The sequence below is a fragment of the Pantoea sp. E2023-21 genome (assembly GCF_051302795.1).
Classification (GTDB): Bacteria; Pseudomonadota; Gammaproteobacteria; order Enterobacterales; family Enterobacteriaceae; genus Pantoea; species Pantoea ludwigii_A.
Window position 1 is genome coordinate 55,995 of record NZ_CP195346.1, and the last position, 90,896, is coordinate 146,890.

General features: G+C 49.6%; 92 protein-coding genes and 3 pseudogenes (1 of these 95 only partly in view). 46 read left to right on the plus strand and 49 right to left on the minus strand.

The window, feature by feature from the left end:
* From ACRQ84_RS23015 to mobA, 5 genes are all read right to left on the minus strand, one after another.
* A protein-coding gene (locus ACRQ84_RS23015) for an HNH endonuclease (RefSeq protein WP_483818642.1) crosses the window boundary here: on the minus strand, positions 1 to 196 show its 5' portion. 188 nt of this gene lie to the left of the window's left edge; 196 of the gene's 384 nt are visible here — the first part of the coding sequence; it begins with the start codon at positions 194 to 196; its stop codon lies off the left edge, out of view.
* 743 nt (positions 197 to 939) lie between these two features.
* A complete protein-coding gene (locus tag ACRQ84_RS23020) occupies positions 940 to 1,146 on the minus strand; it encodes a TraY domain-containing protein (protein ID WP_483818643.1) in 207 nt (68 codons plus the stop codon).
* 227 nt (positions 1,147 to 1,373) lie between these two features.
* Entirely contained in the window at positions 1,374 to 1,886 is a 513-nt protein-coding gene (locus tag ACRQ84_RS23025; protein WP_483818644.1) for a hypothetical protein, read from the minus strand.
* A gap of 110 nt (positions 1,887 to 1,996) precedes the next feature.
* The gene (gene traI, locus ACRQ84_RS23030) at positions 1,997 to 3,961 is read right to left on the minus strand and encodes a TraI/MobA(P) family conjugative relaxase (protein WP_483818645.1); all 1,965 of its coding nucleotides are present in this window, start codon (positions 3,959 to 3,961) and stop codon (positions 1,997 to 1,999) included.
* Positions 3,961 to 4,302 (minus strand): plasmid mobilization protein MobA, encoded by a 342-nt coding sequence (gene mobA / locus ACRQ84_RS23035; protein WP_483818646.1) that lies wholly within the window; start codon positions 4,300 to 4,302, stop codon positions 3,961 to 3,963. The genes traI and mobA overlap by 1 nt, the downstream gene beginning before the upstream one ends.
* 243 nt (positions 4,303 to 4,545) lie before the next feature.
* On the opposite strand from mobA, the gene ACRQ84_RS23040 reads away from it, so the two are divergent.
* Positions 4,546 to 4,869, plus strand: a complete 324-nt coding sequence (locus ACRQ84_RS23040; RefSeq protein ID WP_483818647.1) for a hypothetical protein — start codon at positions 4,546 to 4,548, stop codon at positions 4,867 to 4,869.
* A gap of 41 nt (positions 4,870 to 4,910) precedes the next feature.
* Here the strand turns inward: ACRQ84_RS23040 and ACRQ84_RS23045 are convergent, their stop codons facing one another.
* From ACRQ84_RS23045 to ACRQ84_RS23070, 6 genes and pseudogenes are all read right to left on the minus strand, one after another.
* Positions 4,911 to 5,258 (minus strand): DUF5983 family protein, encoded by a 348-nt coding sequence (locus ACRQ84_RS23045; protein WP_483818648.1) that lies wholly within the window; start codon positions 5,256 to 5,258, stop codon positions 4,911 to 4,913.
* A 109-nt stretch (positions 5,259 to 5,367) separates the two neighbouring features.
* The gene (locus ACRQ84_RS23050) at positions 5,368 to 5,778 is read right to left on the minus strand and encodes a hypothetical protein (protein WP_483818649.1); all 411 of its coding nucleotides are present in this window, start codon (positions 5,776 to 5,778) and stop codon (positions 5,368 to 5,370) included.
* Positions 5,779 to 5,789: 11 nt separating this feature from the next.
* Entirely contained in the window at positions 5,790 to 6,137 is a 348-nt protein-coding gene (locus ACRQ84_RS23055; RefSeq protein WP_483818650.1) for a hypothetical protein, read from the minus strand.
* A gap of 87 nt (positions 6,138 to 6,224) precedes the next feature.
* Positions 6,225 to 6,797 (minus strand): hypothetical protein, encoded by a 573-nt coding sequence (locus ACRQ84_RS23060; protein WP_483818651.1) that lies wholly within the window; start codon positions 6,795 to 6,797, stop codon positions 6,225 to 6,227.
* Positions 6,794 to 6,943 (minus strand): hypothetical protein, encoded by a 150-nt coding sequence (locus ACRQ84_RS23065; protein ID WP_045834345.1) that lies wholly within the window; start codon positions 6,941 to 6,943, stop codon positions 6,794 to 6,796. Before ACRQ84_RS23065 ends, ACRQ84_RS23060 begins: the two co-directional genes overlap by 4 nt.
* 248 nt (positions 6,944 to 7,191) lie before the next feature.
* A pseudogene (locus ACRQ84_RS23070) lies at positions 7,192 to 7,443 on the minus strand (DUF905 family protein); the annotation flags it as partial.
* A 558-nt stretch (positions 7,444 to 8,001) separates the two neighbouring features.
* Between ACRQ84_RS23070 and ACRQ84_RS23075 the strand changes: the two are divergent.
* Positions 8,002 to 8,127, plus strand: a complete 126-nt coding sequence (locus tag ACRQ84_RS23075) for a hypothetical protein (protein WP_483818652.1) — start codon at positions 8,002 to 8,004, stop codon at positions 8,125 to 8,127.
* 151 nt (positions 8,128 to 8,278) lie between these two features.
* Here ACRQ84_RS23075 and ACRQ84_RS23080 read toward each other — a convergent pair whose 3' ends face one another.
* The 6 genes from ACRQ84_RS23080 to ACRQ84_RS23105 form a co-directional block, all read right to left on the minus strand.
* Positions 8,279 to 8,596 carry a HigA family addiction module antitoxin gene (locus ACRQ84_RS23080; RefSeq protein ID WP_483818653.1) on the minus strand — a complete coding sequence of 106 codons (318 nt, stop codon included), beginning with the start codon at positions 8,594 to 8,596 and terminating at the stop codon, positions 8,279 to 8,281.
* Positions 8,597 to 8,635: 39 nt separating this feature from the next.
* Positions 8,636 to 8,950 (minus strand): helix-turn-helix domain-containing protein, encoded by a 315-nt coding sequence (locus ACRQ84_RS23085; RefSeq protein WP_483818654.1) that lies wholly within the window; start codon positions 8,948 to 8,950, stop codon positions 8,636 to 8,638.
* Positions 8,943 to 9,287: a toxin gene (locus ACRQ84_RS23090; protein ID WP_483818655.1), complete on the minus strand. Its 345-nt coding sequence runs from the start codon at positions 9,285 to 9,287 to the stop codon at positions 8,943 to 8,945. The genes ACRQ84_RS23085 and ACRQ84_RS23090 overlap by 8 nt, the downstream gene beginning before the upstream one ends.
* 53 nt (positions 9,288 to 9,340) lie before the next feature.
* On the minus strand, positions 9,341 to 10,093 hold the full coding sequence (locus ACRQ84_RS23095) for a plasmid SOS inhibition protein A (protein ID WP_483818656.1): 753 nt from the start codon (positions 10,091 to 10,093) through the stop codon (positions 9,341 to 9,343).
* The gene (locus tag ACRQ84_RS23100; protein WP_483818657.1) at positions 10,090 to 10,536 is read right to left on the minus strand and encodes a conjugation system SOS inhibitor PsiB family protein; all 447 of its coding nucleotides are present in this window, start codon (positions 10,534 to 10,536) and stop codon (positions 10,090 to 10,092) included. The genes ACRQ84_RS23095 and ACRQ84_RS23100 overlap by 4 nt, the downstream gene beginning before the upstream one ends.
* Before the next feature lie 100 nt (positions 10,537 to 10,636).
* Complete coding sequence (locus tag ACRQ84_RS23105) at positions 10,637 to 11,278, minus strand: JAB domain-containing protein (protein WP_483818658.1); 642 nt, start codon at positions 11,276 to 11,278, stop codon at positions 10,637 to 10,639.
* A gap of 1,595 nt (positions 11,279 to 12,873) precedes the next feature.
* Between ACRQ84_RS23105 and ACRQ84_RS23110 the strand changes: the two genes are divergently transcribed.
* A complete protein-coding gene (locus tag ACRQ84_RS23110) occupies positions 12,874 to 12,996 on the plus strand; it encodes a hypothetical protein (RefSeq protein WP_483818659.1) in 123 nt (40 codons plus the stop codon).
* 26 nt (positions 12,997 to 13,022) lie between these two features.
* On the opposite strand, the gene ACRQ84_RS23115 is transcribed toward ACRQ84_RS23110, so the two are convergent.
* Positions 13,023 to 13,757, minus strand: a complete 735-nt coding sequence (locus tag ACRQ84_RS23115) for a hypothetical protein (RefSeq protein WP_483818660.1) — start codon at positions 13,755 to 13,757, stop codon at positions 13,023 to 13,025.
* A 234-nt stretch (positions 13,758 to 13,991) separates the two neighbouring features.
* Between ACRQ84_RS23115 and ACRQ84_RS23120 the strand changes: the two genes are divergently transcribed.
* A complete protein-coding gene (locus ACRQ84_RS23120; protein ID WP_483818661.1) occupies positions 13,992 to 14,498 on the plus strand; it encodes a hypothetical protein in 507 nt (168 codons plus the stop codon).
* Between the two features lie 298 nt (positions 14,499 to 14,796).
* Here ACRQ84_RS23120 and ACRQ84_RS23125 read toward each other — a convergent pair whose 3' ends face one another.
* The 3 genes from ACRQ84_RS23125 to ACRQ84_RS23135 form a co-directional block, all read right to left on the minus strand.
* On the minus strand, positions 14,797 to 15,567 hold the full coding sequence (locus ACRQ84_RS23125; protein ID WP_483818662.1) for a DUF3800 domain-containing protein: 771 nt from the start codon (positions 15,565 to 15,567) through the stop codon (positions 14,797 to 14,799).
* A gap of 309 nt (positions 15,568 to 15,876) precedes the next feature.
* Positions 15,877 to 16,758, minus strand: a complete 882-nt coding sequence (locus ACRQ84_RS23130) for a dihydrodipicolinate synthase family protein (protein WP_483818663.1) — start codon at positions 16,756 to 16,758, stop codon at positions 15,877 to 15,879.
* Positions 16,759 to 16,786: 28 nt separating this feature from the next.
* Complete coding sequence (locus ACRQ84_RS23135; RefSeq protein ID WP_483818664.1) at positions 16,787 to 17,473, minus strand: B3/B4 domain-containing protein; 687 nt, start codon at positions 17,471 to 17,473, stop codon at positions 16,787 to 16,789.
* Between the two features lie 43 nt (positions 17,474 to 17,516).
* Here ACRQ84_RS23135 and ACRQ84_RS23140 point away from each other — a divergent pair, with 43 nt between their 5' ends.
* The 3 genes and pseudogenes from ACRQ84_RS23140 (at position 17,517) to umuC (ending at position 20,264) form a co-directional block, all read left to right on the plus strand.
* Positions 17,517 to 18,119, plus strand: coding sequence for a helix-turn-helix domain-containing protein (locus tag ACRQ84_RS23140; protein ID WP_483818533.1), 603 nt, complete (start codon positions 17,517 to 17,519; stop codon positions 18,117 to 18,119).
* Positions 18,120 to 18,531: 412 nt separating this feature from the next.
* Positions 18,532 to 18,982: pseudogene (gene umuD / locus ACRQ84_RS23145) on the plus strand (translesion error-prone DNA polymerase V autoproteolytic subunit).
* Between the two features lie 8 nt (positions 18,983 to 18,990).
* Positions 18,991 to 20,264, plus strand: a pseudogene (umuC, locus tag ACRQ84_RS23150) (translesion error-prone DNA polymerase V subunit UmuC).
* A 647-nt stretch (positions 20,265 to 20,911) separates the two neighbouring features.
* Here the strand turns inward: umuC and ACRQ84_RS23155 are convergent.
* Positions 20,912 to 21,148, minus strand: a complete 237-nt coding sequence (locus ACRQ84_RS23155; RefSeq protein ID WP_436333357.1) for a plasmid partition protein ParG — start codon at positions 21,146 to 21,148, stop codon at positions 20,912 to 20,914.
* A 32-nt stretch (positions 21,149 to 21,180) separates the two neighbouring features.
* Positions 21,181 to 21,801: an AAA family ATPase gene (locus ACRQ84_RS23160; RefSeq protein ID WP_436333356.1), complete on the minus strand. Its 621-nt coding sequence runs from the start codon at positions 21,799 to 21,801 to the stop codon at positions 21,181 to 21,183.
* Between the two features lie 844 nt (positions 21,802 to 22,645).
* On the opposite strand from ACRQ84_RS23160, the gene gapS1 reads away from it, so the two are divergent.
* Together gapS1 and ACRQ84_RS23170 are read left to right on the plus strand one after the other, a co-directional pair.
* The gene (gapS1, locus tag ACRQ84_RS23165) at positions 22,646 to 24,238 is read left to right on the plus strand and encodes a GapS1 family protein (protein WP_483818534.1); all 1,593 of its coding nucleotides are present in this window, start codon (positions 22,646 to 22,648) and stop codon (positions 24,236 to 24,238) included.
* A 563-nt stretch (positions 24,239 to 24,801) separates the two neighbouring features.
* The gene (locus ACRQ84_RS23170) at positions 24,802 to 25,524 is read left to right on the plus strand and encodes a replication initiation protein (protein ID WP_285088965.1); all 723 of its coding nucleotides are present in this window, start codon (positions 24,802 to 24,804) and stop codon (positions 25,522 to 25,524) included.
* Between the two features lie 1,014 nt (positions 25,525 to 26,538).
* Here the strand turns inward: ACRQ84_RS23170 and ACRQ84_RS23175 are convergent.
* Positions 26,539 to 27,408 carry a tyrosine-type recombinase/integrase gene (locus ACRQ84_RS23175; RefSeq protein WP_483818535.1) on the minus strand — a complete coding sequence of 290 codons (870 nt, stop codon included), beginning with the start codon at positions 27,406 to 27,408 and terminating at the stop codon, positions 26,539 to 26,541.
* A gap of 442 nt (positions 27,409 to 27,850) precedes the next feature.
* Between ACRQ84_RS23175 and ACRQ84_RS23180 the strand changes: the two genes are divergently transcribed.
* Positions 27,851 to 28,045, plus strand: a complete 195-nt coding sequence (locus tag ACRQ84_RS23180) for a hypothetical protein (RefSeq protein WP_483818536.1) — start codon at positions 27,851 to 27,853, stop codon at positions 28,043 to 28,045.
* A gap of 445 nt (positions 28,046 to 28,490) precedes the next feature.
* On the opposite strand, the gene ACRQ84_RS23185 is transcribed toward ACRQ84_RS23180, so the two are convergent.
* The 4 genes from ACRQ84_RS23185 to ACRQ84_RS23200 form a co-directional block, all read right to left on the minus strand.
* The gene (locus tag ACRQ84_RS23185) at positions 28,491 to 28,673 is read right to left on the minus strand and encodes a con-10 family general stress protein (RefSeq protein WP_483818537.1); all 183 of its coding nucleotides are present in this window, start codon (positions 28,671 to 28,673) and stop codon (positions 28,491 to 28,493) included.
* Positions 28,674 to 29,135: 462 nt separating this feature from the next.
* Positions 29,136 to 29,354 (minus strand): hypothetical protein, encoded by a 219-nt coding sequence (locus ACRQ84_RS23190; protein ID WP_483818538.1) that lies wholly within the window; start codon positions 29,352 to 29,354, stop codon positions 29,136 to 29,138.
* Positions 29,355 to 29,497: 143 nt separating this feature from the next.
* On the minus strand, positions 29,498 to 29,947 hold the full coding sequence (locus tag ACRQ84_RS23195) for a DUF421 domain-containing protein (protein WP_483818539.1): 450 nt from the start codon (positions 29,945 to 29,947) through the stop codon (positions 29,498 to 29,500).
* Between the two features lie 12 nt (positions 29,948 to 29,959).
* A complete protein-coding gene (locus tag ACRQ84_RS23200) occupies positions 29,960 to 30,463 on the minus strand; it encodes a hypothetical protein (RefSeq protein ID WP_483818540.1) in 504 nt (167 codons plus the stop codon).
* A gap of 767 nt (positions 30,464 to 31,230) precedes the next feature.
* On the opposite strand from ACRQ84_RS23200, the gene ACRQ84_RS23205 reads away from it, so the two are divergent.
* The 7 genes from ACRQ84_RS23205 (at position 31,231) to ACRQ84_RS23235 (ending at position 36,665) form a co-directional block, all read left to right on the plus strand.
* On the plus strand, positions 31,231 to 32,139 hold the full coding sequence (locus ACRQ84_RS23205; protein ID WP_483818541.1) for an SDR family oxidoreductase: 909 nt from the start codon (positions 31,231 to 31,233) through the stop codon (positions 32,137 to 32,139).
* A 165-nt stretch (positions 32,140 to 32,304) separates the two neighbouring features.
* Positions 32,305 to 33,498: a zinc-dependent alcohol dehydrogenase gene (locus ACRQ84_RS23210; RefSeq protein ID WP_483818542.1), complete on the plus strand. Its 1,194-nt coding sequence runs from the start codon at positions 32,305 to 32,307 to the stop codon at positions 33,496 to 33,498.
* A gap of 343 nt (positions 33,499 to 33,841) precedes the next feature.
* A complete protein-coding gene (locus tag ACRQ84_RS23215) occupies positions 33,842 to 34,006 on the plus strand; it encodes a con-10 family general stress protein (protein ID WP_323275964.1) in 165 nt (54 codons plus the stop codon).
* 269 nt (positions 34,007 to 34,275) lie between these two features.
* The gene (locus ACRQ84_RS23220; RefSeq protein ID WP_483818543.1) at positions 34,276 to 34,749 is read left to right on the plus strand and encodes a YciE/YciF ferroxidase family protein; all 474 of its coding nucleotides are present in this window, start codon (positions 34,276 to 34,278) and stop codon (positions 34,747 to 34,749) included.
* A 164-nt stretch (positions 34,750 to 34,913) separates the two neighbouring features.
* Positions 34,914 to 35,420, plus strand: coding sequence for a ferritin-like domain-containing protein (locus tag ACRQ84_RS23225; protein ID WP_400459584.1), 507 nt, complete (start codon positions 34,914 to 34,916; stop codon positions 35,418 to 35,420).
* Between the two features lie 71 nt (positions 35,421 to 35,491).
* Positions 35,492 to 36,409 carry a manganese catalase family protein gene (locus tag ACRQ84_RS23230; protein ID WP_483818544.1) on the plus strand — a complete coding sequence of 306 codons (918 nt, stop codon included), beginning with the start codon at positions 35,492 to 35,494 and terminating at the stop codon, positions 36,407 to 36,409.
* A 37-nt stretch (positions 36,410 to 36,446) separates the two neighbouring features.
* A complete protein-coding gene (locus tag ACRQ84_RS23235; protein WP_483818545.1) occupies positions 36,447 to 36,665 on the plus strand; it encodes a hypothetical protein in 219 nt (72 codons plus the stop codon).
* A 486-nt stretch (positions 36,666 to 37,151) separates the two neighbouring features.
* Here the strand turns inward: ACRQ84_RS23235 and ACRQ84_RS23240 are convergent, their stop codons facing one another.
* From ACRQ84_RS23240 to ACRQ84_RS23250, 3 genes are all read right to left on the minus strand, one after another.
* A complete protein-coding gene (locus ACRQ84_RS23240) occupies positions 37,152 to 37,418 on the minus strand; it encodes a hypothetical protein (RefSeq protein WP_483818546.1) in 267 nt (88 codons plus the stop codon).
* A gap of 911 nt (positions 37,419 to 38,329) precedes the next feature.
* Positions 38,330 to 38,545, minus strand: coding sequence for a hypothetical protein (locus ACRQ84_RS23245; RefSeq protein WP_483818547.1), 216 nt, complete (start codon positions 38,543 to 38,545; stop codon positions 38,330 to 38,332).
* A gap of 839 nt (positions 38,546 to 39,384) precedes the next feature.
* Positions 39,385 to 39,873: a CinA family protein gene (locus ACRQ84_RS23250; protein ID WP_483818548.1), complete on the minus strand. Its 489-nt coding sequence runs from the start codon at positions 39,871 to 39,873 to the stop codon at positions 39,385 to 39,387.
* Positions 39,874 to 40,445: 572 nt separating this feature from the next.
* Between ACRQ84_RS23250 and ACRQ84_RS23255 the strand changes: the two genes are divergently transcribed.
* The 3 genes from ACRQ84_RS23255 to ACRQ84_RS23265 all read left to right on the plus strand — a co-directional run bounded on the left by ACRQ84_RS23255 (position 40,446) and on the right by ACRQ84_RS23265 (position 46,978).
* Positions 40,446 to 42,230, plus strand: coding sequence for a thiamine pyrophosphate-requiring protein (locus ACRQ84_RS23255; protein ID WP_483818549.1), 1,785 nt, complete (start codon positions 40,446 to 40,448; stop codon positions 42,228 to 42,230).
* 197 nt (positions 42,231 to 42,427) lie between these two features.
* Positions 42,428 to 44,785, plus strand: coding sequence for a phosphoketolase family protein (locus ACRQ84_RS23260; protein WP_483818550.1), 2,358 nt, complete (start codon positions 42,428 to 42,430; stop codon positions 44,783 to 44,785).
* A gap of 750 nt (positions 44,786 to 45,535) precedes the next feature.
* Positions 45,536 to 46,978, plus strand: a complete 1,443-nt coding sequence (locus tag ACRQ84_RS23265; protein WP_483818551.1) for an amidase family protein — start codon at positions 45,536 to 45,538, stop codon at positions 46,976 to 46,978.
* Positions 46,979 to 47,109: 131 nt separating this feature from the next.
* Here the strand turns inward: ACRQ84_RS23265 and ACRQ84_RS23270 are convergent, their stop codons facing one another.
* Positions 47,110 to 47,319, minus strand: coding sequence for a YdgH/BhsA/McbA-like domain containing protein (locus ACRQ84_RS23270; RefSeq protein ID WP_483818552.1), 210 nt, complete (start codon positions 47,317 to 47,319; stop codon positions 47,110 to 47,112).
* A 299-nt stretch (positions 47,320 to 47,618) separates the two neighbouring features.
* Between ACRQ84_RS23270 and ACRQ84_RS23275 the strand changes: the two genes are divergently transcribed.
* Positions 47,619 to 48,344, plus strand: coding sequence for a pirin family protein (locus tag ACRQ84_RS23275; protein ID WP_483818553.1), 726 nt, complete (start codon positions 47,619 to 47,621; stop codon positions 48,342 to 48,344).
* A gap of 154 nt (positions 48,345 to 48,498) precedes the next feature.
* Here the strand turns inward: ACRQ84_RS23275 and ACRQ84_RS23280 are convergent, their stop codons facing one another.
* From ACRQ84_RS23280 to ACRQ84_RS23290, 3 genes are read right to left on the minus strand one after another with little or no spacing between them, the layout of a single operon-like run.
* Complete coding sequence (locus ACRQ84_RS23280; RefSeq protein ID WP_483818554.1) at positions 48,499 to 50,130, minus strand: MFS transporter; 1,632 nt, start codon at positions 50,128 to 50,130, stop codon at positions 48,499 to 48,501.
* Positions 50,117 to 50,539, minus strand: coding sequence for a DoxX family protein (locus ACRQ84_RS23285; protein WP_483818555.1), 423 nt, complete (start codon positions 50,537 to 50,539; stop codon positions 50,117 to 50,119). Before ACRQ84_RS23285 ends, ACRQ84_RS23280 begins: the two co-directional genes overlap by 14 nt.
* Before the next feature lie 5 nt (positions 50,540 to 50,544).
* A complete protein-coding gene (locus ACRQ84_RS23290; protein ID WP_483818556.1) occupies positions 50,545 to 52,422 on the minus strand; it encodes an amidohydrolase in 1,878 nt (625 codons plus the stop codon).
* 342 nt (positions 52,423 to 52,764) lie between these two features.
* Between ACRQ84_RS23290 and ACRQ84_RS23295 the strand changes: the two genes are divergently transcribed.
* Genes ACRQ84_RS23295 through ACRQ84_RS23315 form a run of 5 tightly spaced genes read left to right on the plus strand, consistent with a single transcriptional unit; the run spans position 52,765 to position 60,008 of the window.
* Positions 52,765 to 53,457, plus strand: coding sequence for a hydrolase (locus ACRQ84_RS23295; protein WP_483818557.1), 693 nt, complete (start codon positions 52,765 to 52,767; stop codon positions 53,455 to 53,457).
* 58 nt (positions 53,458 to 53,515) lie between these two features.
* The gene (locus ACRQ84_RS23300; protein ID WP_483818558.1) at positions 53,516 to 53,767 is read left to right on the plus strand and encodes a DUF1427 family protein; all 252 of its coding nucleotides are present in this window, start codon (positions 53,516 to 53,518) and stop codon (positions 53,765 to 53,767) included.
* Between the two features lie 2 nt (positions 53,768 to 53,769).
* Positions 53,770 to 54,024 (plus strand): DUF1427 family protein, encoded by a 255-nt coding sequence (locus ACRQ84_RS23305; protein WP_483818559.1) that lies wholly within the window; start codon positions 53,770 to 53,772, stop codon positions 54,022 to 54,024.
* Positions 54,025 to 54,069: 45 nt separating this feature from the next.
* Positions 54,070 to 54,456, plus strand: coding sequence for a response regulator transcription factor (locus ACRQ84_RS23310; protein ID WP_483818560.1), 387 nt, complete (start codon positions 54,070 to 54,072; stop codon positions 54,454 to 54,456).
* Positions 54,453 to 60,008: an ATP-binding protein gene (locus ACRQ84_RS23315; protein WP_483818561.1), complete on the plus strand. Its 5,556-nt coding sequence runs from the start codon at positions 54,453 to 54,455 to the stop codon at positions 60,006 to 60,008. Before ACRQ84_RS23310 ends, ACRQ84_RS23315 begins: the two co-directional genes overlap by 4 nt.
* Positions 60,009 to 60,088: 80 nt before the next feature.
* Here ACRQ84_RS23315 and ACRQ84_RS23320 read toward each other — a convergent pair whose 3' ends face one another.
* A complete protein-coding gene (locus ACRQ84_RS23320) occupies positions 60,089 to 60,703 on the minus strand; it encodes a response regulator transcription factor (protein ID WP_483818562.1) in 615 nt (204 codons plus the stop codon).
* Positions 60,704 to 61,665: 962 nt separating this feature from the next.
* On the opposite strand from ACRQ84_RS23320, the gene ACRQ84_RS23325 reads away from it, so the two are divergent.
* Entirely contained in the window at positions 61,666 to 61,800 is a 135-nt protein-coding gene (locus ACRQ84_RS23325; RefSeq protein WP_483818563.1) for an ion channel, read from the plus strand.
* 293 nt (positions 61,801 to 62,093) lie between these two features.
* Here ACRQ84_RS23325 and ACRQ84_RS23330 read toward each other — a convergent pair whose 3' ends face one another.
* Positions 62,094 to 62,303, minus strand: coding sequence for a YdgH/BhsA/McbA family protein (locus ACRQ84_RS23330; RefSeq protein WP_483818564.1), 210 nt, complete (start codon positions 62,301 to 62,303; stop codon positions 62,094 to 62,096).
* Positions 62,304 to 62,792: 489 nt separating this feature from the next.
* Between ACRQ84_RS23330 and ACRQ84_RS23335 the strand changes: the two genes are divergently transcribed.
* From ACRQ84_RS23335 to ACRQ84_RS23355, 5 genes are all read left to right on the plus strand, one after another.
* Positions 62,793 to 63,254: a helix-turn-helix domain-containing protein gene (locus ACRQ84_RS23335; RefSeq protein ID WP_483818565.1), complete on the plus strand. Its 462-nt coding sequence runs from the start codon at positions 62,793 to 62,795 to the stop codon at positions 63,252 to 63,254.
* A 253-nt stretch (positions 63,255 to 63,507) separates the two neighbouring features.
* Positions 63,508 to 64,629, plus strand: coding sequence for a porin OmpC (gene ompC, locus ACRQ84_RS23340; RefSeq protein WP_483818566.1), 1,122 nt, complete (start codon positions 63,508 to 63,510; stop codon positions 64,627 to 64,629).
* 37 nt (positions 64,630 to 64,666) lie between these two features.
* Complete coding sequence (locus ACRQ84_RS23345) at positions 64,667 to 65,215, plus strand: NADPH-dependent FMN reductase (RefSeq protein ID WP_483818567.1); 549 nt, start codon at positions 64,667 to 64,669, stop codon at positions 65,213 to 65,215.
* A 125-nt stretch (positions 65,216 to 65,340) separates the two neighbouring features.
* The gene (locus tag ACRQ84_RS23350; protein WP_483818568.1) at positions 65,341 to 65,925 is read left to right on the plus strand and encodes a helix-turn-helix domain-containing protein; all 585 of its coding nucleotides are present in this window, start codon (positions 65,341 to 65,343) and stop codon (positions 65,923 to 65,925) included.
* A gap of 151 nt (positions 65,926 to 66,076) precedes the next feature.
* Complete coding sequence (locus ACRQ84_RS23355) at positions 66,077 to 67,084, plus strand: alpha/beta hydrolase (protein WP_483818665.1); 1,008 nt, start codon at positions 66,077 to 66,079, stop codon at positions 67,082 to 67,084.
* A gap of 162 nt (positions 67,085 to 67,246) precedes the next feature.
* Here the strand turns inward: ACRQ84_RS23355 and ACRQ84_RS23360 are convergent, their stop codons facing one another.
* On the minus strand, positions 67,247 to 67,456 hold the full coding sequence (locus ACRQ84_RS23360; RefSeq protein ID WP_483818569.1) for a YdgH/BhsA/McbA family protein: 210 nt from the start codon (positions 67,454 to 67,456) through the stop codon (positions 67,247 to 67,249).
* Positions 67,457 to 67,904: 448 nt separating this feature from the next.
* A complete protein-coding gene (locus tag ACRQ84_RS23365) occupies positions 67,905 to 69,425 on the minus strand; it encodes a recombinase family protein (protein ID WP_483818570.1) in 1,521 nt (506 codons plus the stop codon).
* A gap of 749 nt (positions 69,426 to 70,174) precedes the next feature.
* Here ACRQ84_RS23365 and ACRQ84_RS23370 point away from each other — a divergent pair.
* Complete coding sequence (locus tag ACRQ84_RS23370; protein WP_483818571.1) at positions 70,175 to 70,546, plus strand: helix-turn-helix domain-containing protein; 372 nt, start codon at positions 70,175 to 70,177, stop codon at positions 70,544 to 70,546.
* Between the two features lie 757 nt (positions 70,547 to 71,303).
* On the opposite strand, the gene ACRQ84_RS23375 is transcribed toward ACRQ84_RS23370, so the two are convergent.
* The gene (locus tag ACRQ84_RS23375) at positions 71,304 to 73,601 is read right to left on the minus strand and encodes a diguanylate cyclase (RefSeq protein WP_483818572.1); all 2,298 of its coding nucleotides are present in this window, start codon (positions 73,599 to 73,601) and stop codon (positions 71,304 to 71,306) included.
* A gap of 601 nt (positions 73,602 to 74,202) precedes the next feature.
* On the opposite strand from ACRQ84_RS23375, the gene ACRQ84_RS23380 reads away from it, so the two are divergent.
* Both ACRQ84_RS23380 and ACRQ84_RS23385 read left to right on the plus strand, forming a co-directional pair.
* Entirely contained in the window at positions 74,203 to 75,231 is a 1,029-nt protein-coding gene (locus ACRQ84_RS23380) for a tyrosine-type recombinase/integrase (RefSeq protein WP_483818573.1), read from the plus strand.
* A gap of 466 nt (positions 75,232 to 75,697) precedes the next feature.
* Positions 75,698 to 76,471, plus strand: a complete 774-nt coding sequence (locus ACRQ84_RS23385) for a nucleotidyltransferase domain-containing protein (RefSeq protein WP_483818574.1) — start codon at positions 75,698 to 75,700, stop codon at positions 76,469 to 76,471.
* A 430-nt stretch (positions 76,472 to 76,901) separates the two neighbouring features.
* Here ACRQ84_RS23385 and ACRQ84_RS23390 read toward each other — a convergent pair whose 3' ends face one another.
* Complete coding sequence (locus tag ACRQ84_RS23390; RefSeq protein ID WP_483818575.1) at positions 76,902 to 77,177, minus strand: Txe/YoeB family addiction module toxin; 276 nt, start codon at positions 77,175 to 77,177, stop codon at positions 76,902 to 76,904.
* Complete coding sequence (locus ACRQ84_RS23395) at positions 77,158 to 77,403, minus strand: type II toxin-antitoxin system Phd/YefM family antitoxin (protein ID WP_309836976.1); 246 nt, start codon at positions 77,401 to 77,403, stop codon at positions 77,158 to 77,160. Before ACRQ84_RS23395 ends, ACRQ84_RS23390 begins: the two co-directional genes overlap by 20 nt.
* 189 nt (positions 77,404 to 77,592) lie before the next feature.
* Here ACRQ84_RS23395 and ACRQ84_RS23400 point away from each other — a divergent pair, with 189 nt between their 5' ends.
* The gene (locus ACRQ84_RS23400) at positions 77,593 to 78,273 is read left to right on the plus strand and encodes an SOS response-associated peptidase family protein (protein ID WP_483818576.1); all 681 of its coding nucleotides are present in this window, start codon (positions 77,593 to 77,595) and stop codon (positions 78,271 to 78,273) included.
* A gap of 217 nt (positions 78,274 to 78,490) precedes the next feature.
* On the opposite strand, the gene ACRQ84_RS23405 is transcribed toward ACRQ84_RS23400, so the two are convergent.
* Complete coding sequence (locus tag ACRQ84_RS23405; protein WP_483818577.1) at positions 78,491 to 78,697, minus strand: hypothetical protein; 207 nt, start codon at positions 78,695 to 78,697, stop codon at positions 78,491 to 78,493.
* Positions 78,698 to 79,130: 433 nt separating this feature from the next.
* Here ACRQ84_RS23405 and ACRQ84_RS23410 point away from each other — a divergent pair, with 433 nt between their 5' ends.
* Positions 79,131 to 80,111, plus strand: a complete 981-nt coding sequence (locus ACRQ84_RS23410; protein WP_483818578.1) for an IS110 family RNA-guided transposase — start codon at positions 79,131 to 79,133, stop codon at positions 80,109 to 80,111.
* 401 nt (positions 80,112 to 80,512) lie between these two features.
* Positions 80,513 to 80,728 carry a YdgH/BhsA/McbA-like domain containing protein gene (locus ACRQ84_RS23415; protein ID WP_483818579.1) on the plus strand — a complete coding sequence of 72 codons (216 nt, stop codon included), beginning with the start codon at positions 80,513 to 80,515 and terminating at the stop codon, positions 80,726 to 80,728.
* A gap of 133 nt (positions 80,729 to 80,861) precedes the next feature.
* Here the strand turns inward: ACRQ84_RS23415 and ACRQ84_RS23420 are convergent, their stop codons facing one another.
* Positions 80,862 to 81,044: a con-10 family general stress protein gene (locus ACRQ84_RS23420; RefSeq protein WP_483818580.1), complete on the minus strand. Its 183-nt coding sequence runs from the start codon at positions 81,042 to 81,044 to the stop codon at positions 80,862 to 80,864.
* A 598-nt stretch (positions 81,045 to 81,642) separates the two neighbouring features.
* Here ACRQ84_RS23420 and ACRQ84_RS23425 point away from each other — a divergent pair.
* A complete protein-coding gene (locus tag ACRQ84_RS23425; protein ID WP_483818581.1) occupies positions 81,643 to 82,071 on the plus strand; it encodes an ASCH domain-containing protein in 429 nt (142 codons plus the stop codon).
* 60 nt (positions 82,072 to 82,131) lie between these two features.
* On the opposite strand, the gene ACRQ84_RS23430 is transcribed toward ACRQ84_RS23425, so the two are convergent.
* From ACRQ84_RS23430 to ACRQ84_RS23450, 5 genes are all read right to left on the minus strand, one after another.
* Complete coding sequence (locus ACRQ84_RS23430; RefSeq protein ID WP_483818582.1) at positions 82,132 to 82,590, minus strand: GNAT family N-acetyltransferase; 459 nt, start codon at positions 82,588 to 82,590, stop codon at positions 82,132 to 82,134.
* A gap of 63 nt (positions 82,591 to 82,653) precedes the next feature.
* Positions 82,654 to 82,986 carry a hypothetical protein gene (locus tag ACRQ84_RS23435; protein WP_483818583.1) on the minus strand — a complete coding sequence of 111 codons (333 nt, stop codon included), beginning with the start codon at positions 82,984 to 82,986 and terminating at the stop codon, positions 82,654 to 82,656.
* A gap of 198 nt (positions 82,987 to 83,184) precedes the next feature.
* Positions 83,185 to 83,598: a GFA family protein gene (locus ACRQ84_RS23440; protein WP_483818584.1), complete on the minus strand. Its 414-nt coding sequence runs from the start codon at positions 83,596 to 83,598 to the stop codon at positions 83,185 to 83,187.
* 229 nt (positions 83,599 to 83,827) lie between these two features.
* A complete protein-coding gene (locus tag ACRQ84_RS23445) occupies positions 83,828 to 85,033 on the minus strand; it encodes an MFS transporter (protein WP_483818585.1) in 1,206 nt (401 codons plus the stop codon).
* Positions 85,030 to 85,557, minus strand: coding sequence for a GNAT family N-acetyltransferase (locus tag ACRQ84_RS23450; protein ID WP_483818586.1), 528 nt, complete (start codon positions 85,555 to 85,557; stop codon positions 85,030 to 85,032). The genes ACRQ84_RS23445 and ACRQ84_RS23450 overlap by 4 nt, the downstream gene beginning before the upstream one ends.
* A gap of 98 nt (positions 85,558 to 85,655) precedes the next feature.
* On the opposite strand from ACRQ84_RS23450, the gene ACRQ84_RS23455 reads away from it, so the two are divergent.
* The 7 genes from ACRQ84_RS23455 (at position 85,656) to ACRQ84_RS23485 (ending at position 90,789) form a co-directional block, all read left to right on the plus strand.
* Complete coding sequence (locus ACRQ84_RS23455) at positions 85,656 to 86,561, plus strand: LysR family transcriptional regulator (protein WP_483818587.1); 906 nt, start codon at positions 85,656 to 85,658, stop codon at positions 86,559 to 86,561.
* A 197-nt stretch (positions 86,562 to 86,758) separates the two neighbouring features.
* Complete coding sequence (locus tag ACRQ84_RS23460) at positions 86,759 to 87,211, plus strand: GNAT family N-acetyltransferase (protein WP_483818588.1); 453 nt, start codon at positions 86,759 to 86,761, stop codon at positions 87,209 to 87,211.
* A 462-nt stretch (positions 87,212 to 87,673) separates the two neighbouring features.
* Positions 87,674 to 88,816, plus strand: a complete 1,143-nt coding sequence (locus tag ACRQ84_RS23465; RefSeq protein WP_483818589.1) for a hypothetical protein — start codon at positions 87,674 to 87,676, stop codon at positions 88,814 to 88,816.
* On the plus strand, positions 88,807 to 89,148 hold the full coding sequence (locus ACRQ84_RS23470; RefSeq protein ID WP_483818590.1) for a hypothetical protein: 342 nt from the start codon (positions 88,807 to 88,809) through the stop codon (positions 89,146 to 89,148). The genes ACRQ84_RS23465 and ACRQ84_RS23470 overlap by 10 nt, the downstream gene beginning before the upstream one ends.
* Positions 89,138 to 89,314 carry a hypothetical protein gene (locus tag ACRQ84_RS23475; protein ID WP_483818591.1) on the plus strand — a complete coding sequence of 59 codons (177 nt, stop codon included), beginning with the start codon at positions 89,138 to 89,140 and terminating at the stop codon, positions 89,312 to 89,314. Before ACRQ84_RS23470 ends, ACRQ84_RS23475 begins: the two co-directional genes overlap by 11 nt.
* A gap of 347 nt (positions 89,315 to 89,661) precedes the next feature.
* Positions 89,662 to 90,129: a hypothetical protein gene (locus ACRQ84_RS23480; RefSeq protein ID WP_483818592.1), complete on the plus strand. Its 468-nt coding sequence runs from the start codon at positions 89,662 to 89,664 to the stop codon at positions 90,127 to 90,129.
* A 312-nt stretch (positions 90,130 to 90,441) separates the two neighbouring features.
* Positions 90,442 to 90,789, plus strand: a complete 348-nt coding sequence (locus ACRQ84_RS23485) for a cupin domain-containing protein (RefSeq protein ID WP_483818666.1) — start codon at positions 90,442 to 90,444, stop codon at positions 90,787 to 90,789.
* Positions 90,790 to 90,896 lie beyond the last annotated feature (107 nt).

Here is a 90,896-nt window from a genome sequence, read left to right on the forward strand (position 1 = left end):
CGCGAAAAGCTTCCGGAGAGGCATTGCCCTTAGCAGAGCGGCATTCCGTGCACACTGCCGCAATGCCACCCTGGACATATTCCTCGCCAATAAATTCTGCATGCCATTCGCGGGCAGGCAGCTTACTGCCGCAGAAGGCGCAGCAGCCGTTAAACTGCCGCCGCAGCGCTTCGCGTTTTGATTTTGAAAGATGCATGATTTCACCCCATGAAATACGCCCGCGTCCCCGGGCATCCATTTAAATAAAACGATTAAAAGACTTTCCGGGCTGACCCACTCAGCGTGAGTGGGTCAGCACAGACTGCTCTGCGTCATCTTTGCGTTATGTGGTGTATTACGGCAGGGAAACCCGTTCGCGACTGCGTGGATACGCTAGACTAATCATCACCAGATACAGGTTGTGCCCGGTGGAACGCACCGGGGCCTGATGTCTTATAGACATCGGTCGAACTGGTTACATCGAACTGATTCGCAGGGATAAACACAGGAAACTGGTAAACAACCCGTTCGCAGCTGCGCGCATGCGCAGCGCTAATACAATCCGGAGAATTAATTTCCTTAAACCGGCACCGCGAATCCCGCAGGCGACAGTAAAGATGTATCGAACTGATCCGCAGGGATATAAACGTCCTACCCACAATTCCGACTTTGAGTTGTGCCCGTCAGCGAAATAAGCGACCTGAAATGCCTGCCTCAGTCGTTTATAACCTGCCCCGTATAGCTGTGGGTTCCCCTGATGTGATTCTGGCCATGACATAGCCTCCGGACGTCTTCCGCGCACCATCACAGCATGCCGGCAAGAGAGGACCTTGAGATCAGGGTTTCGGGCACATTGTTAAAGAGCGGAGGCGGTTTTCGGGCAAAAAGAAGCCCTGCGCGGATGCGCATAATTCATCAGAAATGAGTGCCAGCAATTAATGTGCTGGCTCAGATAATCTTTTAGTCTTTGCTGCCGGTTCCGGCAGGAAAGCGTTGCCCTGGTGTGGCAATCGACTCGAATAAATTAAGGTGATCTTCTAAACGGAACAGCGCTTCTGTGACTTTCGAGCGACCGGAATTCTTGGCCGAAGCGGAAAGCTTTTCGTTCAACTCCGTAGACATGTACAGCATGATTGCGATGCCTTTGTGGTTTTTGGGGGCTGCCATGTCAACTCCGTGTATGCGTTCTGTAAGCATTAAGTAAGTGGTCGCCATTAAATAGGATTGGTCCTAATTTTGAAAGGGGCCTCAAATCCACTGTATAAAGAACCAGTGGATTGAGAGCCATAAAATTGATTTTTTTCCTTTTAAAATCAGCAATGTAATATCGAAGGAGATCTTAAGATTTTTTTCTGCACACCTTAAATTTTTAAACCTCTCGCTTCATCGGAAAATTAACTCAAATCTATAACTAAGTAACTAGTAACAAGGACCTTTAATAAAAACTCGCTACCCGCTTCAAGCCTGGCTATGGCATTAGCAATTAAGTTATTAATTGAGTCGAGAGGTCTTTTTAAGATATTCATTAGATGTTCTCGCGAATGTCCTCCTGATAACAGAACGCAGCAAACAATCTCATCACTTGATAACTTCGGAAAAAGGTGCGAAAGGCACATAAACGCACATGGTTCGCCGACATCGGATAAGTGATACTTGAGCACAACTTGACGCAAAACGAATTGAGACCAAAAAACATTCTTTACGAGAGGCAAAGTCGGTGTTTTAAGGTTTTTTTGTGTTAGTTCTAGTGACCTTCTAACTGCAGTTGGACTCAGTTCTTGCAAAAACGCAGTTTCTGAATAGTTAGCTCCTAGGGAATAGAAGCAGGAATTTGTAACTTGCTTAACAGTTAAAGCGGGAAAAAGCTTGCGTACAGGATTAAATACAATAGGATCCACGGCAGCCATGGCAGCCTCCAAGACAGGTTGTTATGGTTAGCTGGTTGTACAGGCCTCTAACCCTGTGCAATCAGCGACTAAGTAATTCCGTTTGGCTTATGTCTCTTCTGTTAATCTCCTCATGGTCGTGGTAAATCTTTGATAACACGAGCAGGAACGCTCTCCGGCTCATTTGTATCGTAACGAGGCACTGACTCCATCTCCGCAGCATGGTTGCGGTACTTCTCACGGAACCACGCCTCGGTAACGTCAATTCGATCCTGCTGGGCTTTATTGCCCACGCTGAACCGGTGGACTGCATTATTAGCATTCAGTACCGCGCCGCTGTCCAGCAGGCGGGTCACCGATGTTTGCTCACCATTGATCACTGCATTATCGCCTGAACGACGTGCGGTGACTGCAGCGGCAAGCCACCAGGTTTCCTGATCGGCATCATTTCGTGGATACACTTCTACCCTGTCACCATAATCAGCAACCTCGATAATTCCGTTGCGTTTGTATTCCACACATCCGTCTTTGCTGAGACTGACATCATGTGTCGGGTTACGAAGAAGCGGAGCATCATCACCCGGGCCAAAATAAACCACAGCATCAGGAGAATGATTTTGAGCACCGCGCTGTTTCGCATTGCGTTTTTCTCGGTAAGCCCAGCCACGCATCTGACTGAGTGCAGCAACGTCACCTTTCACCGCTTCACGTTCAACCCATGACTTCCAGCTCAGCGGACGGCTTTCTCCGGTCACTTTGAGAGTCTGACGTTCCTCACGCAGTTGCAGGCGCAGTTCGGCCATCGCCTTCATTTTTTCAAACTCAGCAACGCGGTACATCAGTTTACGCATCAGTGGATCCCTGACAGTATCGCGAACGCGTGCTTTAGCGACCACACAGTGTGACGCAATCTGGCGGAACCGCTCACCCGCACGCAGGTCAGGTTTCTCCCAGCCGCTGCGGTAGGCATCATAGCGGGCACGAAGAATGTCGCGCGCAATGGCGCGGGCTTCACGACGCTCGCGGCGTGCTTCCTGATCGCGCACGTGCAGTTGCGGCATGTAACAGTTCTGCATGTCCAGCATGCCGTCTTCAGGACGGTCAGGATTATAAACGGGAGGGGCTGGATGATATTTTCCGTGCTGACTGACCATTGAGGTCAGGCTGATGTCCGGATGAACATCTGAGGCTTTAACACTGGCGCCTTCCGGATTCATCAAATCGTAAACGGCAAGGCCTCCGTTCTGCTCGCGCAGTCCCAGCCCGCGGGTATAGAGAATATTATACAGGCGATCCCAGCTCATATTGTCCTGAGCAATCACGTCAGAAAGAGTCTGACGGATTTCACGGACGGCATAGCCGTGAAGGCTTTCTTTATCGGAAAAGATTTCGCGCTTAGCTGCACCGCGCGGAGCTGAGGGCATGTCGCGACGGGTACGGTGAAGATCACCATACGCATCCATATGCCAGCTGCCGTTATCAACTTTAAAACCGAATTCGCGCTCCAGTACGCGGCAGCATTTCTGCAGCTCGTCGGCGTCGTTCCACATGTTCTGCGCACGAAACGTCGACGGATGAACACGGTTAGCCGACACGTGACAGTGGATATTATCCGTGTCGCGATGGATGGCGGCCACGTACTGATGTTCTTCCATGCCCAGCTGTTTGAGGCTGTACCGCACGGAACGGAATACTGCATCGGGTGACGGCTCTTCTTCGCCCTGCCAGGACAGAATAAAGTGATAAACCGCATCTTTGCAGTGGCGGTTTTGTGAGGCCGTCAGGTTCATTTCTGACGCGGCGGTATCCAGTGAAAAGCAGTTGGTTTCACACAGCACTTCACCGGAGAGCACGCGCTGAATGCCCTCCGGTGAAATGCTGACGATCTCGGTAACAGGTGTTGTGCGCTTACGGCCGACGTAATCAACGAGCTGACTAAATCCCGGCGTAGCGACGTATTCAGTACCGGTGGTATGTCCCGCTTCGTGCGTGACGACTTCACCCGGTTTCTTTTCCTCGCGCGTGCTCACGTAGTTGACCAGCTTTTTGAAGCTGGTCTTCCTGTCGCGACGCTTTGGCGGGATGATCACGTTCATCAGTCTTTCATTTCCTCGACTGGCACTGGAGTTATGTCCAGCGCGTTAATGGCGTGTTTGATGCTGGTCAGTACCTCGGAAAACTGGTGGCTCAGCTCGGTGGTCATATTCGCCTGCATCTGGGTGTACAGGTGTTTCTGCAGGCCGCCCAGACGCAGCAGCTCGTTCATCATGCGAATGTCGGTTCGCACGGTAATACGGCGATTAAGTGCCGTACGGCGCAGGTACTCAGAAGTCGTCAGCCCGGCGGCGACGGCTTTTTTGTTGATGGCCTCGTACTCCACCTCTGTGCAGCGGCACTTGACCAGTTTTTCCCTCTGACGCTTTTCGCTTTTCGACATAACTCAACCTTGGCACATTACCCGGGTCTCGGGGCGGAGCCCTGAGCAGGTCGTTTTGGGAATCACTGCCAGCGTGCTGGCGGTGGTCACAAAACATTTCCTGTCCCAGTTTTTAATTGACTGTTAGTATTTTGCCACTTAGCTGCTCAGAAGTAAACCAGCGTCATGTGAGGTGATGGGGGTGGAAATAGTGGAAGAAATCCAGCAAAATCTTGTATTTACCATTGTGAAGGAATAAATGAGATGGCGGTACGTAATGTTTTCACTCAGGAGCAGCTGAATGAGGCTCGCAGGAAACTGGAAAATCTCCCGGATTTGACGCCGCAGCGCATCACCAGAGAGGCTGCGCTGGAAAATCTTAAGGACACCATTCTGGTGCTGGCGAAAGAGAAGGGTTACACGGTTTCGGATATCAAGTCGGCGCTGGATGCCATGGAATTCCGTTTCAGTGAGAAGGCGATTTCTGCGGTGGTGAACGAGGGAAGTGGAAAGAAAAAGCGCTCTCCTCGTAAGGTTGAGGCAGTGCAGCAGAAAGCCACGCCGCAGGATACCCAGCCTGCATCATGAAAATGTCCGGCAGGTTTAATGCGTGCCTGCCGAAATTATTTTTACCAGTTGTGGACGCTGAATCCTTCAAGAAGTTTAGCATCAGCGTCGAAGTGAATCATCGAAGCCTGGCACTTTTCAGACAGAAAGGTGACAACGTGACAGAAGTCATCAGACAGCCCTGCCCTTCTGAGTTCCTCAATCGCGCCCGAACTTGCTGACAGGCGGATCAGAAATCCGTATCGCGTTGGATGTATCCAGTGACAGGCACCCTCTTCACCGCTCAGCCTGGGCGACAGTGAATCCAGAATCTCAGAATCACCCTGCGTCATGTGAGCATTACTGATAACCGCGCAGCGACAGATTTCCAGTTCATTTGGCTGGCTTTTAATATCATTTAATGAAGTCATTTGTGCATACCGTCTAAATGACGGCTCCCGATATTGTGTAATTTTAATTTCGCTTTGTTCCGTGAGCAGGCTCGTTTTTCACCCACTCACGGCAATGCTGTTTTTCTTTTCATGAGCGCAGGATCGTGAAGCCGATGTCGAAATCACAGACCGCGTACGGATAGCGATCACGCAGGTAAATTTTACGCCCTTCCGGTTCATCGATGGGCTCATCAATGACGGTAAGTGTCTCAAAATCATTCCCCTGAATACCGCCCGGACCGGTGAACTCTCCGCAGCGGTAGAGGTAGTCGGCAAGGTCGCTGAACTGTTCCTGCGTGAGCGGTTTATCATCCTCAGTTTCGCTGTTTTCGAGCAGCTGAACCGCATCTGAAATGGCGCGTTCAGTGATGCTATAGATTTGCGTGTATTCCTCATTCGTGAGCGGGCGGCCGAGGCTGAAGGAAACAGAATCAGCAACCAGGTCGGCATAGCCTTCGTGCGAACTGTTCATGCCTTCCGTAATATCAGTAATGGTCATTTTCATTTCATTCAGTCCCACTGTGCATGTTCATCGGATTCCGCATCGAAGTGCATCCGGGCGGTGTTGAGCACGCTCATAAATGTGATGGCACCATCAACCGGCCAGCAGTGCGCGCACAGGTGCATAATGTCTGTCAGAAGATCGGTGACGGCGGTTTCTGCGGGTTCGGTACTGTTGCCGATTCCCGTCTGCTCCGCGAAACCCAATAGTGCGGATGCAGCCAAGCTGATGCGGCGGGCGTTATCGTTCACCTCTTCAGAAGCTTCCGCACGCTGTGACAGCGCCTGTAAATCAAGGATGGTGAATGTCTCTTCAGAAGGTGAAGCGGTAAGTGAGTTGATAGATACGGATTTCATTGTGAAGACCTCTGTAATGCTGTGACGCTCAGAACGGGACGGAAAAACAACGTCATGAGGCCGGTTTTTCTCCGGCCCCTCTGCGCATCAGGCGCAGACTTTCCGGTTATAAGTCACCTTAAAATCGGTGTATTCGGGACCGTCACGCAGTGACTCCAGCCGCACAACGTTCTCCGCTACGCCGTTCATGGTCAGCACACGCTCAATGCCTGCGTGCCAGTCTTCTGCCGCGTTCAGCGGAAACCAGAGGTTATTGTCCATTCCGCTCAGCAGCGGATCGGAGCAGACGTGCACGCCGCGACCATATCGGGTATTTTCGCTTACCGTTACGGTCAGCTCGCCGCGCACCTGACGCGTAAATGACGCGCGTAGCAGCTGCGTCACCACGTCGTCCCAGCTCCACTCCTTATCATCCGGGACAGGCAGCTCGACGCAGCGCAGGGACTTACACCCCGCGCGCGCCATGCTCTGCGCCAGCCCTAATACGGAAGGCTCACCGCAGCTCGCGTCTGCGCCGGTGATCCAGAAGCCGTGGTGATAAAACGCTTCGTCGCCGTTATCGAGGCGGATAAAGGTATATTCGCCCAGCACGCGGATGATGTCGTTCTGCGTCACGGGTGTCAGCGCGAAAGGTAAAATCAGGGGCGTTGCGATGCTCATGCCTGCACCTCCAGCTGCTGACGTACGGCGCGCATGAAGTGCGGCCACTGGTTAAAGGTCATTTTCGGTACGCGCACGCCACGTCCGCTATTGAACGCTTTTACAAATGCCGTTGCCTGTGCGAGGATTTGAGGGTCAAAAATCATATTGCTCTCCTGAGAGTCTGGTCTTTGATAGGGCAGCCAGGTGGGACTGGCCGCCGTGAATTAAGCAGGGGCTACCCTGCTTTTTTTACGCCTGTGCGTTACTGCCCTGCTCCAGCTCTGCGGTCAGCCAATGGCTCGCCTTCAGGAATGCTTTTTCCCCCTGAAGTCCGAAGTGCGCCAGCGCGAGTGAGCGTCATCGGGACGTCATTCAGGTCGGTCAGCGCCGTCAGCTGTTCCTTAAGGGAATGACGCACGCCCCGGCTGTTGATGTACCTGCGCAGCCAGTAGCCCGCATCATGTTCAAAACCAAACGAGCGCCATATAAGCGCGCCTGACGGCTCACGCACGACCAGGCGAAAGTGGCTGCCCTGATCGTCTTCAATGAAAACGTTGCTGAAAGCGGCCGTGACGTGAGTGGCTTGCTCGCGCGAAAATGCGCCGTCGCCCAGCGCTGCTACGCAGCGCATTTCGGTGGTGGTGCCCGTCTGGGTTGAAGTCATGATGTGCTCCTGTCTGAATTTAATGATCCGGCTGACCGCCGCTCGGTGCCCGAAAAGCCCTTCTCTGACGCGGGTTTCTTCTTTCCGGTCTGGCCTTTCGCGGCAAAGGGCAAAGGAGCAACGACGAAGAGAGGGCATAAAGGGGCGGAGGAAAAAAGTTTTTGTAGCCCTTCCGCAAAAAGTTTTTGCCGGAGTGCATTTAACCCCTTTCTGCCTGAACCGGCGGTGCTACGACCAGCCCTCCGCGCAAGGGCTGGCCGGAACGCAGGGAAGCGTCAGAAGGGATCTTTCAGCCTGCCCCGCGGGCTGGCCGGAACGCAGGGAAGCGTCAGAAGGGATCTTTCAGCCTGCCCCGCGGGCTGGCCTTAAAGTTCCGGCGGGGGTTTGCCGGGACGGTGAAAGCGACGGCGAAGCCGGCAGCAGCCGTTGACCTCAGCCATCAGACCCTAGCCGCCAGGCACGGAGCGCGGCCCTTCGCGTTCCGGCGGAGCTTTCCGGCTTTGCCGGTTAGCGCAGTAGGGCTCGACGACCCGGCTTGCCGGGGAGCCGAAGGGGGCCATGTTGTTGCTGTTGCTGTTGCTGTTGCTGTTGCTGTTGCTGTTGCTGTTGCTGTTTAAGCATATTTTTATGCGGCGGGAAGTCAGAACTGACTGGAGAAAAACAGAAGCTGAACCGGGTCAGTAGATTATGGCCATACGCATCCGGGCGGAGAGGACCGGTGCGCCAGCACCGGTTTTCCCGGCCCGCAGGGCGGCGGTGTTGCCATTCCGGGCTGGCAAAAAGCACAAAACAAAACCGCGCCAGGCGGCGCGGTGTAAGATTATCTTTCGCAGGGTTACTTGCCGGGCCGATCCTGTGCGGAAGCAGCCAGCACGCCCGGGTGCAGGTGCACGCCGGAAACGTCTGTGGTGGCACGCGCTTTGTGCAGGTCGCAGGCGGCCTGCATGGATAACCAGAGGCGCGCCGCAATACCCAGCCCCGCCTCAAGTCGCACCGCCATTTCCGGGCTGACCGACGCCTTACCGCTGGCAACCTTACTCAGCGCAGCGGCGGAGACGCCCAGCGCCTTCGCCAACGCGCGCAGCCCTATGTGATTATCTTCGATGTATTCGGTGATCAGGCCGCCCGGATGCGGGGGAGTGAACATCGTCATCAGGCATCTCCTCGCGGTAAAAGTGCAGCGGTATGCTCCTTAAAGCTGCGCCAGCGTTTGCAGGGTTTCGGGGTTCTGCTGCACCATGCGGATCAGCAGTACGGCCTGAGCGTTAGGCTTAGCCCTGCCCTGTTCCCAGTTCTGATAGGTGGACTCGCCCGTGTGCAGATAATGTGCGAAAACCGCCTGTGACAGGTTAAGTTTTTCGCGCACGTTGCGCAGCTCCTGCGGCGCGATGGTGACGGGCGCGCGCTTGCTGACCTTGTAAGTCTTGAGCGTGATTTTTCCATCCTGGTGATCTTTCAGCTCCTGCATACCCGTCATCAGCTCACTGAAAATGTCGCGTTCAATCATGTCTCAGCCCCTTTTTAATTACGTTCAGCGCCTCCGCCAGGGCGTCGCGCTGCTGTTTAGTCAGATCGTCACGCTGATCTTTGTCGTAGATGGTGAACAGGATGAACTGGCCTTTTTCATTGGTCCAGTAATAGATAACCCTGATCCCGCCCCGGCTGCCTTTGTTTCGTCGCTCATCCCGGAAACGGACCTTTCGCAGGCCGCCAGTATCCGGAATCACATCACCTTTTTCCGGGTCGGACAGCAGCATGTTCTGAAACAGCCTGAACTGATCATCGTTCAGGTAGTCAGCCCTGTATTTCTGGAAAGTGGAAAGCTCAATAAATAGCGCGTGCATGGTTAGTTCCTATCCCCAACTTAAGGATAGTTTATCCTCAAGTTGGGGATAGTTCAATCCTTATCATCTAAGAGTAAAGTCTCAGCATGGGCCGTCAGCTTGTTTGGTACCAGCCAGCGGTTCATATCCTTCTGTTCGCTGTCCATGTGCAACGATCGCAGGTGAATTTCTCCTGCCACTTCACAGGCAACATCTCCGGCATATGGTTGCAGGATCTCCAGACCATTCAGTGACGGAAAGCGCCGCGCCCACGCGGCGATCATGTTCTTTAGGTCGTTATCCGGCACGCTGTCACACCAGGCAGCGAACCAGACGCGTAGCGTCTCCGGCGTGCAAAATGCCAGCTCGGTTTCAGCCTGCCGGATGCGGTTCTCCAGCTGGCGCTCCCGGTAGTCCGCTGCCTGCAGGTCACGCCGTGCGGCTTGGTTAACGGTCTTTTCAACGGCGTGTTTTGCGCGCTCGGCCCGGCGGAAAACGGCCTCCGGAAACAGTGTAGTGCCCAACTCGCCCGGCAGCGGCAGCGGGCACACCTCGCCCGCCGTGCTGAGGAAAATATCCAGTGCGCCTTCCCACTCCGGCAGCGGCGCACGTTTTTCGCGCGGGCGCAGGTAAATACCCCTTATACGGTTCAGTGCCTGAATGCTGACGCGGCTCCTGCCGCTCAGCTGCTTCATAAACGCGGCGGCATAAGGATGGCGGGCCAGCCTCGTCCCCCGCTGCTGCGCGTGCTCAACTACCGCGATGGCCTGCAGCGCGGCCTGACGTTCCGGCAAGAGAGTGACCAGTGAATGTGATTTAGGGATCATGCGGCGTGCCCTCCCAGACGAAGCGCGGCGACCAGCTCACCGGCGCCGGTGAAGCCCGCCCGCGTGTACTCTGCGATTTTTTCAAGCCGGGTGCGAAGCGTTGCAGCTTCAAAGCGATAGCTGACGCTCAGCGGGACGCGCGACCTTGTGCGCGCATCCGTCAGCACCGCGCACCACTGCGGCGAATCGGCCGACGGGCTGACCAGCTCGACGGCAAGCCCGGCGGCATCGGCGCGGGTCAGACGCAGGTGTACGGGATAGGCTCCGCCCCACTCGCCGCGCATCTCGCAGTCTGTGCGCCAGCTGTCCGGCAGCTGCAGCGCGTTCAGCACGGCACCGCTCAGGCGCTGGCGAAACGCTTCGCCCCGGTTGCGGTAGGCTTCAAAATCGCAGCCGGTGAAGGCCTGCAGGGTGTTAAGCGTGAATTTTTCTTCCTGGGTCATGATGTTCTGCTCTGTCTCGGGGTTCAGTTTCCCGGCCCGTTTATCGGGCCGGCGCGGTATCTGGCAGGTTCATCCCTGCCAGTCAGGTTGTCGCATCCCTCTACCCGTTGAGGTGTCCCAGTCCTGCCAGTGAAACTGTCTCGTTCCCTGCAACGACGATATGGTCAATAATCCGCACAGCGACCAGCTCAAGTGCCTTTTTCAAACGTCCGGTTATCGCAATGTCAGCCCGGGAAGGCTCTTTAGCAAAAGAAGGGTGATTGTGACTCACGACAACCGCAGCCGCGTTAAGCTGCAGCGCCCTGTACACGACCTCCCGTGGGTGAATCTCGACGCTTGAAACAGACCCCTGAAACATCTCTTCATATGCAAGCAGCTGATGCTGGTTATTCAGAAAAGCGACAGCAAAAATTTCCCGCTCGCGGCCGGCAAGTTTTGCTCTGAAAAACGCCTCAGAGACCTCTGCTGATGCAAAAAAGGTTCCGGTAGGGTAGCGATGGTCGATGGCGCGCATGGCTTCTTCAAGGATCTGAGTCTCCGTAGCCATCACGTAATTTCCCTGCGCATCACGAATCTGAAGTCGTGAGAAAAAACGAACGTTATCACTGATGTTTTCCACTCGGGGCCCGACAGATTCGGATGCAATGTCGTTAATTTTTTGATCGTTATGGCTGGTCATCAGTTCAACCTGTTCGCGGCTGGGAACCGCATCAGAGGTGACGTTTACGAGTGTGTTTTGCATGGCATGGCTCCTTAAATCCGGCTGAGTAAGTGCAGCTCTCGCTGCGAACCCGAAAAAGACCTTCTCTGACGCGGGTTTTATCTTTCCGGTCTGGCCTTTCGCGGCGAAGGGCCAAGTAGCACCGGCAGGCACCCGGAGCGTGGGCGTCCCGGAGGCCGCAGCGCAAGCGAGCCAGCTTTTCCGGCGAGTGCGAACGGGCGAGGAACGGCGTCAGCGCACCTACGCGGGAGGGGGAATGACTGTGCTACGACAAGCCCTCCGCGAAAGACCAGGCCGGAATGCCGTAAAAGCCGTCAGGGACCGCCCCGGCGGTCTGCCCTGAAGCCCCGAGACTTTCCCGGGGCGGTTAACGCACCGGCACAAGCCGGTTGCAGCCGTTGACCTTCGCCATCAGACCGAAACCGCCTGCGGACGAAACCCGCAGGGGTTCGGTGGCGCTTAGCGGCTTGCCGCTTAGCGACATAGGGCTCGACGACCCGGCTTGCCGGGGAGCCGAAGGGGGGGCCATGTACTTTGAAGGGAATCTTTCTTTTTAAAGCCGTTCGCGATCGCTCTCCGGCTGAGGCTGCCGGCACCCGATTCTGTGAAGTTTCTGAGCCTGCCCGTGATGAAATTATGTCGATTTAGAGCAATATCCTTTGCTATCCGGCACCCTGTAAGCTCGTCATTAAAACTCTTTAATTTCAGATGCTTTATGTAGCTGCACTCCCGATTTCATACGGCTCGTATACCTTTACCGTCACGCTTTATTTATGTTTTCAGCAGCATGTGAAGCGGCGCCCGGATGTGGCGCAGGGCTTCCCTGCCCTGCCGGAGCTAGCCGCGCATCGCCTCCTGTGCCTGATGGATAACCATGAATTTCATTTCTTCCATATACCCCCTCCAATCGAAAGATATTATTCAGCCCGCTTTGAACCTTCAAATAGAACAATATTTAAGCATTAATTTCGTGAGGCCTTATAAATCACTCAAGTTAGTAATCATCATAATATAATGATTAATTTGCATTTCTTCCGAAATTGAGGCATGCATGGCTTTAATGCGAGCGAATAACACTCGGCAGTGATGAAAAGGGCAAGATGTTACATTTTTTTTATGGCATGCTTATTTGATCAAAAGCGAAGTGGGTGAGACAGACACAAAAAAACCGCCCGGAGGCGGTTTGATTGAATCCAGAGAAACGTTATCAGGCATTTCTCTAGAAAGGCAAAAATTGTTATCAGGCAATTTTTGCCGCTGCTGATTTGCACTAGCAAACACAAGCAGAAGCTTTCGAATCCAGTATCACGTTTTGGCGTATGGTTTGCAACTTGCGCAAGTGAGTAAATTTTACTCAGCCGGTTTAAGCAAGGGAGCAAATGTTAACATTTTGGATCGAAACACTGTTTTTTTCCGCACAACTTAGTAGCAATCGGGAAAGGCAATGAAAGTTAGAGCGATGTTATGGCATGCTCTCTCGTGTTGCTAAGAGCAAGGTGGATTATCAGCCATTTCGGTACCTTGCTAGTCCTATCAACCGACCAAGCACAAGCAGAAGCTTTCATTCTCTTGCGCGGCGCGCCGAACGCCACTGGTCAAACCGTAAGGCTCCACGCATGAGACACAACGCACTTGTTGTATCACTGCTGATGGCATTACTTAACGCCTATAGCGGTGGTGAGGGTATTAATATCAATACCACCATTAACGCTCCGGTGAACGTGATCCACAGTAAGTGACAGTAAGCCGCCCTTGGGCGGCTTTTTTATTTTCCAAGTGTCTGTTTGCGGAATTCAGTAAATGCGTCAGGTGTTTTATGTGCCGTCAAAGCTTCCTGAACGTCGTTGAAGTATTTTTTTAAAATATCTGTCATCGCCTGGAGAGAGCCAGCTTTAAAGTTGACCTGCTCACCATCTTGAACCAATTCATTTGAAAAAGTGCCCATCAACTCAAATATCTCAGGGATACGCCTATTGTCATTCGAGATGAAACGCGCATCGTTGTGTGCACAAGCGTTACGCAACTTAGTTACTTTCTTAACAGAACTGTAATGATTTGAAGTTTTCATGCCTATTATCTTTCTGGCATATAAATCACAACGCTCAAAACCACTACCTTTGAGATCAGACAACTTGACGGGAGCGTTGTGAATTCTTGCAAAGCCATTGCATAGCTTCTCGAAATCGTGCTCAAGCATGCCATATAACGTCAAGAAGACAGAGCGACGTGTAACGCTGGGATAGTACGATGTGAACATATCATCTAAATCAACAGAGCCGCTATCAAGTCCCATATAATACTCAACTATGTGATAAGCATTATCTTCAGCTGAAATTTCATGCTCTTCAACTTCAGGCCCTTCAGTATGATACTGACTTATATTTGCTTCGATAGAGGCATCAGTTTGCGCATTTAGAGAGGCAATAATTTCAAAGGTCAGGCTTACATCATAGTGTGAAAATTGCATTGGAAGGTTCAATAACGCCTTAAATTTGAACATTTAATATTTCCTATATACGTTGTTTTATCATGGACACTGGATGGTATGTCCTAACAGCGTTGCTGTAATCCAGGCGAACCATATGCATTGATCTGCGCCCTATTCATTATTAAAACGTAATGTTAGCAATGTCCGCTTTTGGCACAAAGCGGACTGACGTAAGATTTATGCTCGCTAAGAGCGAGGAGCGGACTGTTTAGTCGATAAATCAAATCAGATAAAGGAATGCATAATATGACTGAGGAATTTTCGAAGAAAAAGCTTCTTCAGGGAGTAATATTTACCTTATTGATAACCATAGCTACTGGGTTAGGTAACGTTTTGTCTGCATTCTTCATGCTTGACGTAAAGAAGCAGGAAACCGAGGATAATCGGCTTGCAGATGCCAGACGGCGTGCGACTGAGCTGCATTGTACGAAGCTTGAGGAAAGCGCTTCTCTGGCAGCTGAGATTGTTTTCCGTGCTGACAGGGGGTACCCCAACACAGTGACTCTATCTGATATGATGTATGGTGGGAAAACGCCTGCAAAGCGGGTTTCTGATGAAAAAATAAAAGAAGAACAGAAAGATCTGGAACATAAAGTGTTTGGTTTGCTCCCATATCTTCTGCCAGATGAAGCACAGGTAATGGAAAAAGTAACTCTGCAGCATATTGTGGTTACGGGGATACGTACCAGTAAGGTTCCTGCCGAGCGCAGGGCCCCCCGTCGGAAGGCGGCTTCAATTTCAATAATGAAATGAACGAACTCCGGAGTGCCGGGTCGCTGATGGGCCAAATGTTCAGGGAAAAATGCATGAGTATGAGGTAATTCTGAATAGCAATGGCTTCGGTAAACATATTTGTTGTACTTTGGTGTGCTCCATCAACGTTCGCTACTGACACGAAGCGGACGAAGAAGTAAGGTCCACTATGAGCGAAAAGCGGATATTCACATATTAGTTCCGGTGGCCAAATTTAGTGCGCCACTACAGAGTCGATTGACACCTATCCTTTAAATCTGGCCGGCCTATGCATAACAATCTGTTTTTGAAGTCAAGGTTAGGACAGCTCTTCCCGCTTAACTAATGGAACGCTGTAATCAGGTCGAATACTCTTTGAACCCGGCATAGCTCGCATCTCTTGTGGAAAATGCCAGATATTAAAATCCTTATTCGGGAATGTATCGTAATGGAATGAATCCCACCCAAGCAGAGCAGCCATACGTTCAAAGGCAAGCTCCTTAGCCACTGATAGTTCCAGCCGAGGATTAAGATACTTCAAGTACCCAGAGTTTACAGCTCCGGTCAGAATGTCGACAACCTGCAATCCAAGATGATGCTTAGAGTCGTGCATCGTGACAGACTTAACCAGCTTCTTCATCCCTGCCCTCGCCAGCATATTGTTAGCAACAATACCTGTCACTTCATCATTCTTTTTGTACTTATCGATCTTCTGGTCGATGATGACCTCAACGTCACTCCTGATGTGTTTAGCAACGTTCTTAACGAGCATTGTGTACGTCTGGTAAAAAGCCAGCTCCCTGTCCGTCTGCCAGTTGTTGTAGATGTTCTTAACTACAACAATCGAGTGGAAGCAGCACGAGTTCTTAAGCACTATCGCAAGCAGCTCAATGCAGATGTTTGCCTGCCCTGCACTATTCTTAATCTTGGACCACTTCAACTCACCAACAATCCCGTACTTATCTTTTAACTTCTGGACGCGCTCATTGAAGATGTGCAACGTATCTTTACGCACACATAGCAAACCAATGCCATAACAGCGGTCACTTCCTGTCGTACCACTCTCATCGCCAAAAGCCACGTATTCCATACAAATACCCACTCAAAATTTAATGGGTATTTTATGCTCAACCCAAGCGACAGACAATGTTTGTAGGTCTACTCAGGATCATTCAGGTATTTAATGTATCAATACGTTCGCATAATTTACTCATGGTACTTGACGAGCAGGACGAAGGTCTTCTATGAGCGAGCAGCGGACATTGCTAACTGCATTTTGTGTTAATCAACGGGGGAGCACAGGTTTATAACCAGTCCTCGCTTTTGATGCTGACACATACTTGCCTCTGGGGAGGCGAATAAATATCGGAGGTCGGCAGATTGCCGACCCTGCGGTGCGTTATTTAAGATCTAGCTCAGCAATCACCCGTGCAACATCTGCAATATCGCCTGCCGATAGTGGCAACAGAGGACGAGGCAGGCAGTCCGCATCGGTGAGTCCAAGTACGCCTGCAGCAGCTGCAATAACGCGGATACTTCCACCATGTTGACGGAACAACGCCCATAAAGGATTGAGCTTAGTCGTTAAGGCAGTAACACGTTCATTATCGTTAGCTGCTGCAGCCTGGGTAATGCGTTTCGCTGTTTCCGGGAACAAGCCACCGCAAACGGAATACCAAACTTCGCAGCCAGCGTTTAAGCCCAGCCCGGCACAAGCGTCACCGCTAATGCCAATAGTTACGCCTGGACGAAGATGTTGCCGTAGTGCATTAACTCGTTCAGCAGCAGCAATACGGGTATCAGGTACTCCCGGAATTTTAACATTCAGTGACGACAATTGCCCGTGCAATTCATCTGTAAAGGTGAAATGCGTAGTGCCTGGGTTGTCATAAACACAAACCGGTACTGAAACATGTTTGGTAACCGTTTCAAAAAGCGCATAAACCTCTTCATCTCGCAGCGACTGATAACTCACCGCCGGAAGCAGCAGCGCCTCAGCGCCTGCACACTGTGCATCTTCAGCAAGCTGCAAAACGGCATCGGTGCTGAATGCTCCCACGCAAACCATCACCGGAATATCTCCGGCAAGCTCTACTGCCAGCGTTGCGATACGTTTACGCTGTTCCCGGCTCAGATAGGCATAGCTGCCGGTTGACCCCAGAACACCTAATGAATCGACACGGGCTGCCGTTAAACGAGCCAGAATCTTGCTGAACCCGTGTTCATCAATACCGCTGGCAGTGACAGGCGTTAAAGGAAAAGCAGACAAACCGGTGAACATGCAGGTTCTCCAGAATAAAATTAAAGGGTTATTCGCCGATGAGGGTTGTTTTAAACTGCATGCCGGGCATCATTTGTTCAAGGCCATCGGTCAACATTTTGCCAGCTTCATGCAGCTGCTCCAGTGGCATTTGAGGCAGACTTTCAAGAATAAACCACATGTGTTCAGCTTCGACGCTTAAGCGAGTTCTGATCCCCTGCCGCCAGTTCCAGCGGCGACAGGTGACACCGACATCATCACACCAAACGACTTCGCCGGATGAAGGATATTCCACCGCTTGGTCCCCTTCTTTTACCGTGTCGAAAGGTTCAGTGCCTTTAGCCACAATCAGGCGAGGTGTACCCTTATAGGCAGCGATATTTTCTCCACCCACTGGCACGGCATACCGCAGGCTGACGGCGTTATACAGATCAACTATGGGATCAAGTGCTGGCATGGCACCATCGCGCAGTACGCGCTTACGCAGCGCATCAGCAGAACAGGGAGTACGTTTTGGTTTGGCCCCAAATTTCTGAAATACATCGGCCCATGCGGCCAGATGCGACTCGGCCCAATCGGGATCACCTGACAGTACCGTTTCACAGGCGGTTTTCAATGCCGTTTCGGCAACGTGAGGGTTCACCACTGGCGCTGCCTGTACAGAGATACTGAGTGCCCTAAAGTCGGGACATATTTCATATATTTCAGGAGAAATTGACGGAGAGACTATTAACACGGGATAATCCTGTAATGACCATTTTATTGCATAATATCGACCAATGACTAAAAAAGTCAATTTAGTGACCTTCTCCAGTGCAGATGTCAATACAGTTAATGAAGCTGTTGCCCTGCGGATTAAGCAGTTCCGTAAAAATAGGAACATGTCTCTCGATGCGTTATCCCAACGCGCAAACGTCAGTAAGGGCATGTTGGTCGAGATCGAAGGGTGTAAGGCTAATCCCAGCATTGCATTGTTATGCAAGCTTGCGACAACCATGGGTGTGTCAGTAGCTGATTTTGTTGATGTGAGCACCAAACCTGATGTGCATATCATTGCTGATACAGATATTCCTGAACTCTGGAAAGGTGAAAAAGGTGGGAGCGCCAGGCTTCTTGCTGGCTCAGGAGGGCCTGATATGATTGAGCTTTGGCTATGGGAAATGCTTCCGGGTGAGAAGTATGAATCAGCGGGGCATTCATCAGGCACGCTGGAGCTGTTGCATATACAGTCAGGAACACTGACTTTGGGCGTGAAAGAGAGCGTATTTCAGGTAAATGCAGGGTTCTCCGTTACAGCTAAAACTGATGTTCCGCATTTCTACGAAAACCAGGGTAAACACACTTTGAACTTTATTATGACGGTTAATGAAAAAGCTTCATAAGGGTCTTTAGTTTTGCGCCCGGAAACATCCTGATAAGCAAGTCAATGTGCTCATACCGCGCATTTGCAATGTCCGCTTCTGGCACTTAGCGGACGTTGGGTGCCTGGAGGTGTTCTACTTCCAAAATTGCTGTGTTGGCTAGCACTTTGAAATGTCGTAATAAGGCATTCAGCAAAGAGCTCCTGCTGCAGATGCTTCAGGAAATCACAGCCGACGTCTCAGGAAAATAAAACTGGTCGCCTTTCAGGCAGATGAGCGCCTGTACGATAGAGTTTCATCTAAGGGGACTTGCCAGAAAAATCCGCCTCAATAATACTGTATATAAAAACAGTATCAGTTTAAGGAGGATTTTTATGCGTAACGTACAGACGGCACCCGAATTATGGCCAGAGTATCTGCAGGGAGCTGCAAAATGAAACCGGCTACCTGCTCTCGGGACCTGACTCTACTCTGGCCACCTATTTTCGCACCTCGCGTTCGCGTACCGCTCTATGCTGAGCCCTGCGCGGCAGGCTTCCCCCTCCCCCGCGCAGGATTATGTCGAAAAAGAGCTCGATCTCAACGAGCTTTGCATCCGCCGGCGCGCATCGACGTTCTTCGTACGCGCCAGCGGCAATAGTATGCAGGATCTCGGCCTGTTTGATGGCGACGTCATGGTGGTAGACCGTGCAGAAGAGGCCGCGCACCACGACATCGTCATTGCTGAAGTAGACGGCGAGTTCACGGTCAAGCGCCTGCAGCTGCAGCCGTGCCTTGCGCTACTACCTATGAATCCTGCTTACCCCGTCATTTATCCGGAAGAGCTCCAGCTGCTTGGCGTAGTCACCTGGTTTTTCAACAGCACGCGTGCGCGCCGGAGGTAGCTATGCCTATGTTCGGTCTGGCCGATGTGAACTCGTTTTATGCGAGCTGTGAGGCACTCTTCCGCCCAGATCTTCGCGGAAAACCGGTAGTCGTGCTCAGCAACAACGATGGTTGCGTCATCGCACGCAGTGCCGGCGCCAAAATGCTCGGCATCAAAATGGGCGCGCCGTGGTTCCAGATAAAAACCCAGGACTATCCAGAACGCGTACATGTTTTCAGTTCGAATTACGCGCTGTACCACAGTATGTCGCAGCGCGTGATGACAGCACTTGAGGAGATGACACCTAAAGTTGAGCAGTACTCAATTGATGAAATGTTCCTCGATTTAACCGGCATCGATGGCTGCGAAAACTTTGAGCACTTTGGCCGGCGTCTGCGAGCGCACGTACTAGCCACAACGGGCCTGACCGTGGGCGTTGGCATGGGGCCGACGAAAACGCTGGCGAAAAGTGCCCAGTGGGCCAGCAAGGAATGGAAGCAGTTCCGCGGCGTGCTGGCGCTGACGCCCGGCAATCCTGAACGAACCGAAACCCTTCTCCTGAATCAGCCCGTCGAGGAAATCTGGGGCGTGGGACGTCGCATCGGCAAGCGCCTGAACCTGATGGGTATCGAAAACGCTCTGCAGCTGGCGCGAGCGCACCCTGCCATGATCCGCAAAAATTTCGGCGTTGTGCTTGAGCGAACCGTACGCGAGCTCAACGGCGAATCATGCATTCCGCTTGAGGAGCTGCCGCCGGCGAAACAGCAGATTGTCTCCAGTCGCTCTTTTGGCGAACGCATCACCACAAAAGTGGCCATGCAGGAAGCACTCTGCCAGTACGCCACGCGCGCAGCGGAGAAACTCAGAAAAGAGCGCCAGTTCTGCCGGCACGTTGGCGTCTTTATCCGCACTTCACCGCACGCTAAGGATGAGGTGTTCTACGGCAACAGCGCCGGCGAGAAGCTCTCCCGTCCGACGCAGGATACGCGTGACGTCATTGAGGTGGCCATGCGATCGCTGGACCTCATCTGGCTGGAAGGTCGACGTTATATGACGGCAGGCATTATGCTTGATGACTTCACGCCGCATGGCGTCAGTCAGCTGAATCTGTTCGACGAGGATCAGCCAAAAAAAACAGTGCGCAGCTGATGAAGGTGCTGGACGGTATTAACCAGTCCGGGCTGGGGAATCTGTGGTTTGCGCGTCAGGGTGTGAATAATGAATGGAACATGAAACGAGAGCTGCTTTCTCCTGCCTGGACTACAAACTGGAAAGATATCCCTGTAGCGAAGGTTTACTGACTTGTGAAGAAACACTCAGTTGGATTCCCCTCCCCCGCTATTAATCGGTAACTTAAGAAAAACTCATTTGAGCGCATGAGTAAAAGCTCAAATGAGTAAGTATTCAGATGTTTAAATGCATAGTTAAAAGTAACCTGCACCGTAAACCTCAATCACTCAATCACTCAATCACTCAAATGTGTATTTACTCATCTGCAATCATTTATGTACTAGAATTTCATAGGTAGGTTGAATTGCTTTCATCCTCATACACGATACTTGTGCTACTCGAGTCGTCGATTCACCCAGAAGCTGTGAAGTCGAGTGAGGACCACTCGAATCACTTAAATGAGTAATTACTAATTACTGTTTCTAAACGCATAGAGCTTGTGGGCGATACACAAATTTGCAGTTGAACTTAAATACACTTTTCCGTATTTGAGTATTTGAGTATCCTTCCCGAATTCTAATGTTGAGTGCGCAGGATAGAAGTTTCCTAGGTCAGCAGGGCTATTGAAAATTTGAATAAAAGCAAAACACTCAAGTACTCATTTGAGTATTTACAATTAACCTCAAATGAGTACTTGAACAAGTGCTTAATACCGTCGCATGTTTAGCCGAAAAGCACATCTAAAGAGAGACCGGATTAAAGATACTAAAATGAGTATTTACTCATTATCTTTCAACCAGTCGTCAACAAGACTGCTGAGAACATCTGTAATACTAGTGCCTCTCTTGGCGCAGGCTGCCTTAAAACGTGCGTGTTTATCTTCATCGAAATTCACGTTCACACGCTTTTGTTTACCCGAAGCGGGAGGGGCGGCTTGGGACTGAACAATTTTACCGATATCTCTGTGCGTACCAAATGTCATCGTTGGTGACGAGTGCTTTTTCTCAAGTGCCATATTAGTCTCCTTTTATTTGAGTATATGAGTAATTACTCAAATAGGGATATAATTTCTTTTGTAAGGATCTGAATTTCCCCCTGAGCGGCTTTATCCGAGGTATCAAATACGCTTCCGCCTTCAAGGACGGACCTGACGTAACTCTGGCGCTGAGTAATCGCGGTTTTAAGAGATTTAATTCCTGTCTGGCTAATACTCTCTTTAAGAACGCCTAACATGGTTGCCTGTTCAATTTTGCGGGTGATCAAGAATCGCGCCTCAACAGGGCGATTGTACGCCTGAGCTTCAAGAACGGTGACCACAGAACCAGCCGCAGAAAAATCGAGCGGGCTCGGCGTGACAGGAATTATAATCAAATCGCTGACCATGACCGCTGCTGAAGTGATCACAGAAAGCGACCCTGCTCCGTCGATAATTACATAATCGTATTCAGCGAGTTCCTTGCGAACCTGATAGACATCCTTCTCTGATGACGCAGTAAAAACATCAAAGGCGGCTTTTCCAGCGCTGTTCCAGTTAGTCAGACTCATTTGCGGATCGGTATCAACTACTGCAACTTTTTTGCCGCCGTTGGCCAAACAGGAGCTGACATTAATGGTCGCAGTGGTTTTACCAGAGCCGCCTTTAGGATTCAAAAACGAGACGATCTTCATACTCAAAACCTCATTTACTCATATGAGTGAAAGTGTATGTGAGTACACCATAAGTGGATAAAAGTGTAAAGCATCAAATACTCATTTAAGCATTTACTCATTTGAGTATACACACATTACATAACTTACGGTTTTACCTAATTTGAGATAAATGAGGGCACAAATCAGAAAAATTTGAAGGAATGAGGGGCGAAGTAGAGGATTAATTTGAATTAATGCAGCTTCGCTTCTGTGCGTTTGAATCTGCAGGGGTGCTAATTTCAAGAGTTAGACATGATGAGTTTAGATGTATAAATTTTGTTTGTTTAAGTCTTAGTAGTGTTGGTAAACATACTGAATGAAAAACAAGATCAGCACTGTTGTAACAGAGGGTGGGGGGGGGAAAGTCAGGTTCAGCTGAAGAAAAAAATCGAATTCTGTTATTCCTGCAACATAGTCGAGACTGCTTGAACTGGCATTAGGCAATTAACTGAACCTTGCCTCTTACGACACCTCTTTAATCCAAGAATTGGAGAACTGTTCGACAATTTCGCGAGCACAACTGAACTGCAGGCGACATTTGTCGCTTCTAAAGCTTTTCACCTAGTTCTGTTCTGTTTTAGGGATGAGGCGAAGTCCCGCGCCAACGTAGACGCCTTTCGTGAAGCCCGTCGATTGCCAACGATAACATGGCCGGAGTTAAGAAGGGGCGGCATCTGCAATATTACTTCAGTGAAGTTGGACGAGATATTACCTCATTGGTACTAAGTCGTAACAGGCAGAATGGATTGAGACTTTAGGGCTTGCTTATAACTAAATTACGGATGAGGTCCCGCAGGGCCAGTTTATTAAACAAGGAGAATATGTGCTTCCTCTAATCAAAACGCGTAACCGCTACCCTGAGCGAGCAGACGCCATCATAAAGAAGATGCGATCTTACACGAATAGCTCGTTTATGAATTGCCTTTACGCCCACTTTCAGCAGTACAGGAAGTCAGATAAAAGGCTCGTGATGAATTTTCCTTGGTGCTGCTTTCTGGCGCTGAAGTGGAAGTTCAGCGCCGTTCCAAAGGAAGCGGCAGCCGAAATGAGCAGAACAGATTTTGATGCAATTATTAGCCGAATCTACCAACTGCAGGATGAAGCGGCCGATCTCGAAAGAAAAGATGGAATTCTCCTTGAAATGCGACGTATGGTCATCAGCCAGACATTTTACCAAACTGACGTGCGTCTATTCATAATGTCGCTTTCCCGCCAACACGGCTGGTTCTGCGGCAGCGATACGCCCTATTTTAGAGAAAACTTTCGCCGTCTTACTGGATTCAACCTTGACAGCTACTACCGAATGGCGTTTTTCCTGACGCTTTATGTCCACCTCAATGAGCAACAGGAGTCCGGGACCATTTCGGTTGACCGACTTATTGTGTGGATGGTTCCGCTCTTCGGAGTGCAAGAATTGAAAGCATTTCTCCAGCTCGTTTCGCTGCGTCCGGATGAGGTAGGAGAATTTTGCCTGCAGCACCGCCGGGACACACGGACAGCAGAGGAATACTATGAACGAACTCCATTCATACGCAAACCCCTGTACCTGTCAGGCGACACCCTCATTATGTTTTCTAAGCACTTGCTCGCCGCCGGGCTCAGTACCTTGGTTCCTGACCTCCTATGCGAACAACTGCCAGATACTTACGGTCAGAAATTCGGAAAAGTGGTTGAACGTTACCTCGAGGATCATCTGCGCAAAAATTACAGTAACCTGATCAATGAGAAAGAACTTCTGGGTCTGTACAAACGTTTCGGCATGACCGGGAAGGTGGTGGATTATCTCATTAAGGAAGGTGATGCCTATGTTTACATTGACTCAAAGGCGGTCAGCCCGCACCGGCATCTAAGGGAATCGGCCAGCGTTCTTCCGCTACAGAACAAAATCAAAAGTAATCTTGTTGAGGGACTGCAGAAGGCAGAGAAATGTGCAGCCATTATCAACGGAATTGAAGGTCGACCCGCAAGTATTAAGGACTCCGCTATCATAGTGGTACATCAGGATCACTTTATTTCCACCGGCAGATTTATCGCGGCGAATATTCAGCCTGACGTTTTTGATAATCTACGGAGTGATATCGGGTACCTTCCGGTGCCTGAGGAGCGTATTTATTATCTTACGGTAGACGAGTTTGAAACATTGACTGATGTATGCCGCATCCACAACCTGACCCTTACTGAGATCATTGACCGCTGCGCCGAGGCAGACAGCGTCCCCCTGACGCAAAAAATGAATTTTTATATGCACCTCACAGGTATGCTCCCGCATGATTATGCCCGACGGGGTGAGGAGGAGAGCGCACATAGTACGCTGCTTTCCGGCTTTGCTGACTGCATGCGACAGTCAGCAGCGATCTGGGACGGAAAAGTTGAAACGTTTATGCAGATCAAACAGGAGCTTCTCCGAAAGGACTGACTTATGAGTCAATGAAAGTTTGGCTCTGCTTCTGCCGAAACCGGTGTAATCACGGTAAGACAGATAGATGACTGTCCAAACTGGTACATAATAAAGTACTGCTATTTGGGGATTTACTGCATATCTCTCAACGCTCGCCGCAGGTCATGACCGAGCCCGCTCGCGAATGACCGAGGAAGCGTAACGTCACCCGCATCTGCATTTTCTGCTTACGCCCGGTGCTTACCCCAGGAAGGGGTTATGCACACTGTCCACAGGGCTAAATTTTAAATGACTTTTCAGTATTTTAGGCTTTTTAGGCTTTTTAGCGCGCGGCCAGCCCTTGGTGTGCGCGGCCTGAACCGGATCCTTAATGGGATCCTGCACAACTCCGAATGGGGGGCGCCGCAACTTAACGTGGGATCGGAGGCATCTTCAGATGGGAAATGCATCAACACGCTGTGGGAAAGACATCAAGTTTCAAATCTGTTTATGCACATGTTGATAAGTGCGGGATCAGGTGTTGCAATTTTCTCTCCTGATGCGAATATGGGTAATTATTTTTTTACCCACAAAGGCTTTGGATGAGCACTATCTCGCTGAAAAGTTTTAAAAAAAAGGTAAGCATCAAGCAATCCAATGAGCTTACGGAAGCAGCCTATTACCTTCCTCTTCAGGCAAAGCGCGTACTGTGGCTGTGCCTGATGCAGGCCTATTTCAGCGAGGCTTCCGAAGATCTTGAGTCTGATGTATTGCCCCTCTTCAGCGTAAGCGTCTCCGACTACGTAAAGTATTTTAACGTGGCTACCGCGGTGGCCAGCCGGGATGTAAAGGCCGGCGTGAAGGCGCTGGGTGAGTCCACCGTGACGTTTTATCCAAGGGACGGAGAGTTTGAGCAGGTTACGCGTCCGTGGCTTTCTGAGGCGGGCATGAAGCGTGGCAGGGGCTCATGGCAGATCGAGTTTAACTACAAGGTGATGCCTTTCCTGGTGGGCCTGTCCTCTCAGTTCACCACGTATTCCCTCTATGACTGTGGCCAGCTTAACAGCGTGAAGGTCATCCGCCTTTATGAGAGCCTGTGCCAGTTCCGCAGCACCGGCACGTGGGTAACGGATCATGAGTGGCTCTGTGAGCGGTTTATGCTCCCGGACTCGCAGCGGTCGAATAAAGCGGAGATGAAGCGAACCTTCCTTGAGCCGGCTATCAAAAAAATCAACGAGAAGACGCCGTTACGGGTCAGCTACCGCACCCAGGACGACGGCCGGCTGCTGTTCAGCGTGATGGATAAGCCGCTGGCCATCAGCTGACGGGCTGCGGCATCGCAAAAGTTGACCTTTTTCCCATACGGCTCTGAAGTTGATGCATTTCCCACAATAACGCTGCTCTGAACTTGATGCGTTTCCCATACGGGCCTGACGCTCCCCTCTGAAAACATGACCTTTTTCCCACAGTTTGCTGACGCCGGACGGGATTTTCCGCGCACGCTCGCGTAAACCTGACCTGTTTCCCACACCGGCAGCCCCGTAAAAGCGCGGATCCGCGTCTTCGCGCCTGCAGCGCGGCAAAGTTGATGTATTTCCCACAGTCAGCTACCCACACAGCACGCTCCGGAACAAACGTGATGTCTTTCCCACATGCTGACCGGGCGGGGTTTGAGGTCACGGCTGATCGCCGGCAACATGATGTCTTTCCCATAACACCCTCACTGAAACATGACCTGTTTCCCATACGGGGCGCCAGAACATCCTGCCGGCAACCTGATTTCACCGCGTCTTCTATGCGCCGCGCCGTGATGTGCAGCGCGGCCGGCAACGTTATTGAAAAGTTAAGCGCGGGGCCGGCAGGGCAGCACCTTCTCTCCGGCGCTGCAGAGTAAGAACCGCTAGCCCGAATTCACTGCGTCCCCCCGCGCGGTATCCTTATGGCAGGTGACCGGGCCCACTGCAGGTTAATCAGAAAGCCATCCACGACCTGGCTGCTCTCCCGGGTGCAGGAGATGATGCCGTTGCGCCGCATCGCCTCGAGTACCGCCATGACGTCCTCAGGTGGCCACGCGTCCGGAAACCAGCTTACGGAACAGATTTTATTCGCGTATCGCGTGCCGAGCTTTTCCCGGCAGCGTGCCAGAATAGCCGACCGGAGTTCAGAATGGTTCATCATCTCGTCCTTTAAAAATAAAAAAAACGGGCAGACAGGAATGCCGGCCCCCTGGAGTGATCATTCTGCGCAAAGTACCTCAGCCTGAGGGAACGATTTTTCTTTTCTCAGGGACAGAGGCCGTGAAGAGCCATACGGCGTTACGGGGAACGCGCCGGCGGCGATCAGCCAGGATTGCGAAGCGCGGGCAGAAGAAGCCGGGAGGCCTCGCCCGGATCCATGGAGAACCGCACGCCGAGCTGGCGGGTCACGTCCAGCGCGAACACCCGCGTGTACCACTCCGTCGACTTGGCGTCCCTGTGGCCCATCAGCGTCTGGATCACCTTCTGCGGCACCTGGTGCTGCACGAGGTGCATCGCAAACGAGTCCCTGAACGTCTTTGGCGTCACCGGGCGGATGGAGAAGGTGACGCCGTCCCGCGCTGCCGCCGCCACGGCCTTGCTTATCCAGCTGCGCGCCGTGTCCTCGCTGCTGATGTCCCACAGCCGGCTGGTGCCCGGCAGCTGCGCCGTCGCAAACCACTCCCTCAGGCGCTGCACGAACCCCGGATCGGTGAGCGGCACCGCGCGCGGCGGGTTCTCCTGAATTTCTTTCTCCGCGTCGCGCTCCGCCTGCTGCTCCTCCTTCGTCGGGCGGCCGCGCCGGCGGCTGCGGCTTTTCGCCGCCTCTTCCAGCCTGCGCTGCTTCAGCGTGCGCAGCACCACGAACGGAGATGATAGGGGGGCGCCGGTGAGCGGATCGTCGAGCGCGAAGTCGCCGCGCGTCAGCGGGAGGATCTCGTTGAGCCGCCCGCCGGTGTTCCACAGCGCGTCGATGAACAGCCGTTTGCGGAGATCGGTCACCTTTGACAGCAGCACGGCCACCTCGGGCGCCAGCAGGTAGCGGGGCATGTCGGTGCCGTACGCGGCGGCGAGGTTGCGCAGCGCCACGGCGCTTTCGTAGTCAAAGTAGCGCGCGGCGCCTGCATCGCCTGAAAAGTGACCGGCGGCGTCGCTGCGTGAAATCTGCGTCAGTTCGCGGGGTAAAGTGCCCAAACTTTCAGTCTCCATTGTCTGGCGGTGTGGAGCGTATTTTCCCCTGCCTGTCCAGTGAAAACCACGGGAATAAATCGATCCTCTGCGAATCCTCTTTGGATCGGTTTTCCGGCTTTTTTCCCGTACAGGGAGAATAACCTGGACGGCGCGAATTAAACAGCGGGGTGCCCGCGCGCCTCTTGGGCCCCGATCGGCGTGTAACCCGCTAATGCAGAAGGAAAGAGCGCAGAAAGGGCGGGGCAGGGGGCGTACCAGGCACTCTGCGCTGGGCACCTGGTCAGTGTGAGATAAAGGTAAAACAGTGAGCTCCAGGGGACAACGTGACAAAATCAGGCCACGTCAGGCGGGACGGACAAACGTTCAGCCCTAGCTTGATCGGTTAATTCAGGATAATCCGCCACCCGCGGGTGAGGTAATTGACCGGGATAAAGCAGTCCGTGACATGTACGACATGGTTCACGGGCGTTATGACGTCGAATGGCTCGCTTCACCTGCCGCCGGCGGTACAGTCGCGGTGCAGGGCGTCGGCGTCAGTGAATGCACGCAGATGGAAATTACCGTTATCTGTGACGTCATCTCGGTCGGGCTTCAGTACGCCGGCGTTCAGGGAAAAGTGCTGGAGGAGGCGGCGGCATAAATCGCAGGTGAAATCACGGAAACCCAGCTTAACGGGCTGCAGGAGCTACTGCAGGCGGTTAGCAGCGCGCAGGGGAAACAGGCCACTGCGACCGCGGTGTTCAATCTTTTGGCGGCTATCTGGAAGCTCACCGGGATCCGCCAGTTCCCTGGGGCGCTTGAGACGAACATGGCATGGTATAATTGGGTAATCATGGGCACCGTCATCTCCGCCCAGCTGGTTGCGCTTTTCGCCACGGACGGGGCGTCATTTATTGCTGGAGTCGTACTTCCGGGGCCTTCTTTGTGCAGCTCGGAATCGATGCAAACCACATGTCAGCCGCCTGCGGATGGGATTGAATGGATCTGCTGCGGCGGCAGCCATGGTGACAGGACGTCCTGAGGGGCCGCGAAATGTGGCCCTTTTGTAATACGCGCCGTTTAACAGGCATGACGGCAGTGCTATCTCATTCCTGAATCTCATTTTTTGCCCGCCGGCTAATCTGACCACCCTTTCGTCCGGCTTCGCGGGCGCGTTCTGGATCAAATCTGAAATTTCCCCCGCTTAGCTTTCCACCTTTACGGCCAGCTTCGGATGCTCGTTCACGGTCTGAAGCGAAATTACCTGCACCACCTCTGTAAGTCGTCATAATACTCTCCTAATGGATTTGTATTGAGTGCATAAAAATAATAGCTATCAGACACTGAACCGGAAAATAAAGAACAAGGCAATGACGCTTCGCTTAATACTTTTTAGGACTATTCCTAAGTTAAATGCATCAACATAAGCGTGATTCCATATCCCGAATTAGGCTTCGAGGCATATTTAAGCGTCATTACTGTTCTGGATCTCTCGTTTGTTACAGTAGTTACTCGTCAGGCTTGATTTAAGTCTGCATGTTATTCGCATACCGCTTTGCTACCGCTAAGGCAGTAGTTTTTCAAATCAAGTCTCAGACTGCATCTAGGAAAAAAAATACCCGCGCAGGGCGGGTGAAATTCGTTACAACGGAGATTTCTCCTTTTACTATAGAGCTCGACCGCTATAAAAAGTTAAATAACACATTGAAGAGATTGATTTGCAGAGTCCCCAGTCGTTGGTTTAAATCGGGTCAATTACCGGCTCCATTTTCAACCATATTCCAGATTTTAAGACGGATATTGACTCTTTTCTGATGGTCTGGTTCAGCTTCCAGTTTTCTGAAAAGGCCCCAAACTTCCGCTACTGTCTTATTTCGATTATCAAGAGGCGGGCCGTTAATGCTCTTGATGTCTTTCACCGGCGGGTTGTCAGCAGAGTGCTCTCTGATCCAGAAATTTTCATCATTCATCAATTCACCTTTCGTTATCAAACCGGTACCAAATCTTTCTTGTAAGACTAGTAATATAGGCTTATAAGGCAAGCGCAAGCGGGAGAGGTATTTGAAAGAAATCTCCCTGTTGTTGCCCTCACAATATTTTACGCTGATGACTATTAATTAGTATCACTGCTAATGACTGAAATATGGCCATTTTTTTCCAGGATGGCGAATTTTATCCTGGACAGGTCATCAATCCCCTGGCTTGTTCGCGCCGACACCATGATGTCATCCAGTGTGATCCCGGTTTTTTTCATTTTGTCTTCCATCGGCATGCCATATTCGACCAGGATCACCGCAGAGCCATCCAGCATATAATCAGCCCAGCGTGTTCTTTTCTTGATGAAGCCAAAAATAATATCCAGAACGATAAGTGTGATGATTGTAAGCGCGGCGCCAGTGACTGAAAAATCATCTCCCAGTAAGGCCTGCTGAGTCGCTTCACTTATTATTAGTAGAAGAATGAGATCAAATGATGTCATCTGGAGTAGCGCTCTCCGGCCCGCAATCCGGAATACCACTAAAAGAACGAGGTAGATCCCTGCCGCACGAAGTACCGTTTCCATTTCAAGCTCCTGTCATGGGTAGACAAGCTGAAAGAAAGATAAGGGCTTATTTCCGTCTACAGTGACGAAAGTTCGTCCTACGCCAGCTTTGCGGGGTTGCAAACCCAGCCAAATCGTCTGTTGCCGTGCGGGAATTAACAGATGATATTCCAGGATGAGCTTTCTCCCATCACTGAATGCACGAAAGGGCTGAGGGTGTAGCGTCAGCACCTCATAATTTTCCATAAAATCCCCCCCGAGTGAGATGCGGGACATTTCTGTGCCGGACGACAAATACGTTATCTTCATATCCATACCGCTGAGCACTCTGCCGAAGCGCTCATAGATAACCTGTGTGGTACCATCCCCGGCGCGACCCTCGCTGAAATAGCCTTTTGAGAAAACGCCGGCCATCCCTGAAAGAACAAAAATGATGAGGAAACCCGTTCCCCATCTTTTCAACCTGTCTTCAAAATTTATCCACCGTTGATCTTCATGAACGCGCTCCGGTCTATCGGCTTCTTTATTCTGATTCATCGTGGCTATCCCTTTAGTTAACTTCTGGCAGAAGTATAAGGCACTTAAAAACCTGGTAGGATAAGCTGCCTGATAACGTCTTCAAGGCATGACTCAGGGGATAATTTTCCTAACGATATCATGGGCGTAAGAACCGGAATATTTTCTACTTCTTTCGTCCTCTTAAATTGTAGAGCGGCTTACAGAAAGTGATAATCCGGACATATCTTCACTATCTTTAAAAACGATCTGAATAAATGCTGTGTGTCTCTATGTTTTTTTTAAACAAGAAGTTATAAATTAATCTGAACGTATACCAGGGCTAAAACAGGACACGAAAGTTTGATCGGACAGACACGTCAGAAGAGCCCGGGGCCGGAGCTCGCCACTTTCGCATGGGCTTTGCTGGTTTCTCTGCATATGCACCTTAAGGGAAACCTATGTTCAGAACTTCAGTAGCATCTGCACTCATGCGTAGGCTGGATAATTGCAGAAAACGTCCTTATATCTTAAATCACTTGCCGCTGAAATTGACTGGTTTATTACTGCAGAAAGATGCAAGGGCGGAGGGCTGTGACTGCAACGTTTAACCTAGATAATCGGGTCGTCCATTAATAATATTATTTCAGTATTATTTACCCGCTAGGCTTCATTTTTTTATCTTTCTGGCTTCGCTTATTCTAGCGCGCTGCTGGTGACCAAGTCTCAATATATACCGGTCGTTTGTCATAAGTCGGAATATATACCTATGCTTTAATTATCTGTATTCAGAGCAAAGGAGTATTTCAATGAGTAAGGCAAACGGCATTCCCGCTTCAGATACACATTCTCCTGCTGACGCTTATCCGGTTCCGCCTTTCGCACATCAGAAACAGCCTTTTCCCGGTCTGGCGGGTAAAATGAATCCGCGTCCCGATCACGGCGAAGCATCCTACAGGGGAAGCGGACGTCTTGCAGGAAGAAAGGCGCTCATCACGGGCGGGGACTCCGGTATCGGACGCGCAGTTGCCATTGCGTTTTCACGCGAAGGTGCTGACGTTGCCATCAACTATCTTCCTGCGGAAGAAGAAGATGCTCAGGAAGTGGTTGAACTGATCCGGGCAGAGAACGGTAAAGTTGTCGCGATCCCAGGCGACATCCGCGAAGAGTCTTTCTGTCAGCTGCTGGTCAGTCAGGCTGCCGGCGCGCTGGGTGGACTTGACATCCTCGTCAATAACGCTGGGCGTCAGCAGTTTTGCGGGTCGATAACCGATCTCAGCACCGAGGATTTTGACGCCACGTTCAAAACGAACGTCTACGCCATGTTCTGGATCACCAAAGCGTCGCTTGAATATCTCCCCCGTGGCGCATCGATAATTAACACCTCTTCCGTTCAGGCCTTCAAGCCCAGCGATATTCTCCTGGATTATTCCCAGACCAAGGCGGCTATCGTCGCCTTTACCAAATCACTTGCTAAACAGCTTGGCCAGAAAGGGATAAGGGTCAACGCCGTCGCGCCGGGCCCATACTGGACTGTCCTGCAGTGCTGTGGCGGACAGCCACAGGAAAAAATTGAAAAATTTGGCGCCTCTTCCCCGCTGGTCCGCCCGGGTCAGCCAGCCGAAATTGCCCCTCTTTACGTGACGCTGGCCTCCCCCGAAAGCAGTTATACCTCCGGTCAGGTCTGGTGTAGCGACGGTGGGACAGGAACGTTGTAATGGTTTTAAATTTTATCCACGGGTTCTCGGGCGGCTCAGTTAGGCTGCCTGAGCATTCCATCGATAACGGCGTGTATCCAGGCAGCCATGCCTCAGGCTTCAGCGGTATACCCTCCGCTCACAGCCCGGGGCCAGCAGGGATACCTCAGGAAGGACTGCAAAAATATGAAAGCCCTTACTTACCATGGCCCCCATAAAGTCAGCGTAGACACCATGCCTGATCCAGAGATCCAGGCTTCAGATGATATTATTCTTCGCGTAACCGCTACCGCAATCTGCGGCTCCGATCTTCATCTCTATCGGGGTAAAATTCCGGGAACCCATCATGGCGATATTTTCGGCCACGAATTTATGGGGGAGGTTGTCGAAGCCGGGACGGCGGTGACGTCTGTCAGCAAGGGGGACCGCGTGGTTATACCGTTTGTGATCGCTTGCGGCGACTGTTTTTTTTGCCACCTCAGCCAGTATGCAGCCTGCGAGAACACCAACAGCGGAAAAGGCGCGGCCCTCAATCGCAAGAATATTACCCCGCCGGCAGCGCTGTTTGGCTACAGCGATCTCTATGGTGGGATCCCTGGAGGGCAGGCGGAATATGTACGCGTGCCCAAAGCGAATACAGGTCCTTTTAAGGTGCCGGACACGCTGTCAGATGAAAAAGTTCTCTTCCTTTCGGATATCCTGCCAACGGCCTGGCAAGCGGTTAAAAATGCAGAGGTGAATAAAGGTTCAAGCGTTGCCATCTTTGGTGCAGGCCCAGTGGGGCTTTTAAGCGCAGCCTGCGCACGCCTCGAGGGCGCTGAACAGATATTTATGATTGATCACAACGATTACCGGCTGGCTTTTGCCCGGGATCGTTACGGCGTTATTCCCGTCAACTTTGACAAAGTGGACGATCCTGCGGCGTGGATAATCGAAAATACCCGCGGTAACCGTGGCGTGGATGCCGTTATCGATGCGGTGGGCTTTGAAGCGAAGGGAAGCATGACTGAAACCATCCTCACTAACCTGAAAATTGAAGGGAGCAGTGGCAAAGCGCTGCGTCAGTGTATTGCCGCGGTGCGCCGGGGCGGAACGGTAAGCGTGCCTGGCGTCTATGCAGGATTCATTCATGGCTTTCTGTTTGGCGACGCCTTTGATAAGGGATTAACCTTTAAGATGGGGCAAACGCACGTGCATGCTTACCTGCCGGATCTTCTTGCCCTGATTGAACAGGGACATCTTAAGCCTGAGGAGATCGTTACTCATCACCTTCCACTTGAGGATGCCGCCCGTGGGTATGAGATATTTGAGAAAAGGCAGGAAGAATGCCGGAAAGTGATACTCGTGCCGGGAATGCCTGCCGCCAGCGCAACGCTATGAATTGAACAGGAACGTCTCCCCGCTGCAGGTTTAGCGGGGACTTACCCTCTTATTCTGCTCCCCAGGTTAAGTTTGACGATGTCTATGTCAGGAGCCTACTTAATTAATCTCCGCGAATCAGAATGTTATTATTGGTATAAATGAAACCATTTTAAATCATTAATCATAAATTAACGAAGCGTGAGAAATTTGATGATTAACCACCTCTGATTTTTCGAAAAATTATTTGCACCTCCTGTATTGGTTGCTAATATTTACTCTACAGAACGCGCACCGGGCTGCTATCTGAAAAAGATGGTGTATTCAGGCTGGTGTTAAATTCTAACACGAAGAGGATATTATTATGACTCAGCATCGTGGCAATTCCGGCAACTTTGCCGAAGACCGTGAAAAAGCTTCTGAAGCCGGTAAAAAAGGCGGACAGCACCGTGGCGGTAACTTCCAGAACGACCGTGAAAAGGCTTCTGAAGCCGGTAAGAAAGGTGGACAGAACAGCCACCGCAGCTAGGCGGTAACGCAAGGGAATGCTGCACAGTGGCCCTTGGCTGCTAAACAAGAGCCTGCCTCACTGGATGGTGAGGCAGGCTTAAAATATTTACTGAAACACTTTTTCATCTTGCCTGCAATTTACAGGAATTGTATTTCCCACCACTTAAGATTATTCCTAATCAATTATTTTTTCCCTTTTTATCTTCCGCATTTCAAATAGTAATCTAAGATTTACCTTGATGCTAAATAATATTCAAACATGATGCCCCTACATCTACGGAGAACATTATGACGATTAAAACGCTGGAAGATTTATTTATTCATGATCTGTCAGATATCTACAGTGCTGAAAAGCAAATCACCCGTGCTCTGCCGAAAATGGCCAGAGCTGCCTCGGATGAAAAGCTGATTGCGGCGTTTGAGCAGCACCTTGAAGAAACCCGCGGACAGATTGAGCGAATCGATCAGCTGGTTGAGAGTACTGAAGGCGTGAAGATAAAACGCATGAAGTGTCATGCCTTAGAGGGCCTTGCAGAAGAAGCGCAGGAAATAATCGATTCGGTTGAGGCGGGACCCGTACGGGATGCCGGGCTGATAGGTGCCGCTCAGAAGGTTGAGCACTATGAAATTGCCACCTACGGGACGCTGCATGCACTGGCCACCAAGCTTGGATATAAGGAAGCGGCGCGCCTGCTGGCAGAAACGCTTAAGGAAGAAAAAGCGACTGACGAAAAGCTGACCATCATTGCGGACCAGCAATAGTCCGTCAGCGCCAGCATTTCCGCATTTCGCGCTTTCACGCTTGTAGCAATGACAACAAACGCTCGAAGCGCATACGAGAAGGGCTACGGTAAATAATCAGGTCCCAGGCCCTGAACCCGGTGTCAGTTTTGAACGGGGGACATAGTTAACCTGAGAGGTATTCCATGACGAATGAAGAGAACTATCTGGCCTGGGTGAAAGATGCCCATGCGATGGAAAAGCAGGCGGAAAGCATGCTTGAAAAAATGTCCGGCCGGCTTGAGCATTATCCAGACTTAAAGGCGCGTATCGATCAGCATATTGAAGAAACGCGTGAACAGCAGGCCCTCGTCCAGTCTGTTATTGAACGCTATGACACATCTAGCTCTACCCTTAAGGATGCGATGGGTAAACTGTCGGCTATGGGACAGGCTATGGGCGGCATGATGGCTGATGATGAAGTAGTAAAAGGCGCCATCAGCGGCTACGTTTTTGAGAACCTTGAAATCGGTAGCTATACGTCGCTCATTGCTGCCGCAAAACTTGTTGGTGATGCCGAGGGCGTACGCATCTTTACTCAAATCCGCGAGCAGGAGATTGCCATGGCCGAATGGTGCCTGCAGCACCTGCCTGACGTGACGGAGCAATTTATGATCCGCTCTGCCACGCCCGGTGTGGAAGCAAAAAAATAATCCTGTGTTCTTCTGCCCGCTCAAGGCGGGCATTTTTTCGTCCGTAACATACCGGTTAACAGGAGTGAGCAATGTTCAGACATGTAAAACAACTGCAGTACACGGTACGCGTTGCGGGGCCTAACCCGGGGCTCGCTAATTTATTACTTGAGCAGTTTGGCGGCCCTCAGGGCGAACTGGCCGCGGCATGCCGCTACTTTACTCAGGGGCTGAGCGATGAAGATCCTGGACGCAAGGACATGCTGATGGATATAGCCACGGAAGAACTGAGTCATCTGGAGATCATCGGTTCGCTGGTAGGTATGCTCAATAAGGGTGCAAAAGGTGACCTCGCTGAAGGCACGGAAAAAGAGGGCGATTTGTACAGAACCATTACCGGCAACGGTAATGACAGTCATCTGACCTCTCTGCTCTATGGTGGTGGCCCCGCCTTAACGAATTCTGCCGGCGTTCCCTGGACCGCCGCCTACGTCGATACCATTGGTGAAGTCACGGCCGACCTACGTTCCAACATTGCAGCAGAGGCGCGCGCCAAAATTCTGTATGAACGCCTCATCAATATGACCGACGATCCCGGGGTGAAGGACGCGCTGGGATTTCTGATGACCCGGGAAGTCGCGCATCAGATTTCCTTCGAAAAGGCGCTTTACTCCATTCAGAATAACTTCCCGCCAGGGAAACTCCCGCCGATTGAAAAATATGCCAGCGTCTATTACAACATGTCCGAAGGCGGTGAGTTCAGGGGAAGCTGGAACTCTGACGAAAACTTCACCTATGTAGCCGATCCATCACCCGCGGTAGATGGCGGCGACGGAACAGCAAGCGTCAAACTGCCCGCAGGGCAACAGGCAGCAGTTGAAGCGCTGGCGGCACGAACGGCTTCCGATCGGCAGGTAAATCCAGTAACGGGAACCGATTTAGGAGCCGTCCCGCCGATTGAAAATGAAGCCGCATCTCAGCGTCCTGTAAAAAAGCCGCCTAAAAAATAGAAGTGTGTTCTCCTACATGACTGATAAAGGATAATGAATGTTAAATTCCATCAGGTATTTTTTTAGCAGTCCTGAAAAGCTCCTTTCCGGTCTTTCACGAAGTGATATTGATGATCTGTACGAAGAGGGGGAACGCGTCATCATTAATGAAGATGGAGGTGCCTCAGTTAATACATTGTGCAGGGAGGTACAGGAAGATTTTGCCCGTCATGTCGCCACGCTTCGTAACATCTGTACAGGATATTTTCGCGGATGAAACGTTGGCTAAGGCGCAAAGATCATGTAAGGGATGCCGGAAAAGTGCCTGTATGATTATCTGAAGATTGGATGAGTAAACTTACTGAAGCTCAGTTTCAGCCTCCCTCGCCGGAGGTTTTTTTTTGCAAACAGTCTTAGACAGCGAGCACTTATAAAGGCAAGCACACATTTCCTGTGGTTATGAGCGAGTATGGCTAATCACGTTAGAATGCTTATCGGCAGCAAATTATCCGGTCAATTAACCGTATAGGGGATATTTTTTTCACTATGCCGGCTGCTGGAATGTTTATACTCGTCATTATCTCCTAATCACTGAAGCTTTAAAGATAAGTATGGGTAAAGATCATTCGGGGCTATGTGCATTGTCCTTCTTGCCAGAAAAGGCAGTAGCCTGGCACTAGCTTATCCGCTACATAACGGTTCGTAAATGCAGCTGAGTCTGGTTGATGAAATGGCATTTTACATGCAGTCTGGGATCAGCACGTTAGTGAATAATTTTTTCAGTCTGGTGTACAGGTTCAAAACGCTTGGAGACAGTTTTGCTGGCTGCTAACGGAATAATAAACCTGCTCAGATCATTGATTGCACAACTGAAAGCGGCTTTACGTGTATCACATTTCTCAACGGTCGCCATCTGGTGAAGTTCATTAAGGAGGTTTGGCAGGCTTAGACCGTTTTTTTCGCTAATAAGGATAAGCGTGGCTTCACCAATCAGATGATCAATCAGGCTTTGGCTAACTGGTTTAAACATTTCTACATACCCTGTTGTATAAAAATTCATTATTATTAACGTGTTAATAAAAAAGAGCCGCGCAAAAATGAATTTTATAAATACCTGTCTGCAAGCCAAGCCATCAGCAGAAAAAATATAGCGGCAGCAAAAAGTATAGCTTCAATGACATTTAATTTGATTGGTTACCTCATTAAAAAATTAAGAAAAAATGAAAGCTGAAAGCATAATTTTTAAAATTAATTTTGAAAGGGCATGATGCATAGTAAACAGGAGTTATACAAAAGTTGCATTCAATTGGCAAGTTTATCATGAGAGCAGCATCCTGTTAGATCTAACGTTAGTAAGGTGGTGAGACACAGCTTAGAGGCAGATTTTTCTGATAGCCCTGAATGCGATCGAAAAAACACATCGGCCTCAAAAAAGATGTTAACCCACCGCAGGCGATCAATCAGTATGAAGATGGTATGGCGGGTTCTGAAAATCTCAATGCCGGTCGCCAGTCCTATGGGTGCGTCATGAATTTCTCCGGGAAGCAGTATCACCCATGCTTTTTGTGGATAATCAGTTTTATAGCGGTGGTTCAGGCCGGGTGAGAGCGGTTCTTCCTCAACGAGAGACATGAGCTAATGGTTTAGCATGCATAGATTGGTTCTAAGCATGCCAATATTTCATTATACCTTCCGATATGGCGTCATAATAAATAAAGTGCTTTTTAAACAATGGGTTAATATCATTCAGGCTAAACCACTTATATCATTTTATTTTTAGTATGTTTTGTCAGAGATAGGCTTATTGGCAGGCCAGTGAGCAAAAAAACCGGTTATATCTGTCACTCATTCTCCTCCCGGCACTTCTGCTCTGGGACTGTCCCGAAGTATGTGTGAATAACCGGTGCGTCACTTTCTGCTAAAGCCACTAACCTTCTTACTTCATGTTGGTTTTGATTGGTGTCCAACTCGGAGGCGTTGTGCCGCTTCCTGCAAGACAGACTTTGTGGAGAGATCGCGAGATCTGGATTTCACCCTCTCAAGTTCATAGAGAATATTTTCATGGCTCACCGGAAGGCCTCTTTCAATTAAGTCACTTACCGCCTTACCAATAGCAAGCTCAATTAATTTATTACGTGCTTTCTGATCTGTGTTCATACTGTTCGTTCATGCCTGTCTTGAAAACTGATGTTTATAACGTTGTGGGGATTACCGAAACTCCTATAACCAAAAAAGTGTTATCTGCCGACAGCCGTTTCATCATGTCGTTTCGGTTTAAGCTGTTAATTATCTTATCTGGTGAAGTATTGCGTTTGTATCATAACGCGAATAATTTGCCTTGATCGATGATTATATAGCCATAAGCCGGTTGCTTACTGTCAAAACTAAATTTTAAGAAGTGTTAAATTATGACCATGTATTTTACATAGATGGGCCAAGTTGTAAATGAGCCGCGACGCAACTTTTAGGAATTAATTAACGTATTATTTAAATATTCCGTTCCGCTTTTTCACCAGACTAAGCATTACAGGGTAAAAGCAGACTTTCACAAAGCGGTTGTTCGCTCAGCTCCCTGCCGATTGAAATGTACTGGCAATACAGGTTTAAAATTCACGCTCAAGAGTTAGAACGAAAGGATAAAATTTGCTTCGCTTAAAGTGGGCTCAGAATAATCTTAATTAGAGTCAATTCAGTGATATTATATCAAGACTTTAATGCAGGGGCGTTAAGTATTGCTAATCTCTTTAAAGAGCTGACAGAGATAAGCAAAGCTGCAAAAAATCCAGCTCAAAAGTGCTTCCCTGTGTTGTCATTTATATGGCTCCCGCTCCGGCGGGATTTTTTTTAAAAAAATTCCAAAAAATCTTGCTACGGCGAAAGACGCTCCTCACTATTCCTTCAAAGGGATTTTTAAGAGAGCGAATGTTCTTAACTGCATGTATTTTCATGCTAAAAATGAAATTTATCCTGATTCAGAGCTGCAGAGTTACCCGTTTTCAAGAGTTCAGTAAACCCTGTAGTTCATTGATACTGAATAACGTTGCCTTTATGACCACTTCTTCACTATTACCTGAGAACATTTGTCGGGATGTCAGAACGCTGTCATCCTTAAGGCACCAGGCAAACCAGACTGTTCCCGCGGGTGTTCCATCAGCGCCACCTGCTGGACCGGCATAACCGCTCACGGCAATTCCGATATCGTCACCTGACAGACGCTTAGCTCCGCAGGCCATCTCTTTAACCGCAGCTTCGCTAACGGCTGAATGATGCCGTAGGGTTTCTTCCGTAACAGCAAGAACCCGGTGTTTTGCCTGGTCGGTATAAGTTATGAATCCACTGCTATAAAAAGCGCTGCTGTCTTTCACAGCGGCCAGCGCTGCGCCAACCCATCCGGACGTACAAGATTCTGCTGTAGTAATAGTCAGCCTTTTAGTTTTCAGCGTTGTACCTAATTTTTCGGCGGCAATCTTTAGTTGGTTATTCATAGCGTGAGTCCTGAATAATAATGATGCTTAAATTATATCTAGAAAAGCGCGAAGTTTACGATTACTGCAGGCATGTCGTACCACCCAGGAGATATTTTACCTCCTCCCGATTTAGTCCTGGTGCCGCCTAAAAATTATGCATTTCATTAAGTGTATCTGCTTTCATTAGCAAATGGTCACCTCTTCATTACAGCCTTTGCTTCGTTGTGTTGCAATGGTTCACAATCAACCTTGTTTACCCAGAGTTTGCCGGAATATTCACTAAAACCCACCTCAGCCATCAAACCGATACAGAGATACATCAGTTGCACCTCCAAACGCGCCTAAGTGGAGACATGCACTTGTTGACAAAGAACGTGAGAACGCAGACGAAGTTTCTTCTGAATTTTAAACCCATGTCTATGGCATACAGTTGAAAAACATTCTTTTAATTTCCCCTGGAAAGTTATCGGGAGGCTCCGGTTGCGGGTCTGCTTCGTTTACTACCAGAAGCCGAATGTAACCAACCTCTCCTGACTCATACCCATTGGCTATCCTTTATGTTCGCAGCATCCTTTAAGGGGAAAGTAACGATGAAAATGAAAACCAGTGACTTTTTTGTTCAGCGCCTGAAAGAGTGGGGCGTGACGCGCATTTACGGCTATCCTGGCGACGGCATTAATGGCGTACTTGGCGCTATTCAACGCGCCGATAAAAAAGGGGAGGGTATTGAGTTTATTCAGGTTCGCCATGAAGAAATGGCTGCGTTTATGGCTGCAGGCCATGCAAAATTTACCGGAGAGATTGGTGTTTGTTTGTCCACGGGAGGGCCCGGGGCAACCCATCTGTTGACGGGACTGTATGATGCAAAAATGGATCATGCCCCCGTATTAGCGATTGCTGGTCAGGCAGAATCAACCGCCCGAGGGGCGAGTTATCAGCAGGAAATGAATCTGGACCGGATTTTTTCAGATGTGGCTAATTTCGTGCAGGAAGCGGCGTCTCCCGCTCAGGTGCGTCATCTGATCGACCGGGGTGTGCGTATTGCTAAAGCGCAGAATGGTGTGGCTGTCCTCATCATCCCAAAAGATATCCAGGATGAAGAATGGCAGCCGCCACAACACCTCCATGGCTTTACGCATTCAGGAAGTGGTTATCAGCGCCCTAAAGTGATCCCCTATGAGGCCGATCTGGCGCGCGCAGCAGAGATACTGAACGCAGGTAAAAAGGTCGCGATCCTTATAGGTTCAGGCGCGCGGAATGCCGCGGTAGAAGTGGTACAGGCGGCAAATATCCTGTGTGCAGGCGTGGCCAAAGCCCTGCTCGGAAAAGATGTACTGCCGGACGATGCGCCTTTTATTACGGGCTCAATTGGTCTGCTGGGCACAAAACCGTCGTGGGAACTTATGCAAAACTGCGACACACTTCTCATGATCGGTAGCGGATTCCCCTGGACGGAGTTTCTGCCAGAAGAAGGCAAGGCGCGGGCCGTCCAGATTGATATCGATCCCGCCATGCTCGGACTGCGCTATCCCTGTGAGGTCAATCTCCATGGTGATGCAACAGAAACCCTTCGTGCATTATTGCCTTTGCTCACGCATAAAGAGGACCGCAGCTGGCAGGAGGATATCGCTGTGCAGGTTCAGGCTTGGTGGAAGCAGATGGAGGAACGTGCCCTTGCGCCGGCAAACCCTGTGAACCCTCAACGGGTAGTCTGGGAAATGTCACCGCTGCTACCTGACAATGCAATCGTGACGTCGGACTCAGGCTCCTGTGCTAACTGGTTCGCTCGCGACTATCGCGTTAAGCAGGGGCAACGTGCCACGCTTTCAGGCGGACTCGCCTGTATGGGAGCCGCGGTTCCTTATGCCATAGCGGCGAAGTTCGCACATCCAGAACGGCCGGTGGTTGCCCTGGTGGGGGATGGGGCCATGCAAATGAATAATATGGCGGAGCTGATCACTATACAGAAATACTGGAAGCAGTGGTCTGATGGGCGCCTCATTGTATGCGTATTCAATAATCAGGATCTGAATCAGGTGACGTGGGAGCAGCGCGTAATGGAGGGAAATCCCCGTTTTGATGCCACACAACAACTACCGGATGTAAAATATGCAGAATTTGCAGCCTCTCTGGGGCTGACAGGCATTTACGTTGATAACCCTGAGCAAATTGCCAGTGCATGGCAGCGCGCGTTGAGCGCAGATCGTCCGGTTGTCCTCGAAGTTAAAACTGATCCGGAAGTAGCACCGCTTCCGCCCCACATTACTTTTCAGCAGGCGAAAGCCTTTATGTCATCCATGGCAAAAGGTGACCGCGGGGCATCACAAGTGATAAAAGATACGGCCAGTCAGCTCTTTTCAAAGAAGAGTAATTAAGATACGTAGCATGTTCAGAAGCCAGGTCTCTGAACATGCTAATGCAGATACTTATTTTCTCCGTCATTCATGCTCGCTTGTCTCCACCAAGCCTTCCTCACGCTCCAGGATCTCAATAATTATGAATCAGTCCCACATTCGCGTCATCTCCGATCCTCTATTAGGGTTAAAGAATGACAATGTTGAAGGGAAAGACGATGACTCAGGAATTAATGACCAATGAGCTGGAACTGCTGGATAAATACTGGCGCGCTGCGAACTATCTTTCGGTGGGGCAAATTTATCTGATGAGCAACCCGCTGTTGCGTTCCCCCCTTCTGCCTGAGCACATTAAACCCAGATTGCTGGGGCATTGGGGAACCACCCCTGGTCTGAACTTCATCTACGCCCATCTGAACCGAATTATCCGTCAGCGCGATCTGAATTTGCTGTATGTCTGTGGACCGGGCCACGGTGGGCCCGGGATGGTAGCAAACACCTGGCTTGAGGGAAGCTACAGTGAAGTTTACCCCCACATCAGTGAAGACGAAGCCGGAATGCAGCGTCTTTTCAAACAGTTTTCTTTCCCCGGCGGTATACCCAGTCATGCAGCGCCTGAGACTCCAGGCTCCATTAATGAGGGGGGAGAGCTGGGATATTCGCTGTCACATGCTTTCGGAGCGGCTTTCGATCACCCAGACCTTATCGTGCCCTGTGTTATAGGCGACGGAGAAGCAGAAACCGGCCCGCTGGCGGCTAGCTGGCACGGTATTAAGTTCCTCAATGCCAGGCGTGATGGGGCTGTATTACCCATTCTGCATCTTAACGGTTATAAAATCGCCAACCCCACCATCCTTGGACGCAGCAGTGATGAGGACCTGAAGCAACTCTTCAGCGGCTATGGCTATGAACCACTATTTGTCTGCGGCCATGAACCTGCCGATATGCACAGGCAAATGGCAAAGGCGCTGGATCTGGCTTTCACAAGCATTGCTGAATTTCAGGATCAAGCGCGCGACGGGAGTGCAACTGCGGCCGTTCCCCGATGGCCCATGATTGTCTTGCGCAGTCCTAAAGGATGGACCGGGCCGCAGGAAGTTGATGGAAAAAAAGTGGAGGACTTCTGGCGCGCGCATCAGGTACCCGTTGCTGCGTGCAGGGAGGACGAATCGCATCGTCTGATACTTGAAAAATGGATGCGCAGTTATCAGCCAGAGGAATTGTTCGACATTAGTGGCAGGCTTAAACCCGAGCTGCGGGCGCTTGTACCCGTGGGCAACAAACGTATGGGATCGTCTCCTTATGCAAATGGAGGGCGTCTGCGACGCGAGCTCAGGACTCCCGACATCCATGATTTTGCGCTTGAGATTGGTCAACCCGGTAGCACCAGTGGTCAGGCGACTGAACAGTTTGGCCGTTATCTTAGCGAGATTTTCAGACGCAACCACGATAACTTTCGCCTGTTTGGCCCGGATGAAACGGCTTCAAACCGACTCTCACCGGTCTTCGATGTCACAGACCGTACCTGGATGGAATCTCTCAAAGATTATGATGAACAACTAGGCCGTAATGGACGGGTGATGGAAATTCTTAGTGAACATCAGTGTCAGGGATGGCTCGAAGGTTACCTGCTTACTGGCCGCCACGGACTGTTTAACTGCTATGAAGCCTTTATCCATATTGTGGATTCAATGTTTAATCAGCACGCGAAATGGCTTAAAGTGGCGCGCAAACTGGGCTGGCGGAAGCCTGTTTCATCGCTCAATTACCTGCTCTCTTCCCATGTCTGGCGACAGGATCACAACGGTTACAGCCATCAGGACCCGGGTTTTATCGATCATGTTGCCAATAAAAAAGCCGACATAGTACGAATTTATCTTCCGCCGGATGCCAATACTCTCCTGTGGGTGGGTGATCATTGTCTGCGTACCTGGGACCGCATCAATGTGATTGTTGCCGGTAAGCAGCCTTCACCTCAGTGGCTGGATATGGACAGCGCGATTGCTCATTGTGAAGCCGGAATGGGAGTATGGGAATGGGCCAGCAGCGCGGGTGAACCCGATGTCATTATGGCGTGTGCTGGCGATGTACCAACAATGGAAACGTTGGCAGCAGTCGATTTATTACGCGCCTATCTGCCTGACTTACGCATTCGCGTTGTGAATGTCGTTGATCTGCTTGCAATGCAAACACAGGAACAACATCCACATGGCAAATCCGAGGCTGAATTTGATGCCTTATTTACCTGCGAAAAGCCGGTGATCTTTGCTTTCCACGGTTACCCCAGCTTAATTCACCGACTCACTTATCAGCGTAACAATCATCAAAACTTCCATGTGCATGGGTTCAATGAAGAAGGGACTACCACCACACCTTTCGATATGACCGTTCTGAACGAACTGGATCGCTATCATCTGGCACAGGCAGCGATAATTCATGTGCCGGGACTGGCTGACCGCCATCCAGAACTGCTTGACGATCTTCAGGAACGTATTGCGGAACATCATCGGTACGTTCGGGAGAATGGGGACGACATGCCTGATGTAAAAAATTGGGTATGGGCAGGGAATGAATAGATTAATTGGAAGAGACGTCTCCACATACATATAAGGGGTATAACTCACAGTCTGTGATTATGCCTCTATACTTTTATTTATTAATAATTCAAGGTAGGCAAAATTACGAGCTTGAAGATACATGGCATGTTATGTATTCTGATTATTATCAGAGGGTTAGTGGTGTTTGCAAAATAATCATCATGTTAATGTGAAATTGTTAATGATTCATATTTTTTTCAACTGCAAAAAAAAATGAGTAGCCTAAAACAGATAATTCATTGTGTACATTAAAACTTGAAGCCTTCCTTGTTAACATTCTTGATGCCTTTAGTTTAAATTTTTAGCCTAAAAGGTGGTTTGGAATATAATTGATAGAAATTCACAGATAGCACTCTATTAACCATTCCCGTTACACATAAAATCGTCACCATCTAAAAGTGGTTTTTAGGCATTTCACCTAATATTTTTGGTGCTTTTGATGCATTTGGTAATAATACTATAAATAAACATGCTATATATTCATTCTTAATTTTTAGTGCTGTTTTTTAGGTTGTTAATTAATTGTCGCATTATAGTCCGGGCAGCCCAAATATCAATCTAAATAACATCATATTTAATTGTCTTCCGTTCGAAAACTCACGCAGCTTACAGTTACAGATTGTAATACACTCTCTGGTTCATATTACTGTATGCATGTAACTGTCTAATATGACATTCACTCATCATGTAATTTGCTCACTTCCACAAGTTACTTTGGACCGTAAATGCATGAAAATTCCAATCCTCCTTTCCTCAGGTTCAGCTAAAGATATCGGTGCTGCCATTTTTGCCGGTGATTTGACATCACTTGAAGCCACGGAATGGTATCTCAGCCGTATTGATCTGCATAATCAGGGAGGTGCTGAAATTAACGCCGTCAGAAGCGTTTCGCTAACGGCACGTGAAGAAGCAATGCGTGCTGATCTTGAGCTGGCACAGGGGCGTTCAAGAGGTCCTTTACACGGTGTTCCATATCTTATTAAGGATAACGCCTTCACTACCGACGGCTGCTTTGCTTCTGCAGGAGCAAGTGCATTGAGTGAGTTTCTTCCACCTTATGAGGCGACCGTTGTAACTCGCCTGAGAGAAGCGGGTGCTGTCCTGCTGGGAAAAACCAACCTGACCGAGTTTGCTGATTTTGTGTCTGACATCATGCCATCCGAATACAGCGGTGCAGGGGGGCGGGTCCGAAATCCACTGGGCACGCTGTATGGTCGCGGGCAGGGATCCAGCATTGGTTCAGCTGCTGCAGTTTCAGCAGGATTCTGCGCATTTGCCATCGGTTCTGAAACGCAGAATTCGCTTCAGACACCCGCAGTACACAGTTCAGTTGTTGGCTTTAAGCCAAGTGTTGGTCGTGTCAGCCGCTATGGTTTTATTCCTCTGGTTCCCAGCCAGGATTCTCCGGGGCCCCTAACACGCACAGTGCGCGACGCACAACTGGTTTATGAGGCGATAGCAGGTACTGATGTGAAGGATACGGCGACGCTGAAAGAATTTGCCGCAGAAAGGCACGCCGACACTCTATTAAACGGGTTAAGGATAGGTGTACCGAGACGCGCGATAGCCGACAATATGATATCTGAAAGCAGCCAGCATGCTTTTAACCGGCTGCTGAAATCTTTGTCACAGGCAGGCGCCACTATTGTTGACCCCTGTGACCTGCCTTCTGCTGAGCAGCTGCAGGAGGTCCGTTCCTGTGTTTTTCGTGTGGAATTTCGTGAGAGCCTGAACATACTGCTGAAGGCACTTTCACCCTGCGGCATGACTTCCCTGAAAGACATTATTGCCTGGAATAAGAAGCACCCGGAAAGTATCCCTTATGGGCAGTCATTACTTGAAGTAGCGGATTCTGCGCCCGAAATTCACTCGCGAGAATATATCCGCGATCGGCGACATGATCTTGTTTTAAGCCTCGATGCAGGTATCAGTGCGGCACTGAAGTCAGGCCAGGCTGATGTTCTCCTCTCTCCTATGTCCGCTGCGGCTAAATGCACAGGTAAAGCCGGGGCTCCTGTGGTTGCGGTTCCGGCAGGGGAAGATGCTGAGGGGCTGGCCTTTGGTATTACGGTATATGCCGAGCCGGGCCAGGATAATAAAGTGCTTCGGGTCGCAGGGTTGATTGAAGGTGTGGTGGGAGCGCGAATTATACCCGAGCTGAATAGATCCTGATCGTCTAAAGTCTCTGACTGGTAGTCATTTTCTGATGGGAGCGCCGCCGGTTAAATTCACGAGTATCGGTTCAACAAAACGAAAGGGCTGCCCTCTGGCAGCCCTTTTCATTGATTTAATTTCAACATGCTTTATTTGATCAGGCGTGCGGTCATATGAACCTGATTTCCTGCGTAGGCTCCAGTGATGCTGTAGCCTGCGCCAGCCATTTTTGCTTTAGCGGCGATTTGAGCTTCTGCTCCGTCGAGAGTGGAGGCCGTAGCAGTGATGGTTTGTGCGAAGCTGGCAGTCGAAATCAGAGAAAGAGCGATAACGGCAGCGATAGTTTTGATGGTTTTCATGGTCAGTTCCTGAGAGTTATTTTTGAATTTAAGAGACGTTGTGTCTCGATGGGATGCATATTAGGCATTCTGGCTTACGATGAAAATCGCATAAATATGCTGAAGTAAATCAAAAAAACTGACAAAGAAAACACCATGGATCATAGGTGACGATTCACTGAAGAGGCAAACTTAACTGTCCACTAAAATGAGACGATGATTACACCTAAACGTCATTGATGGTCTTTTTTGTTTACGTTAATTTTGCTCCATCGGCAGCGAATACTCGCTCCTCATAGTCACTTTTGGAGAAGACCATCATGATCGAATTAAGACTCTCAGACACTCGCGGACTAGGCGACCACGGCTGGTTACACTCACGCCATACTTTTTCATTTGCAAATTACTGGGATCCAAAGCAGACCGGATTTTCTGACCTTCTTGTTATCAATGACGATCGGGTATCCGGTGGGCGTGGTTTCGGTGCGCATCCGCACAGCAACATGGAAATTATCTCTTATGTGCTGGATGGAGCGCTGGCCCACAAGGATTCCATGGAGACAGGTTCCGCTATCGTCCCGGGAGATGTTCAGCTTATGAGCGCAGGCTCCGGGGTGACCCACAGCGAGTTCAACAATTCAAAAGAAGCAGGGGTCCATTTTCTGCAAATCTGGGTCGTCCCTGCTGAGAAGGGTACTGCACCGGGCTATCAGCAGGTGAGTATTGCAGAGGAGGAGAAACGCGGTCAGTTCAGACTCATCATTTCACCAGATGGAGAGGATGCATCACTCAAAATAAAACAGGACGTGCGCATTTTTGCCGGACTGTTTGATGGTGATGAGCTTCAGACATTTACTCTGCCTGAAAACCGATATGCTTACATTCATGTCGCTAAGGGCAGTATTACGGTGAACGGTATCACTTTCAGTGAAGGGGACGGAGCACGAGTGCGTAATGAAACCGAACTGACATTCTCTGACGGAAAGGAGGCTGAAGTGCTCCTGTTTGACCTGCGTCCGGTAGAGGTTAACCATCCGACGCGATAAGTAAAAAAAGACCGGCTGAGCAGCCGGTCAAATCCCTTAGTATTTTTTTAACAGCCATAAAGTGATGTGTGGCTGTTTTTTTATGACCGGCCTTATGGACCGGCTGCTTTATGCTTAAGTTATGTAATCTAACGACACCTGCAAGCCGGTAGCTCTACTCAGGTGCAATCAGATATCGCGCGACGGGCATTTCTTCACCCTGATGAAAGACATAAACGCGGGTCTGTATTTTCTGGTCGTTCATGGTGTAGCGCTCAAGCTGGCGCAGATGTTCCATCCAGGAACCCACGACGAACGTTTCAACGAAGATGCCCGGCTGGAGAATATCCTCATAAACCGCCCAGTTGATGGCTCCGCCGCGACGACGCACACGGCGCATGTCTTGCATGCAGACCGTAAAGTCTTGAGCATCTTGCTGAAGTATCTGATATTCATAGCTCACCCTGACCGGTCCACGATCGTGATGAATATCCAGTGCCGAGACAGTCTCACCTGTTTCACTGATGTCCAGATTCAGGTCGGGATCTTTATCAAGACGCCAGCGCAATACGGTGAGACAGGCAAGTACCATCCCCACTGTGGCGACGCACAGCGACACCGGAATGCTGAAGCGCGAAGCAAGCTGTCCCCAGACTGCGCTGCCTACGGTCATTGAACCAAAGAAAACCGTCAGATAAACCGCCAGTGCGCGCGCTTTAACCCACTTGGCCGCGCTGCGCTGCGCGCCCAGGTTGAGCGTGGAAAGCACAGCTATCCAGGCAAAGCCTGTGAAAAACTCGAAGGCGTTAAGCAGCCAGAAGTGACGGATAAATGCCAGCGCAAGCATTGTCGCGGCGAAGAGCAGGCTTGCCAGTACCATCAGCCGATCGGCATTAAACCGCTTACGCAGGAGGGGCAGCAGCACGGCACCGCAAATAGCACCGACGCCGATAAAGGCCAGCATGATGCCATACCCTCCCGGCCCCAGTCCCAGCTCCCGACGGGCAACCAGTGGGAGGAGCGCCCACCCGGCACTGCCGAACACAAAGAAAGCCACAGTACGCACCAGTACGTTACGCAGCACCGGAGCAGCATGAACGTACCGGACGCCCGCCCGCACGGCTGAGAAGAAGTGCTCCGGCGGGAGACGCTGCACGCTGGGTGCTTCCTTCCAGCGATAGAGCACCCACGCTACGCCCAGCACAGATAGCGCATTCAGCATGAACACCATCCACGGCCCGGCAAACGACAGGATCAGACCACCCAGCGCCGGACCGATGGCGCGACTGATATTGATACCCAGCGAGTTCAGTGCAATGGCGGGACCCAGTTCACTTTTGTCGACCAAATCGGGCACGATGGCCTGGAATGGCGGTGAGCTCATGGCAGCGCCTGCACTCATCAGGAAGGCGGCAATCAGCAGCACCAGTGGCGTGACGTGTCCGGTATAGGAGAGGACCGTCAGGCCCGCCGCAGCGATAAACACCCAAAGCTGAGAGAACAGCAGATATTTTCGCCTGTCGATAATGTCTGCCAGTACGCCGGAGGGCAGGGCAAACAGGAACATCGGCAGGCTGGCGGCCGCCTGCACCATCGCGACGTTCAGCGGATCGGCGCTGAGCGTCAGCATGGTCCAGTTAACGCCAACATCATTCATCCAGGAACCGATGTTGGACACCACTGTCGCAATCCACAACATGCGGAACACCGGCTGCTGCAGGGGTTGCCAGGGTGAGACCGATGCGGCAGGGGCGGGAGTATTTTCCGCATCCTGCGTCACGTCATTAATATCATTAACCTGCGCCATGGCGTACCCCTCTTTGCCTGCCGGCACCGATGCGCCACTGTCCCGGCCCGGTGATGGCCAGCGTGGTAAAGATAATTAACAGCAACCAGCCAAACTGGCCTTCTGCGATGCTCCAGTCCGGATGCACAAACACCATCGCAACCAGCAATACACCGATAATCGGCAGACAGGCTAACCGGGTGAAGACGCCAGCCAGAATGAAAATCGGACAGACGACCTCTGCAAAAATAGCCGGAATCAGGCTTATGTAGGGACCGAGGCCGAATGGATCCTCGATGCGCGTCAGTTCTTCGCTGAAGTGAAACACTTTTGGCAGGCCGTGCACGTGCAGTAACAGCAGGCAGCCAGTGAGTCGCAGGAAGAACAACCCCGCATCAATGCGGGGCGGCTGAGAGAATAGACTCTTCATGTTAATCAGAACGCGAAGCAGCTGCAGCCGAGCGCGCCCCAGAAGGCGTTCTCCTCGGATACCGGCATGTTGGCGCCGCGAGCAATATCATGCGAGTGGGTATGCACGCCGCACGGGCCGCTGCACTGGTGCGGCATCTGCTGCATGCCCACCCGGGTTTGCGCTGTTGGCGGTGCGCTACGGTAGTGACCCGGTACTTTCACCACCGGTGACCACTCTGGCAGCACAGGAATTGACGGCGGCGCTTCACTGCTGAACGAGCCCGCGGCATACACGATATTGCCGTCGACAAGAGTCAGCACCGACTCAATACCTTTGATCTCTTCTTCCGGTACGCTGAAGTAGTCCTTGCTCAGCACCACCATGTCGGCCAGTTGCCCTGCAATGATCTGGCCTTTTTTACCCTGCTCGCTGGAGAACCAGGCACTGCCCTGCGTCCACAGCATCAGCGCGGTCTCACGGTCGAGGCGGGCGTTGACGTCATACATCTGCATGCCGCCGACGGTACGGCCGGAGACCAGCCAGTAAAGCGCGGTCCATGGGTTATAGCTGGCAACGCGCGTCGCATCCGTACCCAGACCCACCGGCACGCCGGTTTCCAGCATACGTGCCACCGGTGGCGTATGACGGGTCGCTTCAATGCCGTAACGCTCAGCAAAATATTCGCCCTGGAACGCCATACGGTGCTGTACCGCAATACCGCCGCCCAGCTCTTTGATGCGATCGATATTACGTTGCGTCACGGTTTCAGCGTGGTCGAAGAACCAGTGCAGACCGTTGAACGGGATGTCGCGGTTCACTTTCTCGAACACGTCCAGCATGCGGCTGATCGATTCATCATAGGTGGCATGCAGGCGGAACGGCCAGCGGTGTTCAACGAGATGGCGCACCACGCGCTCCAGCTCATCTTCCATGCCCGGTGCCAGGTCCGGACGCGGCTCAAGGAAATCCTCAAAGTCGGCGGCGGAGAACACCAGCATCTCACCGGCACCGTTGTGACGGAAATAGTCGCTGCCCTGACCCGGCGTCAGCATGTCCGTCCATTTCTCGAAATCTTCAAGTTCGTGGCCGGGACGCTGAGTAAAGAGGTTGTAGGCGATGCGCAGGGTCATCTGCTTTTTCTCATGCAATTCAGCGATGACTTCGTAGTCTTCCGGGTAGTTCTGGAAGCCGCCGCCTGCATCAATGGCGCTGGTCAGGCCAAGACGATTCAGCTCACGCATGAACTGGCGGGTAGAGTTCACCTGTTGTTCAAGCGGTAACTTCGGACCTTTTGCCAGCGTAGAGTAAAGGATCATGGCGTTCGGACGGGCAATCAGCATCCCGGTCGGGTTGCCGTTGCTGTCGCGCTGGATCTCACCGCCCGGAGGGTTAGGGGTATCTTTGGTATAGCCCACCACTTTCAGTGCGGCACGGTTAAGCAGGGCGCGGTCATACAGGTGCAGAACAAAAACCGGTGTATCCGGTGCCGCTTCATTGATTTCATCCAGCGTTGGCATGCGACGTTCAGCAAACTGAAACTCCGTCCAGCCGCCGACCACGCGCACCCACTGCGGGTTTGGCGTACGCAGCGCCTGCTCTTTCAGCATACGCAGCGCATCAAATACTGACGGCACACCTTCCCAGCGCAGTTCAAGGTTGTAGTTCAGTCCCCCACGTATCAGGTGCAGGTGCGAGTCATTCAGACCGGGAACAGCAGTATGGCCCTTCAGGTCGATGACCTTCGTGCCTTCACAGTGATGCTGCATAACGTCTTCCAGGCTGCCTACTTCAAGAAACTTGCCGTCGCGGATGGCGACCGCATCGGCGATCGGATTTGCACGATCGACGGTATGAAATCGGCCATTGGTGAGAATGACGTCGGCTTTGCCAAGGGTAACCATAGGATCTCCTGAGATAAGTTGTCCAAAACGGTAGTGAAGACCGTGGACACTAATTGCCCTGCCGTAACAGCAGGATATTGGGATGGTGGAATTATGATCAGGAGGTCCGGAGAACGTCTAGTTATACAAAGGGATAGGTATACGTTCGTATAGTTATACGATCGTATAGTTATACCTAAAGATAATGTTTTGAAAATAAAAAGGTTCCTACACTGCGCTCAGACAGTTACCCACCTGGAAAGCGACATGAACATGACGCTCTTCAGTCATAAGGGTGCTGCCAATTGACGCCGTTTAAACATTCCACGGACTTTAGCAACCCTAACCTCAATGGGCCTTAACATGACCAATCGTAAGCTTGAAGTACTGACGCCGCAGAACAGCCAGATCATCTTTATCGACCAGCAACCTCAGATGGCTTTTGGCGTCCAGTCAATCGACCGTCAGGTTCTGAAAAACAACGTCGTTGCACTGGCTAAAGCGGCCAAAGTCTTCAACATCCCGACTGTACTGACCACCGTTGAGACTGAAAGCTTCTCCGGTAACACTTTCCCGGAACTGCTGGATGTATTCCCGGGTCAGGACATTCTTGAGCGTACGTCAATGAATTCATGGGATGACCAGAAAGTCCGTGATGCACTGGCTGCTAACGGTAAGAAAAAAGTGGTTGTTTCAGGTCTGTGGACTGAAGTGTGCAACAACTCCTTCGCACTGTGCGCCATGCTGGAAGGCGACTATGAAATCTACATGGTGGCGGACGCTTCAGGCGGCACCACTAAAGAAGCACACGATTATGCTATGCAGCGCATGATCCAGGCAGGCGTGATCCCGGTAACCTGGCAGCAGGTAATGCTGGAGTGGCAGCGTGACTGGGCACACAAAGATACCTACACCGCCGTGATGGATATTGCCAAAGAACACTCAGGTGCTTACGGCATCGGCGTTGATTACGCATACACTATGGTTCACAAAGCGCCTTCACGTCAGAAGAGCGAGCACCGTACCCTGGCGCCGGTTCCTGCGAAAATCCGTTAATCTGCTTTCAACTGTCCGGCTCTCAATGGCCGGACAGTTATTTAAACAAGGAGGACCCATGAGTCCTTTATTCATTTCTCTGGGGGCGGGTGCACTGATCGGTCTGATCTACTCGCTGCTTAAAGTACAGTCACCGGCTCCACCCGCTGTTGCCCTTGTTGGGCTGCTCGGCATGGTGATTGGCAGCTCGCTTGGCGGTAAGTTGCTTCACAATGAAGCATCAGCGTGGGTACCGTCTGACGCGCAGACTCAGCCAGTTGCCGTCAGGCAACTGGCTTCACCACAACTTATTGCTAAACAGGCGGGCTGAATATGCTGAAATCCTATTCTGTCTCGCTGGCTGTCGGGATCCTTGCGGGCCTGATTTACGCGGTTCTGGATGTGAACTCACCCGCACCACCGATTATTGCGCTGGTGGGTCTGTTAGGCATGCAAATTGGTGAACATCTCATCCCGCTGATTAAACGACTGGTTAATGGGCAGCCGGTTAACCTGCACTGGTTTCGACATGAGTATCACCATAAAATTGGCGACAACACTCCGCCCTCAGGTGACAAAACCCCCTAAGGATGTGCCTCATACAGGCCTGAGCATTATTTAAGGAAAAACAGCATGCAGCTGTCGCAGCGCATCGTCGTCGTCGATGATGAACGTTCTGTTCGCAATGGTCTTACCAATCTGCTCCAGTCTGAAGGTTATCAGACAGAAGCGTTCGATTCGGGCGAATCTCTTCTTTGTGATGAAGCCGCGATGGCCAATGCCGCGTTATTTATCATTGATGTTCAGCTGAAGGGCATGAGTGGTTTTGATCTTTTCATCAATCTTACCCGGCGGATGAAAAACCCGCCGGGTATTATCATTTCCGGAAACGGAGATGAAAATATGTTGCGGTATGCCATCAATCTGGGTGCCATCGCATTTTTACCTAAGCCGATCGATATCGATACGTTGTTTGAACACATACGAAAGGAATTTTCCTCGAAGGTAGCCCGTCAATGAGTACAACGCCGCAGACCTTTAACTCCACAGATAATGATGAAATCATTTTATCTGAGGAAATTACCTTTAGCCCGCTTGCGCAGGAAGGGAATATTGAATGGTTTCTGTGTCGTAACGCCAGCAGCGGCGATACCTTTGTGCTGGCGACGGCGTGTAATGAAGAGTCGGTATTTCACGTCACGCAGTTGCTGAAAAATGAATATGCACTGCGTCACAGACTCTCAGACAACTGGTCGCTAAGGCCGCTTAAACGAACGTATTACCGGGGAAGATATGCCCTGATTTACCGGGCATTTAATTACCGTACGCTGGCAGACCTGCTTTGCATGCCACCCGGCAGCATCACGGAGTTTCTTAACTGCGCCACATTACTTTGCACAACGCTAAGCATTGCCCACCAACAGGGGCTGGTACATGGCGATATTAAACCGGCAAACTTTTTTTTCAGTGATGACGGTACAGTTCATCTCGGTGGTTTCGGGTTGTCATCCGTTCAGAATGATTTGCTTATTCAGCCGCACTTGCCGATAGCAGGGGGAACGCTTGCCTACATGTCCCCTGAGCATACCTCCCGTTCTGCCCATCCAGTCACTCGTGTCAGCGATTTATACAGTCTGGGCATTGTGCTCTATGAGCTGCTCACCGGGAGACTGCCCTATGGGACCGTGGAAGGGGGGCATGCGGAATGGGTGCATCATCACATCGCCTCCGAAGCGCCTCCTCCTCACGTACTGCGTAAAAACGTATCGGTGGTGCTGTCTTCGATCATATTGAGGCTCCTGAAAAAATCACCGGAATATCGCTATCAGACGGCAGACGGTGTGCTGGCTGATCTGCGCCGCTGTGCCGCTACAATGATGCAGGATGGCATTATTGAGCCGTTCTCTCTCGGAACGCAGGATACTCAGACCGAGAGCTATTCAACGGAAGCGTTGTACACTGATCATCCGCAGGCTACCGATATTCTGGCCGCGTTTGATGAAGTCAGCCGAAGCGGTAAGCATGCACTTGTCGCAGTGAGTGGCGTGCCGGGTTCCGGAAAGTCGTCGCTGATAGCCTCGTCGCTGAGGTTACTGCGAAATAAAAAATCACTGCTTACCGTGGTAAAGGCAGACAAAAATTCACCTGTCCTGCCGTATGCTGTCTTTACCGCTGCTTTCAGAACACTGGCGCTGTACGTGCTGGGATTACCTGCGCAGGAAATGGCGCGCTGGAAAACGCACATTTCGCGCCTGATGGGAGAGCATGCCGGGCTGGCCGTGAATCTGGTGCCCGAGCTGGGGATATTACTCAACCAGAAGGCTGCCGTGCAGACGCACTCTCATTCCCGTGATGCCAGAGACCGTTTTAATCTGGTGGCATTCAGTCTGATCAAGGCCTTCACTGCCCCGGGCCGCCCACTGGTAATGCTTCTGGATGATATTCACTGGGCAGATCAGGCCACGTTGCATCTTTTACAGAATCTGCTGAGTCTGAGTGACGATATTCCCTTTCTTCTGGTTATCACACATCGGGACAGTGTTTCCTTACCCTGTCCCACGATAGCCGGTAATCTGAAGGGCATTCGCCAAAGTGCGCTGCGGATAACTGATATAACACCTGAGCCGTTGACGGTAAAAAGCATTTCCGCCTGGCTTGCCGGTCGGTTTCATACCCGCAGTGCAGCAACAGCGGAGCTGGCGGCGCTGATTCACGAGAAAACCGCCGGTAATCCGCTCGCCACTCAGGAATTTTTCCGGCAGGCTGTCAGTGATGGACTGATTACCTACAATGCCCCGTTCAGATGGGCGTATGATTCACTGGCGCTCAGAAACAGCCACTACACAGCTAACGTAGCGGCCAGCGTTTTACTGAATCTGTCTTCTCTCCCTTTGCCGACCCGCAAGTTGCTGGGGCAGATTGCGGCCCTGGGCAGTACAGGTGAACTTTCCTTGCTGAGCGATGTGACCTCTATAGATGTTACGGAAATCGCACGGTTATTGCTTCCTGCAGCGACTGCCAGATTTATCACGATGAACGAAACTGCCTACGCGTTCATGCATGACAGCATTCATGAAGCAGCTTTAAAGCTCCTTGATGATGAGAACAGGGATATTTTTCATCATGAGGCTGCACGTTACTACATGCAGGAATCTTCGCGGGATATGACCAGTGCGCTGCTGTTCAGAGCAGCGCACCACATGTTATCTGTGAATAATTTGTCCCTGCTTGCCTCCGATTATGACGGGGTCAGCCTGTTGCTGCTCCGCGCCAGCAGACGCGCAAAAAACAGTGGTGATTACGTTTCAGGGCTGCGTTATCTGCAGGCCGTCAGGTTGCTCAGTGAAAGCGTGGATATAGAAGTCTCCAGTGAGTATCTTCTTGAAGAGGCGGAGTGCGAATTTCTCAACGGTAATCTTTCCTCCGCGCTGGAGCTGAGTGACCGTATTCAGTCATCCCCCGGTGAAGTGGCAAATAAAGCCGAGGCGGCCTGCCTGATTGCAGAGATCCACATGCGCCAGTCAGACAGCAAGCTAGCGCTTGAAACGGCTCTCACGTGGCTTGCGGTGTTTGGCATCCAGCTGAACCGTAACCCGACGCAGGAAGAGTGTGATGAAGCCCGGATCGTACTGAAACAGGACGTGGGCAAAAATCCTTATACCCGCTTTCGTTCTCTCGGGCTGGTTAACTGTAAAAATACTGAGGCCGTGATGAATCTGCTGGCAGGCGCCAGCACGTTTGCCGCGTTTATTAATCCGCGTCTGCACTTCATGATTCTGTGCAGGCTGCTGCACCTGTCTATGTCGCGTGGTCTGACAGGCGCTTCTACACTGGCACTCTCCTGGTATGGCGTCGTGTGCGGCGATCAATACGACGAGTACAGCCGTGGGTTTGCCAGCGCCTTGCTGGCTCGTGAGCTGGTTTACAAACATGATTTTGTCAGCTTTAAGGCTCGCACGCTGCTGCCGCTTGACCAGGTCAGCGTATGGACTATGCCGATGAGCTATGCAATAGAGCGAGCGAAAGCAGCATTCGATGTTGGCGTTGAAACGGGTGACAGGACATCAGCCTGTCTCGCTCTGCGTCATCTGATAATGAACTATCTGGCCCGTGGCGATCATCTTGATGGGGTTTACACCTCTATTACTCGCGGGATGCTGTATGTCAGAAAGGCGCAGTACCGGGATGTCGAAGTAATCCTCGGCATGCAACTGGACTATGTTCTGTTTCTGCGAAAGCCGCGAGGGGAAGTGTTCAGTGGCGATAATTTTCTGTCACCCGTGCTCGAAGTCGTGAAGCCTGAACATGCTGTTGAGCCAATGTTCCTGATGCAATTCTGGTCACGCCTATATAAAGCCATGGCGCACTTTTTCGCATGCGAATATGCCGCAGCGTACCGATGGTTTAAGGATGCCGAACAGTTCACCGCATTTATTCCCGGGCATGTTCATATGCTTGATTATCATCTTTACAGCGCGCTTTCTCTGACGGTGCCGTTAAATTCGGGGACTATGACAGAAGAGTTACGACTTCAGCTGCAACCTCACCTTGAACGGATCGTGACCTGGTCTAACGAAAATGCCAAGACGTTCTCCGACAAGGAGACGCTGCTGCGTGCTGAACTTTGTAGACTTGAAGGCGATACGGCACAGGCCTTGGAGCATTTTGAAAAGACCATTACGTTGTCACGCGAAGGTCAGTTTCCTCATATTAACGCCCTGGCCTGTGAGCTTGCTGCTCGTATGGTATACGCACGAAACATGCCGTTTGCCGGTGACAGCTATATCAAGGGTGCCATTGCGGCGTGGGATCGGTGGGGGGCGGGGGCGAAAGTGCATCAGCTTGAAGCGCAGTATCCGGCGCTGGCAAGTCATTCATCCCAGACTGCGCTAAGCACGGTACCGTTTGAGCAAAGTGCAGTTATTAGTGACCTGCAGAGTATGGTGACAGCCATGCGAGCGCTCACGGAAGAGATCAATCTGGACCGACTCATCCATATTCTGATGATGATGCTCGTTGAGCGGGCCGGTGCACAGCACTGTATGCTGATTCGCCTGATAGACGGTAACATTCCTGAAATCCAGGCAAGAGCTTCTACCACGTCATCGGGAGTGAAGGTCAAAATTGTTCAGGAGTTGCCGACCGCAACCGATCTCCCTCTTTCGATATTGTCAGCGGTAATTCGTACAGGTCAGGAGATCCGCACCGGTAAACCTGAAGTATTCAGCCCGTTCAGCCAGGACAACTATCTGGTGGCATCGGGCGCTGCGGTGATGTGCGTACCGATGTTCAGACAGGCGCAGATGGTGGGGGTGCTCTATCTGGAAAATCGCCTGATGCCAGACGTCTTTACCGCAGAGCATTCCAGGATTGTTTCCATGCTCGGTGCCCAGGCAGCCGTGTCTCTGGAAACAGCCCGGCTATATGCGGAGTTGCTCGAAGAAAACATACAGCGTAGAAAAATCGAAAAGCAGCTTCGCGCCAGCCAGACCTCGCTTATGCTGGGTGAAAAAATCAGCCATACCGGGACATGGCACTGGCTGATACAACCCGATATCCAGTACATCTCTGATGAGTATAAGCGCATCATGGGACTGCCCGACCATCAAATGACAACCTCAATGGCCGAGTTTCAAAGCAGGGTGCATCCGGACGATCTTCCCTGCCTTAAGGCGCAAATAGACTCCTGGGCTCTTAAAGGCGAGGTGATGAAGGCGGAGTTTCGTATCATCCGTGACAATGGTGAATGCCGCTATATAGAAGGGATCGGGGAACCCAATGAGAACTGGCCAGAAGTAGCAGAATATTTTGGTACGCTCACCGACATTACCTCACAGCGTCAGGCGGAAGACGCAGTCAGAATAGCACAAGCGGATCTTGCCCGGGTAGCGCGCGCAACCACGGTAGGACAGCTGACTTCGTCAATCGCGCATGAAATTAATCAGCCTTTAATGTCGATCGTAGCAAATGCCGGAGCAAGTCAACGCTGGCTGAAACGTTCCCCTGCCAATCTGGAGAATGTAAGCCATGGACTGGATGAGATTATCCGTGAAGGACAGCGGGCTGGTAATATCATTCGCGGTCTTCAGTCACTGACGCGCAAACAGGTAACTGAATTTTCGACGGCAAAGCTGCATCAAATTGCACGGGACATCATCGTGCTGACCCGACTGGAATTAGAACGCCGCAATGTGTCTCTGGATCTGGACTTAGTGGCAGTGAACGATAGGGTTTTCTGTGAAAGCGTTCAGATTCAGCAGGTCATGATTAATCTTGTCATTAACGCCATCGAGGCCATGTCCGATAACGCTGGCTCCCGCACTCTGCGGATTGCTTCATCTCAACCAGCGCCAGACATGATTCGTATCGATGTCGTGGATAATGGCACCGGCCTGCCAGATAAGGTCATCGGTAAAATCTTTGAGTCTTTTTACACCACTAAGCCGGAAGGGATGGGGATGGGACTGACCATCAGTCATGAAATTATTAAGCGACACGGTGGTGAGCTCAACGCAGAAAACCGGGAAGAAGGTGGCAGTCTGTTCTGGTTCACTTTGCCTCTGGAGCGTTAGATTATTTCTGACCGCCGCCGCGTAAGGCCATGCAGGGAGGATGTCAGGAATAATGAAATGCTGATAAGGGCTTTCAGGGTCTAACTGTCGCTAAGCAGCCCTAGTTTTTCCGATATCCGTACAAGCTCCGAAACAGACCTGACCATCATCTTTTCCATAACCCTGCGCTTGTGCACTTTCGCCGTAATCTCACTGATACCCATTTCAGCTGCTATCTGCTTGTTGAGGAGCCCCCTGATAATAAACTGCATAAGCTCATTTTCACGGGGTGTGAGTGAATGATAACGACCCGTGATCTCCCGCTTCTCCTGAGACAGGTGGGCGCTTTTTTCTGACAGTTCAAGGGCATCCTCAATGACGTTTATCAGCTTATCGGACATAACCGGTTTGGTCAGAAATTCAAACGCGCCGGCTTTCATGGCCTGGACCGTAATAGGGATTGTGCCGAAGCCGGTGAGGAAAATGGTGGGAATAGCGTAACCCCGCTCTGTAAGTTGAACATTAACTGCGAAACCATCAAAACCGGGCATGTTCAAATCCACTATCAGGCAGCTGGGGGTTTTGTAATCTGTTTGGTTCAGAAAATCAGATGGAGAGGTAAAAGCCGAAATCGCATACCCCTCGGAACTGAGAAGGTTTTGCAGCGAAGCGATGACAGATTCATCATCATCAACAATATATACAGTTTTATCCATGGCAGCTCATTATGGCTTCTATGATCCAGCTTAACAAGCCGTTAATATATCCTTTGCTTATGAATTACAAAACGTACTTTTTTACATACGATTATATTCTTTATCCTTCTGTGCTATCCAGTGTCACAAATATGATAAATTTTGGCTGAAAGGCCAATTTGATTATTTTAGTTACTTAAACAGGTATCATCTGAGAGGCGTTTAATGCTTTTAAAATGTCTGGATTGGGGTTTTGTTTACACGCCCCCCGAAATTGTAAAGCCTTATCGATAGCTGGATTTTTTATAAGCATATTGGAGCTTAGGGGCGAGACTTTTATCTTTCGCTTAAGTTTAAGCGATTTAAATAAATTCCACCGCTTCACATAAAATGTCATTGATAAAGAATGCTTCCATTATAAATGAAAATGCATTGTGTCCATAAAGAAGTGGGGGCGGGTTTAGTCAGAGCATCTGGAGTCCAGAGATGACTCTAAAATATTAAAAACCAGTATAAAATGATTGACAGAAAACATGAATTGGATTTTGAGAATTTAATGCGGATGACTCCTGAAGAGTTTAATCTTTGGCGTCAGCAGAAATATTTTCCGGTGCTACTTCTCAACATTAAAATACTATTCCTGCATTCACAATCGGGATGGCTTCTGCAGGAATAGATGATGAAACGTTCTTTCGTGTTCAAATCCCGGCGTATGGTTCACCGCCGAGCCAGAAGCCGGGTTCGTCGTCAGCCAGATAGCGGAGGCAAGGTGCAGTTTGGTAAAATCGTTAAAAATGTTAACAGTCAAAAGACATCTGTTCAGAAGACTGCTAATCCATAAAGTTACGGTGAAGGAGACTCTGAATGAAATATCCAGCATATGCGGCATATATCAGGCATAACCTACCTTTCAAAATCCGCTATTTGTACTCGCTTGCGGCATGGCTTACGTGAGCTACGGTCTCAAGGTGTGTCATCTGGTCATGACCGGAGCTGCAGTGATCGTCGGTTTTGCTGCTGTATATTACTGTACTGGCGTGACGGCCTCCCAGGCCCTGTCTTCGTTGTGTTTTTTAATGGAGACGTTCACCACGCTTGGATATGGCGATATCACCTAAAAGACAGATTGTATGCGGCTACTGAGGCGGTGACAGGGTCTGTAAGAATAGGAACCGTTTCTAAAAACAGCATTCTAAGCGGACGCTGGCAGCCATTAACTACCATATTGAGCGCGGGCACGGCGCTACTTTCCATCTGCAACCCGCCGCACTCAGACGAGAGGTCTTTCACTTTTTTTCATGACGAGCATAAACAGGCCAATTACGATCAGCACGATACAGGTTTTTAGTGTATTCACAGATATATCCTCTCCAGGCGGCCGCAGAACTTAATATGCCCACGGCCTTCGAAATCATTTGACCAGCTCAGCTGACATGTAAGCTCCGTTAGTAAAACGCGCGCTGGTTATTTTGTATGAGGAACCTGACTGTTTGGCTTTAAGGGCAATCTGCGCTTCAGCTGCATCCAGTGTAGTGCCGTTTGCCGTAACGCTCTGGGCAAATCCCGAAAATGAAACGAAAGTAAGTGCAGTAACAGCAACGAAAGTTTTGATGGTTTTCATGGTCTTTTCCTTTATACGATTTCTGGTTGTAAGGCGGTCCGCCTCGATGTGATGCATGTTAAGTGACCGGGTATCCTGAGAAAATACCTGGATTATGGTGAAGTAAATCAAAAAAACTGAACATCTCTGGTCAGCTGCTTCAACATAGGGGAGATAAAGGGTAAAGGGAGTATGAAAAGATCGGAAAAACAGTTAAAAAAATCATTTTTAAGCTGAAGTTCCTGCAAGCCTGCTGCCAGAACAAAAATTATAGAAATGAAGATTTATTGGATTTTTATAAAGAATAATCTCGTTTGAAGTGAGTGTTATCTCCTTACAGTGTTTGGCAATTATCCCTTTGTATAACTATCTGTTGGTATAACTATCCCTTTGTATAACTTCCACATTTGGAACGGTCGCCGGATAATCTTCCTATAAACAACGCTCAGGCTCGCCCACCAGACTAATGTGCGCGCATATCCTTATGAACTGGCCTTAATGGAAAATGATATGGAAACCGTTAACCCTAATCAGAAGATGGAAACGGCACGCAGTAAAATTATGGGGGCCGTCATCCAGGATATTCTTCCGTGGATAGAAGCAAACCTTTCTGACGAATCAATACGCGTCAGGAGCGTGACTGAACGCAGTGGCTACGGTCACTGGCACTTTCAGCGAGTGTTCCGTAAGCAGACGGGCGTAAATCTGGCGACCTATATCCGGATCAGGCGCATTGTCAGAGCAGCTTATTCGGTGGCTTTTACTGAGAAGGAAATCATCGACATTGCCATAGAAAATGGATTTTCAAGCCAGCAAAATTTTAGCCGAAGCTTTAACTGCCATTTCAGAGTTGCGCCGACTACGTTTCGTAAAAAATGTAAAGGGCGGGAAGTTATCTTCAAAATGATGACAAGTGATATTCAGTATGCGTATGACTGGATTTTCTTTGATGCAGCTCATCATGTGATTTAGAAAAAAACCGGAAAGCCGATCATAAAAAATGCATTCGCAGAACTGGTCTTAAAATTATTGAGATCGATTTGAGCGATTCGTTTTCATCATAATTATTTCGGCCATATGGTATTTGACAGTTTCTGCGTCTGATTGATATGTGAGAAATATAAAAGTACGTGCGTGTTAAAAATTAATAAATATTATAAATGCCACTGGGGTGTTTTATTTCCGGATCTCCGGTTGATGTTTAATCCATCCTGATGAGGAATTAATGAAAGCGAATTATCTGGCGCTAATGGCGTCTTGTGTTTTTTTTACGGGGCAAGCATCTGCTGCCGAGATTTATAACAAAGACGGGAACAAACTGGACCTTTATGGCCTGGTGTCGGGACTTCATTACTTTAGTAAAGATAAATCCCAGGATGGCGACCAGTCATATATGCGTATCGGCTTTAAAGGTCAGACACAGATTTCCGATTCTCTGATTGGCTACGGCCAGTGGCAAAGTCAGTTCAATGCTAACCAGCCGGAGAGTGACAGTAACTCGATGTTTACCCGACTGGGTTTCGCCGGAATTAAGGTAGGCGACTACGGTTCGTTTGACTATGGCCGCAACATCGGGGTGCTGTATGACTCGCTGAGCCAGACAGATATGCAACCCGAGTTCGATGCGCAGACTTATAACACCGACCAGTTTATGTTCCGCCGTGGCAATAGTTTGGCAACCTACCGTAACACCGATTTCTTTGGACTCGTGAATGGACTGGATTTCGCGCTGCAATATCAGGGTAAAAACGAAGGGGGAGGAGAACCTGGTGCCCGTGATGTCCTCCGTCAGAACGGCGATGGCTACGGCATGTCGGTGGCATATGCCTTCGGGAATGGTTTTAAAGCGGTGGGAGCCTTTACCAGCTCCGATCGAACCAATGAGCAAAACAGCAGTAGCGGCATTATGGGGCGGGGCGACCGGGCAGAAGCGTATTCCGCCTCGCTTAAATATGATGCTAACAACGTCTATCTGGGGGTGATGTACACCCAGGCCTATAACGCTTCGCGTTTCGGCAGCAGCTCAGGTGCAGGCGTATATGGCTATGCCAATCAGTCAGATATTTTTGAAGTGTTCGCACAATACACGTTTGACTCAGGGTGGGTGCCCTTTATTGCCTATAACCAGGCACGCGCTAAAGACCTAGGCCAGGCAGGAAACGGAAAAACATATGGTAATCAGGATTTTGTGAAATTTGTCGATTTTGGTGGGTCATATCTGTTTAACCGAAACATGCTGGCGTATGTGGATTACAAACTTAACCTGATTGATAAAAGCGACTTTTCGCAAGCAGCTGGCGTATCAACGGATGACATCATGGCCGTCGGCCTTGTGTACCAGTTCTGATTAAGCCGTCGTTTAACCGCATAAATCTGAGGAAATCATGAACCAAACTCTGAAATTTGTCACACTCACCTGCAGCCTGCGCGCGGGTTCATTCAATGCGGCAATTGCTAACGCGCTGCCAGAGCTGGCACCGGAAGGTGTTGTCTTTGAACATCTGGGGTCACCAGGCCTTTTCCCGCATTACAGTACGGATACGGAAGCAGAGGGTTTTCCGGCTGAAGTCATTGCGATGGCTGAAAGCATAATCAGTGCTGACGGCCTCATCATTATCACACCGGAATACAATCACTCCATTCCGGGCGTACTGAAGAATGCCCTCGACTGGCTCTCACGTGTTTCACCGCAGCCCATCGCCGGAAAGCCGGTGCTGATTCAGTCCGCCTCGCCGGGCAAGCTGGGCGGCGTTCGCGCGCAGATCCATTTGCGTCAGATCCTCGGTTATTTCGATGCGCGTCTGCTGAACAAACCCGAAGCCATCATTGGCGAGGTGAGTGGCAAGGTGACAGACGGCATCCTGACCGATGAATCAACCCGCCAGTTTCTGTCGCGCCAGCTGACGGCGTTCAGAGACTTTGCAAGAAAATAATCGTTAATCAGGTCGCGCGGGGCTGCTTCCATCCCCGCATTATTAATACGCGCATCAGGCTGATTATTAACACAGGCCAGAACCTGCGGCCGTGCTGAACGCGTCACTCTCAGACAGGTACCACTATGTTACAGACTGCAGCGGGTCCATCGGCAGTAAAACCTCTGGTTTATCGTCAGTGTAGTTCCATGTTAAGACCGGAAGTCAGGGTTAGCCTGATCAATAACAAAATTACCCTGAATGTATTGATACCCTCACAGCAGTCTGACGGGAAAGATATTCTTATTACCGGCGGCGCCTCATCCCAGCAAGGTTTGCGAGATGGTGTCGTATTTTCAGTCATACAGGAAATGATTCAATGGATAGAGTCTCATCTGGATCAAAACCTTTCAGTGGAAAGAATATCTGACAAAAGTGGCTATTCCGTATGGCATTTCCAGCGAAAGTTTCTGCAATTAACGGGACTCAACGTTTATGAGTACGTTCGTATTCGTCGCGTCATCAACACAACTTTTATCCTCATAAGAACGAATAAACGCATCCTCGACGTAGCTGTTGAGAACGGGTTCAATTGTCAGGCCTCTTTTACGCGCACCATAAAAGGCATTACAGGCTTTACACCAGCAGTCATAAGAAGAAAATTCAGAGATGAAGAAAATCAATGGATTGAAATGATTGAAAGTCTGATTAATCCACGCTTAAAAAGCTGATGACATGACTTATTGAATTTTTATATTGCCCGAACTAAATCCTCCGGACATGAAGTAATGCATTATTTGCGGCCAGTTATGATAAATGAGCATGGCCGCAAATGGGGCAATACTTACTCTTTATTTAACAGGGATAAATATGAACGTTAAAATGAAAGCTGTTGCGGTTCTTCTCGCTGCACAAATGAGCGCAGCCTTCGCTGCCGTACCAGATAACTCACCTGAACCAACGGCAGGGGTCAGTGCCTTCCTGAAGGCCCTCAACAGCGGCGGGGGTAAACCAATTGAACAACTTACTCCCGCCGCGGCTCGCGCGGTGCTTATTGGTGCGCAGAAGGGCGTAACACTGCCTCCTGCGGACGTCTCTGAAAAAGTGATCAACGTACTTGGCAAGCCGCTGACGCTGACGGTAGTTAAACCGGAGAATGCTTCGGGAACTCTGCCGGTATTCATGTTCTTCCATGGTGGTGGCTGGGTATTGGGTGACTACCAGACACACGAGCGTCTGGTCCGAGACCTTGTCAATGAATCAGGAGCTGCGGCGGTCTTTGTCAACTATACGCCGTCACCTGAAGCGCATTTCCCGGTCGCTGTGACTCAGGCTTATGAAGCCACAAAATGGGTTGCAGAACACGGTAGCGAAATCGGCATTGATGGTTCACGTCTGGCGCTGGTGGGGAACAGCGTAGGGGGCAACATGGTTGCATCAGTTGCATTACAGGCTCTGCATAATCACACGCCAGCTATTCGTTATAACGTTATGCTGTGGCCTGTTACCGACGCTGATTTTTCTGATGCATCTTACCAGCAGTTTGCAGAGGGACATTTCCTGACAAAGAATATGATGAAATGGTTCTGGGATAATTACACCACATCAGATGCAGATCGTAACAACATCCTGGCGTCACCGCTTCGGGCGACAACCGCAGAACTGGAAGGATTGCCCCCAACACTCATTCAGACCGCTGAGCTGGACGTTCTTCGTGACGAGGGTGAAGCATTTGGTCGAAAACTGGATTCTGCCGGGGTACCGGTAACGGTGACCCGCTATAACGGAATGATCCACGATTACGGCCTGCTTAATGCCATCAGTCAGGAACCCACTGTCAGGACTGCGCTTCAACAGGCTTCTTCAGAAATTAAATTACATCTGAAGTAACCCGGAGCTGTCTCTAATACGAGCGCTTAGATAAGCAAAAGACCCGCGTAGCGGGTCTTTTCCACTGGGAGCGGCCAGTGGTCTGGGATTTCTCAATATAGGTGAAAGCCAGAAAAGGCCACCTCTCGGCAGCCCTTCTGGCAATTCCTTTTGCGACCATGATTATTTGGTCAGACGCGCGGTCATGTGTACCTGATTGCCGGCGTAGGCTTCGGTGATGCTATAACCTGAACCAGCCATTTTAGCTTTAGCCGCAATTTGTGCTTCTGCGCCGTCCAGCGTTGAGGCCGTAGCTGTCACGGTCTGGGCGAAGCTAGAAGAAGAGATAAGTGCCAGCGCTGCTACTACAACAAAAGTTTTGATGTTTTTCATGGTCATTTCCTGAAAGTTAAGTTTTCATTTGGAGGCGTTCTGCCTCGATGGAATGAATACTACCCTCATAAATGATTGCTGAATATCGATAAGAATTGTCATTGCAGTTCAAATATTTTGAATAAAAGCAGGTGGCTAAGATTTTGCCATCCCGGACTTTCCACATCGTGCATCGGTATGACCGGCGGCACCAGAAGCCGTCATATCAGACTTCTCAGCAGGTAGTCCGAAGCGGCAAGGTTATCTTTTCTTCAATATTCCCAGTGCGCAGAATGCTATTTAACTTTATTATCAATAAGATACATAAGTTCGCGAAATACTTATTATGTTAAATGAAGTATCTAAACGCGTACTCAAATCACCATCAGCTCATCACCTTCACCAATAATCTGTAACCCGCGATAATCCTAGCGACGGACTGTTGAACTAACATTATTTTACCGGATGTTCACAGGATAATTTCTTTTTCGTCTGACCAGGCCATGGCATCCACAATACCAGACCACGCTACCGGCCTCGCCAGCGGATAATTAATTATGTTCATACCATTAATGAGGTATATATCACAGGTTTTTGCAGACGTGTCCACTTTAATAATGCGCACCGTTTTCCGGGCAAGCCGCTGCCATTCTCTGCGCTCTCCGATATTTATCCAGTTTTCAGGGATTGCTGCTCTGATATTTTTCTCACCGTCTGACAATGTCATCTCTCTTTCAAGCTGCCTGATTTCAGCCGACAGCGCTTTTGCCCGCATGCTCAGCTCGGCCACATCCTGTGCGTGTTCAATGGCCGTAATGATGTTCTGGAGCCTGCCGGACAGCTCATCTCTTCGTGATGCCATAACCGACAGCCGGTCCGCCTCAGACTGTTGGGTAAACATACCGGATGCTCCTTTTAACAGGCCTGATATGAGAAAACGATCGGTTAGATCCCGGCGGAGATAGGCCGACTGACAGCGGTTTTCCCGGCGCATGGCGCAGACATAGTGGCCGTAACCTTTCGCCGAGATGCCGGACAGAATAATGGAGTGGCCGCACTGTTTACAGCGCATCAGGCTTCTGAATATGTTTATAAGGTAAGGATTGAAATTACTGTCTTTCCTGCTTTCAGGCTCAAAATTTATCAGCTGGGCGCGCTCAAAATCGTCTTTCTCAATTATTACAGGGTAATAGCCGGGTATTTCGTTATCGCCGGAGACGATGAGATGCCGGGAAGACTGCAAGACCCCGATGACGGATTTCTTCTTAATCAGGCGCTCGACAGAAGCAGAATGCCACTGGGAGGCTTTGCCTTTGAGGTTCTCAATGCCTCTTTCATTAAGCTCGCGACTGATTCTTACGTAAGACAGCCCATCCAGGCGTAAGCGAAAAATCTGCCGTATAACCTCTGCCCGGTCTTCCAGTACGTCAAAACCGTCGCGCGCGTCATTAACCCTGAGCCAGTAAGGGCATTTGGTCGTCATCACGCGGCCGCTCTGCGCCGCTTCCCTGCGTTTCTCAGCCCACGCCGCGCGCATACGCTTTGACTTAATCTCGCTTTCTTCATTCGCACGTTGAGCGATCAGGATAGCCCTGATGATGGCAAAGGGATCGTCTAGCGAATCACGAGTATAATGCGTGCTGTCGCTGAGGGTCACGACATCGATCCCAGCCTTGAGAATTGCGTGTAGCCGACCGGTTGCATCGCCGATTTTTTCGCGCGACAACCTGTCCAGGCTTTCGATAAGCAGCACGCTGCCGCTTTCTATGAGGTTACGCTGCACTGCCTCCATGAACGCGGAAAAGGCTCCCCGGGCAGCATGCTCACCGCGCCAGGCACTGAGGCCGAGGTCCTCAAACGTCACCGGATCGAGGTAGTAGTCAGTGTGTTGTTTAAGCCATTCATTAATTAGTCTTTTCTGCCTGCGGACGGAGTCGCCCTGAAGCTGTGACAGTGAGGAAAAACGTAGATAGGCAATCGCCCTTTTCATAACGATCTCCACAGCGAGCATTAATATGAGAGGGCATCTGCATGCAAGATTGCCGTTCTGTTGCGTTGAGATACGCATAAGGTCATCGGAAGAAATATAGCAAAACGTTAGGCCGGAAATGCCTGGTGAGTTCAATTTCTGGATTTTTTCAGTCCTATAGCGGCCATAGTTACGCATTAGACTTAGGTCATAGCTGAGTTACGAGTAGATTTTAAAACGTCAATTGGCTCCCGGCGGGTAAGAGCATACTTAACAGAAATATCCTGAATGTTGCTTCAGGAGAGTATCAGCCTCATGAAGTTGTTGCTGATGCCTTGTATTAGGCAGACAACATTATCAGCGATAAGGTGGCAAAGGATAACGGAAAATAACTGTACTATTTTCTTATTTGAGACATTTTAATAGTTGATGAGATATTGTTACGTCTGTTTACCGGCGTCGAAATACTTAAGTAACTTTTTCCGCATGCCATACTGGCCATCCTAAAGACCGATAATTCACTGTTAGCGGCACAGGTACAGTAGCGGACTTATTGAGATGATGAGCCCGGCCAGCTAGGGCGAAGATGGATTGGAGTGGTTGATATCTTAGACTGCATAGTAATACCAGCCTGGATGAGGTTTTTGAGGTATTATAGTCGATAAGTCTGAATAATTCCGTGAAACTGAGAATTTATTGCTGAGCCAGCGCATTTTGTGGATAAATATACATATCTTGAACTCGCCTGCAGAATTAATTGGAATTTATACATGAAAATTGAATTTATTACTGACAGCTCCGGTAAACGTAAAGCGGCAATCGTACCCATTGAATTATTCGAAAAACTCATCAGCGACAACTGGCTTCCTGAACTATGGGATTCAGTCCCTCACCCGGAAGGTCTTAATGAGGAATCGAGGGTTCCTGGCATAGTAATGAACATCTCAATTGAAAAAGGCGTCACACTTCGTGCTGCGTGGCGTCTTTACCGCAATCTAACTCAGTTACAGGTTGCTGAGGCGATGGGTATTACACAGGCTACTGTTTCGGCGATCGAAAGAGGGTCAAAACCTCACTTTTCTACTATTGTAAAGCTGGCCGCGTTGTACGGTTGTGTGCCAGCGCAGTTAACAGATGAATGAGGTAATATGGTACCCGCGCCATCTGCAGGCGTTAAAAGCGAGCTGAAATAACGACTTTGCTACTATGCCTAAGCACACATAACATTAATTATAGAATAAGATCAGTAGCTTATAAAGGTGCGCTAAAACATAATTATGTTAATTTACTGCATTCACTTTTTGCAAGCTATTTTTTAGCTCACGCTTCAGAGGCGCTTATAATAGAGGCTGAAGTGTTACATTTAGTCTAGATGAATCACTACATCTCTTTTTTTTTATTACTGGGGAAGTCTGTGCGGAAATCCTCATCACGTATATTCAGATAAACAAGCAGCTCGGTGGCTCCTGACCCGGCCATACATACTCTGACATCATCACATTCATGCTAATCCCCGTATGCCCCATCATAGAATGTTCTAGCTGACCTGAAAAGATGGCAATACCGTCGTTCAGATGCTTATCGGATGTGAGCATCAAGTACAGTTTGTAGATTAGATTCCGTACGCTATTAGTACAAGAAATTTGCGGTGAGATAATAACTCCTGCAACGGGCTTTTTACACCAAAAGCCGTTTATTTGCCCGTCGTCTCCAACTTCATTTTAATAAACCACAGCATTTTCGAGGTGTCTGGCACCCAGTCGGTCGGCTTCATAGATATGGAATTAGCCATTATAATTTGTTGATTTCAAGCTATTAAAGTTTTGCAATACTTTTCACTGTAATGCAAAACCTATAATTATCCGTTTAAGGATTGAATAAAATATAGTAAAATTATTATTAACACATATCTAATGCCTCTTTTATCTCATCGAGCGCGAATTTTTTATTCGTATTGTTTAGGGATAAAACATGGTTGGCCATAAATTTGAATCGCTTTTCGTCAAAACCCGGAAGGTTTGATTTTTTTGCTTTAGCTAACAGTCTGGTATAAGTAAAGAAACCGATTGGGTACTCATTTTTATTTTCATCAAGATCTTTGTCAGACACCTCATTCATTAAATTTAGTGCCCGGTCATAATCTTTAAGACTAAATAATGAAGAGCAAAGGTTTAATTTGTAAATGTAACCTGAGTTATTCATTTCAATTGATTTTTCAAAAAATGATATTGCAGAAATGATATTGTTTTTAGAAGAGCTAATCACGCCCGCCAAGTTAAATAGCTGAGCATTTTCGATGCCAATTTTTTTAAATCTTTCAATGTCGTTAAAGGCTTGTGTAAATTTGTTTTGGTCATATTGCACGTGAGTAATTCTAATTGCAGTCTTGTGATTAAAATAAACTGGTCCAGACTTGTCAACTGTAGCATAATCGGATGCAGCGTATCGCGAGAGCTCGATTGCATTTGATGGGGCGACGTTTTCATCAATGGTATTATCATCAATTTTTAACTCTGATTTAACATACACCCCAACTTTCAATCCCAATTCTGAAAATTCTTTTTGTAGTTTTTCGATTAATTCATTAAGTACTTTTTTGTTAAAATCCTGCTCATTCCCTATAACACATATGGCACTGGAATCAATTATACTAAAGCGTGAGGACGTTTGATATTCTGACCTTAATTCACCATAAAGCTTTGCAAGTGCTTCATTGAGTGAAGCACTTCCATAATTTTTTAGATAATCTTCTGCAGCAGAAAATCTGAAAAAAATTGAGAACATAAAGTTTTCATTCTCAACCTCACTATTTATAAAGTTAGTTAACTCGTTCAAGCTAAATATTGAAGATTGGCCCGGCAGACTATTCAAATGCCTTGAAGAATTAGTTAATAAATGGCCAATACTTCCTGTGGGGATAGCTTCTATGAAAGACCCCACCTCAATTTTATAATCTTTAGTAACGTCATTTAGGAATGCAAAGGAAAGTTCAGGCTGAACTTCAAAAACGGTGATTGTCGTCAATTCTATTCTTGGGTAATTGCCAATTACACGCTTTGTTCTTCCATCATTAATGATGAAATTCTTTTCTCCAGTATAATTAGGTGAAAAAACTTTAAATTCTTGTCCTCTCGAAACCCCTACATTTTTTCCGATGTCCAATGCTATAATATTATTGTTTACATCATGTTCTAATACTTGGCCGTACTTGTTAAGTATATCTTCAAAAGGGATTACTTTATTTCTCCCTGAGGCTTTCGCTCGATATAACGCAGTGTCAGCGTTTTCAAGAATTTCAGTTACACTATCAATTAATAAATTCATAGTATCATGGAAATACAAACCAATACTGGCGGAAACGTTACGCTCATGTATTAGGGGAAGTGATATTTTTGCAAGGTTTTCTTCACTGCATAAACTTCGCCATTCAATATCAGTCGGCAGGGGGGTGTTACAGATATCAGTTCTAAATTTATTTGCCCACTCTACAACTTGGTCTTTGCTTGTAATGCCGCAAATCAATATCCAAAACTCTTCCCCAGAAGGGTGAGATAAATGTACTTCAATATTTTCATAAGAAGTTAAAGAATTTGCTGTTTTTTGTAATCTGGAAGCAAATGTCTTCAATACTTGGTCACCGTAAATGTGACCATAGGTATCATTAATTTGCTTGAAATGATCTATATCAAGAGCAAGTACTGCCAATATCTCAGATTCCACCTTGATTTGACTTACTTCATGAACGTTTTCAGGGTTGGCTTCACTTATATTTTTTTCTTCATTATAATTATTTGTGAGTTTATTACTTAATTTTTGTTTAAAAGCTTCTTTGGCAAGAAGTTGTGTCATGGGATTATAAGTTACACTATAAGCATTAAGTGCCCTGCTCTCAATCTTTTTCACTAAAGACTTGATATTATCAAGAGCAATTTTCTTTCCCCTTGGCTTTCTGCTTAAAGTAATAATGCAGTCAACGCTATGGCATGAATATATAATTAGCCCTTTCACATCAATTATTTCATCTTCTCTTTTTATGGTTTCTTCAATTTTAAGAGCTATGTCTTCACTTAATTCATTTTCTGAATCAAGATACTGCCAGCTATCTTTGTTAAAGTAGCAAATAGATAATGTGTATTCCTTTAAAAAAATTTCATTTTTTAACTCTTCATTAAGAGTTCTAAGCCTGTCCAATTTCATGTATCTTCCTTTGAATTAAAATAATAATATTTAAATTAATTTTCCGTCTAAAAATCGTTTTTTAAATGTCAGTTACTGGAGTTGACTACTGTGTAACCATTTTAAAGGTGCTAGTTGAGGATGGCAACTCCACATATTGGTAGCTTTAAAAACCTTGATTTTCTTGCTGACTCTATCTACTTCATAACAAGATTTGTGACATTTAATCTTATATATTTGTGTTTATACCGTATTTACCTACTAGGGTTTGATGTTTCATCCCGAAATATTGATTGTAAATCATACATTAATCTAACTTCATATAATGGGAGTTATACGAACCTTCACGGCTCGATACCTGTCCTCCAAATCGAACGCTCGCTCATACCTCTAACCTTATATAATTATCTTTATATAAGGCCAGACAGGGCTCCGGAAACCCTGTATCATGCGGATCCGGGTCGGATCCTGACTATTGCTGCCGTTTATACCGACGGCTTCCGAATTTGAAGGCGGCTGAAAAACCGGCAGCGCTACGTAAAATCTGGCGGGTAACCACCCTGCTGTTTCCTCAGAATTCACGTAGCGTCGCCAGAGCGTACATGGGGGAAAACTGTACAGGATGAACGATCTCTCCGTTTTTACCGGGCTCATCCCCCGGACGGCGTCGGATGATGACCTGACCGCAAGGCTGTCGGCTTTCGTCCGCCACCGCGAGGCGTTTTCGCCCAACACGTGGCGGCAGCTGCTGAGCGTCATGCGGATCTGCTGGCGCTGGTCGCAGGAAAACCGGCGCTCGTTTCTGCCCATGTCCCCGGATGATCTGCAGGATTACCTCTTTCACCTGCAGGCCGCCGGCCGGTCAACGTCAACCGTTTCGGTGCACGCCGCGCTGGTTGCAATGTTACACCGTAATGCGGGTCTGGTCCCGCCGACGGTATCGCCCGACGTGGTGCGGGCCAGGAAGAAAATTAACCGCACTGCTATCATGTCCGGCGAGCGTACGGGACAGGCCGTGCCCTTCTGCCGTCCGGATCTCGACCATCTGGACGTGCTATGGCAGCATTCGCCCCGCCTGCAGCACCTGCGGGATCTGGCTTTCGTCCACGTGGCGTATGGCACCCTGCTGCGAATGAGCGAGCTGTCACGCCTGCGGGTGCGGGACGTTACGCGCGCGGCTGACGGCCGCGTTATTCTCGACGTGGGCTGGACCAAAACCATCCTTCAGTCGGGCGGCATCGTCAAGGCGCTGAGCGCGCGCTCATCAGAGCGGCTGATGGAGTGGATCCGCGCGGCGGGCATGGCAAACGAGCCTGATGCCGTCCTGTTCTGCCCCGTTCACCGGTCAAATAAGGTGACCGGCGTCCCGACTGCGCCCATGAGTGCGCCAAGTCTGGAAGATATCTGGCACCGGGCAAGGCGGCATGCTGGCCAGACTTCACGCCCTGAAACCAATAAGGGGCGTTACGCGAGCTGGAGTGGCCACAGCGCGCGCGTCGGTGCCGCGCAGGATATGGCCAGAAAAGGCGTATCCATCGCGCAGATCATGCAGGAAGGCACCTGGACGCAGACCCATACAGTGATGCGGTATATCCGCATGGTCGAGGCGCATAAAGGGGCCATGGTCGCGCTAATGGAAGATGAGGATTAGTCTGGCCTGCTGCGCGCCTTTTAAAAAATTCCCAGGTATGGCTACCTCCCGCTGAAGGGGATTTTAAGTGCAGATTGCTTACTAAAAATATTGTGGCCTGAGGCCGGCTCCCTGCTCCGCCGGGCCCTTTCCGGACTCATGCTCCACCGTGCTTACCCCGCTACTGCTGGCGGTGTTTAGTCAGAAAATTAAGTAATTAACTTAAGTGAGTTGTGAATGACGGTCATCCATTCACAGCACACCTGCTGTTGGCATGTCAGTAAGCTGGCTTATGATTTGCTCTGGCTTTTGATCAATATCTGCGGCGAGAACGGTACTTTTTCATGACGCAGGTTCCTGATATCTGTGCGGGGTCTGACCGTGGAGCATCTGAGCGGAGGAATGCCCATGCTGCTGCAGACATAGGTGTTTTGTGTGGCTGCCTGAATTAACCTGATGAAATCATGCATGATGCGAAGGAAAATAAATGGCCATCGATAAAAACGGATTTATCCCGCTGCCTGCCTTCACCGGCTTTCAGCCGGCTTTTTCGCCCCTGATAGCTGACCTAGGGCATAAACTGGGGGCCGCGATGTCAGACCTGATCCACAGCGTTTATGTATATGGCAGCCTGGCTGAAGGCAGAGCAAAGGAGTCGGTTTCTGATCTCGACCTCACGGTGATATACAGCCGTGAGCCGGATGACCTCGCGACCAGCGAACTTACGGCAATCATGTCCGGCCTTGAGCAGCGTTATCCGGTCATCAGTAAGATAGATATCGACCCTGGCGTTCTGGATACCGTTATGCTGCCTGCTAATGCAGAGCGATGGGGCTACTGGCTGAAACATCACTGTATCTGCATTTATGGCGAAGATCTGCGGGATCACTTTAAACCTTTCAAACCCTCAAGGAGTATCGCGATTGCCCTTAACGGTGATTTTTATACTGTGCTGAACGGCTATATTTCACGGATGAAGCCCTCCCTTGAGCCTTCACAACGGCATGCGCTCCAGCGGACGGCAGCTCGCAAGGCTATCCGGTCGACAAACATCCTGAGGGATGAAAGCGATACGGACTGGCCGTCAACGCTGGAGGAGCATCGTGAAAAATTTAACAGTCGGTATCCGGCCCTCGCGGAAGAAATGGATTACCTGCTCAGCATCAGCCACCGCCCGCGCGGCGACATTATGACTTTTGCCGGCAGAGTCTCAACATTTTCCTACTGGTTGAATGCCGAGTTCAGCACGCGTAACCGATAATCGCGAATGAGCCGGCGGAGGCTTCAGAAGACACCTTTCTTTCAGCAGCGGAAGATATTCCGGATCAAGAGCCCAGGCTTATGAGTCAGCAAACAACAGCGACAATGCACGATGGAACGTTTACGGCGTTCTGACGCGCCCGCAAACCTCGCGTGAGGCTAAGGGATTGTTCATATCGTTAGAATTTCGCGCCAAATGCGATCCCAGCACACTCCGTCCGAAGTCCCGCCGTTTGGCTAAAAAGGATCTGCGCGGCTGTCAGCAGGCGTGAAATCATATTTCTGTGATGACTGCGCATTCGTTCACGCCCGCCCTGCTTGTCTCGTGAAGATGGATGAGTCTCCCGCCAGAAAACCTCATATTCCAGGCTGTATCCCTGCTTACCCGCCGGACATGAAAAAGCCCGCATAGGCGGGCTGACTGATTATCACTATTTATCGCCGTAGTGATAGCGGGCTGCATAGATAATGATCTCTCCGTTCTGGACTGAGTAGACCAGCCGGTGGCTCTGATCGATGCGGCGCGAATAGAGCGCCGGATCTTTGTGATGCCGCAACCGTTCTGGTTTTCCAATGCCGGTCAGCGGATCGGCCTCTATGCTGTGAAGTAACTGCCGGACGCGTTCAAACTTCTTTTTGTCTGTATCACGCCAGTAGTTAAGATCGTCAGCGCCATTTTTCGTGAACTTAATATTCCACTTCGACAAACTCGCCGCGCTCCGCCTGTTTCATTGACTCATTAATATGCGCTGCGTTCGCCGGGTTGCTGAAAAGATAGACCGTTTCTATCAGTGCCTCATACTCTTCCGCATCGATTATAACCACGTCAGGTGCGTCGCGACGCATAATGCGGACAGGCTCGGCATCGTCGGTGACCCGCTTCATCGTATCTGCGAAATGCTTGCGGGCATCGGTAAAATTGATTGAATGCATGTTGTTAACTCCCATCAGTTGATGACCATTATGAAACATGTACTCAAATAAGTACATTTTAAATTATCCCGATTTCATTTCAGGAAAACGCCCCTGTAATGGAAAGGTTAGGAAGGGAAGCGAGAAAATCTGATCCCGGAATCCTTATGACGTCAGTATACCCCGCTATCCTTACAGCAGGAGGTGTCTATGTGCGGACGATTTACGCAGTACAGCAGCCGTGATGAGTATTTTGACTCACTCGGTCTGAAACCGGACGAAATCACGTTCGACCCGGAGCCTGTTGGCCGTTTCAACGTGGCGCCCGGCACAAAGGTGCTCCTCCTCAGCGAGCGTGAGGATGCGCTGCACCTCGACCCCGTGTTCTGGGGTTACGGCCCGGAGTGGTGGGATAAGCAGCCGCTCATTAACGCACGCGGAGAAACGGCGGCAAGCGGTCGCATGTTCAAGCCGCTGTGGAACCACGGGCGGGCCATAGTGCCGGCCGACGGCTGGTTCGAATGGCAGAAAGAGGGCAGCAAAAAGCAGCCGTTCTACATCTACCACAGGAAAAAGCAGCCTCTGTTTTTTGCCGCGATCGGTAAGCAACCATACGGGCAGGACCACGGCAAAGAGGGGTTTGTAATTGTTACCTCATCAAGCAACCAGGGCATGGTCGACATCCACGACCGCCGGCCGTTAGTGATCACTGCTGACGCCGTCCGTGAATGGCTGGGTGCTGATACATCACCTGAGCGGGCAGAAGAAATTGCTCATGATGCAGCTATTCCGGAGAAAGAATTTACCTGGCATCCGGTAAGTAAGGCTGTGGGGAACATACACAATCAGGGAAAAAAACTGATTGAGCAACTTCATGAGGCAACCGACTGAAAAAGGTCGCATGCAAAACCAGATATAAAAAAATATCCCCGCCAGAGTGGGGACATAAACAGGACAGTATGGAAAGTCTCTCGCACCGTGTGCGTGCTGTGTGTAGCCTTCGTGGAAAATACGAAGCGCATACCAGCTTAGTCAGCTGTTAGATGACCGGCAAATGGATTACGAAAAAATTTTTTGGGTATCACAATGGGTTCGGCCCTCAATCCCCTTAATGTCGCGCAGGGGGCGGCCCTTCGAGAGTTATAAGTAAGCGCTGCTCACCGGCATCCACTTTCAGGATATTACTTTCATTCGCATTCAGGTTTTCCACAAAAATAATACTTAGCGCTGCCATGAGTTCCGCGGGAGAGGCGTTAACATTTGCTGCAAGCAGCTCAATCTTATCAACTAATTCCGTGACAGTCCTATCTCTCATCAGCCCGGCTCTCCTTATTTAAGTGAGTGTTATTAGCTTACGTTTTTTTTTTGGAAGTATTCCACTCCCTGCTGCTGCCAGGGCGGGCGGGCAGGCTGCGCACTGAATGCCGCGTCAGCGGCATGGAGGCGCCATGAATAGCTGATGCTGGCTGGCGCCGTCAGCCCGGCGTAGCCGGTTACGGGCTCAATGGTGGCGAAAGCCCAACCCCTCCCTTGTATCTAACATAATGTGGTGATTAGCTACCATCACACGAAGCGGAGAGAGCCGGGCCCCTCCCTGAGGACAGTCTGAATTACTGATCCTGCCTGACAGCTTGCGGCCCTACGCTTCACCTTTCACGCCAGCACATTTTGTTGAACGGTTACCGGGAGCATGACTCCGAATGTATAAGGCGAACAGGCGTGACGGTCAATGTGAGAGGAGAATAAAAATGTTCCCTGTAGGCATAGACGTTAGTAAAGACTCGCTCGACCTTTGCATCCTCTATGATGGCATAAAGGGTCGTATACGAACCAAGAAGATAAAAAATGACAACAGTGCAGCAGCCAATATTATCCGCTGGCTTCGACTTCAGCACTGTGGCCCGGAAGACGTTCATCTGATTATGGAAGCAACCGGCGTTTATCATGAACGGTTGGCTCTGTCGCTGCATGAAACTGGCGCATACGTTTCTCTTGCAAATCCGCACCGCAGCCGCGATTTTGCAAAGGGTATGGGTATTCTGACCAAAACGGACAAGGTAGATGCTTACATGCTGGCCTGCTACGCGCTGCTGAAAAAGCCGCACCGATGGCTGCCGCCTTCTGCTGAAGTCATGCATCTCAGTGCGCTTATCCGCAGGCGTGATGCATTGCTGAGTGACGCCGTACGTGAGGAAAACCGGCTCGAAAAATACCAGAGCACGCATACGCCTTCTGACGTGATGAGCTCCTGCATGCGCATGGTGAAACTTCTCCGGGAAGAAGTAAAATTCACTGAGCAGCTGATAAAGGCACACATAAAAGCACATGCAGCGCTACAGCTTGATTATGACCTTCTGACGTCCATCCCGGCCGTCGGCCCACAACTGGGCATGAACATGCTGGTTTTACTGCGTAGTCATGATTTTGAGTCTGCCAGTCAGGCAGCGGCCTTTTTGGGCGTGGTGCCCGTGGAAAAACGATCGGGCACTTCCGTTCGAGGTAAAGCAAAGATGTCTAAAATCGGACCACCGCAGCTACGTGCAAAGCTGTATATGTCCGCCCTCTGTGCCAGACGATGCAATACGCGAATGCGCAACTTTTATGAAGAATTGTGCCTGCGTGGCAAACCTAAGATGGTGGCAATCGGGGCTGTTATGCGAAAGCTGGTTCACTGGTGCTACGGCGTGCTTCATACCGGCAAAGCTTTTGAAAACTTGCCGGCTACATAAGGATTCAAGTCTGATATTGAAATATTAATCACAAAATAGCCCGAGTCTTTGACGTGTGGCGTCACCAATGACAAGGAGATGAAAAGTGATAATTGTATTACGGCAGTTCTAAGCCGTAGCGCTCTGCTCATGCCTGGAAAATGCAGGTCCGAGCTTTAGACAGTTAGCTGCATGTCCGCTGCTAGCGATAAGCGGACGTTAAATGACGGCGACAGGGAATCTCTGCCCCATTAAACATAACAACCCAGCGGCGAATCTTTCATAAGCCGCGCCTATCAGCTTAATAGTTAGCACGATCACAATACCAGCATTTATTGTTAATTAGGTAATAGTAACCTTGGTTATCATTATTCCATCGAAAGCACACAGGCTTTCAACCATACAAACCAAGGATAAAGACCATGAAAACCATTAAAGCTATGTCTATCGCCGCCGTTGCCACTCTTTCACTGATGTCTGCAGCCAGCTTCGCGCAGAGCGTTACCGCAACGTCCCTGACACTGGACGGTGCCGAAGCTAAAATCGCCGCTCAGGCGCAGCAGAACGGTCAGCAGTACAAAATCATTGAGGCCAGCAACGGCAACGTCGTGCACATGACGGCTGAGCTGTACAAATAAGGGATGGTCGCAAAAGGAAGTGCCAGGAAAGGTCGCCCGCGGGCGGCCTTTTTTGTGTTTTAACCCGCCACTCGGGTGAACTGAACATAACATCCCTGCTGCGAAGGCCATCGCAACCGGGGAGTAGAAACGACTAAGACAAGTGTTCAGCCTTTCCTCTTCGGCTGACCTTACCGCCTTTGCGGCCTGCTTCGATCGCGCGCTCAGGGTCATTCCTGAAATTCCCGCCGCTTATCTGACCGCCCTTTCTACCGGCATCTGCCGCACGCTCCGGGTTCTCCGCAAAATTCCCGGCACCGCCTCTACGTCCCGTCATAACGCCTCCAGTTTGAGTTAAGTAAAACCAGATTAAGCATAGCCGCAGCCGTTATATACGGAGCCAACTCAGACATGCTTAACGCCAAAATTGCTATGTCGGACGTGTTCTGCCGTATTTGGGGTAAAAAAAACCCGCTCAGGGCGGGAGAAAATTCGTTACAGAGGAATATCTCTGTACTTAATCAGGCAGCGGAAAACTGTTTAAGTTCCCGACGCGCCAGGCACCCGAATTTAAAATTAGAGTTCTTGCCCGCCCACCGCAGGAGCACTGAGGGCGTTTCTGCGGCGAACGGGGGGTTTACGGCACTTTTTTCCGCGGCTCAAACCCAGAAAAACGCCCCTAATGGCTCCGCTGCGTCTGCATGGCTATAAAGTGAGATCTGTTATCCACCGATTAGTGCATGCTGATGTTGCAAACGTCAGCTCCTGGCACAAAGCGGCCTGACTACGCGCCAGGTCCACTATGAGCGAACAGCAGACGTCAAAATTCTGGTGATAGGGATGTTACGCCACATTAAACATACCACTCCAGAAACGAATTCAATGAATCTGTGCTAACTTCAACCACCAAACGGTTGCTGCAAAAGGATTTTATTATGAATTTAGTTGATGCTCTGAAGGCGAAATATCCGGGTTCCCAGGCTTGGCAGATCGGAGACAATGCTGATATGGCTAACGAGCTGGCGGACTTGGTTATGAAAGGGATTAAAACCGCATCCTGTGGTTCTTTGGCCTCATACTTGGCAGAAAAATCGCCACCAAGAATAGGCAGTCACAATATTATCCTCGACGGTCGGGATGAGCCGGTATGCGTCATCAGAATGACTTCAATGCGTCTGGTTCGCTTCTCTGACGTTACTGAGGAATTAGCCCGCAAAGAAGGCGAAGGAGATTTGAGCCTCGAATACTGGAGATCTGAGCATAAAGCCTTTTTTACCAGAGCTGGCTTTTACGCTGACGACATGGAGCTTGTAGCAGAAGAATTTGAGGTCGTTGAGGTCTGTAACAGGACTGACCATGCCTAGCGCTCATATTTAATATAACAGTTCTGTAGCGCGCTTCCTTGGCTGTATAACAGCTTTAAGTTAAGGAAGCTCTTTGCGCATAAAAACACTCAGCGGATCTGCTTTATACGGGGGAAATGCATCGCATACCTCGTACCCGCACCTGCGATATAGCGCTATAGCCGGTTGCTGGTGAATCCCTGTTTCAAGCTGCAACAGCCGCGATTTCTTTTCTGAAGCAATCACCTCGATTGCACTGACTATCTTCTCCCCAAGCTTCCTTCCGCGGTATTCCGGTCGAATGTAAACCCGCTTAATCTCGGCTGAGCCGTCTTCGTGAAATAGCAAAGCACCACAACCTGCAGGTGCATTTCCTTCATCACGTACGATCACGCATCGGAGCTGCTCGTCACTGACTGCTGAAAAATCTAGGCAGTGGTTACTTTCTGTAGGATACAGTTCGCTTTGAAAGGCATCGAGCTCGCTAACCAACCACGTCAGGTCAGTATCCCCTTTTTCGACTTCTGAAATGTTGAACATTCACTATCCTCAGCTGAGTTTTAACTACTGAATCTACCATGCCTGCTCTAACTATGACGCCTATCAAGATTTAACATACGCCGCAGGCTGTAAATGGTGGATGACCGTAACCTCTGAATCCATCTCGATGGACGGGTAGTGCTCACGCATCCCTTCTAACAGTTCAGCATCAGGCCATTCCGCACTTTTTCCAAGCCAGGCCGCAACGTCAAAAAGCGGCATTTTTTCGACATGCGTGACCCACACCATGACCGTGTCAGAGACATCTTGCACGTTTACGTAAAGCATAGGGCCCGGCACAATTTCGCGTTCCCGCCATCGAATGGTATGACGGTTCCTGCCTGCGCGAACGTCCGGCAGTAGGCGAGGCTCGATTTCAAGACTCTGCAATGACACATAACCTCCGGTGACCTGCTCCGGTATTTGAGACAACGATTAGTAGAAATACTGGTTTTTAACTAATGGATTGATTTTAATCTTGAGCAGGTTAGTTGTGTAGCAAAGCGTATCTTTTAAACGTCCGCTGTTGGTACATAGCGGACACTATCTAATGAGATTAATGCGGTTTTAATAGAATATCCCTGCGCTTAATTCTCAGCGGGCAACTTTCCGGTAAGTTAATACTCCAGTAATGCCTCCCCCACCATCGTTAGGGTGATTAATTCCATCCATAACATTCACTGATTCGAAATCAAACGGAGACGTCCCTTCTAAGCATGCTACGTTGACGCCAAACTGATTCGGATTAGATCTCCGTTGATGAAATGTGTAAATTCCACATTTAGAGCAAAAATAATGAGCGGCTTGCCGGGTATTGAAGCGATACTCAGTCAAAAATTCTTTCCCATCTAAAACTTGAATTCCTGATAACTCTGCTGATACGGCAACCGCACCTCTCATCCTGCAAAAGGAACAATTACATCTACGAACGGTATTGAAGCTGTCTGACAGCTCAACGGAAAAGCGAACAGCCCCACAGTGGCAACCTGCCATTAATTTTTTTGCCATGAAAGATGAATCCCTCCAAGAAAATATATCTTAATAATTACCATAATATCTTTTGATGTTCGTTACCTGTTTCTATCTAAATTACAAACGTCCACTTCTGGCATAAATTAGCCTGTTGCGGTTGAAGAGGCCGCTGTTCGGGTTGCGGCCTGAACCGGCGGCAGGGCATCCGGACGATGAACCACCGACAACATGCGCTGCATCAGGATGAAATCCAAATATTTTCATTTCAGTCATGCCGTCCAGGCTTTTTCAACATAACCGCATTCGGATGGCGCAGCCAGAGGATCACGGAAACCATTGTGATAAGCAGAGCCAGAACAACAGAGACAAGCAACGTGCCGGGAATGCCGACGCGCTCAAGCAGAAGGGCATACGCCGACGGCGCCAGAGCCGCGAGAAAAAACGCAGGGGACAGCAGCATGCCTGTTTTCCGGGCATAGAGCTGCGAACCGAACAGAGTAAGGGGAAGAGCAGCCTTTACTAATGTGCTCAGCCCGTTCACGGCTCCGTAACCCAGAACAAACACCGCCGTAGCTGTCGGGGTAAAATGCCCCGCCAGGCCTGTCAGAAAACAGAGCGGCAAAGCAATACCAGTAATGAGATTCAGGCTTAGCGCAGATATTCGTGCGCCGGACACTACGTCCAGCAAGCGGGCCCCGACCTGGCCTGCTCCCCAGAGCATCCCTGCCACAGCAGGCGCACCATAAGCGGCCAGAATCTGTGGAAAGTGCGTGGACACACCGGTTGACACGAAACTCAGCAGTGCAATCAACGTCGTGTACCAGAGCCCACTTATAAACGTCCGGCGATTTTCGGTTGTCCTTGCCTCCCCGCCGTCTGACGGACCGGCCACAACAGGTGCTGGCCTGCCGTCTGAGGGAACTGCGCAAAGGATAAGCAGGCTAACCAGTCCGGCGCCTCCGTAAATGAGGACAGCATGCCGCCAGTCGGTGATGCGTAACAGGGCTGCACCCGCAGGCCAGAACACAGCTGAAGCGAGGCCACCCAGCAGGGTGACCAGAGAAATGGAGCGGCGGGCGCCGACTCCTGCCGTCTCCACAAGTAGCGCAAACGCAGCGTCATAAAGAGCAAAGCGCATGCCGGCGCCCGTCAGGACCCAGGCGGCAATCCACATAGCGGCAGAATGCGTCAGAGCCATCAAAAAACATCCGGCAGAAATGCAAATGGTTCCTGCCATCATCATCGTACGCCCGCCGGCGCGCGCCATGACAAGGCCGGTTATCGGCGATACCAGTCCCATAACCAGCATGGCCACGGTCAGCCCTGAGAAAGTCACGACCGGAGACCAGCCCGTCTCCGCCATAACAGCTGCGCCGAACGCTCCCGGCATGTAGAAGGTAATTCCCCAGTTAATCAGCTGTGTCATCCCGATGCAAAAAACGGTGCGGCCTGTCAGCCGTCCGGCACTCAATCTGCATTTCCCGGAAGCGCAGCGTCGCCCTGCCCGAGCATGCGTTGCATAATGACTGTGTCAAGCCAGCGCCCGTGCTTGAATCCTACCGACCTGAGCGTGCCTGTGATACTGAAACCTGCCGTACGGTGCAGAGCAAGCGAGGCCCTGTTTTCGCTGTTTCCCACCATCGCCACGAGCTGGCGAAAGCCACGAGTTTCTGCCCACTTTACCGCGTGGGACAATAGCTGCTTACCGATACCCTGCCCCTGAAACATGGGGTCAATATATATAGAGTCTTCCAGGGTGAAGCGGTAGGAATACCGTTCCCGGTAAAAAGACAGGTAGCAGTATCCCCGGACCAGCCCTTCATCGATCGCCACAAACCAGGGCAGCCCCGCAGCGCGTAACTTGTTCAAACGGGCCATTATTTCAGCCGTATCAGGCGGTTCGGTTTCAAAAGTGGCGGAGCCATGTAATACGTGATAAGCATAAACCCGCTGAATGGCGGGAGTATGTTGTTCATCTGCTTCCGTTATTTTCATCGGTACGGCTCCTTTTCCGGTCAGAAACAGAGGCTAACCCGAAAAAATATTTTCAGACAGAGCGTGGGACTTATCAGCGGTATAAGGAAAACTTTGGCATGGCAATCCTGAATCTCGACCACCTGACTACCTTCAGACTGGTTATCAGCCGGGGCACCTTCTCCGGGGCGGCAGAAGCACTCGGTCTGTCTCAGCCGGCCGTCAGCCTGCAGATAAGGCAGCTGGAGCAGGCGCTGCAGGTCCGGCTTATAGAGCGAACCAGCCGGGGGATAAGGCCCACTCCTGCCGGGCTGACTTTCTCTGAGCACTGTATGAAAATTGATGCAGTGGTAAATACAGCCATTGAGTCAGTATCTCTGCATTCAGACGACATAACCGGCACCGTTACTGTCGGTACTGGTGCAACAGCCTGTATTCATCTGCTGCCTCCTTTACTGCGACGGCTGCGACAGATACATCCTCTGCTAAAAGTGGACGTATGCACTGGCAATACTTCCGATATTGTCCGGAGCGTGGAGGAAAACCGTATAGATATTGGTCTGGTAACACTGCCGGCAGCCGGTAAGTGCCTGAGTGTCAGCCCGGTGGGTACAGATGAGTTTGTTGTAATCATGGAAAAGGATTCATCAGGGCAGAGTGCGAACCCGCTGTCTCCCGACGCCCTTTTGCCACTGCCATTGATTATCTTTGAACCCGGAAGCGGGACTCGCGCCTTGATCGACGAATGGTTCCGGTTTGCCGGGCATGCTGCTAGCCCCATGATGGAGCTTGGCAGTATTGAAGCTATTAAAAGGATGGTACGTTCCGGTCTGGGCTACAGCATCGTTCCCCGTATGTCCGTTGCAAGTATTGAAGAAAGGCAGGGTCTCAGTCTTTACTCTGTGACGCCCTCGCTTCACCGGACTCTGGGAACAGTAATGCGGGAGGATCGGATTGTCAGCAGGGGCATAAGTGAAGTGTTGAAAATACTAAACGCCAATTTTGCAAAAGATGAAAGCAGATAAATAACATTCAATAAATTTATCTGACAGATACGGTCTGTTCTGCTCCGAAAATTATCCTTGCTGATATTAAGCCACCTAAGTCCGCTTCTGGCACAGAGCGGACACTGATGGCATTAGAAGTATGACAGTGCCATTGTCATACTGGACACAATCGTAATTCTGACCAGACTACGCCAATTGAAATCACTGGAAGAATCATGGACATCCAACTTACCAACGTCACCCCGGACAGCCCAGGATTTGCTGAGTTAAGATCGCAGAGCATGGCTGAAGGATTTAACATGTTACGCCGACTGGAAGATAACTGGCTTAGCGGAAAGAACCGCTTCGATAGACCCGGAGAAAAACTAATTGGGGCTTCTGTAGATGGATTAATCGTTGGCGTTTGTGGACTCAACATCGATCCATATACGCTAAAAACTGGCATCGGACGTCTTCGACATCTCTATGTAGACTCAGGATGGAGAAAAAGGCAGATTGGCAGCGCCCTGCTCAGTGAGATACTTAAGGATTCTGATCACTGGTTTGATTTTATCAACACAAACGCGCCTCCATCAGCATTCACTTTCTACGAACGAGCTGGCTTTGTTGCTTTAACTGGCATAGAAAAAGTCACGCACCATCTATGCCTCAGAGACCCAGCGCGTTGATACAGTCACGTCCTGGATAGACCGCATATTCTGTCCAGTGAAACATTTTTCAGGGACGCCTGCCGGGATACAGCCCTGACGTAACCAAACCGAACCACTTTCAGGCAAATCAGAACCAATACAGTTAAATCCGTGCATCCCTGGACAAACTGCGTTTCTGACCAGGAATGCAGAACGGAAACTGAAACATCTTCAAAAAATCAAAGGAACTGACTGGCCGCTTTGAGCGATGAGCGGAAGTTCGCAATAGAGTCGCCATGGATGTTGCTAGCAATGCCGTGTGTCAATCAATGGGGAGCTGATCATAGCGGGTATAGTAGAGCCTTTTGAAAACTCAACTTTTCGCATTGATTGCCGATAACAAGTACTTAAAAGTGTTTCATCTACCACTACAGGCAGAATTCAATGCGGCATTTACTTTTACCCGATAATGTAGCCGGGTAGAAAATGCGCAGGGAGCGAATGTTCATCATGACGTTTATGTCCAGGTTTAAGTCCCTATTCGTTGAAGAAGATGATTCCGATTACTGGGATAAGAAAGCTGCTGAACTTACATTTCTCGGTGAATTACACCGTGGAAATGTGGTCTTAAGTCTCGATGATCAAAATTTGAGTCTGGCTGAACAGGCACAAAGAGCAGTAGGGCATGTTAATTTCGAAGAGATGCTTATCGCGCTTGATGTCGATACCGGTTATCGGCAGCTCTCAAAAGCCGATATCACTGTTGCGATTGGCATTGGCCTCATGGGTGTAGCAGCGGCATATGCCACAAATCTAAATGCAGAAGCTCTTGAGGAACAAGCCCTCAAGCTTCATGAGAACTTCAAGCCCGATGGCGCTACCAGTCCTCACGACTACAGGAGCGGAGCGAAGCATCGTTACATTTTCGGCCATGATTTCAATCTGGGTCAGAAATTTCCCGAAGGGATGACTTTCGGCGGGGAGCAGGTCGGAGGTAAAAGTCTTTATCAGTTACTTCTGAATTACATAGAAGCCCATTATCCCGGTTCTGGTGTGCTTACTACACATTTTAAGCTTGTCATGCACCTACTGACGCACTATCTGAGTGATCTGCCTACTAACGATGGATTGCCTTTGCCATTCACATCTTTTTTCACTAAATGGAAAGAAAATCCGCTGAACGCGTCTGGATATAGCGCAGAGAACCCCGTGCTTGATGCACTCGGCAGGGAATTTGGCACCATCCATGCCTCAGACATGACTTCTTACGCAGTAATGAAACTGATGATTAAAGGGTATAAAGCTTACACATTCTGGGGTGAGTCCACCTCCGAGCGGGATAAAGATCTGCATGAAGCCCAGATGAGTACTATCGCTTATGGATCTACTCTGCTGATTCAGCTCTTTTTATGTCTTGTTAATGCAGGCAGTGGTGGGGTGGTCGGCACAACAGCTGGTGCGACAAGAATGACAGCAAAATTCAACTATCTAATCGCCGGACCTTTTCTCTGGAATGCATCTAAATCGGTAATCATCATCGGTAAGCAGCACGGCGAGATCATGAAAGATTATGAGGCGTCGATTTCATGTCTTAATGACAGTGAAACCTCATTTGATACTTGGATTAAAACACAATGCACCTGACAAATCATAAAGACAACGCACGCGAAGAGTATCATTTTGAATCATCGCAGGATTACTGCGACCTTGGACATATTGCAAGGGTATCCGAGCTGTTGAACCATCGGAGTGATTTCAACGATGCAGATCGTGCCCAACTACTTGCCATAATGGAGCTTGAGAGACTGCGTTATCGGTTTGCTAATGATGAATTGCCTCTTGATAGCTACCAGGCAGAAGTTCAGTCGGTCAGACAGGCACTAATCGATTCTCACAAACGTGAGCCTTTTGATAACGGTAAAGTCGACCGAGCGTTTTATGTTGAACTGAATAAAGGATATGGCTATGTCGGGTAACTCGACTTTAAAAATACTGGGTACAATAGTCGCAGCTGCGGGCACAGCGGCCACAGCCTGGGTTACTGCTACATTAGCGTCACGTAGCCTTGAGGAAAAACGAAAAAGTAAGCTTGACCAAGACAATGAGCTTATTTATAAAAAAATGAAGGACGATAAAAAATGATCGTCATAATATTTCTTTTGATTATTTTAATTGGGGTTTTTGCATTCAGGTTCACCACGCTTGAAGGGAGAAAACAGAATAAGCACAGAGAGATGAAGGAAGCTAAAAAAAAGACATTCAGACCAGGCAAGTAAAGTCGGAATGAAGTAATAGCAAGGTCTCAAATGAAGCAGGATTTCTGGTCAGGGTCACTTTTGTCACGAAGCTACCCTAATGCAAAGTCTAACAGGCAGCTTTGAGCGAAAAGCGGATGCATTGGCTAAATTTCACCAACAAATTGAGCTAAGAATAGCAGTCGAATAGACAAAGTATTAATATCTCGAAAATAGACAACAGGGGGTAAAGGTATGGCAGGTGGGTATTGGGGAAAGGGGCAAAACCCTTACTGGAACTATGATTCTGATGCTGCGTTAAACGACCTGCAAAAACGCATTGCAGAAGGTGAAGCACACAGTGCAAAACTTGAAAACTCGCTTTTAAAGACCCAGGCTGACTCAGATAGACAGGAGATACAACAACAAATTGATGTTGCTGCTAACACGCAAGCTAATTTAAATGTCAAAATAAAAAATCATAAAGAGGCTTTTTTTAAGTTGGCCATTCGCTCAAACACTTTTGTAAGAGTGTTAAACGAAATAATGGAAAAACATCCTGATTTGAAGGATGAAATCCTAGACTTAATTCAAGAAAAAAGAAATGAATGTACAGCTTCAGAGTATAGGGAAAAGTGGTGGAGCTGGGTTAAAAATACAGACATTAAGATAGAACACGAATATCTCAATTTTCCATATGAAGAGCGAGAGCTAAAAAAATAGGCCTTCGCATTGTCTTCTTAGAGTTCTTATCTAATTTCAATTTGGTTCTGTTAAGAATACTTGAGCGATGTCCGCTTCTGGCACAAAACGGACTGACGTAAGGCTTATGTCCGCTAAGAGCGAAGAGCGGACATTATGGCCCGATAAAATTCTGCTATCCCAATACATTGATAACTACCAGATATGTTGAACGACGCAGTTCAGATCTTTAGGTAAATAATCAAATCATAACCTGTTGCGAATCGACAGCATTTCTCGGTATAACCTTCTTAAGGTCTTTATAGATGGGCGCATGTGAACAGGAGACGGATGATGATTTCAAAGGAAAATGCAGAGCATTATTTCTGGGGCGACGATTGCGATGGTTGGTATCTGGTAAACCGTCAGGACATGTTGGTTATTCATGAAAAAATGCCTGCCGGCACTTATGAAAAGCGACACTTTCACTCCGTTTCCAGACAGTTTTTCTTTGTTCTCAATGGTGTTCTATCGATGGAGCTGGAAGGTAAATTGCATAATATCAAAGCCCTGCAGGGGATGGAAATTCCACCGGGAGCAAAGCATCAAGCCAGAAACGACACAAGGTCTTCCGTAGAATTTATTGTAATTTCACATCCGACGACTCGAGGAGATCGTTCTGACCTCCCTTCATCCTGCTGACGACTTATGAACAATTGCTACGGTTTGTCTTAACGTAAGGCCAGCGTACTATGTATTAACCTACCTGAGTGCTTACAACACATGCTTCTGGCACAAAGCAGCTCTAT

Coding starts and splice junctions, on each gene's coding strand:
- ACRQ84_RS23375 (WP_483818572.1), bottom strand. CDS start 73,601: ATGAAATTGGACAGGCTTAGAACTCTTAATGAAGAGTTAAAAAATGAA.
- ACRQ84_RS23420 (WP_483818580.1), bottom strand. CDS start 81,044: ATGACGGGACGTAGAGGCGGTGCCGGGAATTTTGCGGAGAACCCGGAG.
- ACRQ84_RS23285 (WP_483818555.1), bottom strand. CDS start 50,539: ATGAAGAGTCTATTCTCTCAGCCGCCCCGCATTGATGCGGGGTTGTTC.
- ACRQ84_RS23385 (WP_483818574.1), top strand. CDS start 75,698: ATGGCCATCGATAAAAACGGATTTATCCCGCTGCCTGCCTTCACCGGC.
- ACRQ84_RS23315 (WP_483818561.1), top strand. CDS start 54,453: ATGAGTACAACGCCGCAGACCTTTAACTCCACAGATAATGATGAAATC.
- ACRQ84_RS23305 (WP_483818559.1), top strand. CDS start 53,770: ATGCTGAAATCCTATTCTGTCTCGCTGGCTGTCGGGATCCTTGCGGGC.
- ACRQ84_RS23365 (WP_483818570.1), bottom strand. CDS start 69,425: ATGAAAAGGGCGATTGCCTATCTACGTTTTTCCTCACTGTCACAGCTT.
- traI (WP_483818645.1), bottom strand. CDS start 3,961: ATGAACGTGATCATCCCGCCAAAGCGTCGCGACAGGAAGACCAGCTTC.
- ACRQ84_RS23335 (WP_483818565.1), top strand. CDS start 62,793: ATGGAAACCGTTAACCCTAATCAGAAGATGGAAACGGCACGCAGTAAA.
- ACRQ84_RS23455 (WP_483818587.1), top strand. CDS start 85,656: ATGGCAATCCTGAATCTCGACCACCTGACTACCTTCAGACTGGTTATC.
- ACRQ84_RS23485 (WP_483818666.1), top strand. CDS start 90,442: ATGATTTCAAAGGAAAATGCAGAGCATTATTTCTGGGGCGACGATTGC.
- ACRQ84_RS23020 (WP_483818643.1), bottom strand. CDS start 1,146: ATGGCAGCCCCCAAAAACCACAAAGGCATCGCAATCATGCTGTACATG.
- ACRQ84_RS23085 (WP_483818654.1), bottom strand. CDS start 8,950: ATGATTGAACGCGACATTTTCAGTGAGCTGATGACGGGTATGCAGGAG.
- ACRQ84_RS23220 (WP_483818543.1), top strand. CDS start 34,276: ATGACGATTAAAACGCTGGAAGATTTATTTATTCATGATCTGTCAGAT.
- ACRQ84_RS23160 (WP_436333356.1), bottom strand. CDS start 21,801: ATGAAGATCGTCTCGTTTTTGAATCCTAAAGGCGGCTCTGGTAAAACC.
- ACRQ84_RS23050 (WP_483818649.1), bottom strand. CDS start 5,778: ATGACCATTACTGATATTACGGAAGGCATGAACAGTTCGCACGAAGGC.
- ACRQ84_RS23250 (WP_483818548.1), bottom strand. CDS start 39,873: ATGAATAACCAACTAAAGATTGCCGCCGAAAAATTAGGTACAACGCTG.
- ACRQ84_RS23045 (WP_483818648.1), bottom strand. CDS start 5,258: ATGACTTCATTAAATGATATTAAAAGCCAGCCAAATGAACTGGAAATC.
- ACRQ84_RS23360 (WP_483818569.1), bottom strand. CDS start 67,456: ATGAAAAACATCAAAACTTTTGTTGTAGTAGCAGCGCTGGCACTTATC.
- ACRQ84_RS23465 (WP_483818589.1), top strand. CDS start 87,674: ATGTTCATCATGACGTTTATGTCCAGGTTTAAGTCCCTATTCGTTGAA.
- ACRQ84_RS23105 (WP_483818658.1), bottom strand. CDS start 11,278: ATGCAAAACACACTCGTAAACGTCACCTCTGATGCGGTTCCCAGCCGC.
- ACRQ84_RS23155 (WP_436333357.1), bottom strand. CDS start 21,148: ATGGCACTTGAGAAAAAGCACTCGTCACCAACGATGACATTTGGTACG.
- ACRQ84_RS23205 (WP_483818541.1), top strand. CDS start 31,231: ATGAGTAAGGCAAACGGCATTCCCGCTTCAGATACACATTCTCCTGCT.
- ACRQ84_RS23180 (WP_483818536.1), top strand. CDS start 27,851: ATGTACGACATGGTTCACGGGCGTTATGACGTCGAATGGCTCGCTTCA.
- ACRQ84_RS23440 (WP_483818584.1), bottom strand. CDS start 83,598: ATGGCAAAAAAATTAATGGCAGGTTGCCACTGTGGGGCTGTTCGCTTT.
- ACRQ84_RS23380 (WP_483818573.1), top strand. CDS start 74,203: ATGAACGATCTCTCCGTTTTTACCGGGCTCATCCCCCGGACGGCGTCG.
- ACRQ84_RS23230 (WP_483818544.1), top strand. CDS start 35,492: ATGTTCAGACATGTAAAACAACTGCAGTACACGGTACGCGTTGCGGGG.
- ACRQ84_RS23300 (WP_483818558.1), top strand. CDS start 53,516: ATGAGTCCTTTATTCATTTCTCTGGGGGCGGGTGCACTGATCGGTCTG.
- ACRQ84_RS23225 (WP_400459584.1), top strand. CDS start 34,914: ATGACGAATGAAGAGAACTATCTGGCCTGGGTGAAAGATGCCCATGCG.
- ACRQ84_RS23290 (WP_483818556.1), bottom strand. CDS start 52,422: ATGGTTACCCTTGGCAAAGCCGACGTCATTCTCACCAATGGCCGATTT.
- ACRQ84_RS23325 (WP_483818563.1), top strand. CDS start 61,666: ATGACCGGAGCTGCAGTGATCGTCGGTTTTGCTGCTGTATATTACTGT.
- ACRQ84_RS23415 (WP_483818579.1), top strand. CDS start 80,513: ATGAAAACCATTAAAGCTATGTCTATCGCCGCCGTTGCCACTCTTTCA.
- ACRQ84_RS23185 (WP_483818537.1), bottom strand. CDS start 28,673: ATGACGACTTACAGAGGTGGTGCAGGTAATTTCGCTTCAGACCGTGAA.
- ACRQ84_RS23125 (WP_483818662.1), bottom strand. CDS start 15,567: ATGGAATACGTGGCTTTTGGCGATGAGAGTGGTACGACAGGAAGTGAC.
- ACRQ84_RS23195 (WP_483818539.1), bottom strand. CDS start 29,947: ATGGAAACGGTACTTCGTGCGGCAGGGATCTACCTCGTTCTTTTAGTG.
- ACRQ84_RS23310 (WP_483818560.1), top strand. CDS start 54,070: ATGCAGCTGTCGCAGCGCATCGTCGTCGTCGATGATGAACGTTCTGTT.
- ACRQ84_RS23130 (WP_483818663.1), bottom strand. CDS start 16,758: ATGTTCACCGGTTTGTCTGCTTTTCCTTTAACGCCTGTCACTGCCAGC.
- ACRQ84_RS23345 (WP_483818567.1), top strand. CDS start 64,667: ATGAACCAAACTCTGAAATTTGTCACACTCACCTGCAGCCTGCGCGCG.
- ACRQ84_RS23395 (WP_309836976.1), bottom strand. CDS start 77,403: ATGCATTCAATCAATTTTACCGATGCCCGCAAGCATTTCGCAGATACG.
- ompC (WP_483818566.1), top strand. CDS start 63,508: ATGAAAGCGAATTATCTGGCGCTAATGGCGTCTTGTGTTTTTTTTACG.
- ACRQ84_RS23405 (WP_483818577.1), bottom strand. CDS start 78,697: ATGAGAGATAGGACTGTCACGGAATTAGTTGATAAGATTGAGCTGCTT.
- ACRQ84_RS23450 (WP_483818586.1), bottom strand. CDS start 85,557: ATGAAAATAACGGAAGCAGATGAACAACATACTCCCGCCATTCAGCGG.
- ACRQ84_RS23460 (WP_483818588.1), top strand. CDS start 86,759: ATGGACATCCAACTTACCAACGTCACCCCGGACAGCCCAGGATTTGCT.
- ACRQ84_RS23060 (WP_483818651.1), bottom strand. CDS start 6,797: ATGAGCATCGCAACGCCCCTGATTTTACCTTTCGCGCTGACACCCGTG.
- ACRQ84_RS23080 (WP_483818653.1), bottom strand. CDS start 8,596: ATGACGATGTTCACTCCCCCGCATCCGGGCGGCCTGATCACCGAATAC.
- ACRQ84_RS23200 (WP_483818540.1), bottom strand. CDS start 30,463: ATGAATCAGAATAAAGAAGCCGATAGACCGGAGCGCGTTCATGAAGAT.
- ACRQ84_RS23095 (WP_483818656.1), bottom strand. CDS start 10,093: ATGATCCCTAAATCACATTCACTGGTCACTCTCTTGCCGGAACGTCAG.
- ACRQ84_RS23065 (WP_045834345.1), bottom strand. CDS start 6,943: ATGATTTTTGACCCTCAAATCCTCGCACAGGCAACGGCATTTGTAAAA.
- ACRQ84_RS23100 (WP_483818657.1), bottom strand. CDS start 10,536: ATGACCCAGGAAGAAAAATTCACGCTTAACACCCTGCAGGCCTTCACC.
- ACRQ84_RS23120 (WP_483818661.1), top strand. CDS start 13,992: ATGACTGAGGAATTTTCGAAGAAAAAGCTTCTTCAGGGAGTAATATTT.
- ACRQ84_RS23055 (WP_483818650.1), bottom strand. CDS start 6,137: ATGAAATCCGTATCTATCAACTCACTTACCGCTTCACCTTCTGAAGAG.
- ACRQ84_RS23370 (WP_483818571.1), top strand. CDS start 70,175: ATGAAAATTGAATTTATTACTGACAGCTCCGGTAAACGTAAAGCGGCA.
- ACRQ84_RS23430 (WP_483818582.1), bottom strand. CDS start 82,590: ATGTTCAACATTTCAGAAGTCGAAAAAGGGGATACTGACCTGACGTGG.
- ACRQ84_RS23295 (WP_483818557.1), top strand. CDS start 52,765: ATGACCAATCGTAAGCTTGAAGTACTGACGCCGCAGAACAGCCAGATC.
- ACRQ84_RS23275 (WP_483818553.1), top strand. CDS start 47,619: ATGATCGAATTAAGACTCTCAGACACTCGCGGACTAGGCGACCACGGC.
- ACRQ84_RS23090 (WP_483818655.1), bottom strand. CDS start 9,287: ATGCACGCGCTATTTATTGAGCTTTCCACTTTCCAGAAATACAGGGCT.
- ACRQ84_RS23265 (WP_483818551.1), top strand. CDS start 45,536: ATGAAAATTCCAATCCTCCTTTCCTCAGGTTCAGCTAAAGATATCGGT.
- ACRQ84_RS23075 (WP_483818652.1), top strand. CDS start 8,002: ATGTTGTTGCTGTTGCTGTTGCTGTTGCTGTTGCTGTTGCTGTTGCTG.
- ACRQ84_RS23400 (WP_483818576.1), top strand. CDS start 77,593: ATGTGCGGACGATTTACGCAGTACAGCAGCCGTGATGAGTATTTTGAC.
- ACRQ84_RS23425 (WP_483818581.1), top strand. CDS start 81,643: ATGAATTTAGTTGATGCTCTGAAGGCGAAATATCCGGGTTCCCAGGCT.
- ACRQ84_RS23190 (WP_483818538.1), bottom strand. CDS start 29,354: ATGAATGATGAAAATTTCTGGATCAGAGAGCACTCTGCTGACAACCCG.
- ACRQ84_RS23480 (WP_483818592.1), top strand. CDS start 89,662: ATGGCAGGTGGGTATTGGGGAAAGGGGCAAAACCCTTACTGGAACTAT.
- ACRQ84_RS23115 (WP_483818660.1), bottom strand. CDS start 13,757: ATGTTCAAATTTAAGGCGTTATTGAACCTTCCAATGCAATTTTCACAC.
- ACRQ84_RS23280 (WP_483818554.1), bottom strand. CDS start 50,130: ATGGCGCAGGTTAATGATATTAATGACGTGACGCAGGATGCGGAAAAT.
- ACRQ84_RS23040 (WP_483818647.1), top strand. CDS start 4,546: ATGGCGGTACGTAATGTTTTCACTCAGGAGCAGCTGAATGAGGCTCGC.
- ACRQ84_RS23140 (WP_483818533.1), top strand. CDS start 17,517: ATGACTAAAAAAGTCAATTTAGTGACCTTCTCCAGTGCAGATGTCAAT.
- ACRQ84_RS23110 (WP_483818659.1), top strand. CDS start 12,874: ATGAGACACAACGCACTTGTTGTATCACTGCTGATGGCATTACTTAAC.
- ACRQ84_RS23270 (WP_483818552.1), bottom strand. CDS start 47,319: ATGAAAACCATCAAAACTATCGCTGCCGTTATCGCTCTTTCTCTGATT.
- ACRQ84_RS23245 (WP_483818547.1), bottom strand. CDS start 38,545: ATGAACACAGATCAGAAAGCACGTAATAAATTAATTGAGCTTGCTATT.
- ACRQ84_RS23320 (WP_483818562.1), bottom strand. CDS start 60,703: ATGGATAAAACTGTATATATTGTTGATGATGATGAATCTGTCATCGCT.
- ACRQ84_RS23210 (WP_483818542.1), top strand. CDS start 32,305: ATGAAAGCCCTTACTTACCATGGCCCCCATAAAGTCAGCGTAGACACC.
- ACRQ84_RS23260 (WP_483818550.1), top strand. CDS start 42,428: ATGACTCAGGAATTAATGACCAATGAGCTGGAACTGCTGGATAAATAC.
- ACRQ84_RS23475 (WP_483818591.1), top strand. CDS start 89,138: ATGTCGGGTAACTCGACTTTAAAAATACTGGGTACAATAGTCGCAGCT.
- ACRQ84_RS23235 (WP_483818545.1), top strand. CDS start 36,447: ATGTTAAATTCCATCAGGTATTTTTTTAGCAGTCCTGAAAAGCTCCTT.
- ACRQ84_RS23355 (WP_483818665.1), top strand. CDS start 66,077: ATGAAAGCTGTTGCGGTTCTTCTCGCTGCACAAATGAGCGCAGCCTTC.
- ACRQ84_RS23350 (WP_483818568.1), top strand. CDS start 65,341: ATGTTACAGACTGCAGCGGGTCCATCGGCAGTAAAACCTCTGGTTTAT.
- ACRQ84_RS23255 (WP_483818549.1), top strand. CDS start 40,446: ATGAAAATGAAAACCAGTGACTTTTTTGTTCAGCGCCTGAAAGAGTGG.
- ACRQ84_RS23025 (WP_483818644.1), bottom strand. CDS start 1,886: ATGGCTGCCGTGGATCCTATTGTATTTAATCCTGTACGCAAGCTTTTT.
- ACRQ84_RS23170 (WP_285088965.1), top strand. CDS start 24,802: ATGAGCACTATCTCGCTGAAAAGTTTTAAAAAAAAGGTAAGCATCAAG.
- ACRQ84_RS23240 (WP_483818546.1), bottom strand. CDS start 37,418: ATGTTTAAACCAGTTAGCCAAAGCCTGATTGATCATCTGATTGGTGAA.
- mobA (WP_483818646.1), bottom strand. CDS start 4,302: ATGTCGAAAAGCGAAAAGCGTCAGAGGGAAAAACTGGTCAAGTGCCGC.
- ACRQ84_RS23470 (WP_483818590.1), top strand. CDS start 88,807: ATGCACCTGACAAATCATAAAGACAACGCACGCGAAGAGTATCATTTT.
- ACRQ84_RS23410 (WP_483818578.1), top strand. CDS start 79,131: ATGTTCCCTGTAGGCATAGACGTTAGTAAAGACTCGCTCGACCTTTGC.
- ACRQ84_RS23215 (WP_323275964.1), top strand. CDS start 33,842: ATGACTCAGCATCGTGGCAATTCCGGCAACTTTGCCGAAGACCGTGAA.
- ACRQ84_RS23330 (WP_483818564.1), bottom strand. CDS start 62,303: ATGAAAACCATCAAAACTTTCGTTGCTGTTACTGCACTTACTTTCGTT.